We start from the raw sequence: 113,332 nt of genomic DNA, 5'->3' as shown, positions 1-113,332 counted from the left end.
TATCCAGCCTGCCCCCGATCACTCCGCCCGGCAATCGCGCTTTGCGACAGCACTTGGGTGCAATCGAACGCAGTGGGGTGAAAAAAGTCCGCCTCAGAATTAACCCCTCCGCTGGTTGCAGGAAAGGGCTGCAGATCAGCAACTGTCAGCGCGCTTTGATAGGCCGCAATCAGCTCCGCCTTTTCCTCCGCCCGGCCCAATTGCCAGACGCCCAGCCACACCATCACCCCCGCTGCGGCGATGACGACAATTGTCGGGATGAACGGCAATTGGCGGATCATTCGGGACGTTCCAGTTTGTCATACGCGGCATACAGCAGCGCTGTTTTATAGAGCCGCAATGCGTAGATCACCCCGCCGACGGTCACCGGCGCCCAGATCGCTGCCTGCAACCAGAGCGGCGGGCGGAGGGCGGTTTCGATCGCTACCGCGATCACCATCAGCACGACCGCGATGATAACCGTCAACAGGCCCGCAAACCGCCCACCGCGCTCCAGCGCGCCGAGATCAAGTTCGCAATTCGAACACTTCATGGCAATGCGCGCGGGTGCCTCAAACAAGGTTTTTTCCCCGCAACGGGGGCATAAACCCAAAAGGGCAGCCCGGAGGATTCCGGACTGCCCCTTGATCGATTCAGGGCTTTCGCCCGAACTCATCAGTGCACTTCGGCTCCCGCGCCGCCCCAGACATAGACCGCAATGAACAGGAACAGCCACACCACATCGACGAAATGCCAATACCACGCCGCCGCTTCAAAGCCGAAATGCTGGCGCGGAGTGAAGTGGCCGATATATGCGCGGTAAAGGCACACCGAAAGAAAGATGGTCCCAATCAACACGTGGAACCCGTGGAAACCCGTCGCCATGAAAAACGCCGAGCTGTAGGTGTTCTGTCCGAATACGAACGGCGCCACGCTGTATTCATACGCCTGGATCGCGCTGAACAGCACGCCCAGCCCAACCGTTGCCCAGAGCCCCTGCTTCAACCCTTCGCGGTCGCCGTGGATCAACGCGTGATGCGCCCAGGTCACCGTGGTGCCCGAACACAGCAGGATCAGCGTGTTGAGCAGCGGCAGGCTGAACGGGTCGAGCACTTCCATACCCTCCGGCACCAGCGTGCCGAGCTTCGTGATCCCTTCGGAAATGAACAGATTCGTGGTCGCCTGATCGGCCGTGCCCGCCGCCACCACTTCAAGTGGTGCGGGGAACAATGCGAAATCGAAGAAGCTCCAGAACCAGCCAACGAAAAACATCACTTCCGATGCAATGAACAGGATCATCCCGTAACGCAGGTGAAGCTGCACAACTGGGGTATGATCGCCGCGCTGCGCCTCAACCACAACATTCCGGAACCAAAAGAAAAAGGTCGCAAGAAGTCCGGCCAGACCAGCCCAGATCACCACCTTGCTGGCGACCCCGAACAGGTCGGGGTAAAAGCTCAGAACCATGCCAGAGGTAAATGTCAGCGCCGAAAAAGCACCGATCAGCGGCCAGATATCCGGTTCGAGAATGTGATAATCGTGGTTTACATTGCCAGCCATGTTGGTCGTTCCCGTCCCTGTGGAAGCGTCTTACTGCGAGCGGTCAAGAGCACTCGATACGGGCTCTTTTACGCGGTGAAAAGTGTAACTGAGGGTAATCTGTTCGATATCGCCGATAATCTCATCGTCAAGGATCGCCGGATCGACATAATAGAGCACCGGCATGTTGACTTCCTGCCCCGGCGCGAGCGTCTGCTCGGTGAAGCAGAAGCACTGGATCTTGTTGAAATAAATCCCCGCCTGCGCAGGCTCAACATTGAAGGTGGCTGTGCCGGTTATCGGCTGATCGGAATTGTTGCGCGCCACATAGGTGGCAATGTCGCGCTGTCCAATACGGATTGTGTCGGTCGATTGCGCTGGACGAAACGTCCACGGCATGTCCCGCGCGAGCGATGCGTCGAAGCGGATCGACATTTCACGCAACGTGCCCAGCGCCGCGGCGCGGCTGGCATCGGCTTCGCTGGCCACCTGCGTTGTGCCGCCAAACCCGGTGACGCGGCAGAACATTTCGTATAGCGGAACCGAAGCATAACCCAGCCCGAGCATCGCAAGCGCGCCCATGAAAGCCAAAACGCCGACCTTTGCGTTCTTCCGGTTCATTTCGGTTTCGATCGCGCGGCTTGCCATGTCAGTCGCTCATCCGGACGACGGTGATGGCATAAAACAACACTGCGAAGAACAATAGCGTCCCTCCCACAACGAGATTGCGGGCCTTCTGGCGACGTTTCAGTTCGGTCTGCTCTTCCGGGGTCATGCGCCGACTCCCGCGAGCATGCCGGGCCCAATCAGACCTTGCGCAGCCAGCACACGGTCGGCGACCAGCGCAGCGAACAACACAAACAGATAATAGATGCTGAAACGAAACAACGTCTTTTCAGGCGTCATGGTGTCGACGTCGCTGCGGGTGCGGATGCCAACCGGCACTGCAAGCGCTAGGAACAACAACGAGAGAACAGCAGCAACCGAGCCATAGACCCAGCTTGTCCCGCCTATCGCCCAAGGTGCAATCGCAACCGGGGCAAGCAAGACGGTGTAAGCGAGGATCTGACGCCGGGTCGAACGCTCGCCTGCAACCACCGGCATCATTGGAATGCCGACCTTGGCGTAATCCGATTTCATGAACAGCGCGAGCGCCCAGAAATGCGGCGGGGTCCACATGAAGATGATGGCGAACAGCAGAACCGGCATCGCGGTCACTTCGCCGGTCACAGCGATCCAGCCGATCAGTGGCGGAAACGCGCCCGAGCCACCGCCGATCACGATGTTCTGCGGCGTGCGGGGTTTCAGCCACATGGTGTAGACGACCGCATAATAGAAAATTGCTACCGCCAGCATGGCCGCCGCGAGCCAGCCAATGGCCACGCCCATCACCAACAATGATACGCCGGAGAGGAACAGGCCGAAATCGCGCGCGTCCTCACGCCGCATCCGGCCACCGGGAAGCGGTCGGTTGGCGGTGCGCTTCATCCCGGCGTCAAGATCCGCTTCCCACCAATGGTTGAGCGCTGCCGAACCGCCTGCACCCATGGCGATGGCGAGGATCGCGGTAAAACCCAATACGGGATGGATGCTGCCCGGAGCGGCCAGCAACCCGCAAATCGCAGTGAAGATCACCAGCGTCATGACGCGCGGCTTGGTCAGCGTAAAGAAATCGCGCCAATCCGCCGGTAGCGGCACGGTGTTTGCAACAATGGTCATATCAGCGCGTTGGCTCATCTCGTAAGTTGCAAGGAAGCGCACCATTGCGGCGCGCTCCCTCACTTTCCGTAATTCATGCGCCTGCTTTCATGCAGGGCTGCACTATCCCATCAGGCCGTAACCGGACGGTGATCGTGGTAATCGTGGTGGTCTTCGATCACCGGAAGCGTTTCGAACTGGTGGAACGGCGGCGGGCTGGTCAGCGTCCATTCAAGCGTCGTTGCGCCTTCGCCCCAAGGATTGTTCGCGGCTTTCTTGCCGGCAAGAAAGGCGTAGGCGATGTTGATGAAGAACAACACCATCGACCCGGCCATGATCAAATAGCCAAACGAACTGACCTGATTCCAGAACGCAAAAGCATCGGGAAAATCAGGATAGCGACGCGGCATACCATTCATCCCGAGGAAGTGCTGCGGGAAGAAAATCACGTTAACGCCGATGAAGAACGTCCAGAAATGGATGTGGCTGAGCAATTCGGAATGCATCCGTCCGCTCATCTTCGGGAACCAGTAATAGAAACCGGCGAACAGCGAGAACACCGCACCCATCGAAAGCACATAGTGGAAATGCGCCACGACATAATAAGTGTCGTGGAGATTGTCGTCGACGCCGCCATTGGCCAGAACCACGCCGGTCACGCCGCCTACGGTGAACAGGAAGATGAAACCGAGCGCCCAGACCATTGGCGATTTGAACTCCATGCTGCCGCCCCACATCGTGGCGATCCAGCTGAAAATCTTCACCCCGGTCGGGACCGCAATCACCATGGTCGCGGCGGTAAAATACATCTTGGTGTTCACATCGAGGCCGACCGTATACATGTGGTGCGCCCACACGATGAAGCCGACGACGCCAATGGCAACCATGGCGTAGGCCATGCCGAGATAGCCAAACACCGGCTTCTTCGAGAAGGTCGCAACGATTTGCGAAATCATCCCGAAACCCGGCAGGATCATGATGTAAACTTCCGGGTGCCCAAAAAACCAGAAAAGGTGCTGGTAAAGCACAGGGTCACCGCCGCCGGCCGGATCGAAGAAGGTCGTTCCGAAATTGCGGTCAGTCAGCAACATAGTGATCGCGGCAGCCAGCACCGGCAGCGCGAGCAGCAGCAGGAATGCCGTAACCAGCACCGACCACACGAACAGCGGCATCTTGTGCAGGGTCATCCCCGGCGCGCGCATATTGAAAATGGTGGTGATGAAATTGGTCGCACCCAGGATTGAACCCGCGCCCGCGAGGTGCAGCGAGAAAATCGCGAAATCGACCGCAGGTCCAGCCGAGCCGGTGGTGGAAAGCGGCGCATAGACCGTCCAGCCCACGCCCGCACCCAATCCGCCGCCGCCCGGCACGAACATCGAAAACAGCAGGCTGAAAAATCCGACCACGGTCAGCCAGAACGAAATGTTGTTCATCCGCGGGAACGCCATGTCCGGCGCGCCGATCATCAGCGGCACAAACCAATTGCCAAATCCGCCGATCATCGCGGGCATGACCATGAAGAACACCATGATCAGGCCGTGCGCGGTGATAAAGACGTTCCACATATGGCCCGCTGCCGCGATGTCGCCCTCGGCAGCACCTGCCCACCAGAAAAGATACTGGATACCCGGTTCGGCCAGCTCGAACCGCATGATGCCCGAGATTGCCCCGCCGATGATCCCCGCAATGATTGCAAAGATCAGGTACAGCGTCCCGATATCCTTATGGTTGGTCGACATGAACCAGCGGGCGAAAAAGCCCGGCTTGTGATCCGCATGATCATGCGAATGATCCCCGCCATGTCCTGTGACAGGAGCATCGAAACCTTCTGCGGTGGTGGCCATCTTTTGCGTCTCTTCAGTTCGGTTTGATTCAAGAATTCTTTGGTGCTTTGCCGCCTTTATGCAGCAGGCTCTTCGGCGGCGGCTTCGGTTGGTGCTGGTGCGGCGGCCGCCTCAGCAACATCCCCTGCCCCAGGCATAGTGCCGCCCTGCGAAGCGACCCACGCCTCAAACTGTTCCATCGGAACCGCTTCGACAGCGATTGGCATATAGCCATGCAGTGCACCGCACAGTTCCGAACACTGACCGTAATAGATGCCCGGCTCCTCAATCGTGAGCAGCCGTTCATTCAGTCGGCCCGGAACGGCATCTTGCTTGAACCACAGCGACGGAACCGCAAAGGCATGGATCACGTCCGCTGCCGTCGTCTGGATCCGCAGCGGAACGCCAACCGGCACAACCATACGGTTATCGACCGCAAGTTGATGCGGTTCGCCACTGGTCAGCGCTTCATTTTCATCAAGCATGTTGGAGATAATTTCAACGTCGTGGTCGGGATATTCATATCCCCAATACCACTGATAGCCGACGGCCTTGATCGTGATCGCTTCGGCAGGCGGCGTTTCATATTGCCGCGCCAGCAGCGTGATCGATGGCACGGCAATCACCACCAGGATGATGACTGGCACAATTGTCCAGACCACTTCGATCATGGTGTTGTGGGTCGTGCGCGAGGCGACCGGATTGGTCCGGCGGTTGAACCGCACGCAGACATACAGCAGCAGACCGAGCACAAACAGGCTGATCAGGGTGATGACTGGCATCAAAATCCAATTGTGCATCCACAACGCATAGGCACCGTCAGCGGTGTATTGATCCTGAAACGTCATACTTGCCAGCGCATCATCTTCATATGCGGTCGGCGCGCCTTTGACCTGATCCGCTGCCATCGGAACATACTGGCTTTCTGGCTGTGCAACCGCCGATTGCGCCGCATCCGCAGGCCCATCAACAACCTCCGCCGGAACTGTCACTGCAGGTTCGGCAGCGCCGTCCTGCGCGAGCGCCATCTGCGGGGAAGCAGCGACCAAGACCACCGCCATCAGCGCCAGAATTCCATATTTCATGCGGGCAAAAGCCTGACCCATAATCGTGCCTAATCGGTTTTCGAATTAATCCCATGCCGGTTTGCAGAAGGCATATCGAGAAAACACATTTCGATTTGCCCTATGCGCACGGCGCCCCCATGGCATTGACGCCACAGTTCATCGTCCCTTAGCCGCGCTTGCCCAGTGCCTCAAGCGCTTCTAGGGAGAATTTTATGCAAGCCTGCATGTTTGCCGCGCAATCGGCATTGCGAATCCAACAAACCATACTCTGAAAAGCTGGACGAATCGCCAATATGACCTCGCCTGAAACCATCCCCGAAACTGTTGACGACGTGCTCGCAGAATTTCGCGGCTGCGGCGCATTGCTCGAAGGCCACTTCAAACTCTCATCCGGGCGCCATAGCGGGCATTATCTGCAATGCGCGCGGGTGTTGATGAACCCGCAGCGCGCCGGACGGCTGGCGCAAGCGGTGGTAAATCGCATTCCCGATGAAGTGCTGAACCAGATCGACCTGGTGGTTTCCCCTGCGATGGGAGGTATCATTATCGGACATGAGGTCGCCCGCGTGCTTGGCAAGGATGCGCTGTTCCTTGAACGACCCGAGGGCGTGTTCCACCTTCGGCGTGGCTTTGCGATCGAACCGGGGGCAAAGGTCCTGATGGTCGAAGATGTGGTCACGACCGGGCTTTCCAGCCGCGAAGCCATCGCAGCCGTGGCGCGCGAAGGCGGTGAGGTGATCGCCGAATGCGCTTTGATTGATCGCTCCGTTGGATCGGTCGATCTGGGTGTACCATTCTTCCCGCTCGCAGCGTTCGATTTCCCCACATATGACGAATGTGACATCCCGGAAAGCCTGGCCCGCGTAGCTGTGACCAAACCAGGAAGCCGCAAGGAATAATTTCGCCAGATGTTGAGGATTGCCATCACTTTTTGCCTTGCCGCTCTTGCTGCTCCGGCAAGCGCGGACGATTTCGATTTCGATGGACTGAGCGCGGTGATCGCCGAGGCGGGTTTCGAAGGCGATTTGGCGATTTCAACCGGGCTTGGTGATCCGACGCAAACAGGGCCGCGCTATTCACATACGGATCTTCTGCCAGAGCCTTGGCGCGGCTGGCCCGACGGGCTGACCTGGCGCTGGGCCTCGGTGACGAAACAAATGGTTGCGGTGCTGGTGATGCAGCAGGTCGAGCGCGGGGTGATCGACCTCGATGAACCCGTGGCGAGCTATCTCCCCGATTTTGCGAGCGATAATGCGGAAACCGCGACGATCCGCAATTTGTTGCAGCATCGCGCTGGGCTGCCCAACCCTGATTCCAGTGAATCTGGCTTGGGCGACCCCTATGCCTATTACAGCGCGGATTTTCGCGGCAGCCGCGATCCTGTCAGCGGCTTTTGTGCAGGACCAGTGACCGGTAAACCGGGCGGCGAATGGTCCTACAACAATTGCGACTACATGGTGCTGGGCGCGGTGCTCGAAGCGGTGACGGGGCTGTCATGGGACGCCCTTTTCATGCGCGACATTGCCGCACCGCTGGGGCTTGAGTTTGTCGGCGCCTATCCCGGTGAAGACTTCACGCGCTGGGGCTGGATGGGAGAAGCCCGCGAACCGGAGCGCGATCTGTCTGTCTATGGGGCGTCGGCGGGACTCTATGGGTCGCTGGACGATCTTCTTGCCATCGATGTTGCTTTGATGCGCGGCGACTTGCTCGGCAAAGCGGCGCTGGCGCAGATGTGGGACGGAAACCCGGAGCTTGGCTTTATGGCCCTGGGACAATGGGTCTTCGAAGCCCCGCTAAACGGCTGCGAGGCTCCCGTGCGCATCGTGGAACGGCGCGGCGGTATCGGAGCCGTTCAGGTGCGCAATTTCATCATTCCCGAAAGGCAGATGGCCGTGGTCGCATTCTCACAAAGGGAACCGTTCGAATTCGGCGAAATCTGGATGGGCAGCGGCTTTTCTTACGAGCTTCTGTCAAAGGCGGTGTGCCAACCATGAGCGAATCTTTGCTGCGCCCACTCCGCCTCGGCGTCAACATCGATCACGTGGCCACCATCCGCAATGCGCGCGGCGGCGATCACCCCGATCCGGTGCGGGCGGCAGAAATCGTCGCGCGCGTGGGCGGTGACGGGATCACCGCGCATCTGCGCGAGGACCGCCGCCATATCCGTGATGAAGATCTCGCGCGGATACAGGCGGCGACCAATTTGCCGCTCAACCTTGAAATGGCAGCAACCCCCGAAATGCTCACCATTGCGCTGCGCCACAAACCCCACGCCGCCTGCATCGTCCCTGAAAAACGTGAAGAGCGCACCACCGAAGGCGGGCTCGATGCAGCAGGGTTGCACAACACGCTGACGCCGATTGTCGCCCGGCTGCGCGATGCGGACATCCGCGTTTCACTGTTTATTGAAGCCGATGAACGTCAACTTGAAGCTGCGTTGCGGCTGGGTGCTCCGGTGGTTGAGTTTCACACCGGCGAATACGCTCATGCTTTCCTAGACGGGGATAGCGCGCGCACGGCAAAGGAACTGCGCCGCCTGTCTGACATGGCCGCGCTTGCCGCGAAGAACGGAATCGAACCGCATGCGGGCCACGGTCTGACGTTCGAAAACGTTCAACCGGTCGCCGCGATTCCGCAGCTCGCAGAACTCAATATCGGGCATTATCTGATCGGCGAAGCGGTGTTCACTGGGCTGGAGCCTGCAATCCGGCGGATGCGCGAACTGATGGATGAGGCGCGCTGACATGGCTGGTGAAGAGCTTCCTCCGCTATCGCGTTCGCAGAAAATCTGGGCGCTCGGCGCGGCGATCCTGTTTCTGATCGGGATTGGCTTTCTTGGCTTTGCTCTCAACACGGGCATATTGCGCGTGTTTGCCATCGGATGGGTTGCCTTGCAGATTTTCGGATTCGTCGGCGCGCTCAAATTCGCCAACGGCGATTTTGCGCATCCATTGTTCAAAGGGCAGGTGCTGCTGCATTTCACCGGATTGATGTTGTTGGTGATTCTGGTGGTGCGCGCGGCATCATGATTATCGGGCTGGGATCGGACCTTTGCAATATTGACCGCATCGCCCATTCGCTTGAGCGCTATGGCGAACGCTTTGAAAACCGCGTCTTTACGGAAATCGAGCGAGCCAAGGCGCGGCGGCGTCCATTCACCATCGCGGGAACTTATGCTAAGAGATTCGCGGCCAAGGAAGCTTTCAGCAAGGCGGTCGGCACTGGCTTTCGGCGCGGCGTATTCATGAAAGACATCGGCGTAGTGAACGCCCCATCCGGTGCTCCAACACTGGCGTTAACCGGCGGGGCGGCAAAGCGGCTTGAAGAAATGATCCCGCCGGGCCATGAGGCGCATATTCATCTTACCCTCACCGACGATCATCCATGGGCGCAGGCCTTTGTTATTATCGAAGCCATCAGGACGCCGTGAACGCATCCACAGCCCCGCCTTTGGCTAACCCAAGAAATGACCGCTTTGACACAGACCGACACCTCCGCTTCCGAACCGGAAATTTCAACCAATCCCGCGACTGAAGCCGCTGTGGCCGGTGAAAGCATTGGCGCGGGCAATGGCGCGAAAAAATCGTCCGAAAAGGAGAAAGTGGATTGGTTCGCTGAGTTTCGCGGGCTGGCGCTGATGCTGCTTGCGGTTTTGGCGTTTCACAGTCTCGTGGCTAAGCCGTTCTATATCCCGTCAACTTCGATGATGCCCGCGCTGCACGTGGGAGATCGCCTGGTGGTCAGCAAATATCCCTATGGCTGGTCATGGGCGTCGGCGAGTTTCCACATTCTGCCGCGCGGCGATTGGCGCGTCCTTGGCGGACTGCCGGAATATGGCGACGTCGTGATCCCGGTGCATCCAGTTCGCAATGAGGATTACATCAAACGTGTGGTCGCACTGCCCGGCGACACGGTCGAAGTGCGCGAAGGGCGCATCATCCTCAATGGCGAATTGGTCAAACGCGAAGTGGTGCCGCCAGTCCGCATTCCGTATGAACCAGAATTGATGTGCGAAAACGGGCCCTGCCTGCAGAATTTCATGTCTTATCAGGTAACCGACGCCAATGGTGATGTGTTATTTGAACCGCCCACCTACCGCGAAACGCTGCCCAACGGGGCAACGTATCTGGTGATCGACCACAAACGCCAGTTTCTGGACAATTTCGGTCCTTACACCGTGCCCGACGGCAATGTGTTCGTGATGGGTGACAACCGCGACGAAAGCGCCGACAGCCGTGCCATGGCCGAAGAGCGCGGACTTGGCGGGGGCATCCCCCTTGAAAATATCGGTGGGCGCGCTGAGTTCATCACCTTCTCGCTCGATGGGTCGGCCAGCTGGAACCCGCTCACCTGGTATTCCGCGATGCGCGGCGAGCGCGCCTGGACCACCCTGCGCCCGGCGCTTGCCGAACAGAACGAAGCACAAGAATAGACGGGCGAACGCGAATACAATGGCCAAGAAATTCCTCTATTTCATCGCAATCTGCATCGTGATCTTCCTGATCGGACGGATAGGCTATGAAATGTTTCAGGAAGAGCTGGCCGAAATTGCGCTGGTTCCGACCAGCGAGTTTACCCCGACAGCGCCGATGGAAGCGAACGCTTATCAGGACCCGGCCCTGTGGTATTCTCGGCCCGGTATCGGGATCAATGATCCCGCCCGCTGGCAACCCGCATATTCGACAGATCGCGGCCTGCTGCCCAGCCCTGCGGAACCGCCGGTACCGAAACATGCGGTGTTTTTCATCCATCCCACCAGCTATCTCAGCCGCGACAATTGGAACGCGCCAATTGGCGATGAAGAGGCCGAGAGGATCGCCCGTATCTATGTGCGCGGAATGGCCAGCCCATTCAACGCCGCCAGCGAAATCTGGGCTCCGCGCTATCGTCAGGCGACGATGGGCGCGTTCCTGACCGACGCACCAGAGGCTGAACAGGCACTTGGAGCTGCCTATGACGACGTGCTCGAAGCGTGGCGTTATTTCCTCGATTCGGTCGATGCGGATACGCCCATCGTGCTGGCCGGTCACAGCCAAGGCTCGCTCCATCTGCTGCGCCTGCTGCGCGAAGAAGTCAAAAATTCGCCCGTCGCAGACCGGCTGGTCGCGGCCTACGTGATCGGCTGGCCCATATCGGTCGAACATGATGTTCCGGAACTGGGCATCGCAGCTTGCGCGACCCCGGCGCAGACGGGCTGCATCGTTTCCTGGTCAAGCTTTGCCGAACCCGCCGATCCATCGTCAGTGATCGAAACCTATGCAAATTCAGTGGGCTTTAACGGAAAGCCGCGCGGCGACAGTCGGATCCTTTGCACCAACCCGCTGACCGGAATATTCGGCGGTGACGCACCTGCATCCAGCAATCTCGGAACACTTGTGCCCGATGACAGCATGTCGAACGGCGAATTGGTCCCCGGTGCGGTCCCCGCGCGCTGCGATGAACGGGGGCTACTGCTAATTGGCGATCCTCCGGAAATGGGTTCCTATGTGCTGCCCGGCAACAATTACCATGTCTATGACATTCCGCTGTTCTGGGCGAACACCAAAGCAGATGTGGCGCGGCGCGTGGATGCGATGCAAAGCGCCGGGGAAACCGCGAACTGATTACCGAATTCGCCCCTGATTTCGCCGATGCGCTGCCCGATGGCGGGGTGTTGCTGGGGCTGGATCTCGGCACCAAGACCATCGGCACAGCAACTTGCGATGCGGGCTGGCGCTTTTCCACCAATGGCAAGACCATCGAACGCGGCAAATGGACAAAGGACCGCGCAGTCATCGCCGAACTGATAGCTGCCCGCAGCGTCAAGGGGATCGTGATCGGCCTGCCGCGCAATATGGATGGCAGCGAAGGTCCCCGCGCGCAGGCCAGCCGCGCCTTTGCCCGCAATGCCGAAGATGCTTTTGCTCTGCCCTTGCTGTTATGGGACGAGCGCTGGTCCACACAAAGCGCCGAGGCCGCCATGATCGGTCAGGACATGAGCCGCGCGAAGCGAGCCAAAGCCATCGATAGTCACGCCGCAGCTGTCATCCTTCAAGGCGCGATTGATCGGCTCGCAGGCGGGATAATTGCGCGTTAGTCTGCAATTGCCCGGCGACGCGATCTGGCCTCCGCCGCTACCATTCGGCTGCCGCAAAGCTCACCTTCGCGCCATATTGCATCACGCGCTTCGAGATCGGGTGATTGCCCCGCCCTCGCCTCAAAGCTGGCGAGCCGCAACCGCCCACTGGGATGGCTACGCCCTACCCAATCGGCAAAGTCCATTGCGTCGCCCGACCCGCTCGCCACCGCAGTTCTCAGGAACACTTCGGTGGCATTCGGGCTGAGCACACGGGTCACTTCACCGCTTTCCAAATCAAAGCCATATTGATCGAACCAGCATTGCGCCGGATCAACATGCATCACGTTGAGCGAGACTGAAAGGCTTTCAGGCGGCAGTTGCGAATGCACATCACGATGTGCGCGGTAGAGCATCACTTTGCCTTGATAGAGCGCGCTACGTTCAACGAACCGCAGTCCCGCTGCTTCGCCCGAATAGCCCATCACGGCGTTATAATCATACTCATAATAATCGCTGGAGTAGCCGGGACCCAGATAACCGCTCGTCAGGAACGAGAAATTGTGATCGTGCGGGACCCCGTAAACAAAGCTCTTCGCGCCGCTGTTGCGAAAGCACAAGTCATGCTCTGCGGGCCAGATGTTTGCTCGCAGAAACATCGAGCCGCGTAGCGGGCTGAGCAAGAGCGCCTGCGGACCATATCCGCTATCGATTTCATGGGTGGTTCGCCCGGCCAAACGTTCGAGCAGTAAATCCGCCAGAAAGGTCCGATTGTTGGTCAGCCGTCGCAGCCAATGCGCAGCGGCAAGGGTGCTTGCATCATTGCGCGGGTCTAAATCGAGCGCCGCCAGCGCTTCGATTGCTTCGGGAAGCGAGCAGCTTTCGTTAGATGCGATGTCGATAATCTTTGGCACTACGCTGCCTCCTGTGCGGAGCTACAGAGCGCAGGATGCATTTTCAGCAAATTATCGCGCAATTCGAATGCAGGTTTGGCCAGAGGGTCGTTGCCTGAAACCGACAGCGTGCTCAGCAATGCCAATCCGGACGCGGTATCCAGCGCCAGCACCTGCCGCATTGCTTCCCAGCGGGCGTCGGGATCTTTCTCAAGATCGGCGGCGTAGGCTCGCATCGGCCCGATTGCATCGCAATGGTCCAGCGCACCGAGTACCGCCATAGCCAGAACATGCTGGCTGGCGCGCTTGTCACCGCTGGTCTGGCGCAGCAGGGTGCCATCGGTAATCCTATACTCGCAAGAGGGCTGCGCGCGCGTTGGCGTGCAGCTTAACTGCAAGGCCAGAAACGACCGATCAACTGCGCAGATCTGGCGAGCTTCACGGCGCGCCTGCGGTGCAATCATATCGCCGCTGCGCCATTGACAGGTGTACGACGACAGCGCGTCGGCGCCTAGATCATCGCGCTCAAGCCTGTGAAAAAGGCCGCTCGCCGCGCCGGCAACAACTATTTCATAGGTCTGACAGTCAGAGAACTGCACAGCCAGCGGCGCGGGTGATGGCGAAAGCGGTTCATAAACGCAAAGGGATAGCGCTGCATTGCCCATTTTTTTGGTCAGGCCCTGCATGATCTGAAGCCGCGCGAAGCCCACACTCGAACCATGCCGCAACGGCACTTCTCCCAATGGTTCCTGGCGTAGTGCTTGAAAAAACTCACCGGAAAATTGCTCGACAAACGCCTGAGCTCGTGTGTGGTCGGACATGAGCGACGACAGCGCCGAAAGCTGGGCCAACTCTTGCCCGCCTGCAAACAGATCCAAATCTCGGCGGATTGAAGCCACGCTTTCCCGGCCGTTCCAATCGGTAAGCGCCGCCTCCATGGCGGATTTGGCACAGCGCTGCGAAGCCGGATCGCTTCGCAGCGCTGCAACGGCGGGATGCACATGCATATGCGCCCGTCCTCGCCTAGATAATGCCGGGAGGTGGCGGCGGAGCGGTATCGTAGAGATAGACCATGAGGTCGACGATGCGGTCGTCGTAGGTCACCGCCTTGGTTGTCATGGCTCCAAACAAGGCTTGGGCGGATTCAAGACCCGGGATACTGGTAAGGTCGATTTTCGGCATGATTGGGTTCCCTGTTGCAATTGCGCCGGGCAAAATGAACTCGACGCCGGAGTCAACTTGATCGAACCTGACGCAGGGTTGAAATTAAATGATTGTAACAAAATGCCTCGCACCCCATTGGTTTCGCATATGAGCACAAATCAGACACCAAGCCCGGCTGCATTTAGTGCAATGGAGGCCAGCAAGTTCTTCTTTCGCGCCGGGCATACAGGCTGGCTTGGCCTGAAGTTCACCGCTCAGGGTGAAAATTGGGTTGAGCTTGAACTGCCCTGGCGGGCTGACCTGTTGGGCGAAGCGGATCGCGAGGTGCTTGCTTCGGGGCCGATTATCAGTCTGATGGATATGGCCAGCGGCATGTCGATCTGGCAGACGACGGGCAGTTTCACACCAGTCGCGACGCTCGATCTAAGGGTCGATTATCAACGGCCCGCTCGTCAACGCAGCGCGGTGTGGGGCCGGGTCGAATGTTATCGCACCACCCGGTCTGCCGCTTTCGTTCGAGGAATCGCGCATGATGGCGACATCGATGACCCGGTCGCGCATGTGGCAGGGGTGTTCATGACCATCGCCGCCGATCCGCGTAAGGGAACGATACCGCTTTCGGACGCCGAAGCCAGCGCAGCGGGAACCGGTGATGCCTGAAGTCAGCTCCGGACTTCCGCTCACACCCTACGCCCGCGCTCTCGGGATTGAATTGTTCGAAGTGCAGGACGGTATCCCGGTGTTTACAGTACCATTCGGGGCGTCAGTCGAAGGGCGTCCGCAGCATTATCACGGCGGTGCGACCGCGGGCTTGCTTGAATACGCAGGCTATGCCGCGTTGCAGGCGCGGCTGTTGGACGAAGGCCGCGAGGCGCGGATGAAGCCCGTCAACATCACCGTGCAATATCTGTCCGCCGGCAAATCCCGGCCCAGCTTTGCCAAGGGCAGGATCACCAGGCTCGGGCGGCGCAATGCAAATATTGCGGTCGAGGCATGGCAAGACGATCCGGCCCGCCCGATAGCCACCGCGATCATGAACATATTGATGGTCTAGGCGTTCGGGTCGGACAGCGCTTCTGGTGGCTAATCTGGAGGTTCGGTGGGTTCAACTCTGATCCCGCTTTCATCCAGCCGGATTTCAATCGGCACGCCGTCCTGCGACAGGATCAACCCATCCTCTTCCACCCTCAAGCTTGTGCCGTCTTCGCCCAAAGGTATCTCCTCGCCTTCCTCGATGTCGATATCGAGCGGCTGAACCGGACCCTGCGGATCGGGCGCAGCGCTGGGTTTAGGCGCTGGCAAAGCCAAGGCGCTCCGCATGAAGTCTTTCCATATCCGCGCAGGCAATCCCCCGCCGGTCACGCGGTCGAGCGGTGAATTGTCATCATTGCCGACCCACACGCCCACCACCAAATCACCCGCATATCCGACGAACAGCGCGTCGCGGTAATTCTGGGTCGTCCCGGTCTTGCCGAAATTGGCGATCGGCAGTTCCGCCGCTTCGCCCGTGCCGCGATTAATCGCGGCGCGCAGCATCTGTTCGATAGCCTCATGGTTGCGCTGCGATGCGCTGTCCTCACGCGCGGTGAGCCATTCCCACCACCCTTGCTCCTCTTGCGCGAACGCTCGGGGTCGCACGGGAAACTGGTTTGCCGCGATCCCGGCATAGGCCGCTGTCAATTCAAGCAAGGTCATCGTCGATGTTCCCAGCGCAAGGCTGGGGTCGCCTTCTGCCAGGGGTGATGTCACCCCCAGCGATCGCGCAGTGCGGATCACCCTTTCGCTGCCGATCTCGTTGAACAACCGCACAGCGGCAACGTTGCTGGATGTGGCAAAGGCATCTTCGAGGGTGATGAGGTCGGAATAACGCTCGCGCGCATTTTTGGGGCGATAGGAACCCGCTTCGATCGCAGTGTTGTCAATCGTGTCAGCGGGGCTCCACCCGGCTTCAAGCGCGGCGAGATAGACGAACAGTTTGAAGGTCGAACCCGGCTGCCGCCGCGCCTGTGTTGCGCGATTAAAGGGCGATGCGGCGTAATCCTTGCCCCCCACCATCGCCACCACTTCGCCGGTTGGGCGCATTGCCACCAAAGCCACCTGCGCATTGCCCAGTGCCGCCCGCGATGTCACCCGGCTGGCGAGCGCCTGAAGCTGCGAATCGAGGGTCGTTGGCACAACCTGCCGGGCATAGCCTGTCTCCAGCCCGTCGCGCGCCATCGGCAGCGCCCAATCAGCGAAATATGTGCCCGTCGGTAAGTCGTTGCGCGCGCGCACATCCAGCCGCGGATCGGGCAGCGCGTCAGCCTCTGCCTGGCTCAAATACCCCACCTCCACCATCGCCGCGATCACCATATCCATCCTCGCCTTTGCCCGGTCGTAATGCTTGGTCGGCGCATAACGTGACGGGGCCTGCAACAATCCCGCGAGCATCGCGGCCTGATGCGGCAACAGATTTTCAGGCTGGCGATAGAAATAATGCAGGCTGGCGGCGCGCAATCCATATTGATTGTCGCCGAAATAGGCGTTTGAAAGATAGCGTTCTAGGATCTGGTCCTTGTTCAGCCATCCTTCGATCCAGAACGCGATCAAGGCTTCGCGGGCCTTGCGCGACAGGCTTTGTTCGGGGGTGAGGAATGTGAATTTGGCAAGCTGCTGCGTGATCGTGCTCCCCCCGCCGCGCCCGGTCCAAGCCGCGCGAGCGATCCCGCGCGGATCGACCCCCCAATGCGAATAGAACCGCCGGTCCTCAATCGCGAGAAACGCCTGCACGACATGCGGGGGCAATTTCGCCACTTCCACCGGCGCATCGACAATCGCACCGCTGCGCGCAATCGGCGTGCCATCGCTGGCGAGCAGGGTGACCTGCGGTGCGGCAATGGGTTCCAGGCTTTTGGAGAGCGGCGCGGTGATGGCCAGCCACGCGAACAGGACGAAAAACGCAGCCAGCATCGCCGCCACGATCCGCACTGCCCACCATCGCTTGCGACGTCCGCGCCAATATTCGCGCGTCCACCACGGCAGGCGCCGACGCTCCTCGCGCACTACCTGATCGTCAAGCTGCGAAAGCCGCGCATCCCAAGTGGCAAAATCGGGCGAACCGGCGGGGCGGAAACCGACGGCATCTTCGTCGGGATCTAGCGGGCGCTGACTTTCGTAAAGCGCGTAAAACCCGCTTTCCCCATCACCGGGGGCCGCAGGTGCGAAACGTCTCCAGAATCGTTCAAAAAGCGCCATGGAATACTGTGTTAGCAGCCTAGGACACTTCTAAGCAAGCGGGCTTTCAGCCTCCCTTTGCCGCGCCTTCGGGCAGGTCTTCGCCAAACACCCGTTGATAATATTCGCTGACCAATGTCCGCTCGGCCTCATCGCATTTGTTGAGGAACGAGAGGCGGAAGGCAAACCCGACCGAATTGAATATCTCGGCGTTCTGCGCCCAAGTGATCACTGTGCGCGGGCTCATCACTGTGGAGATGTCGCCATTCATGAAACCCTGACGAGTCAGCTCGGCAACCTTCACCATGTCCGCGATCAGCTTGTCGTCGGTATCGGGCGTTTTCGATTTGACTATGCGCTGTTCGGTTTCAGCTGGCAGGTAATTGAGCGCGACAACTATGTTCCAGCGGTCCATCTGCGCCTGATTGATCGCCTGCGTGCCGTGATAAAGCCCGCTGGTATCGCCCAGCCCAACGGTGTTGGTAGTCGCAAACAGGCGGAACCAAGGATTCGGCGTAATCACCCGGTTCTGATCTAGCAGGGTCAAGCGACCATCAAATTCCAGTATACGCTGGATCACAAACATCACGTCCGGGCGGCCTGCATCGTATTCGTCAAAGGTCAAGGCAACCGGGTGCTGGAGCGCCCACGGCAGAATGCCTTCCTTGAACTCGGTGACTTGCAAGCCGTCTTTCAGCACAATCGCATCACGCCCGACCAGATCAATGCGGCTGATATGCGCGTCCAGATTGACGCGGATGCTGGGCCAGCCCAGCCGCGCCGCGACCTGTTCAATATGAGTGGATTTGCCTGTGCCGTGATAGCCCTGCACCATGACCCGGCGATTGTGCGCAAAGCCAGCGAGGATCGCTAAGGTGGTGTCGGGATCAAAGACATAGCTGTCATCGCGTTCCGGCACGTGTTCGTCGTTCGATTGGAACGCGGGCACCTGCCAATCGACATCAATGCCGAATGTGTCACGCACATCGACCACTGTGTCGGGCTGCGAGGGAATGGCGCTGGCGCCGGCGAATTCTTTGGAGGCGTGTGAGTTCATTACGCGCCCCGGTTAGAACGGCTCGGCGGCGGCTGCAAGCGGCTCGCCCCTGCTATTTTTGCAAGTGCCCTGCAAACGCTCGTATTGCTGTGTCGGTGCGCTTACTTTGCTGGCAATGGCGGATCCAATCGAATCCTTGCGCTTGAAACTCGTCGATCAGGTGCGAGGAGTCTTCAACGACACAAAAAGTGGGCAGCAGCCGGTGCCGCCTTCCGACGATGCGCTGTTCGCCAAGGACACGCCGATCCGCAAGGTCCACGCCGATATTGTTGGGATGATGACCGGGGGAATTCGCGGGCTTCTGCTTCAAATGCTCCACCCCGAAGCGTTGCAAGGCGTGCTCGATCATTCCAACTTTCGTGAGGACATGCACGGGCGGCTACAACGCACCGCACGGTTTATTGCGGTCACCACCTTTGGCCAACGCGATGATGCAATGAAGGCCATCGACCGGGTTAATCGCATACACGCAAAGGTTGGCGGGCACCTTCCGGACGGTGCGCGCTACGACGCTTCCAATCCACGGACCCTGGCCTGGGTTCATGTGACCGAAGCGCAAAGCTTCCTTGCAGGGTACTTGCGCCATGTGCGACCCGACATGCCATTTGCCGAGCGCGACGAATATTACCGACAGTTTGCCGTCATCGCCCGCGCGCTGGGCGCAGACCCCGTTCCCGAAAGCTGCAACGAAGCCGATGTGATTTTCCGCGAATTGCGCAGCGATTTGCGAGCCTCGCCCGCCGCGCGCGAAGTGGCGCAACTGGTGCTAAGCCAGCGACCCAAGGGCACACCGCCCGCGCTGCAAAGCGTGATTGGCGCGGAAGCGGTCGCTATGCTGCCGCCCTTCGCACGCCAGATGCTGCGACTGCAACGTCCGTTGCTTACCGCGCTTCCGGCACGCGCCGCCACATGGGGAATGGGCCGGACATTGCGCTGGGCCTTTAGGCAATAATCAGGCGAGCTTTGGCGGCAGTTCGAACATCGCCGCAAACCGCTGCGCCAGACCGCGATCACCGCGAATCTCGAGACCAGCATCGAGCTCAAGCTCCTCGACCGAGACGTCGGCATAAAGCAAGGCAGCCAGCACTGGCGCAGCAGGCGCAATGAATACCGCCTCACCTAAATCGGACGATCCGCGCCGGACCGGCAACCTTCCCTCAGCCGTCTCAACGAGAAACTCCTCCCCGGCAACAATGAAGCCAATTCGCGCCTCCAGCCCAACCGCCTTTTCGGGATCGAACATCGTGCGTAGCGATAGCATCAGCGACACCGGCGAAAGCGGCAGCAACGGATCATGTCCGCTCGACATCGCCGCCCAGCGCCCGAGTTCCTGCAGCAACGGCTCGGCGGCATAGCCCCATTGTGTAAGCTCGTAGACCTGCACCGAGGCCAGCGCGGCAAGCGTCGTCCGGCGCAGCAGACCATTGGCCTCCAACCCGGCAAGTCGTTCGGTTAGCACTTTGGCGCTAATTGAAGGCAGACTGGCACGGAGGTCCGAAAACCGCCTTGGTCCAAGCATAAGTTCACGCACAACGAGCAAGCTCCAACGCTCGCCGATCAGTTCAAGACCAAAGGCCGTGCCACACGCGTCATCGTACCATCTGCCATGCAACGTGGTATCTTTTAGTAACTTCATGGTTGCTTTTGTAAACTTCACCATGCATCATCGTCAAGCCGAGTCGCTATGGGAGAGGATGCGATGAGCTACATTGACGGATTTGTGATCGCCGTGCCCAAGGCGAATAAGCAGGAATTCATCAACCATGCAGGGACAATCGACCCCATCTTTCTGGAGCTGGGTGCGTTGCGAGTGATAGAATGCTGGGGCGACGATGTGCCCGAGGGAAAGACCACCGATTTCCGCATGGCTGTGAAAGCGACCGCGGAAGAGGACGTCGCTTTCAGCTGGATCGAATGGCCCGACAAGGCCACGCGCGATGCGGCCTTTGCAAAGATGACCGAATGGATGGAACATCCCGAACAGGCAGACCCGCGCATGGACCCGGCAAAGAACCCCATGCCCTTTGATGGCAAACGCATGATCTTCGGCGGTTTTTCACCGGTGATGGACTTGAAAGGAGATTGACGATGGCGAACCGTCAGGGCGATTTCATCTGGTACGAATTGATGACCGACAATGCCGACGCAGCGCAGAAATTCTATGCGGGCCTGATCGGCTGGACTTTCAAGGACAGCGGCAATCCAGAGATGGATTACCGCCTGTTCTCTTCGGCCACCGCCGAAGTCGGCGGCGTCATGCCCCTGACCCCGGAGATGGTGAGCGGCGGTGCCCGCTCTGCCTGGCTGGGCTATATCGCGGTCGATGATGTCGATGCTAGCGTGGCCTCGATCAAAGCGGCTGGCGGTGCTATCCATATGCACCCGTGGGACGTTCCCGGCGTCGGTCGCCTCGCCTTCCTCGCCGATCCGCAGGGCGCGATGTTTTACGTCATGCTGCCAATCTCACCGGCGGAAATTTCCGATGCCGAGAGCCGGAGTTTCGCCGCTAACGAACCGATGGTGGGACACTGCGCATGGAATGAACTTGCTTCATCTGAGCCCGAGGCGGCCAAGGCATTTTACGGCGCGCAATTCGGCTGGGTGCCCGATGGAGCGATGGACATGGGCGAACTGGGTCAATACGAATTCTGGAATGTCGGCGATGATCGCGGCCACATGATCGGCGCTGTCATGCCGATGATGCCCGGTATGCCGATGAGCGCATGGACATTCTATTTCCGTGTGCCCGAGATTGACGCGGCGGTCGAATACACCAAGGCGCACGACGGCACCGCGCTGCAGGAGCCGACCGAAATTCCGGGCGGCGAATTCTCGTTCACCGGTCTTGATCCGCAGGGCGCAATTTTCGGGCTTGTCGGCCCCCGTAAAGGAAATTGAAGCGATGAGCGAATTCACGTTTTACACTGTCGCCATGAGCCGTGGTCAGATTTCACGCTGGTCCCTGCATGAGGCGAGCGCAGATTACGAACATGTGGTGTTCGATTGGGCGACCCGTCCCGAAAGTTTCAAATCTATCAACCCCATGAACAAGGTGCCTGCATTGGTGCATCATCATATGGGCGAAGACGGAACCACCCACGATCACGTCATCACCGAAGCAGCGGCGATCAACCATTATCTCGCAGAAACGCATCCGGCGGCGGGCCTGCTGCCCGATTCCCACGAACGCGCCGCCTATTTCCGCTGGTTGTTCTTTGCCGCAGGGCCGCTGGAACAGGCGGTGGTGGGTCAGGCAATGGGCTGGGAAGTCCCACCCGAACGCGCCGGGATGGCCGGTTTCGGTAGCCTCGAGCTGGCGCTTGGCGCGATGGAAGACTGGCTCAAGACCAACGATTTTGCGGCGGGCAATCGATTCACCATGGCAGACACCTATGTCGGCTGTCAGTTTATCTGGGGATTGCGATTTGGCTCCATCCCCGAAACACCCGCCTTCAAAGCTTATGTCGAACGCCTGATTCAACGTCATGCCTATGCCGAGGCAAATGCGATTGATGCGAAACTGATTGAAGAGGCAGCGGGCAATGGCTGACGCAAAAATGGCCACTTGCCTGTGGTTTGCAGGCGATGCTGAGGCGGCTGCCAAACTGTATTGCGGCTTGTTCCCAAACAGCACAATAAGCCGCATTGACCGGGCGCCTGCGGACTATCCTGGAGGCAAGGCAGGCGATGTACTGACCATCGGCTTCACCCTGCTGGGCCAACCCTTCATGGGCCTGAATGGCAAGACCGAGAATGATTTCACCGATGCGGTTTCATTCCAGGTGTTCACTGACGATCAGGATGAAACTGATCGCTATTGGAACGCCCTGACCGCCGATGGCGGCGCGGAAATGGCGTGCAGCTGGTGCCGCGACCGGTTTGGCGTGCGCTGGCAGATCGTGCCGCGAATATTGATGGATGGGCTTGGTCATTCCAATCCTGCAGTTTGCGGCCGGGTGTTTGCTGCAATGCAGGCGATGGTGAAGATCGACCATGCCGCAATAGCGGCGGCTGTTTCTGGGGAAGATTGATAGCATGGCTCGACACATCACAGCAGCAGCGTTCGTTTCGCTCGACGGTGTTATGCAGGCCCCCGGCGGGCCAACCGAGGATCCGACCGGTGGCTTTGATGAAGGAGGCTGGGTGTTCAAACTGTGGGACGAAGGGATCGATGACACCTTGGGCACCCTGTTTTCAGGCGAATATGACCTTCTGTTGGGACGTCGGACCTATGATATTTTTGCTGCCTATTGGCCGTATGCGGACGGCGAGAACGCGGCAATGGGCGAAGCCTTTGACCGAGCCAACAAGTATGTCCTGACCGCCGGCAACCAGCCACTCGAATGGCAAAACAGTCATCGTCTAGGCAGCATTGATGATATTGCCGCGCTCAAAGCAACGGACGGGCCAAAGTTGATTATTCAGGGATCGAGCACGCTGTATCCGTCGTTGCTGGCGGCCGGGTTGATCGACACGCTGATTACGATGACCTATCCGGTGATCCTTGGTGCTGGTAAGCGCCTGATGGGGAATGGCACTCCGGTTTCGACAATGACAATGACCGAACACAAGGTAACTGCCAAGGGCACCGTTATCGCAACCTATACGCCGGGCGGCGCGCTGCCACCTTATCCGTCGCAGGGGCCAATCCCGATCACTAGCGAACGCGAATTGGCGCGGCAGGCTCGGATCGCCAATGGCTTGTGGTAAGACCTAAACCAATGCTGCGCACTTCCTGAGCAATTGATACGCATCGACCACTGCTCCTAGCCGCGCCTCGTAGCGGCGATCGCCGCCGTTGCGGTCGGGGTGATAGCGGCGCACCAGTTCGGAATAGCGCCTCCGCAGCCGCCGGCGGTCGGTGTCGCTGCCTAGGCCCATTACCTCCAACGCCTCAGCCTCAGTCTTGGAAAAGCGACCATCACTGGCCATCCGCGATGCGCGTTCAGCTTGGCTGCGAATGCCTCCCGCGCGTGCAGAGATCGCTTCCAACGGGTCAACGAAATCGGCCCAGCGCGGCATTCCATCGACTTGTGCGCGGGCTGAAAAGCTGGGACTTTCGGTGCGCCAGCCGCTTGCTGGTGATTGCGCCATCAGGATTTCTTCCGCGCTCATCCCTTCGAACCAATCATAGCCCGCGTTGAATTCGCGCACATGCTGCAGGCAAAGCCAGCGCCATTCTCCTGGCCCGTCAAATCCGTTTGGCCGGTATCCCGGCGCACGAAATTCCCCGGCTTCGTTGCAAGCAGGATGCTCGCAAACCCTTTCGCCGGTTGCATACCGCCCATGGAATCGTGATTGAGACATAAGGGGGTTGAGAATGGCGAGTGAGACGCCAGATTCCAACCCGTCTCGTGGTGCAAAAAGGGAAATTCAGATCATGAATGGTTCAGTCGCAGAAGAAATGCGGGGCTTGCTGGTCGATGCCTTCGCCCCAACCCAGCTTGAGATCATCAACGATAGCGCATCGCATTCGGGCCATTCGGGCGATGATGGATCGGGCGAATCGCATTTCACGATTGTGATCGAAACGCCGACCTTTGCCGAGATGAGCCGCCTTGCCCGCCAGCGCGCGGTGATTGCTGCGCTTGGCGATATTGTCGGCCAGAGAGTGCATGCCGTGGCGATCAAGGCCGGCATCCCTGCTCAATGACGCTAAATCCCGCGCTTCGCCTGCGCCGCGCGGCTCGGCTGATCGTGCTCGATCCCAAATGCCGCGCGCTGATGTTTCGTTACGATGTACCCGGGCGGCCACCATTTTGGGTGACCGCAGGCGGCGAATGTGAGCCGGGCGAAAGCTTTGACGAAGCGGCGCGGCGTGAGTTGCTCGAAGAAACGGGGATAATCGCCGATCCGGGGCCGGAAATTGCCCAGATGACGCCCCAATTCATCACGGTTCAGGGCGAGCCAGTGCAGGCCGATGAACGCTTTTTCCTGATCCAGGTGGACGAAGCCCGGATCGATACCAGTCGCCACACCGTCACCGAACAGGCTTTGATGACGCAGCACCGTTGGTTCACGCTGGACGAGTTGGCCGACTGGCCCGAACCGGTATTTCCCGAAAACCTCGCCAAGATGATTGCGTTGCACACCGCAACCTGATTGCCGCAAGACCTCCCGCTCGCTATCCCCGAATGGAGGGAGAGAAACATGAACTACACCGGCAAGACCGTCTGGATCACTGGGGCATCATCGGGCATCGGAGCCGCGCTGGCCCGCGATGTGGCGGCGCGCGGAGCGCATGTGGTGCTGTCGGGCCGCGATAAGCCGCGGTTGGCCGAGGTCGCGGCGGATTGCGGTGAAAGCCTGATCCTGCCTTTTGATGTGCGCGACGAGGCTGCGCTAGCCGATGCGACAGCAAAGGCGATTGCATGGAAAGACGGCGTAGACATGGCCTTTGCCAATGCCGGAGTGTCTCAGCGTAGCCGCGCGCTTAAGACCGACATGCAGGTCTACCGCGACATCATCGCTATCGATTTGACCGCACAAATTGCTTTCTCTCAAGGTCTTATCGGCCATATGGTGGAACGAGGCTCAGGCGCACTCGCATTTGTTTCCTCGATCGCGGGCAAGGTTGGAGTGCCGATGCGCACCGCCTATTGTGCGGTTAAATTCGGGCTTGCCGGATATGCCGACGCACTGCGCGCCGAACTTTCGCAGAGCGGAGTCAGTGTCCATGTGATCTACCCCGGATCGGTCGCCACCGATGTCGCGCGCAACGCTCTGGTTGGTGACGGAACGCAGCGCGGACGCAGCGACAAGGTCATCGACGAAGGCATTCCAGCGCCCGACGCCGCCAAAGCGATGCTCGACGGCATGGCGGCAGATGAGCGTGAGATCATCATCGCGCAGGGCATGGAGGCGGGCATGGGCGAAATGCGGCGCACCCCCGAAGCGCTGATGGATCAGGTCGCTGCGATGGTAGCCAATGGCTACATGGAACGTATGGAAGAAGGCGCATAGACGGTATGCAACAAAAGCGCATAGAGCTTGCCAATGGCATCCATCTCGACGTGGTTGACGAAGGGCCGGTCGATGCGCCGGTGATGATCTTCCTTCACGGTTTCCCCGAAAATCACCGCACATGGCGGCATCAGATCGCGCGTTTCAAGGATCGCTACCGCTGCATCGCCCCCGATCAGCGCGGCTATCGCGGATCGTCGAAACCACAAGAGGTCGAGGCCTATACACCCGACAAGTTGATCGGCGATGTGTTCCTCCTAGCCGATGCGTTGGGGATCGCACAATTCACCATTGTCGGCCATGATTGGGGCGGCGCGATTGCCTGGGGCGTGGCGTTAGGCGGCCAGCATGCACGGGTTGAGCGCGCGATCATCGCCAATGCGCCGCATCCGGTGATTTTTCAGCAATTGCTCTACACTCACCCCGATCAACGCAGTGCGAGCCAGTACATCCGCGAATTTCGTGATCCCGCGAATGATCATCTCATCCGCGAACACGGCATCACCGGCATATTGATGAAAGCGGTCAAGTGGGATCGGCCCAGCACGATGCCAGCCGAGGAACGCGCGATGCTGCTAAAGGACTGGGAGGACCGCGACGCGTGTTTCGGGATGCTCAATTATTACCGAGCTAGCCAGCTGACCGTGCCCGCCATAGATGAACCGTTCGCTTTGCCCGATGGTTACACCGCACCGCCGCTTCCCAAACTGACAATTCCGACATTGGTGATCTGGGCGCTGGATGACCTCGCCCTGCCGCCCGAAAATCTCGAAGGGCTTGACGCTATCATCGATCCGTTGACCGTCGTCAAAGTGCCCGATTGCGGGCATTTCGTGCCATGGGAAGCGCCAGAAGCGGTAATCGCGGCGATGGAACAATTCCTGCAATCTTGACCCGCTATACTACGGGGGTTGAGCCAAAGGAGCGATTCCCTATGAACACCCAGCGCGGCCGCGACGTCACCAAATCATACAGCACCGATCAGAACATTCAGAAACTTGAACGTTTGGTTGAAGCGCTGCGCGAAGGCAAAGCCTACGAGATTCAGGTCGATAATCAGCGGCTTTACATTCCCGCAGGCACCGAATTTTCGATCGAGCATGAACAAGAAGGACCGATGCACGAGTTGGAATTTCAGTTCCGCTGGCGCACTGATGGCGAGTAATTTACGCGTCGCCGAACCATTCCACCCATGCGCCATGCGGATGCGCATGGGCGAGCAAGACGGGTTTTCCGTCATCGCTTGACCCAGTCCAACGACGCACATGCAATTCATGGCGAAAGGTCTGCGGATCGGTTTCGAGCGAAATCCACGCCAGCGCTCGGTCGGGCGTCGCCGCTGTCCCCGCCAATTCCATCGCCTGCGTGATTGCACCCTGTGTTTCGGCGGGTAGATATTGCCACATGATCGAATGGAAGAGTGTGCGCGTAGTGCCCTTGGCCTGCGGCCGCGCCAGTAGATCGGAAACAAATCCGTGCGCATCCTGCTTGATCAGATCGGGCGGATTGACGTTTGCCAGCGCAATGGCCGCGTCGATGCGCGCCATCCGGGCAGGTGCATCGGGCCAAACATAGCTTTTCAGGCGCAACGCGCTTTCGCTGTCGGACAAGTCGATGGGAGAGATGTCGCAGCCGCGAACCCCGGCAATCTCGAATCCAGCCGGCGCAGAGGGCGGTGAGCCCTTCCCGCGCCATTCCGGAATGATCCGCATTGGCGAAGTTTCAGGCCCGGTCTCGGTTTCTCCCAGCCGGAAAAAATATCTTTCCAGCATGGTGTTCACGCCCGCGCTCGCGCCCAGTTCGAACAGGTCAAACCTCGGCGTGCTGCGCTGCGCGAGCCATAGCAGGCCCGCCATGATGCTGGCCGAACGGCCCGCCTCGTTGGTTTGCGGCGGCCCGTCCAGCCACGGCAGCAGAACCGTGTCAAAGGTCTCGACCAGATCGCAGACAATCGCGTCGATCTGACCCTGATCGGTGATTTGCCCGCTATAAACCCGCGCCAGCCGGTCATCTCTGCCCGTCAACACCAGATAATGCAGCCCGCCAGCAATACGCAGCGGCATTGCATCTTTTAGCGTCAGCCCGCGCCAATTCGCAATCCGCCGTCCGGTCGCGGTCTGCCCCTCGCGCACTTTCGCAAGAGCGCGGATCACACGCGCGGTGCAGGGCGCACCGTTCTGCTCTGCGTGGCTCGCTTGCCAATCGAGCGCGGTCTGAAACTCCTCGATCGCCATGATCCCGCTTTCCGTCATCATCCCTCGGTCCGTTTGTGTTGCCCTTTGATCATGCAGTGCCTAAGTCCCGCCGCGCGATGACGACAGACCCGACCCCATCTTTCAGCGACCCCTTGACCTTTGCCGTCCCCAAAGGCCGCATCCTCGATGAAGCGCTCCCGGTTATGGCGCGCGCGGGCGTGGTGCCTGAGGATGGCTTTCACGACAAGGCCAACCGCTCTCTTTCTTTTGCCACCAGCCGCGATGATATGCGCCTCATTCGGGTGCGCGCCTTTGATGTGGCCACATTTGTGGCACATGGCGCGGCGCAAATGGGCATTGTTGGATCGGATGTGATCGAAGAATTCGACTATTCCGACCTTTATGCTCCAGTGGATCTCGATATCGGGCATTGCCGCCTTTCGGTTGCCCGGCTGGCCAGCGATCCTCATGCCACGGACAGCGTTAGCCACCTGCGGGTTGCGACCAAATACCCCAATCTGACCGCGCGCCATTTTGAACGGCAGGGGATTCAGTCCGAATGCGTGAAGCTAAATGGCGCCATGGAGCTTGCACCGTCGCTCGGCCTTGCGCGTCAGATTGTCGATCTTGTTTCGACCGGCGCGACGCTAAAACAGAACGGCTTGGTTGAGACGCAGCGGATCATCGACATCACTGCGCGGCTGATCGTCAACCGGGCGGCGCTCAAGACCGATCCCCGCGTGGCTGAACTGGTTGCAGCATTTCGCACAGACGCCGAGGCGCGACTTGCAGAAAAAGCAGAACAGGCCGCTTGATGCAGATGCTTTCAAGCCTTGACCCCGAATTTGAACGGCGGTTCAGCCGAGTCGTGGAAGCGCGCCGTGAAGCGGGCAGCGATGTCGCCGGGCAAGTCGCCGATATATTGCGCACCGTTCGCACTGGCGGAGACGAGGCGCTGGTGCAATATACTCAGCGCTATGACGGCTATACGCTTGCCGAAGAAGCCGACTGGAAGATAACCAGCGAACGGTGCGCAGAAGCTTACACGCAGATCGATCCGGACTTGCGCAGCGCGCTTGACCTCGCAGCGGAGCGCATTCGCGCCTATCATGAGGCGCAGCTCCCCGAAAACCGAGACTATATCGACGAGGCAGGAGTGCGGCTTGGCGCGGTCTGGCGGCCTGTGGATGCGGCGGGACTGTATGTACCCGGCGGACGCGCGGCTTACCCATCATCGCTGTTGATGAATGCAATTCCGGCGCGGGTAGCCGGGGTTGAACGGATTGTCGTGGTCACTCCGACACCCAAAGGCAATTCGAACCCGCTGGTGCTGGCCGCAGCGCATGTCGCGGGGATTGAGGAGATCTGGCGCGTGGGCGGAGCGCAGGCGGTCGGCGCGCTCGCCTATGGCACGGGCCGGATTGCGCCGGTCGACGTCATCACCGGCCCCGGCAATGCCTATGTCGCCGAGGCGAAGCGCCAACTGTTCGGCGTGGTCGGGATCGACATGGTCGCCGGGCCGAGCGAAATTCTGGTGGTCGCCGATGCAAACAACGATCCCGACTGGATCGCCGCAGACTTATTGAGTCAGGCCGAGCATGACCCAACTTCGCAATCGATTCTGATAACCGATGATGCTGGCTTTGCCGCCTTGGTCGAGGACTGCGTCGATGTTCAGATCAGCCAGCTTTCTACAGGCAAGACGGCGCGAGCAAGCTGGAACGATCACGGTGTCATTATTGTGGTCAACGACATTGCCGCCGAAGCCCCCGCTCTCATCAACCGATTGGCCGCCGAACATGTCGAGCTTGCCATTGACGATCCCGAAGCGATGCTCGCCAAGATCCGCCATGCTGGCAGTGTGTTCCTAGGCCGGATGACGCCCGAGGCTGTCGGCGATTACGTCGCTGGACCGAATCACGTCCTGCCGACCGGGAGGCGCGCGCGGTTTTCCAGCGGGCTTTCGGTGCTCGATTTCATGAAACGCACCAGTTTCATCTCGCTTGACGATGCCGCGTTTGCGGCAATCGGCCCGGCGGCGGCCACCTTGGCCCATGCCGAAGGGCTACCCGCACACGCCAAATCTGTGGAATTGCGCCTCAAATGAACACCCCCGCCCGCTCCGCCGCCCGCAGCGCCGCTCGGCTTGCCGCCGTTCAGGCGCTGTACCAGCATCACATGGAGGCGACCGCCTTACCGCGATTGCTTGATGAATTTCATCAGCACCGCCTTGGCCGTGAGGTCGATGACGATGACCACGAAGGCGAGATTTACGCAGAAGCCGAGGTTGAATTCTTCGACGATATCGTACGCGGCGTCACTGCCCGCCGCGAAGAGATTGATGCCTTGCTGACGGCCAAACTGGCACAGGGCTGGACTCTTCTGCGGCTTGACAAGACTATGCTGCAAATCTTGCGCGCAGGCACATATGAATTGCTGGCCCGCGCCGACGTGCCAACGGCAAGCGCGATCAGCGAATATGTCGATGTCGCAAAGGCGTTCTTCGACGACCGCGAAGCACGCTTTGTTAACGGCATATTGGACGCGGCGGCAAAGGATATCCGGGCCTGAAGCAGCAAAGCGCACCATGACCGAAGCCGAATTTCTTGCCGCACTCAGAACACTGCCGTTGCATCCCGGTGCGCGTGATTTGCGTGATGATTGCGCGGTTACCGAAATTGGCGGTGTATCTCTGATCCTGACGCACGACGTGATGAGCGAAGGTGTGCATTTTCGCAGCGATGCCGATCTCGCCGATGTGGCGTGGAAACTGGTCGCGGTGAACCTCTCCGATCTAGCAGCAAAAGGTGCAGAACCCATTGGATTGTTGCTGGGCCATGCGCTGAGTTCAGGCGATGCACGGTTTATCATCGGCCTGCGCGAAGCGCTGAGCGCTTTCGATGTTCCCTTGTTCGGGGGCGACACCGTGGCTGCTTCGCCGGGTGCGCGGACGTTTGGCATAACTGCAATCGGACGCGCGACCAGCCGCACAGTGCCCTGTCGCAGCGGCGCGCGTGCAGGAAATGCGGTCTATGTCACCGGCACTCTGGGCCGCGCGATGCTGGGGTTTGAAGGGCAGGCAGACCACGCTGAGGCCTTTAACCGCCCGCGCCCGCGGCTTGCCGAAGGCCGCGCTCTGGCTTCTCACGTCACTGCGATGATGGATGTGTCCGATGGCCTGCTGCTCGATGCCTATCGCATGGCCGAAGCGAGCGCAGTCACGCTGGCGATCCAATCCGCTTCAGTGCCGGTCTCCGACCCGCTGCGGTTACAGGAATGCCTGCGCTGGGGCGATGATTACGAGTTGCTTTTCACCTTGCCAAATGAAACGATAAGCCCGGTACCCGCGACCCGGATCGGATCGGTGGAACAGCGCGGCACAGCCCCGTTGACGCTTGACGGGCAGGCGATTGCAAGTACGAAGGGGCTTGGATTTCAACACGCCTGAACACGGCGGGGCCAATCCATCGCCAAAACTGGTGAAATGCGCCCCGATCTCCCGTTTTCCCGCTTGTCTCTTGCCCTCCAGCCAGTATGGGTAGCGGCCTTGCGCCCATGCACCTTCGCCGGTGCAAATCAACGAGAGGCGCATTTCCACGCACAAGAGGGGATTTTTCGTGGACCTAATACTCATATCAATCGGGTTGGGCTTGCTCGCCATTGTCTATGGCATTTTCACCAGCCGTCAGGTGCTCAGCGCGAGCCCGGGCAATGAAAAGATGCAGGAAATCGCAGGCGCAATTCAGGAAGGCGCAAACGCCTATCTGAATCGCCAATACACCACCATCGCCATTGTCGGCGTTGTCGTGGCGATCGTCGTATTCGCAGCGCTGGGCATGATCCCAGCAATCGGATTCCTGATCGGCGCTATCCTTTCGGGTGTCGCCGGCTATATCGGAATGAACATTTCGGTGCGTGCAAACGTCCGTACTGCTCAAGCAGCCAGCACGGGCCTTCAGGCCGGATTGACACTCGCGTTCCGTGCGGGCGCGATTACTGGCATGCTGGTGGCAGGGCTCGCGCTGCTCGCCATTGCCGTATTCTTTTACGTCCTCATCGGTCCGATGATGCTGGAGCCCAACAGCCGCGAAGTGATTGACGGGCTTATTGGCCTAGCATTCGGCGCATCGCTGATTTCGATCTTTGCGCGTCTGGGCGGCGGTATCTTTACCAAAGCCGCAGACGTTGGCGCTGACCTTGTCGGCAAAGTCGAGGCGGGCATCCCTGAGGATGACCCCCGCAACCCTGCCGTGATCGCGGACAACGTGGGCGACAACGTCGGCGATTGCGCGGGCATGGCGGCTGATTTGTTCGAAACCTATGTCGTCACTGTTGGCGCAACCATGGTGCTGACCGCGTTGTTGCTTACGCAGCTGGGCGAGTTGCTGTTGCCGCTGATGGCGCTACCGCTGCTGATTGGCGGGGCTTGCATCGTCACCTCGATCATCGGGACCTATTTTGTCCGTCTCGGCGGTGGCACCAATGTCATGGGCGCGATGTACAAGGGCTTTCTTGTCACCGCGATCCTGGCCATTCCGCTGATCTATCTGGTCACGCAATATGCGCTGGGCACGGTAGGCATGGACATGAACACAATTATCAATCCGGGAACCGGCATGGTCGAATTCCACGGACGTGATCTGTTCTATTGTTCACTGATTGGCCTTGCGCTGACCGGCGCGATCATCTGGATCACCGAGTATTACACCGGCACCAATTTCCGTCCGGTGCGCTCAATCGCGAAGGCTTCGGAAACCGGCCACGGCACCAATGTGATCCAGGGGCTGGCGATCAGTCTTGAATCGACTGCCCTCCCGACCATCGTCATAATCGCGGCAATCATCGGCGCGTATCAGCTTGCCGGCCTGCTGGGTCTGGCCTTTGGTGCAACCGCGATGCTGGCGCTTGCCGGTATGGTCGTTGCGCTCGATGCCTATGGCCCGGTCACCGATAACGCTGGTGGCATCGCCGAAATGGCAGGACTGGATGACAGCGTTCGTGAACGGACTGACCTGCTCGATGCAGTCGGTAACACCACGAAAGCAGTGACCAAGGGTTACGCCATCGGTTCGGCAGGTCTAGCAGCGCTGGTGCTTTTTGCTGCCTACACCGCTGACCTTCGGGAATATTTTCCGAATGCCAATGTCGATTTCAGTCTTGAGAATCCATATGTAATCGTCGGCTTGCTGCTCGGTGCGCTTTTGCCGTACCTTTTCGGAGCGATGGGTATGACCGCAGTGGGCCGCGCTGCGGGTGACGTGGTGAAGGACGTGCGCGAACAGTTCGCGGCCGATCCGGGCATCATGGCAGGCACCAGTCGGCCAAACTATGCGCGCACGGTTGACCTTGTGACCAAGGCTGCAATCAAAGAGATGATTGTGCCTTCGCTGCTGCCGGTGCTTGCGCCGATCGTGGTGTATTATGTCATAACCTTGCTGGCAGGCCAGGAAAACGGCTTTGCCGCGCTTGGGGCACTGCTGCTCGGCGTTATCGTCGGCGGTCTGTTCGTCGCGCTTTCAATGACCGCTGGCGGCGGCGCTTGGGACAATGCCAAGAAATACATCGAAGACGGCAATCACGGAGGCAAAGGCTCTGAGGCTCACAAGGCTGCAGTGACCGGCGACACCGTTGGCGATCCTTACAAGGACACCGCTGGCCCCGCTGTGAACCCGATGATCAAAATTACCAATATTGTTGCGCTGCTGCTGCTCGCGGCACTTGCCGTGCATTAATTTCACGACCAGTATTGGCGAATGCGAGACCCCGCCCGGCTTAGTCCGGGCGGGGTTTTTCTTGCTCGCAGGACCAAGAATCGGCGATCCCAAACCTTTGTTAACGCGGGCAAGCTATGCCCAATCACGGAGCGCAGCAGCGCGCGCCATGCAGAGGTTAACGCAATGGATCTGGCGAATTCGCCAACGATTAAGGGTCAAATGTCCACCGCCCGCATACGCAGCGGAGAAATTGCTGTGCGGGAATTGTCTCCTGCCGGCGCAAGCACACCCGCATTCCTAGCGGCGTGGGATGCGCTGGCCATCAATGCCAGCGAACCCAATCCGTTCTTTGAAGGTTGGTTTGCCCAGCCGTCGCTGATTCATCTGGAAACCGGCGCACCAACCGCGTTGATCGCGGTGTATGATGACGGGGCGCTGATTGGAATTGTCCCGGCGGCGCAGCGGCGTAGCTACTATGGTTACCTCGTCCCGCACGTTGCCGTGTGGCTGCATGACAACGCCTTTTGCAGTGTGCCGTTGGTGGCGCGCGGATTAGAGTGCCAGTTCTGGCGCGCCCTACTGCAGCATCTCGATCATTCTGCGGGGCGCGCGCTCTTTTTGCATTTGCCACAGCTTCCCGCTGATGGCTCGGTTTGCCGCGCGCTGGATAGCGTCCTTGCCGAAACTGGCCGTCCCGCTTTCACAGTCGGTGCGGAGGAGCGAGCCATGCTCGCCTCGAACGAGTGTCCAGAGACCTATCTCGCCCAATCGATGAGCGCCAAGAAGCGCAAGGAGCTGCGCCGCCAGCGCAATCGCCTTGGCGAGGAAGGCGCGCTAACCTTCGAACGCTGCTCCGATGCACAGGCTGTCGAGGCGTGGGTTGAAGAATTTCTCGCACTAGAATCCGCCGGTTGGAAGGGCGACGTCGGGTCTGCATTGGCCAGCGCTGCCGCCACCCGCAACTTCTTCGCCCAAGCGCTTACCGGCGCAGCGCATGCGGGGCGCCTTGAACGCTTGACCCTGAGGCTGGATGGTCAGGCGATTGCAATGCTGGTCAATTTTATCACACCGCCCGGAATGTTCAGTTTCAAGACCGCTTTTGACGAGCGCTTTGCCCGATACTCCCCCGGCCTGCTGCTACAGATCGAGAATCTGAACCTGCTTGCCCGCACGGACATTGCCTGGGCGGATAGCTGCGCTGCCGAAGGCCATTCGATGATCGAGCGTGTCTGGCGCGAAAAGCGCCGATTGATTACCCGCAACATCGCCATCGGCGGGTCTGCGCGCCGTCTGCTGTTCAAAGCTCTGATGGCCTATGAGACCCGCGACAGGAGCCCATCATGAACGCGCCTTCTCACCAATGGAGCCATTTCAGTGAGCCTGCCGGAGCGACCTTTGATATCGCTTCCCGGACCGATTTCGCGCAAGGCTATCCCGAAATCCCCCATCGATTGCGTCACGCACTGCATCGCCATCCGCTGCTCGAACTCGAAGCGCTGGCCGGTCTTGCTGAGCAATTGCCGCCTACTAGCGTCGAATACAATCGCGGCGATTTGCCCATCGGGGTCGAAGGCAAGCCGGCCGCGACTGGGCTTTCCATCGCCGAAACCATCCGCCAGGTGCATGGGGCGAACAGTTGGGCGGTGCTCAAGAACGTCGAACAGGCTGGCCCCTATCACACGCTACTCATGGGGCTGCTGGAAGAGCTCCGCGACGAGATTGAGGCCAAGACCGGCGCGCTGCTGACCCCGCAGGCTTTCATCTTCATCTCAAGCCCCAACGCGGTCACTCCCTATCATTTCGATCCTGAGCACAACATCCTGCTGCAGATCACCGGTTCCAAGGTGATGACCCAGTTTCCCGCTGGCGATCCGCGCTTTGCCCCAGACAGCGTCCACGAAAGCTACCATTCGGGCGGCCCGCGCGAACTCGGCTGGGACGATGCGTACATGGACGCCGCCCGCGCATTCCCGCTCGCGCCCGGCGAGGCGGTGTATGTGCCGGTCATGGCCCCGCATTTCGTCCGCAACGGACCGGACAGTTCAATCTCGCTCTCGATCACCTGGCGCAGTGAGTGGAGCTATGCCGAAAGCGACGCTCGCGGGCTCAATCACCTGCTCCGCCAGCGCGGCCTTTCCCCGCGCGCGCCGGGTCGCTGGCCGGATGGCAACAGAGCCAAGGCCTATACCTTTCGCGCGCTGCGCAAGCTCGGCCTGGCCTCTTAGCAAGCACACTTGACGCTGGCACCAGCGCTGCGCATGGCGCTTCGCATGGACGACACACACGATGATCGGCGGTTGGTTGATGGGCTGGTCAAGCTCCTCACAGTGGAGCCCGCCGCCTCCGACAGCTACACTGGCCGCGCGCAGCAGGGCGGCATTGGCAGGGTGTTCGGCGGGCAGGTGCTGGCGCAGGCTTTGCAAGCGGCGCAGGCCAGCGTCACTGATGGCAAAAGCGCCCATTCACTGCACGCCTATTTCCTGCGTGGCGGGCGAGAAGGGGGGCCGATCACCTACCGCATCGAACGCGATTTCGACGGACGCAGCTTTGCCAACCGCCGGGTCGTGGCCGCCCAAGCCAATGAGGACGGCTCCTCCAGCCCGATCCTCAACCTCACCGCCAGCTTTCAGGTGCCCGAAGAGGGCTTGGAGCATGACGATTCGCCAATGCCCGATGTGGCCGATCCCGACACGCTCAAATCTGACATGGAGATGCGCCGCGAGATGGCTGAACGCATCGGCAACAGGCTCTCCGATGCGCAGCGCGCGCTCATGCTCCGCCCGCGCCCGATCGAGATGCGCACGCAGGACAAGCTGCACTGGATGAACAGCGAGCCGCGCGAACCGCGTGCGCACAGCTGGTTTCGCACCACCGCGCCGCTGCCTGACGATCCGGCGCTGCACCGCGCGGTCATCACCTATGCCAGCGACTTCACACTGCTCGGCACCAGTGCGCTGCCGCATGGGCTGAGCTGGATGCGCGGCGAGCTGGTGGGGGCGAGCCTTGACCATGCGATCTGGTTTCACCGCCCTGCCCGCGCCGACGAATGGCTGCTCTATGCCACCGACGCACCATGGAGCGGCGGGGGGCGCGGCTTCAACCGGGGCCGCATCTTCAACCGCGATGGCCAGCTGGTCGCCAGCGTCGCGCAAGAGGGGATGATGCGCCGCCGCAAGGGGGGTTGAGCGCACCTCCCCCTGACACACCTGACACACCTGACACACTGTCCAGAGAGCGAATTCTCCTCGATCGAAAGACGTGCCTTTGATCGGAATAAACGATCAGGCAAACACCCGGGGCCGGACGATTTGAAAGAGCAATCTGCGCCATACGCGATTGCTGCGCTGTAGGAAAATTGGAACTGCCGGACTTCTGCCGAACGCCGTAAGCACACGCCCCCTAGGGGCAGCGATTGGGGCTTCACCTCATGCTTGGCATGAACATGTAAGGCGACCGGAGAATTCCATTGGGCAGCGCCGGATAGGCTGTTAAGGGCGCGCGCATGCTTACGATTGACGGTGTCACAGTGCGGCTTGGCGGCCGGACCATTCTTGAACGCGCCAGCGCGACCGTGCCGGTGGGCGCGCGGGTCGGGCTGATCGGCCGCAACGGCGCTGGCAAATCGACCCTGATGAAGGCGCTGATCGGAGAGATTGAACCCGATGACGGCGAAATCAGCAAGCCTTCGCGCGCGCAAATCGGTTATATCGCGCAGGAAGCGCCCAGCGGCGCGATGACACCCGAAGAGATCGTGCTCGCCTCCGCCACCGAACGCGCAAGCCTGCTGGCCGAACTGGAAACCTGCACCGACATGGACCGCATGGGCGACGTGCATGAACGCCTGTTGGCGATTGACGCCTACAGCGCCCCGGCGCGCGCAGCCAAGATCTTGAACGGACTGGGTTTTGACGAGGAAATGCAGCAGCGCCCCGTCGACAGTTTTTCAGGCGGGTGGAAAATGCGCATTGCCCTTGGCGCGTTGTTGTTTTCCGAACCCGACATCCTGCTGCTTGACGAGCCTTCCAACCACCTCGATTTGGAAGCGACATTGTGGCTGGAAAACTTCCTCAAATCCTATCCCGCCACGCTGGTGGTGATCAGCCACGAACGCGACCTGCTTAACAAGGTGGTCGATCACATTCTCCACCTGCAAGGCGGGAAACTGACGCTGTATCCGGGCGGTTATGATGCGTTTGAAAAACAGCGGGCCGAGCGCGCCGCGCAGCTCGCCTCGGCCAAGGCATCGCAGGATGCGCAGCGCGCGCGGCTGCAGGATTACGTCGCCCGCAACAGCGCGCGCGCCTCGACCGCCAAGCAGGCGCAATCGCGCGCCAAGATGCTCGCCAAGATGCAGCCCATCGCCGCGATGATGGAAGACCCGACGCTGAGCTTCGATTTCCCCGATCCCGCCGAATTGCGCTCCCCAATGATCACACTGGAAAATGCGGCGGTGGGATATGGCGAAGCGCCGCCGATCCTTAAGCGGTTGAATTTCCGGATTGAGGCCGATGACCGGATTGCGCTGCTCGGCCGCAATGGCAATGGCAAGACCACGCTGGCGCGGCTGCTCGCCTCGCAGCTTTCCCCGGCAGAAGGCGCGGTGAATGCACCGGGCAAGCTTAAGGTCGGATATTTCACGCAGTATCAGGTCGAAGAACTGGCGGGTGAGGACACCCCGCTCGATCTGATGAACCGCGCGATGGACGGGCAATCGCCGGGCGCGGTGCGCGCGCAGCTTGGCCGTTTCGGGTTCTCTGGGGCGCGGGCGCAGACACGGGTGGACAAACTGTCGGGCGGCGAACGCGCGCGGCTGGCGCTGGCGCTGATCACGCGCGATGCGCCGCATCTGCTGATTCTGGACGAACCGACCAATCACCTTGATGTCGACGCGCGCGAGGCTTTAATTCAGGCGCTCAACACTTACACCGGCGCGGTGATTCTGATCAGCCATGATCGGCACATGGTCGAATTGACCGCCGACCGGCTGGTGCTGGTCGATGGCGGCACTGCCCGCGAATATGCGGGCAGCATGGATGATTATATTGATTTCATCCTTGGGCGGAATCAGCCCAAGGATGCTCGCGGCGGGAAATCGCGCGGGGGCCGCGGGTCAAACGGAGCCAACCCTGCGCCAGACATTCACGCGGCCCAGTCGGAATTGAAAAAGGCGGAGAACACCATCGCCCATTTCACCGCCGAGGTGGAGCGGCTTGACCGGCGAATCCTTGCCCTGAGCAGCGAGGCAGGCGGCGATACGGGCAAGAAGATGCAAAGCCTCCTGACGAAACGCGCCGAAGCCGCCGACACCTTGGTCGTGGCCGAGGAAAGATGGCTGGCCGCCGGTGCCGCGCTGGAGGGAGCCGACGGGGGTTGATCCGCATTCAGATTGCGGAAAACCGTTCAATATCCTTGATCTGGCCCGAAACCACCAATTCGTCGTCAGGGAAGATGATCGTGTCGGGGACTGCATGGATGAATGCCTCACCGGCGCGCTTAACACCGACCACCGTGATCGCATATTTCTTGCGGCACGCGCTCGTGATCAGCGGGAGGCCCACAATCGGGGCCGGAGCGGCCAATCTCGCAATCGCGAACTCATCCCCGAATGCGATGAAATCGAGCAGCCTTTCATTGAGCAGATGCGCCACACGTTCGCCCATTCGCTGTTCGGGGAAGACCACATGGGTCGCGCCGATCCGTTCCAGAATGCGAGCATGCCGTTGATTGGTGGCCTTGGCCCAGATATTGGACAGTCCCAGATCAGCCAGCGCCAGCACCGTCAAAACGCTGGCTTCGATATCGCTGCCAATGGCGACGACCGCCGCTTCGAAATCGGCGGCGCCAAGTTGTTTCAGCACAGCGCCATCAGTGCAGTCGGCCTCCACCACCTTGGTCAGATCGCCGGAATATTCCTGCACCAGATGCGCATCGGTATCGATGCCCAGCACCTCGCTGCCCATATTGGTGAGCGTCCGGGCCACTGCGCCGCCAAAGCGGCCCAGCCCAACAACCAAAACGGGTTTGCGTTTGTCAGCCGACAATGAGGTTCTCCTTTGGGAAACGGTAGGATCGCGGTGTTCGTCCAACGGCAAGCGCAGTGGCGAAAGTGATTGTGCCCACCCGACCAATAAACATCAGCAGCACGATCACCAACTGCGCGCTCGGCGGCAGGTCAGCGGTTATGCCGGTAGAAAGGCCAACGGTCGAAAAGGCCGAAACGGTCTCGAACAGAATATCTGGCAATGGCAGGTCGGTAATCGAAGAGATATAGATTGTGGCACCGAACACCAGGCTCGCAGCTATGATCACCACTGTCAGCGCCTGTCTTTCAATCTCGCTGCCAAAGCGGCGGTCGAACAATCCGGCATCGCGGCGTCCCAGCACTTCGGACAGCACGATGGCGAACAACACGATGAAAGTCGTCACCTTGATTCCGCCCGCCGTGCCTGCACTGCCCCCGCCGATGAACATCAGCAGATAGTTCACCATCAAGGTCTGGTCGTGGAACGCGCCGACATCCAGACTGTTGAAACCGGCCGTACGCGGCATCACCGAATGAAACGCGGCGTTCAGCAGCTTGCCCCCGATACCCATCGGGCCAAGCGTCGCATCATTGGTCCACTCCATCGCAAGGATGGTGATAAACCCCAGCGCCAGCAGCGCGATTGTGCCCCAGACAGTCACCTTGGAATGCAGCGACCAGCGCCGCCAATTGAAGCGTTTGTCGCGCAAGTCCTGCATCACCGGAAAGCCGAGCGCGGTCAGGATCACCGCCAGCATGATCGGCACCAGGATCACCGGATCGGACTGATACCCCATCACGCTGTCCGAATGGGTCGAAAAACCTGCGTTGTTAAACGCGCTGACCGCATGGAACACACCGTGCCAGACAGCACAGCCTAGGCTCATGTCGTAAAAGGTCATCATCCGCAATGTAAGGATCAAGGCGACCAGCGTCTCAACCGTGATGGTGATGGCAAAAACCAGCTTGAGCACCGAGGCCGCGTCGCCGGTCTCCAGTCGTCCGCGCTCGACCTGCGTGGCCATCCGATCATGCAAGCCAAACCCGCGGCCCGCCATAAGGCCGAACAGCGTGGCGGCCGTCATGATGCCGAGGCCGCCAATCTGGAACATCAGCAGGATCGCCGCCTGCCCGAGCGGCGACCAGTAACTGCCGGTATCGACCACCACCAAACCCGTCACCGCGACGGCAGATGTGGCGGTAAACAGCGCCGTGAGAAAGGGAGCGGAGGTGCCGTCGGCAGTGGCGAAAGGAAGACTGAGCACCAGTGTTCCAACCGCAATGGCGAACAAGAACAGGCTTGGCACCAGCCTGATCGGGTTGCTCAGCGACTTCATCCCATCGCAATGGCCGAGCTTCTCGCGCAACGCAACATCTGTTGGAACGGCGATACAAGCGGCGAGATTCTCTTCGGACAGCGCCTGCCCGCCCGGTCCCTCAATGCGCCAGTAAGATTGGCATCTGCGGGTCGCTCAAAATCCGCCTGGTGACCCCGCCCAGCAGCATTTCCGCCAGACGTGAGTGGCCATAGGCACCCATCACCATCATCCCGCAATCGTGCAGTTGCGCGGCAGAAAACAGCGTGTCGGCAACCTTCGCCTCGCCGCGCGGGATTTCGGATATTTCAGCAGCAATGCCATGTCCGCTCAAATATCTCGCGCCTTCGCTGGCGGAGAAATCGAAGCGGGTCTTTTCCTCATTATCGGTGACGCAGGCCAAATACACCTGGCTAGACAGCGCCAGCAGCGGCACCGCCGCGCGCAGGGCGACGCAGACTTCGGATGACCCGTTCCATGCGATCAGCACCGGCGCACTGACATCCAGCCGTTTGGTATCGCCGGGCACCACCAGCACCGGCGTAGGAGCCTTTAGAGCTAGCTCGCCTGCCATGGCAGAGGGGCCAAGCGCGCCCTCCTCGCCGACGTCATGCGGGCCAACGATGATGATATCGTGCAGCGCCGATTGTTCGAGCAGGCGGTGTTCTGCGATGCCGTGGAAGAAACGCCATTCCCACGAGACATCTTCGTTGGCGAGGTCGGCTTCGATCTTTGCGCGCAATTTCTCAGCCGCCTCCCGGATATGCGGGATCGCCGCTGCCATTGCCGAACCGTAGAAATCGCCGGGGGCAAAGACATCATAACTGACCGCCTGCAAGCAGGTGATGTGGCCGCCGGTGGCGCGGGCAATATCCATGGCCACTTGCAGACGCGCTTCCATGCAATGGTCGCTGTCGATGTGAAGCAGGATCGTTTTCATCGGGGCTCTCCTTGGTTGCTCTTCACAATGGTCCGCCCGCCGGGATGAGTCTTTGATCGGGATCAATATTGCCCACGCTTTGCGCATTGCCGCGCATCGGCTATTCTGGCGATCAAGGGAGAGACACATGCCAATCACGCGCCATCCGCCGGTCAAGATCAGCCTACAGCCGTCGAACCACCCCTACCTTTCGGGCGCATGGACACCGTGCCACGAAGAAGTGGACGTTGACAAGCTGGAGGTAACTTACGGCGCGATCCCGGCAGATATTGACGGGGTCTATCTGCGCAACACCGAAAACCCGGTGCATCAGCCGCTGGGCCGCCATCACCCCTTTGATGGCGATGCGATGGTGCATCAGGTGAGCATTTCCGGAGGCAAAGCGAGCTATCGCAACCGCTTCATTCGCACGCATTGCTTTGAACAGGAGCAGATCGCCGGCAGTGCGCTGTGGGGCGGGTTGATGGACCCGCATGGCACGAGCCTACGCCCCGGCTTTGGCGCGCATGGCGGGCTAAAGGACACCGGCAGCACCGACATCATTGTTCATGCCGGGGTGGCCTATGCAACGCTGTATCAATGCGGAGAGGCATGGATGCTCGACCCGGTGACGCTCGACAATCTGGGCAAGGCGCCCTGGGGGCCGCTGGACGGGGTTTCTGCCCATCCCAAGGTCGATGAGGAGACGGGCGAACTGATGTTCTTCAATTACTCGAAACACGCGCCTTATATGCATTACGGCGTGGTCGACCGGGCGGGCAGGCTGGTGCATTATGTGCCGATCCCGCTGCCGGGACCGCGCCTGCCGCATGATATGGCGAACACGAAAAACTGGTCGATCCTGAATGACATGCCGCTGTACTGGGACGCTGTTCTGCTGGAGCGGAACATCCACGCGGCGCGCATACACGAAGGGGTGCCGACCCGCTTTGCGCTGATTCCGCGCCGGGGGCAGCCGGGGGATATTCGCTGGTTCGAAGCCTCGCCCACCTATGTGCTGCACTGGACCAACGCCTATGAAGTTTCGGGTCCAGACGGCGATGAAGTGGTGCTTGAGGGGTATTATCAGGACAAGCCGATGCCCGATCCAATCGCGGAGGCTGGCCAATACAGTCATATGATGGCCTATGTTGACGAACATTCTTTCCAGAGCCGGCTGCACCGCTGGCGGTTTAACCTGGCCACGGGGGAATGCCGCGAGGAACGGCTGTCGGACCGGATCGTCGAATTCGGGATGATCAACCCCGATTATCTGATGCAGCAGAACCGCTATATCTGGTCCACCACCACGCGGCCCGGCTGGTTTCTGTTCAACGGTTATGTCCGCCACGACACCGAAACCGGGGAGGAACAGGTCTTCACCCTGCCCGAAGGCGTCTATGCCAGCGAAAGCCCGATGGTGCCGCGCAAGCCCGCCTCAAGTAGCGAAGCGGTAGGCAGACAAGGTCTCGCGACCAAGGAGGATGAAGGCTACCTTGTCACTTTCCTGATCGACGAGAACACCGGCACATCCGAACTGGCCATCCTTGATGCAAGCGATGTGAGCAAGGGCCCGATCTGCCGCGCGCGTTTGCCGCACAAGATTTCAAGCGGCGTGCATTCGGTCTGGGTGGATCATGGGCAATTGCGCGCCGATGCCGAATTCAGGCGCGACCCCATCGCCGCCTAACTTTTTAGTGTCCAGCCCTTGAACAGCTTCGCCACCAACGTGCCCTTGATATAGCGCCCTTCAATCGCGCCGAGACGCAATTCGCTTTCCGCATCCGGGGTTGCGCCGCGCAGCGAATAGCGTCCGTTGATGGTGACGGCGGCACAGGTTTTTACCAGCGTCCCGAATTCCGGGTGTTTAACGAGGACAATATCGCCCTTGGACACTTTGCGCTTGCGCCGGAACAGCGCAATCGACCGATGCGGCAAGACGCGGCCCATGCGCTTGCCGTTCACCAGAACCAGGCTGAAGCCCAGCAAGTCCAAGACATCTACCCCTGCGACGGGCGCGTTCTGACGCTGCCCTATTATTTCGATCCCAGTCCATGGCACGAAGCGCGGTTAGCTGCAATTGCCTGAAAGCGGCTAACCACAAGCAAGCCAAGGCAATTCGAGGGTGTGCTTTCAATCCGGCGCTGCAACCATTATGTGGCCCTTGCGTTGAGTTTACATACCCCAACCCAAAGACGAGAGGGACATACAATGGCATTCAAACTTATCGACCTGCCCTATGCCGACACCGCGCTTGCTCCGGCGATTTCAGCCGAAACGCTGTCGTTCCACTATGGCAAGCATCACCAGACCTATATCGACAAGATGAACGCCGCGATCGAAGGTACAGATCATGCCAACGCGTCGATGGAAACAATCGTCGCCGCTGCTCGCGGCAGCAATCAGGGCCTGTTCAACAATGCCGCGCAAAGCTGGAACCATGCGTTCTACTGGCATTCGATGGCAGCCAGCGAAACCGCCCCTTCGGATGAATTGAAGGCCAAGATTGACGAGGCTTTTGGTTCGGTCGACGCGCTCAAAGAACAATTGAAGGCACGCGGCGTTGGCCATTTTGCCAGCGGCTGGGTGTGGCTCGCGGAAAAGGACGGCAAACTGTCGATCGAGGAAACCCACGATGGCGACACGCTGGCCGACAGCGATTTCAACCCGCTGCTGACCGTGGATGTGTGGGAACACGCTTATTACCTCGACCACCAGAACAAGCGCCCGGCCTATCTCGACGCGGTTGTCGATGGAAAGCTGAACTGGGCGTTTGCCAGCGAAAACCTCGCACGCGGCAGCGCCTGGACCTATCCGAACTGAACCAAGCGCAAAGAATGCAGCGTTTCAGCCAACCCCGCTTCGCACCATGCGAGGCGGGGTCTTTCGCTAGACCCGCCGCCACATGCTTGGTTTAGCGATCAGCGCGCCAGGATTCCTCGCGCCAGCATGGCGTTGACGGTCGCTGCGATCTGATCGAAGTCCTGCCCCGGTTCGCCGGACCCGGCCGCACCGGATTGGCCTTCCCATACCGAAAACCGCAGGCCGATAAAAACGTTCATACCCATCACTGCCCAGGCTTCGATCTCGCCCAGCCCAGCGCGCAATTCGCCCGCCGCCGATCCCGCCTCCAAACGCCCCCTTATACGCTCCGCAACGGTTTCATAATGCGCGCGGTAGCTGGCCGGATCGACAAATTCGGCCTCGTCGATGATGCGGTAAACCTCTTTATGTTCGTGGGCGAATTCGAGAAAGGCGGTCAAGGCGGCGCGCTCAATTTCCAAGGCGCCCATATCCTCACGCAGCGCCTGCCGCGCGCTGGTTTTGACCGCATCGCTCATATCCGCGACCAAGGCGCGAAACAGCGCGTCCTTGCTGTCGAAATAGGTATAGAACGTGCCCAGCGCCACGCCTGCACGGCGCGTGATTGAACTGACCGAGGCTTCGTGAAAGCCCCTCTCGCCAAACTCTATCGCCGATGCATCGAGCAGCTTGCGCAAGGTCCGGCGACCGCGATCGGTGCGCGGAACCTTGGCCTCGCTGGCCTGTGCATTGGCCTCAGCATTGGTCCCGGTTGGAACATCCATCCTTTATCCTTCCGCCAGCAGGATTAAGCGCTGAGAGCATCATGCACAAGACGGAACTTGAAAGTTGGTTCAACTTTCAATATTGGTCATCGTCAATAAGGTTTGGGAGAGAAGCCAATGACCAATTCAATGCATATGACCTCGATTCGCGCGCCCATTCCCGGTCGCGCGCTGCTGTTGTCCGGCTGCGCCGCGATTGCGACCTTCGCCGCCCCCGCCGCAGCGCAGGGACAAGCCACGAACGCCGCCGAGATTGCGGAAGAAACGCAAGGCAATGGCATCCTCGTCACCGCCCGGCGGCGTGCAGAACGCCTGCAGGATGTGCCGCTGTCGGTGACCGCGATCACCGGCGAAGCGCTGGAACAGCAAGGCGTGCAGGAAATCACCCAGATCGCCCAGCAAGTGCCCAACATCACGCTGGAAGTCAGCCGCGGCACCAACACCACGCTCACCGCCTTCATTCGCGGTGTCGGTCAACAGGACCCGGTTGCCGGGTTTGAAGCGGGCGTCGGCCTGTATGTCGATGACGTCTATCTCAACCGCCCGCAGGCCGCCGTGCTCGATGTCTATGATGTCGAACGGATCGAGGTGCTGCGCGGTCCGCAAGGGACTTTGTATGGCCGCAACACGATCGGCGGCGCGATCAAATATGTGACCGCTGAACTGCCCGACGAAACCAGTCTGTCGGTGCGCGGCACCTATGGCTCCTACGATCAGGCCGATCTGATCGTCACCGGCTCCACCCCGCTGACCGACACGCTGACCATCGGTGCCAGCGGGGCGCGGCTGTCCCGCGGCGGGTTTGGCGACAATCTCAACCTGGGCACAGAGAATTACAACAAGGACGTGTGGGCGGCGCGCGGCACGATTGAATTCGACAATGGCCCGGTTTTCGTCCGGCTGTCGGGCGATTATGTGAAGGACAACAGCGAAGCGCGGCAAGGCCACCGGCTGATCCCCGGCCTGCTGACCGGCGCGCCGGTGCTGGATGACGTGTTCGACACCCGCGCCGGGCTGAATGTCGTCGATCAGGAAGTCGAAGCCTATGGCGGCGCTCTGAACATCGCGGTCGAGCTGTCCGATACGATCACGCTGAAATCGATCACAGGCTACCGCGAAGACAGTTCCACCACGCCAATTGATTTCGACAGCCTGCCCGCCGGCGATCTGGACGTTCCCGCGATCTATGAAAACGATCAGTTCAGCCAGGAATTGCAGCTGGTTTACGAAGGCGAGCGACTGTCTGGCGTGCTGGGTGCCTATTACCTTGATGCCAGCGCCTTTACCGCCTTTGACGTTCTGCTCGCCAACACCGGGGCGTTGATCGGTCTGCCGGGGCTGAACGCGCAGACATTGGGCGATGTCGGGACCGAAACCTACAGCTTCTTCGGCGATTTCACCTATGAGCTGACCGACACGATCAGCGTCTCACTTGGCGGGCGTTACACCAATGACAAACGCACCAGCCGGGTGCTGCGCACGACCTTTATCGGCGGGTTCTCCGACCTGTTTATTCCCAATAGCCCTGCCGTGGCGATTGCCGTGACCAGCGATTTTCAAGGCAGCGCGACGTTCGAGGATTTCAACCCGCGCGCCTCGATCAGTTGGCAGCCCAACCGCGACCACACCGTCTATTTCACCTATTCGCAAGGGTTCAAGGGAGGCGGCTTTGACCCGCGCGGGCAGACCTCTGCGGCCCCTGATCTGGACGGTGACGGCGATATTGACGGCGCGGATCAGTTCGAATTCCTCAGCTTCGCCCCCGAAACGGTCGACAGCTATGAATTGGGGTGGAAAGCATCGCTGCTCGACAACCGTCTCAATATCTCGCTGGCCGGGTTCCTGGGCCAGTATGACGATGTCCAGATCCCCGGATCGGTGGGCGTCGACACCAATGGCGACGGGGTCAACGACAGCTTCATCGGGATCACCTCCAACGCCGCAAGCGCGGATGTGAACGGGTTTGAATTTGAAGGAAACGCATTGGTCGGTCGCGATTTTGCCGGGCCAGGCAGCCGTTTCAACGTCAATTGGTCGCTCGGCTATCTCGATGCCAAGTTCAACACCTTCATTGATGCTTTCGGGGTTGATGTGGCGGATCAACGGGTGTTCCAGAACACTCCTGACATCACCGCGCATATGGGCTTCAACCTTGGTATTCCAGCAGCGAACGGCATGCTTAACTTCCTCGGCAGCGCATCGCTGCGGTCGGATGCCAGCCAGTTTGAAACGCCTAATGCCTTCCTCGATCAGGATGGATTCGTGCTGGTGGATGCCGGGATTGTCTACAGCGATGACGAAGGGCGGTTCTCAATCGGCGCGCATGCCAAGAACCTGTTCGACAAGGAATATATCGTCGCAGGATACAATTTCGTGGCGGGCGGAACCGGCGGCGCGCCGTTTGTGCCGACATTGGGCCGCGAAGGGACGCTGACCGGCTTTTTTGGCGACCCGCGGCGGTTCTACGTCACTGCCGAAGTCAATTTCTAGCGCTCAGGCACCCAGCAGGAACATATTGACTGTCAGCCGGCCCTTGGCGGGGTCGGCTGATAGCGCGGCAGGGTCGGGAATGATCCCCGAATGCAATTGCCGCCCGCGATACAGCGCGAGCCGGTCCAACCGCGCCTCCACCGCACCGACCTGCTCGAACCGTTCGCTGTCACCTGCGGGATAGGCAGCGGGCGGTTCGCCATATTCATCGGCATCGGTTTGCAACGCTCCGAAATAGGCCGCCTCACGCGCCGGAGTGATCGCTTCAAAACCGGTGCGGCGATGGCGGTAAAACGCAGTGCCGCCGCTCTCCGGCCCATCGAGATAATGCATGATCGCAATCCGCCGCGCGTCGGAATGGTCGTGGTGCGGAATGCGTTGACTGGGTTTCAGCTCGGCTTCAGGCAGGGTGACTATCGAAAAGGCGCAAACTTCGCATTGTATGCCGCGCGTTATACCGAAGACCCGGCTGACGATCTGCATCATCAGATCGCGGCGCAGATCAAGATAGGACGGGTCCGCCAGCGCGCGCAGCCCCGGATAATCCGCGCCCGCCGATTGATAGTGCGCCGCCAGCCCCATTTGCCGCAACCGCTCAGGCTGCCCGGTGAAATTGTCGATAATCACCAGCGGTTCGCCCTCGCGGCCCACTTGCTGAACACTCACTTTGGCTTCGGGTAGTTGCATCGCCCCTCCCTACCCGCCTGCATGGTAAAAGTCATAGATTTGCCGCGCCACCGCCTCGCTAACGCCGGGCGCGCGTTTGAGGTCATCAAGCGCTGCGGCGCGGACCTTGCTCGCGGTGCCGAAATGCAGCAGCAGCGCGCGTTTGCGAGCCGGACCGATGCCGGGAATCTCGTCCAGGGGCGACGCAGTAATGCCCTTCGACCGCTTTGCCCGGTGCGCGCCGATGGCAAAACGGTGGACTTCATCGCGTAGCCGCTGGGCATAAAACAGCACCGGCGAATTGGTCGGCAATGTCTTTTCGCGCCCATCGGGAAAGTGGAAAACCTCGCGCCCCTCGCGCCCGTGATGCGGTCCCTTGGCGATGCCGACAACAGGAATCTCTTCCGCAAGGCCGTATTCACCAAGCACCTTCATCACGCTCGACAGCTGGCCCTTGCCGCCATCGATCAGGATGAGGTCGGGCAAGTCTCCCCCGGAATGGGGCGGGGGCTCCGCATAGGCCCGGAATCGCCGCTGCATCACTTCGCGCATCATCGCGAAATCATCGTTGGTCTGCGCGGTCTTGATGTTGAATTTGCGATATTGCGACTTTTCAAACCCTTCGGGGCTGGCGACCACCATCGCGCCGAGCGCTTGCGCGCCCTGAATATGGCTGTTGTCATAGATTTCGATGCGCTGCGGCAGCTCCTCCAATTCAAGGAATTCGGCCAGTTCACGATGGGTTTTCGCCTTGGTCCCGGTTTCCGCCAGTCGCCGTTCCAGCGCTTCCACCGCGTTGCGGCTCGCCTGCGCCAGCAATTTGCGCCGGTCGCCGCGCTGCGGGACGGACAGCGTGACCCGCCTTTCCGCAACTTTCGACAGCGCCGCCTCAATCAGCTCGCGCTCGGGCAATTCACGGTCGAGCAGCACGGTCGGCGGCGGCGGCACCTCTTCATAGAATTGCAGCATGACGCCCGAGAGCACCTGATCTTCCTCCACCTCCTTGGTATGGCTGGGGAAAAACGCGCGGTGACCCCAATTCTGCCCGCCGCGAATGAAGAACGCCTGCACTGCAATCTGACCGCCGCTGCTCGCCAAAGCGAATACATCGGCATCCCCAACCCCGCTGGCGTTGATCGCCTGCGAGCCCTGGATGAAAGTCGCCGCGCGCAGCCGGTCGCGCAGGATCGCGGCGGTTTCGAAATCGAGGTTTTCAGCCGCCGCCGCCATCTGCATTTCCAGATCGGCCTGCACCTTGCCCGAACGCCCTGCGAGAAATTCCTTCGCCTGCCGCACCAGCGCATCGTAATCCTGCACGCTCACGCGCCCCACACACGGGGCCGAACACCGCTTGATCTGGTACAGCAGGCAGGGCCGGTCGCGATTGTTGAAGAAACTGTCGGTGCAGGACCTCAGCAGGAACAGCTTTTGCAGCGCGTTAAGCGTGGTGTTGACGCTGCCTGCGCTGGCGAAGGGGCCATAGTAATTGCCCTTTGCGCGGCGCGCGCCGCGATGTTTCTGGATCCGGGGAAAATCATGATCGGCGCGCAGCAGGATAAAGGGAAAGCTTTTGTCATCGCGCAACAAGACATTGAAAGGCGGGCGGAAACGTTTGATGAGTTGCGCTTCCAAAAGCAACGCTTCGGCCTCCGAATTGGTGGTGATGATCTCCATGCTGCGGCACTGGCTGACCATCCGTTGTAGTCGCCCGGTCAGCCCGGCGATTTGCGTGTAATTGGCGACCCGCGCCTTCAGACTGCGGGCCTTGCCGACATACAGCACGTCGCCGCGCGCATCGACCATCCGGTAGACGCCCGGAACCGGCTTGAGCGTCTGTGCCACTTCGCGGATCGCGGCCACCCCCGCTTCCAGATTGGGCTGCGCGCTCGCCACGGTGTAGGCCGCGCGTTCTTCGTTAAAGCGCTCCGCTCCATGCGGGTTGTTCTGTGTGCCTGCCGGGGTTCTGGACATGGGGCACAGATAGGGACAGCAACGCGCAATTGGCAATCCGCCCTGCGCCGCCTATCGCCAGCACCATGAAAAATTATGATGTGATCGTGTTGGGCGCGGGCGCGGCTGGTTTGATGTGCGCCGCGCGCGCCGGACGGCGCGGTCTGCGGGTCGCGGTGCTTGAAAAGGCCGAAAAACCGGGCAAGAAGATCCTGATTTCAGGCGGCGGGCGCTGCAATTTCACCAATCTGGGAACCGGGCCGGGCAATTTCCTGTCCGCCAACCCGCATTTCGCCAAGTCAGCTCTGGCACGCTACACGCCGCGCGATTTTCTGACACTGGTCGAAAAGCACGGCATTGCCTGGCACGAAAAGACGCTGGGACAATTGTTCTGCGATGGGTCGGCAAAACAGATCGTGCAGATGTTGCTGGATGAGTGTCCCGACACTGTCGATGTGATCTGCAATGCAGATGTCAGCATGGTGGTGAAGGACGGCGATCTGTTCGGAGTCAGCGCGGGCGGCGAAAATTTCTCCGCCCCGGCCCTGGTCATTGCCACCGGCGGGCCGTCGATCCCCAAGATGGGCGCGACCGGCTTTGCCTATGATCTCGCCCGGCAATTCGGTCTGAAAATCGTCGAGCCGCGCCCCGCGCTCGTCCCGCTGACATTGGGCGAGGATGATCTGTTGTTCCGCGAATTGTCAGGCGTATCGGCCCCTGTTTTGGCACGAGCCGGAAAAACAAGGTTTGAAGAGGCAGCACTGTTCACGCATCGCGGCCTGTCCGGTCCGGCGATCCTGCAAATTTCTTCTTACTGGAGGCATGGAGAGGAGGTTGGAATAACCTTCCTGCCACAAGCCGACGCCGAGTGGCTGATCGAAATGAAGCGCGACAAACCGCGCGCCGGGCTGCGCGCTGCACTACGCGAGCATTTGCCCGACCGGCTCGCCGATGCACTGGCGATGAAATTGGGGATTGATGTCGAATTGGGAAATGTGCCCGACAAGGCGCTGCGAGCGGCGGGCGAAAGGCTGGCCGATTGGCGCTTTTCCCCGACCGGAACCGAGGGCTTTGCCAAGGCCGAAGTGACGATTGGCGGGATTTCCACTGCCGAACTTTCCAGCCGCACGATGGAAGCGCAGCGCGTCCCCGGCCTTTACGCAATTGGCGAAGCGGTGGACGTGACCGGGTGGCTGGGCGGCTACAACTTCCAATGGGCATGGGCCAGCGGCGTGGCGGCGGGTGAGGCGCTGGCTGACACAGGGTGCGCGTAATAATATTACACAAAATATGACATAAACGGCGCTTACGCGCGCGGAAACTTGTCACCGCTCTGAAACATCCTTACCTCTCTTTGTGAGAGCCCGAAAACGGGCCATACATCAAGAGCTGTCATATTGTTTTGACACTCGCCCGTACGCCGCCGCGTATGGGACCAGCGGGAGAGAACCTTGCGCCAATTGCAGGGCATGGATTCATCGTTCGTCGCGATGGAATCGCCAAATTCGCCGATGCACATCGGCAGTCTGCTGATCTATAATCCGGCAACGGCGCCGGGCGGGTTCGTCCGGTTCAAGGATATTCTGCAATTCTTTGAAAGCCGGATGCAATTGTCGAAAACCATGCGCCAGCGGCTGGTGCGGGTGCCGTTCGACCTCGATTATCCTTACTGGATCGAAGACCCCAATTTCGATCTCGAATATCACGTCCGCCACGTTGCGCTGCCAAAACCAGGCGACTGGCGGCAATTGTGCATTCAGACCGCGCGCATCCATTCGCGCCCGATGGACCTGACCCGCCCGCCATGGGAATTCACCGTGATCGAAGGGCTGGACAATGTCCGCGATTTTCCGGCGGGGTGCTGGGCATTCGTGACCAAGGTTCACCATTCGGCGATCGACGGGATGAGCGGGATTGACCTGATGGAGGCGCTCCACACGTTGTCGCCGCACACCGCTGCGCCCAATGCGCCCGATGAATGGAAGTCAGAGAAGATCCCCGGCCCGGTCGAATTGCTGGGCAAATCCTATATCAACGCGCTGCTCAATCCTTTGAAACAGGCGCAGGTCGCGGCGCAGGCCGTGCCGGGCGTGGCCGCCGCGATCAAGGGGCTGGTGGCGCGCGATTTCAAGCTCAGCACCGATCTGGTGCCGCCGCGCACCCGGTTTAACCGTTCGATTTCCCCGCACCGCGTGGTCGAAGGGCGCAGCTTTGATCTGAAAGAGTTCAAGTCGATCCGCGCACTGCTGCCGCAAGCAAAGGTCAACGACGTGGCAATTGCCGTGATTGGCGGCGCGCTTAACAAATATCTGACCGAGAAAGGCGACCTGCCCAAGGGCACCATGACCGCGATGGCGCCGATTTCGGTGCGTTCGGGCGATGAAAAGGGCGACATGGGCAATCAGGTGTCTGCCATGATCGCCCCGCTCGGTACGCATATTGCCGATCCGGCGGAACGGCTGGCCTATGTGTTTGCCCAGACCAGCAATTCCAAAGCGATGACAAACGCCATCGGCGCGCGCACCATGACCGAGGCCAGCAAGGTCAGCCCGGCGCTCTACATGGCACTGGGCGCGCAATTGTTTAACCGTGTGAGCCTTGCCCACCGTGTCATGCCGTTCAACACGGTGGTGACCAATGTGCCTGGCCCGCCGGTGCATATCTATTCGGCCGGGTCACGGCTTGAAAGCATGGCGCTGTCGCTTATCTGTCTAACCGACGGATTGGGGCTGGCGCATGTCGTGCAATCCTATGTCGACGAAGCCTATATAAGCTTCACCGCCTGCCGCGACATCATGCCCGATCCAGAGTATTACGCAGAGTGTCTGCAAGCCAGCTTTGACGAATTGCTGGCGGCGGCAAAAGCTGTGGACATGGCGCAACCCGCCTCGGTGACAGAGGCCAAGAAAGCTCCCGCGCCCGCACCGAAACCGGCGAGCAAACCGCGCGCGCCGGTCAAGGCCAAACCCCGCGTGGCGGCCAAAGCCGCGGCGAAGCCCAAACCCCCAGCGAAGCGCAAGCCGCGGCCGCAAACCAGAAAAACGATCAATCAGAAAACAGTGGGCAAGAGCCCCAAGGAGAGCAAATAATGGCGAGCATCGCCCCCAATTCAGGCGGCTTCAACGCTGCATTTTCCTCCGCGCAGAGCCCATCAGCAGCGGTGCCACCCAACCGGTTCTGGACGCTGACCGAAGGGCGCGCGATGTTTGAACTGGGCGCGTTCTTTGCGACCCGTCCGCTGCTCGGCACCTTGCCCAAAGGCGATGGCCATGCGGTGATGACCCTGCCGGGTTTTATGGCGTCAAACAGTTCGACTGTTCCGATGCGCGGGCTGCTGACGCGGCTGGGGTATGATGCACATGGATGGGATTCGGGCCGCAACGTGCGGGTCGACAATGCGCTGGTGCAGCGGCTCGAAAGCCAGCTAACCCGGCTGCATCACGCCAGTGGTCGGAAAGTCTCACTGATCGGCTGGAGCCTTGGCGGAGTGATTGCGCGCGAGTTGGCAAAGCTGCACCCGGACAAAGTGCGGCTGGTGATGAGCCTGGGCAGTCCGATCTCCAACGATCGCGGCCACACCAATGCGCGGCGCCTGTTCGAAATGCTCAACGGCGATCAGCCCGAACCGATGCAGAATGGCCGCTTCCTTGATCTGGATCAGGCGCCGCCAGTGCCGACCACTTCGGTGCTGACCAAGACCGACGGCATCGTCCATTGGCGCGGCAGCGTGCAGGCCGAAGGGACCGCCGGAAAGCACCCGAGCGAGAACATTCTGGTCCACGCCAGCCATTGCGGTCTGGGCGTCAACCCCAGCGTGATGGTGGCCATGGCCGACCGGCTGGCGCAGGAAGAAGGCGCGTGGAAGCCGTTCAAACCGAAACTGACCCACAGCTGGATGTTCCCTAAATTCAGCGCCAAGTGAGCCGGGATTCTTAGAAAAGCTTGCGAATATCGACCCCAACATACCGCCCGACCGGGTCGATCAGGAACGGCTGATAATTGATCGGCGTCTCTCCCGCCTCGTCGGTCACGCGGCGCTGAGCATCGAAAATATTGTCCGCACGCAGGCTGACCCGCAAGTTCTTGAGAATGCCATCGTTGCGTCCAACCAACTGGCCGATCTCGCTGAACACGCGCAGGTCGAATGTGGCAAGGTCAGCGAAGAAAATATCGCTCGACCCCGGCAGGCCCGATCCTTCGAGCCGGGTCTCACCCGTATAACGCGCCGAAACCCGCATCCCGACCCCGGCGCCAAAAATCCCCGCTTCCAGCCGCGATGTGTGGCGCGGCAGACCAAAGGCCGACGTCGCCTGCCCGCCAAGCTGATCGAGCGGCGCAAGCCCCGGCGCAATCAGAATCTGATTTTCCAGCTCGATCGCATGGTTGAGCGAGACGAAATAGCGAAAGCCCGAAAAATTCCGGCGTGCGAGCGGATTGAAGCCGGCTGGCGGCCCACCAGCACCACCCGGAGAGCCGCCCGCAGCAGCCTGCCCGCTGGCTTCGCCCGCGCAAAAGCGTTCGCGCAGGCCCGCAATGCGTTCTGCTGAAATGGCCCCATCATCGCCGCGCAGCCGGTCCAGCATTGGTCCGGCCATGGCGGGATCAAAGCCGGGCAGCTCGTCAGAAACATCTTCCCCTGCGTCAATCCGTGCCACGAGCGCGCGAATACGCGCCTCGCCATCATCGGCGCAGACGAGCGCTCGGAATGCGGCGAATTGCTCGCCGCGTGGGCCGCCAGGACGCGGTCCTCCTTCACGCGCTCCAGTTTGGCGAGGGCCTTCGGGACGCGCACCAGCGCCGCCCTGCCCGCCGCCCTGCCCGCCGCCCTGCCCGCCGCCTCGCCCGCGACCCATCCCGCCGCGTTCACCGTCTTCTTCGCTTGCTCCGAATGAGCCACGAAAATTGAGGTTAAAGTTGATCCTTTCGGCGCGCGTTTCGGCAAAGGTCACCGCGCGCCGGTCCACCGCGATTAGAGTGCCAGCGGCATTGCGCGTGATCCGGTCTGGAAAGGCCGCCTCGATCTCCTGTGTGATTTGCGGAAAGCCGCTGGTCACATCATCGGAACGGTTGCGGACATATTCGACCGTGAAGCGCGCGCCTTCCCAGAATGGAAGCTCCCAATTCGCGGCGAACTTCCAGTCGCGCTGCGTTTCAGCGAGGAGATCGGGGTTGCCGCCGGTGATGACGGTTGCGAGCACCGTCTCGCCGGTCGTGAAGTCAAACACCGATACGTTTTGCGTCACCACTTGCGGATCGCCCAGTGCGCTAAGCCCTGGCGCCACTTCGCGCTGGATATAGGTCGCGGAAAGATCAAGATTGTCGAACGGAGCCCAGTTCAGCCCTATCGTGTAATCGCCGAGCGTCCCAAAATCCGAAAGCCGGTTAAGCCCCAGTTGCGCGTTCAGGGTAAAACTTCCCAACGCATCGGCGAACCCGTTGCGGCGACTGGTTATCGGCACGACTATATTCACGCCCGTGGACAGGTCACCGCGCGTCAGATTGACAGGCAGGTTGGTGCGCGTGTCCGAACTTTCCAACCGGGTCCAGTCATAGCCGACATCGAACGTTGCAAGCACTTCACCACCGGGCAGCTGCGCCACCGGACCACGCAAGGTCGTGAGGTTCTGTGCGCTCAAAGTGCGGGTGAATGAGGTCTCGACCCCTGCCACGATCGAATCCGGCAGCGCTCCGTCGATCGCCAGCGTTCCGGCGAGCGCCTGCGCCTCAAGCTCGGCGGTATCGAAACGATTGTCGATGAAGCGGGTGGTTTCTGACAAGCCCGCATCAAAAGTGCTGGTGAGGCGGAAAGCGTTGACCGGCTTGGTCAGTGAACCGGACGCCTGAAAAACGTCCTGCGACGTGATTTGTTCAAGCGGCGTGTCCTCGCCAAAGGTTCTGAACGCGCTTTCCCCGGCGGCATTGGTCAGCAGCACAGTGTTCAAACCTTGCAGGCGGCGCGTGTCATTGCGTTCGTAATTGGCATTTGCGGACAGCGAAATGCCGGAATCGATGATCGCCTTGGCCCAGCTGATATTGCCTTCGAGGCTGCGGCTGTCCGCGATCAAACTGCGGAAACCTGCTTGTTCGGGATCGCCCGGCACGTCCGATATCGAACCCGGCGTCTGTATGATACCGCGTTCATCTTCGGTCAGCAGTGATGTATCATTCGCCTGAAAATTGACATTGATCCGCGCGCCGTCGGCGATTTGCAGAAAGCCCAATTCCTGCTCGCGCGTATAACTGTCCCCGCGTGAAGGGCCTTCAAACTCCAGCTCAACCTCGGCGTTGCGGTAATTGTCTTTCAAAATCAGGTTGATAACCCGGCGGTCTGGCGGAAAGCCAAAGCGCTGCGCGACCTCTTCGGGGAACACCTCGACTCGGTCCAGCGCCTCGGGCGGGTAATTGGAAAACTCGCGGAATGAACCGACGCGGATGCCGTTGATCAGGATCACCGGTTGCCCGCCGCCGCCGCGTCCGCGCGCAGAGCTGCTCTGGCTGCTGATCTGAGCGATCAGGTCGGCGATCGAGGTTACACCCTCGGCGGCAATATCTTCCTGTCCCAACTCCAGCAGCGGTGCCTGTTCCACATCGAGCGATCCGCGCGCCCGTGATGCTTGCACGATGATCTCGCCCGATCCGCTGGCAATGGCGTCTTGGTCCCGGTCTTCGCCGGAAATATCCTGATCGGAGGACCGCGCGGAATCGGTTCGCCGTTGTTCGTCCCCGGCAAAAGCGAGAAGTGGCTGCGCGGTCAATCCGGCAAGACAAACACCGGTCAGCAAACCGGCACGCGAAAGCAGTGAGAGGGTCATAGGGGCCATTTTGAGCAATCTGGGAGAGGGGGCAAGCGTCTGAATTGTATCGGCTTGCATCAAGCTGAACGGAAGGGCAGTTGGGTGTCCAATGCAAGGCGAATGCGGCGCGGCAAACAATGTTCCCTTACACGTGGACCATGCACCTAACGCACGAGGCTTCCCTTTTGTTCTCACCATCGCTAAACGGCGCGCCCAGACCGACGTAAGTTGTGCGCCGGCTCCCAAACTTAAAGGAATTACATGGCCAAGGAAGAACTTCTCGAAATGCGCGGGCGCGTCGTCGAGCTGCTGCCCAATGCGATGTTCCGGGTAGAGCTTGAAAACGGTCATGAAGTGCTCGGTCACACCGCAGGCAAGATGCGCAAGAACCGCATCCGCGTGCTGGTGGGTGACGAAGTGCTGTGCGAGCTGACGCCGTATGACCTGACCAAGGCGCGGATCACTTACCGGTTCATGCCGGGCCGCGGCGGTCCGGGCCAGAGCCCGGGTCCGCAATAATATCCGAAGGTTGAGCGCGCTCCGCCTTACACTGGCATCGGCATCGCCCCGGCGGCGCGACCTGCTTGCACGGCTGGGCGTGGAACCTGACGCCGTAGTCCCCGCCGACATTGACGAAACCCCGCTCAAGGATGAGCGTCCGCGCGACTATGCGTTGCGTATGGGGCGGGAGAAAGCGCTGACGGTCGACGCCACCGGTTTCGTGCTGGCGGGCGATACCGTGGTTGCCGCCGGTCGCCGCATCCTGCCCAAGACCGAGACGGAAAGCGACGCTCGCGATTGCCTCAAATTGCTTTCGGGCCGCCGCCACACTGTCTTTTCCAGCGTTGTCCTGCGCGCGCCCGACGGATCCTTGCGCGAACGGTTGAATGAGACCGCGGTGCGTTTCAAAGGCCTCTGTGACGAGGAAATCACCGCCTATCTTGCCAGCGGCGAATGGCGCGGCAAAGCGGGCGGATACGCTATCCAGGGCGCAGCAGAGGGCCTTGTCCAATGGATCAGAGGCAGCCATTCGGGTGTAATGGGCCTGCCGCTGTATGAAACACGCGCGCTGCTCAAATCGGCTGGGTTTGCGATTGGTTAAGAACCGCCCGGCCTGCGATTGGATGGTGGAGCGCGGAATCGGCGAAGACCGCGCCCTGTTGATGGAAGGCGACCGGGTTGTCGCCGCCCGTCTCCGGCAACACGGTGAACTGCAACCCGGTATAATCGTACCAGCCAAACTGATCTCAAAGCGAACGGGCGCGCGCAGGGGTGTGGCCTATTCGGCGGAGGCAGATGACCTGACAATTCTGGTCGACAAGCTGCCGCGAGAGGTCACCGAAGGGTCTGATCTGTTGATCGAAATAACCCGCGCACCTATTGCAGAGCGGGGTCGGATGAAACATGCGCAAGGGCGCGTGCATGATCCCGCGTTTACATATGCCAACATGGTCAATGACATTTTCACAACGGAAAATGAGGTTTTCCAATTCCCTTCAGGCGCCTGGGAAAAGGTCTGGCAGACAGCTTTCCAGGGCGAAGTCGCATTTCAGGCCGGAGCGATCCTGATCTGCGTCACACCCGCCATGACCCTTATCGACATAGACGGCGACCTGCCTCCGCGCGAGCTTGGCCTTGCTGCCATTCCTGCCATTGCTCAGGCGATCAACTGGTTTGAGCTCGGCGGGAATATCGGCATCGACTTCCCCACGCTGGACAGCAAGGCCGATCGCCGCGCCATCGATCAGAAGCTGGATGAATGGCTGGAAGATTGGCCGCATGAACGCACCGCGATGAACGGCTTTGGCTTCACCCAGATGGTCGCAAGGCTGGAGCGGCCCTCGCTGCTCCACCGCTTCGACACTTCGCGTGTCAGCATGTGTGCCAGATTTGCTTTGCGAATGGCCGAACGGGCTAAAGGAACGGGCTCTATCCTCCTTCTCACCCTGCACCCCGCTATCAAGGCGAAGCTTAAGGCCGAGTGGCTGGACGAACTCGCCCGTCGCACCGGCCGAAAGGTGCGGGTCGAAACCGAGCCCGGCCTTGCACTCGAAGCCCCGAATGCGCAGATTGTCACGACATGATGACAACAACCCGCCGCTGCCCGATCTGCAAGAAACCCCGCGCGCAGCAGCACTCGCCGTTCTGTTCACAGCGCTGCAAGGATCGCGATCTGGCGCAGTGGTTCGGCGATGGTTATGCCCTGCCCGGTGAGCGCGTGAACCCCGAAGATTTGGCGATCAACGACCGTGATCTTGATGAATAGTCCAAAAGGTTCGATTCCCCTCTTGCCAATCCCGACGCCCTTCGCCATAGCGCCGCTCTCATTTGCTCGCCGGGAAATGCGACACGCGCTCTTTCCGTCGCCGCAGCGAATGCCCGGGTAGCTCAGGGGTAGAGCAGCGGATTGAAAATCCGCGTGTCGGTGGTTCAAATCCGCCCCCGGGCACCATTCGCTGCATAAAGGGTTCTCTGCATGTCCCGTCGTCGCCAAATCTATGAAGGCAAGGCCAAGATCCTCTATGAGGGTCCTGAGCCGGGCACGCTGATCCAGTATTTCAAGGATGACGCCACCGCCTTCAATGCGGAGAAAAAGGGCACCATCAACGGCAAGGGCGTGATCAACAATCGCATCAGCGAACATGTGTTCACCCGCCTCGCCCATATCGGCATTCCAACCCATTTCATCCGCCGCCTGAACATGCGTGAACAGCTGATCCGGCAGGTCGAGATTATCCCGATCGAAGTGGTGCTGCGCAATGTTGCGGCGGGTTCGATCTGCAAACGACTGGGCCTAGAAGAAGGCGAACCCTTGCCGCACACGCTGATCGAATATTATTACAAGGACGATGCGCTGGGCGATCCGCTGATCGCGGAAGAGCACATTGCGTGCTTTAACTGGGCCAGCCACGAAGAGATGCACGACATTTCATCCATGGCGATCCGCATCAACGATTTCCTTTGCGGGATGTTTGCCGCGATTGACATTCGGCTTGTGGATTTCAAGCTGGAGTTTGGGCGGCTGTTCGATGGCGACTACAGCCGCGTCATTCTGGCCGACGAAATCAGCCCGGATGGCTGCCGCCTGTGGGATATGGTCTCGGGCGAAAAGCTTGATAAGGACCGGTTCCGCCGTGATCTGGGCGGCGAGGAGGAAGCCTACCGCGAAGTCGCACGCCGCCTCGGTCTGCTACAAGGCGAAGACAGCGGACCGGGCGAAGTGCTCGACCTGTCGAGCCATCGCACACGCCTGCGCGGAACCCCTCCAGTCAAGAAATAGCGCACCAACGGTCATCCCTTTGGGTGATGAACCGGCGTGGGATTTTGCGCTGGACGAATGAGTTGCGTTCCTTATCCTGACTTTCGAAATCAGGGGAGGTTGTCGTTTCGCGTTATCTTTCACGTATTCTTGCCGCACTTGTGGTAACATTTCTCGGCCAGCCGGGGCCAGCTGAGGCGCGGAATGTTGCGCTGGTGATCGCCAATTCTGAATATGAAAACACCTCGCAATTGGCAAACCCAGCGCGCGACGCTGGTCTGATAGCAGGAGCCCTGCGCGAAGCCGGCTTTGACACCGTCGAAGTTTCCGAAAATCTCGACCGCAGCCAATTTATCGAACGCCTTCGAGCTTTTCGCACAGCGGCTGATGGCGCGGAAGCCGCGCTCGTTTATTTCGCCGGGCACGGAATTGAAAGCGCTGGGCGCAACTGGCTGTTACCGGTCGATGCGACGCTTGATGCCGAACAGGACATGCGGTTCGAGGCGGTCGAATTGCAGCTTGTGCTCAGCACTCTGGAGGGGGCGCGATTGCGGGTCGCAGTGCTCGATGCATGTCGCAACAACCCCTTCGCCAATCGCTGGCAGAGCGACAATCGCAGCGTTTCAGGAGGGCTGGCTCCGCTCGAAGTCGATGACATGCTGGTCATCTACGCGGCTGCACCGGGCGCCTTTGCCTTTGACGGCGCAGACGGAAATTCGCCCTTTGCGCTCGCGCTCGCCCGGCGCATCGTTCAACCCGGGCTGCCGGTGCAAATGCTGGGCGGAATGGTGCGCGACGATGTGCTGGTTGCGACAGGCGGAGAACAGCGGCCGTTTATTTCGGCGTCGATGACGGGACAGCCGCTGTTCCTCGTCGAAGGTCCAGACACACAAATGGCTTGGCTAACGAACCTTTATGCTGACGGAAACGAAGCTGGAGATGCCTCCGCCATAGGCTCGGGCACCAGCGGTTCCGGGTCGCCGGATACAATCGATTTTGCGTTGGTGGTGGACGAGATTGAATCGACCCGCGATGCCGCCAGCCGCAACCCGGAATGGCTCGATGAACAGGTCTGGCTGGAGGCGCTAAAGACCGACAAGGTGCAAACCTACCGCGCCTATCTCGAACAATTCCCTAAAGGCATCTATGCCCGGTTTGCCGAAGCCAATATCGCCCAATTGCTCGACCCGACCGCAACCGGCGGGGAACTGGAGAGTGACAGGCCGTGGATTATCTCGCTCGGCGCTGCGCTGCCTGATCGTTACGCGGTTGACCTTGGTGCGCCTTTGCCGATTGACGGGATCTGGCGCATTTCAACCAATGACAAACGCCTGAGGATCGAACGTGGGCGCGCTTTTGCGGTTGATGGCTGGAACCATGCCCTGCTGTTCCGCGTGACACCGGAACAGGTGACGACGATCAATCTGCGGCAGAGCGAGCCGGGAGTGTATCTGGGCCGCGACATCCTGTTGAATGGCGATACCGAATTGCGATTGCGGGCCGACGGCAATCTCGACGTGACGGTTGCGACCATCCCATTTCCTGCGAAATTCGTGCTGATCCGCGAGGCGCTCGACGATCCCTCTGCGATTGCTGCCGAAATGCCTGAATAGCCTTGTGATTGCTTGCCCCTTCGGGCAGCAAGAACGGCGATGAGAAAAATTCGTCCGACCACTGCGCTCGCTGCTGGCCTGCTGCTAGCCCTGCCCAACATTGCCCTGATGCAGAGCCTCGCCGCGCAGGAAAGCGCACCTTTCGAAGTGGCGGAAACAGCACCGCTGTGGCCGTTCGAACAAAGCGATGTGCCGGTCGATCCGGGCTATACATTCGGGCGGCTGGACAACGGCATGCGCTATATCCTGCGCCAAAACGCCACGCCCGAAGGCACCGCAATGGTGCGGATGCGGATCGATTCCGGCTCGCTCGATGAAACCGAAGAGGAACGCGGGCTTTCGCATTTCCTTGAACATATGGCGTTCAACGGATCGGCCAATATTCCCGAAGGCGAAATGATTGCGCTGCTCGAACGCGAGGGCCTGGCGTTTGGCGCGGATACCAACGCTTCGACCGGGTATGATGCGATCACCTATATGCTCAACCTGCCGCGCAATGATGAAGCTTTGCTAGGCACGGCATTGATGCTGATGCGCGAAACGGCCAGCGCGCTGACCATTGCCGAGGATGCGGTCGAGCGCGAGCGCGGCGTGGTGCTGGCCGAACGCCGCGACCGTCGGGGATACCAGCAACGCGCGCAGGAAGATGGGATGGAGTTCATCGCCCCGCTCGCGCGCTTTACCCAGCGATTGCCGATCGGGACGCTCGAGGCGCTGGAGGCCGCAGATGCCGCAAAGCTGCGCGCGCTCTATGAACGGACCTACACGCCCGCCAACACGGTGCTCGTGATCGTCGGCGATTACCCGGTGGAGGCAATGGAAGCCGCGATCCGTGAGCGGTTCAACGACTGGAGCGCTGCCCCTGCTCCGGTTGAGCCCGAAACCGGACCTATTGATGTGACGCGGCAGGGGCTGACCGACATCTATCTTGACCCGGCGCTGTCAGAAAGCGTTTCGATTTCTGCCCTTGGGCCATGGCTCGATGAACCTGACACACTGGCAAACCGCCAGACCGCGCTGCTGCGTGCGATCGGCTATGGCGTCATCGCTCGCCGCTTTGCCCGGCTCACGCGCGCGGAAGGGGCACCGCTGCGCGGCGCGCAATTCGGCAGTTCGGATATTTTCGAGGATGCCCGCTCGACAACGCTCAGAATCTCCAGCGAGGACGGCAAATGGCGCGACGGAGTGCTGGCGGCGGGGCGTGAGGTCAATCAGGCGCTGACCTATGGCTTTACTCAGGCCGAAGTGGACGAACAACTCGCCAATATCCGCACCGCGCTGGAAAACCGGGTCGCGGGCGCGGAGACGCGCAGCAATGGCGGCTATGTGGGCGCTGCGCTTAGCCTGCTCGCCAATGAAATTGTCCTGACCACACCGGAATATCAGCTCGAATTGTTTGCAGCCTCAACCGGCGCGATCACGCCCGAAACGGTCCATGCTGCGCTGCTGGAGCATGCCCTGCCGTTTGAAAGCCCGCTGATCCGGTTTCAGGGTCGCACCGCGCCCGAAGGCGGCGAAGAGGCGCTGCGCGCTGCATTCGCCGACGCAATGGCGCTGCCTATCACCGCACCCGATGACACCGGGGCGGCAGAGTTTGCCTACAAGGATTTTGGCGAGCCGGGCGTGGTGGTTTCCGACACGCGCGAGGAACGGCTGGGGTTCCGCTACATCACCTTTGCCAATGGAGTGCGTCTGACGCTGAAACAGACCGATATCCGCGAAGACCAAGTAAGTTTTCGCATGTCGCTGGATGGTGGTTCATTGATGAACACGCGCGAGGAGCCATTGCGCACCTATCTGGTCGGCTCGCTCCCATCGGGTGGGCTGGGCCAGCACAGCGCCGATGAATTGCAAAGCGTGCTGGCTGGGCGCAGCGTTGGCTTGCGCGTATCGAACGCGGCGGACGCATTCAGCTTTGCCGGGGGAACGACCCCGCGCGATCTGGAATTGCAATTGCAGGTGCTGGCCGCCGGACTAACCGATCCGGGGTATCGCCCCGAAGCGATCGAGCAATTCCGCCGTGGGATCGATAATTTCTTTGAAACGCTGACCGCAACCCCGGACGCAGCCTATGGGACAGCGGCAGGCGGAATCCTGTCGGATGGCGATCCGCGCTTTACGCTGCAAGCGCGCGAGGATTACCACGCGCTCGATTTCGCGCAGCTTAAAGCGGCGGTGGCAGGCCGCTGGACTTTGGGGGCAATCGAACTGGCGCTGGTCGGAGATTTGGACGAGGACACGGCCATCGCTGCGGTCGCCAGCACATTGGGTGCGCTGCCTCCGCGAGAGGCCGACTTCCTCCCCCGCACCGAGGCACGCAGCCGCGCTTTCACCAATCAGCGCGGCCAGCATATCCTCAGACATCGGGGAGAACCGGATCAGGCGCAAGTTCGGATGGTCTGGCCTACCAGCGACGACAGCGATTTTGGCGAGGAAATGCGTGTATCCTTGCTGGCGCGGGCCATGCAGATCGAATTGACAGAACGATTGCGCGAGGAATTGGGGCAAGCCTATTCGCCTCGCGCGGCAAGTTCGATGAGCAGCATCTATCCGGGTTACGGGACCTTCACTTTGTCCGCATCGGTCGATGCCGGTGAAGTCGAGGCGACGCGCACTGCGATTGCCGCGCTGGTTGCGGACCTGCGCGCTGCGCCGCTGGACCTCGACGTTATCGAGCGGGCGCGGCAGCCATTGCTGGAGGCGTATGACAATGCTCTGAAATCGCTGGGCGGCTGGATGAACCTCGCCGACCGGGCGCAAAGCAAGGCCGACCGGCTTGAGCGCTGGTTTGACGGGCCTGATATGCTGCGCGCCATCACTCCAGAAGAATTGCAGGCCGAGGCGCTGCAATATCTCGCGCCTGAGGACGCCGTGGAGTTTCTGATCTTACCCGAAAGCGATGCCGAATAAAAAAGGGCTGACAGGTCGCCCCCTGCCAGCCCCTTAACGCCGTGTCCCGGTCATACTTTCGTATCGACCGAGCCCCGTCAATTCACCTAATAGTTGAAACCAAGCGCGACGCCAACCACCCGCGGTTCATTGACGAATGCGGTGTTGTTGTTGAAATCGACCACGCCCAGCACATTTTCTTCGGCGGTAATATTGCGCGCGAACAGCGAGATTTCATACTCGCCCTCATTACCGCGGTAACCCACGCGAAGCCCGCCTTCGACGCGGCTGTCGGCGTTGAATTCGAGGCTTTCATAGAGCAGGAAGTTGGTTTCACCCAGGAATGTCCAGTCGGTGAAGATGAAGAATTCATCGCGCGCGCCCACCGGGATGGTGTAACTGGCAGTGAAATCCCCGCTCCATTCCGGCGCATTCGGGAACGGGTTGCCGTCAACCAATGCGCGAGTCTGGCCTCCGATAACGGTCGTTGGATCGGTCACGGTGCACTGCGCGCATATGCCAACCGCCAACGTATCGTCATTGATCTGCGTGTCATTGTAGGCAACACCCAGCGTGACGACGAAATCGGGAGTGATCTGGAACGCAGTATCAAGCTCGAAACCATAGGCCTCGCCTTCATTGGCGTTGATCAACTGAACCAGATTGCCCCCGCCGCCTACAGCGGTGAACTGCGGATCGTTGACCGTGTAATAGAACAGTGCGCCGTTGATGCGGACCGTGCGGTCTGCAAGCTCGCTTTTGAAGCCCACTTCAAAGCTGGTGATGTCTTCGGACTGCGCCACGCTGGGCGGAGCGAAGAAAGCGACATCGCGGCCCTGAATGGTCGGCGCGCGAAAGGCATTGGCGACCCGGCCATAAATGCTGGTGTCGTTCGAAATGTCTGCGAACAGGCTGATGTCCCAGTCGATATTGTCATCCTGAACCGAAACCGGCTGCGGCGCAGCACCCGACCGAACGAAGAAATCTTTCTGATCGTCGGTGTAACGCAGTCCGCCGGTGACGCGCAGCATGTCGGTAAGCTGATAGGTCAACTGTCCGAACACTGCCCATGCCTCGTTTGTGTGATTGACTGTTACTGGCGGCGGGAAGGTAAAGCCCACCGTCGTGACGTCGAAATCGCTGTCAAAGAAGAACGCGCCAACCTGCCATTTCAGCGGGCCAGCACCGTCTGATGCCAGCCGCAATTCCTGAGTGAATTGCCGCAGGTCGAGCGAATCCTGCGTGTCCGAAGGAAACGGAATGAAACCCGGACCGGTGACAAGGTTACCGCCATCGACATCGCCGCGGCTCGACCCTTCGCTTTCATAATAACCGGTGATCGAGGTCAGCGTTGCCCCGTCAAATTCGTAATTCATGTTCAGCGACGCGCCGAATTGCTGATACTCTGCCCGATTGCCGCCGCCCGCATCATAGGAAACGGTGTCGCGGTCAAAATTAGCGGCGAGTTCGTTGTCGCCAGCGGTGATCGCATTGGCCCGGAAAAACGTGGAGCTACCATCAAGGTCACGGAATTGCACCGATGCCAGCGCATTAAACCGGTCACCCGGGGTCAACAGCAATTGCCCGCGCACAGCGAAATCGGTGTAGCCGCCCAGAACATCGTCCTGACCGGTGAAATCATTGCTGATCCAGTCGCTGCGGCGCTGCAATTGGGTCGAGACACGGAATGCAAGCACATCTTCGACGATGCCGCCGCCAACCGCGCCATTCAGGCTGATCGTGTCGAATGATCCGAACGACAAACCCGCTCGCACGTCAGGATCGAAGCTTGGTTTGACCGTGTCGATCTTGACAATGCCTGCGGGTGTATTGCGGCCAAACAGTGTGCCCTGCGGCCCGCGCAGCACCTCAATGCGCTCCACATCAAAGATCGGGAAGCTTTTGAGCGTGACGTTTTCAAGGACGATGTCATCCATGATAACCGAAACCGGCTGTGATGCAGCAAGATCGAAATCGGTGTTGCCAAGCCCGCGAATGTAAAAACGCGGCGCGACGCGGCCGTTTGAACTTTCGACGTTGAGGCCCGGAACCGATCCCGCCAGCGCGGTCGTATCGGCGGCGGAGGCAAAGATATTGTCGATGCGGCTCTGGTCCAGCACATCTGCTGAAACCGCGACGTCCTGCAAGTTTTCCTCGCGCCGGTTGGCGGTGACGATGATCGAGCCAAGTTGGCCTTCGCTGGCGGCTTCCTCACCATCCTGCGCGGCGGCTGGCGCTGCGACGGCGAAAGTGGCAGCAAAAGCGGCGGCGGTGAACATGGTCGTGCTTGACCAGAAACGGCGGGCATTAATGATGCGGTGTGACATGATGGCCTCTTGGGTTGGTCGTAATGGAGCGCAACGACGCCAATCCGCTGGCAGGTTTGGACGATTCGGGCGAGTTAGGGGGGCCCAATTCAGCAGCGCAAAATGCGAATATGTGTCATTCTGCTGACGATTGTTGCGAACGGGCGACACTTTATGACCAATTTTTGACAATCCTCGATGTTGAATAGGAATGCTCGGACAATTGCACAGGTGCTGCGAGACGCTATAGCAGCGCGCATTGTTTGACTTTGCAACCGCAGGACCCGTCCATGAAAGTTCGCATTCTTGTCCGTCTCAAGCCCGGTGTTCTCGATCCGCAGGGTCGCGCTGTGCATCATGCGCTGGACAGCCTCGGCTTTGACGGGGTCGAGGATGTCCGCATCGGCCGGTTGATCGAAATGGATGTGGCCGATGATACCAGCGATGCCGCTCTGACCCGGATGTGCGAACAATTGCTCGCCAATATGGTGATCGAAGACTTTGCCTTCGAAAAGCTCGAAAATTCGAAGGAAACCGCCTGATGAGCTTTCGCGCAGCGGTTATCACCTTTCCCGGTTCGAACTGCGACCGCGACATGGCGGTGGCGCTGGAGATGGTCACCGGCCACCCAGCGCTGAGGGTCTGGCATGGTGACGCGCAGCTGCCTGAAAACCTCGATTTCATCGCATTGCCGGGCGGGTTTTCCTATGGCGACTATCTGCGGTCGGGCGCGATGGCAGCGAAAAGCCCGATCCTGCGCGCTGTGATCGCTGCGGCGGAGCGCGGCGTACCGGTGCTGGGTGTGTGCAACGGGTTTCAGGTGCTGATCGAAAGCGGCCTTTTGCCCGGCGCGCTGATGCGCAATGCGGGTCAGACCTTTGTCTGCCGAACCGTCGCACTGGAAGTCGTCAGCACCGCCTCTCCCTTCACCACCGGCTTTGACGCGGGTGAGCGTATTCGCATTCCCGTGGCGCATCACGATGGTAATTATTTTGCCGATGCAAAGGTGCTGGACGAATTGGCAGGCGAAGGACGCGTCGCCTTTCGCTATCTCGACAATCCCAACGGATCGCAGCGCGATATCGCGGGGGTGCTGAGCGCCAATGGCCGCGTGCTGGGCATGATGCCGCATCCCGAACGCGCAATCGCGCCGGCCGCGCACCCATCCATGGGAGGCACCGACGGACGCAAGCTGTTCGAAAACCTCGTGGGGGCGCTGGTCGCCGCCTGATTAGTTGGTCCTGACCCTAGGCGCGGCGGCGCGGGTCCGGCGCGGTAAACAGCTTGAGCGCATCGTCGCTCGACATCGGGCGACCGAAATGGAAGCCCTGAATCTTGTCGCAGCCCAGATTGCGGATCAACTCGGCCTGATCTGCATCCTCGACGCCCTCTGCTGTGGTTGTCATGTCCAGGCTTTTCGCCATGGCCACCACCGCATTGATGATCGCAAGGCTTTCGTTGCTGCCTTGTGAGGCGCCCTGAACAAAGGTGCGATCAACCTTGATCGTCGAAAACCGCAACTTGCGCAAATAGCCAAGCGAGGAATAGCCGGTCCCGAAATCGTCGAGCGCAATCGAACAACCCAGCGCCATCGCCTGTTCTAGCGCGTTGCGAGCCACGCTGGCATCGCGCAGGAAAATACTCTCGGTCACTTCAATTTCCAGCCGTTCGGGCCGCAGCCCGCTGGCGGCCAGCGCGTCGATCACTTCCTGATGGAAACCGGGTTCGAGCAATTGTTCGGGCGACACGTTGACGTTGACCTTGATGTGTTCGGGCCAATTGCGCGCTTCGAAACAAGCCTGACGCAGCACCCATTTGCCGATTGGCACGATCAGGCGGGTGTCCTCTGCCAGCGGAATGAACTTGCCGGGGCTGACAAAGCCGTGGTCTGAACTGTGCCAGCGCACCAGGGCTTCGAAACTGACGATACTCTCGCTACGGGCATCGACAACGGGCTGATAATGCAGCACGAATTCATCAAGGCCGAGCGCCTTGCGCAGCGAAACTTCCAACTGGCGGCGTTCTTCTGCGGAGGCATGCAGCACGGGTTCAAACGGGCAATGTTCGCCCCCGCCCAGATCCTTTGCCCGGTAAAGCGCAAGGTCGGCGTTGCGCATCAATTCTTCGACGGTCTTGCCATCGCGCGGACCAATCGCTGAGCCGACACTCGCGCCGACATACAAAGTGTGCTGGTCCACCTGATACGGCTCTGACAGCGACTGTATAACCCGGCCAGCCAGTGTCCGCATCACATCGAGATCGCTGGCGTCGCGGATCACGATGGCAAATTCATCGCCCCCCAGACGCCCAACCATTGTGCCTTCGCTCATCAAGGCCTGAAGCCGCGCCGAAACCTGAGCCAGCAATTTGTCGCCGGTCATATGGCCAAGCGAATCGTTCACCGATTTGAAGCGGTCGAGATCCACCATCAACAAAGCACAGCGGGTGCGCCAATGCGTGGCATATTCCAGCGCATCACCCAATGCCTCGGTTAGCATCAGCCGGTTCGGAAGCGAGGTGAGCGTGTCGTACCGCGCAAGGTAGGCGATTTTCTCACTGGATGCGCGCTGTTCGGTCACATCGGAACCAACCCCGCGGAACCCGGTGAATTTACCACGTTCGTCGCGGATCGGAGTGCCAGAAAGCTCCCACCAACGCTCCAGCCCATTGATTGTGACCTGCACGAACAGGTTGGAAAAATGCTCACGGTTGCGCAGTCGTTCCGCCAGATCGTGAAGGCTGGCGGGGAAGTTGCCGCTATTCCAGTTTTCTCCAGCGATCAGTTCGAGCAGCGGTTGCCCCTCGACCTCGCGGTCGCTGGCCCCAAGCGCAAAGGCGAAACGCGGGCTGACCGAGCGTAGGCGGCGCTGCGGGTCGATTTCCCAGAGCCAGTCCGCCTCGTTCTCTTCAAATTCTCGCAGCAGCAGCGAAACGACGTCTTCCTTTTCCGAAACCAGATCTTCGGCAATGCGTGCGGCAAGATAGGTGCGCCCGACCTCTATCGTGCCCAAAACCGTAGCGATCACGAACAGGATAACCGCGCCAAGCACAAAGATTTGCCCGGACAAGAAAGCATAGACCATCGCTCCGGCACCGATGATACCGGTGAAGATAAGGATGCTGATCGGCGATGTGGTGTAGAAATAGACCGATCCGGCCATCAGGATCATGACAATGACAAGCAAGGCCGCCGCATCGCCCGGAGAACCCATCGGCGCAAAAAACACCAGCGGAACGGTCCAGAGCAGACCGGAGAATATCGAAGTGCCCGCATGCTTATAAAATTCTGAGCTTGTGACCTTGCGCCGGTCGGCATCTGCGAGCCGGCGATCAATCATCGCGCCGCGCACATGCACATAAGCGAGCGCCGCGATCCACAGCCCTACCCACACTGGCCAGACCGATGCGAGGTAAATCTGCGCCACAAACAGGCTCAACATGGCGTGTGCGAAAGCGCGATTGAAGGTCAGTTTTGCCAGCGCTGCATATTGCAGCCCGCGCAGGCGCGACCAGTCAAAATCGCCCTTGTCCGAAAGACCAAGCACAGCCGAGATGGGCAATTCCGAATTGATGGATTGCACAGAAAGGGAATGGGAGTTGCTCACAGCCAAGCCTGTTAACCTCGAAAGGTTAGTGCTCGGTAAAATTTGTCGCCCTTGACCTCGCAAATTTCGCGCGCGGCGCGGCGCTATTCCACAGTGACCGATTTGGCCAGATTGCGCGGTTGATCGACATCGGTGCCTTTGACCACAGCGACATGATAAGCGAGCAATTGCACGGGGATAGCGTAGACCAGCGGCGCAATCAGCGGGTGGACCACCGGCATTTCAATCGCGGCGAGACAGCCTTCGCCCGCTTCCTCGATACCCTTTGCATCCGAAATCAGAACCACTTTGCCGCCGCGCGCGCGCACTTCCTCCATATTCGACACGGTCTTTTCAAATAGCGGTCCTGATGGTGCGATGACCACTACTGGGACCTCGTCATCGATCAGTGCGATGGGGCCATGCTTCATTTCACCCGCAGCGTAACCTTCTGCGTGTATATAGCTGATTTCCTTAAGTTTCAGCGCCCCCTCAAGCGCCAGGGGATAATCCTGACCTCGACCCAGATACAGCACGTCACGCGCCGGAGCGATCAGATGAGCCATTGCAGCGATGTCATCGTCATGCGCAAGTGCTGCATTAAGCGCGGCAGGCGCTTCAAGAAGGTGGCCAACCACTTCCCTTTCCTCTTCGCGCGTCAAGCGGCCCTTCTTCACCGCCATATGCGCGGCCAACGCCGCCAGCACGGCAAGCTGGCATGTAAACGCCTTGGTTGAGGCAACCCCGATTTCAGGGCCCGCATGGGTGGGCAGCAGCAGATCGGCCTCGCGCGCCATCGAACTGGTGGGCACATTCACCACCACGGCGATGGTCTGCCCCTCCGCCTTGCAATGCCTGAGCGCTGCCAGCGTGTCCGCGGTCTCACCGCTTTGCGAGATGAACAGCGCAAGGCCGCCCTCCTCAAGCACCGGGTCGCGGTACCGGAATTCGGAGGCGACATCGATATCGACCGGCACGCGGGCGAATTGTTCGAACCAGTATTTGGCGACCAGACCGGCGTAATAGGACGTGCCGCAAGCGACGATGGTCAACCGTTTGACCCCCGAAATGTCGAAGTCGAACTGCGGTAGCGCAACCGAATTGTCTTCGCGCCGGAGATAGGATGCGAGCGTCTGCGCCACCACGGTGGGCTGCTCATAAATCTCTTTCTGCATGAAGTGGCGATAATTGCCTTTTTCCACCGCCGCCGCCGAAGCGCCGGAAGGTTGCACCGGGCGTTCGACAGGGTTGTTCCCGGAATCGAATATTTGCGCGTCGCCGCGCGTTATAATGACCCAGTCGCCTTCTTCGAGATAAGTCACTTGCTGCGTCAGCGGGGCCAAGGCCAGCGCATCAGAGCCAAGGAACATTTCCCCGTCGCCATAGCCGACCACCAGCGGCGAACCCAGCCGCGCTCCGATCAGCAGATCGGGATAGCTGCGAAAGGCCATCGCCAGCGCAAACGCCCCGCGCAGGCGCGGCAACACATCAGCGACCGCCTCTTGCGGAGCCATGCCTTTCTCGACCCGCGACGAAATCAGATGCGCAACGACTTCAGTGTCGGTTTCGCTGTTATAGACGCGGTTTTCACCTTTGAGTTCATCCCGCAGCGCCTTGTAGTTTTCGATGATGCCATTGTGCACAATGGCCAGCTCTTCGGTGGCATGCGGGTGCGCATTGGCGGCGGTCGGCGCGCCGTGGGTGGCCCAGCGCGTGTGGGCGATGCCGATCGTGCCCGCAGCGGGGTCACGCTCCAGCACTCCAACGAGGTTCATCAGCTTGCCTTCGGCCCGGCGACGCACCATTGCGCCCTCGTTGAGGGTGCAGATGCCCGCGCTGTCATAGCCGCGATATTCCATCCGCCTGAGCCCGTCGACCAACCGGCCTGCAACACTGTGTGAACTGACGATCCCGATAATACCGCACATATTCTGATCTATTCCCCTGATTACTGGCCAGCGCCGTTACGCGCGTAAGGTTGAACAAGGCTTGAAGAAAGCGCCATCAAATCCGCCCCATTCCCGGTGCACTGCCATGATCCGGCTTTAATCCATCGCGCCACAGATACAGCCCCGATCCGATGATCAGCGCTGCCCCTGCCAGCGTATAGAAATCGGGCACGTCATCAAACAACAGCCAGCCCAGCGTCACCGCCACAAGCATCTGCACGTAAATGGCAGGCGCGACCTGCGCTGCGCCCGCGCGGCTGGTGCCGATATAGGCGAGCCAATGCGCAGTGCTGGCGGTGAAGGCCACGAAAATGCAGCGCAGCACCACATCCCAACTGGGCCATCCGAAATCAAGCGCGGTCACACCCGACAGCTTCGCCCCGATCGACACCGCGATCAGGATCGGCACGCTGAATGCGGCGACGAACACCTGCATCGACAGCGCGCTGCCCTGCCCAGCGCTGGCGCGATTGGAAATCATCAACAGCGCAAAAAATGTCGCGGAGACCAGCGGCAGCACCGCGCCCCAGCCAAGCAGCGCCAGATTGGGGCGCAGGATGATCGCCACCCCCGCCAGCGCCACCAGTGACACCGCATAAACCCTTGGCCTCACCTGCTCCCCCAGCACCAATCCGGCAAGCACTTGGGTCAGGATCGGCGCGAGGAACGCAATCGCCATCGCTTCGGCCAGGGGCATGATATAGATCGCGGAAAAAAAGCACACCGACGCCAGCGCCAGGCACGCCCCGCGCGCCATTTGCAGCGGCAGATTGCGCGGCACAAATGCGCCCGGACCTTCGCTGCGCAGCAACAATGCGGAAAGCGCCAGCGCTCCGAGGGAAAACCGCAAAGCCGCCACCGCATAGGGCGGCCAGTCGCCCGCCATGCTCTTGACCACCGCATCGCCGACCGAAAGCACCGCGAAGCCGGCCGCCGCATAGACCAGTCCGCTGCGTGTTTCGTCACCCATGTTGATTTTTCCCGATACTTGCGCCCTGAGCCAAGGCCAGTCGCCGCCGTAAGCTTGCGCAGCTAGTCCAGCGGACCGGAAATTGAAAGAGATGAGCAATTCTCCCGGCAAAACTAAGCAAAACCTCCTGACCCAAGGTCTGCATTTGATGGTTTGTTAACCATTCTTGGCCATTCCCCAAGGTGTCAAAACGCCGGGGGCGACAATGGATCTGAAGCGCTTCAATTACACCGAAATACTGGAGCGCGATGCGCAGCGCGGTGCCAGCTCGCCCGATGTCACGATCGTGATGCCGTGTCTTAACGAAATCGAGAGTTTGCCGCATTGTATTGCCAATGCGCTGGATGCGCTGGCGCTGATCCGCACCGAATTAGGCATGTCGGGCGAGATTGTGATCGCCGACAATGGTTCGACCGATGGCAGTCAGGCGCTGGCCACCGATCTCGGCGCGCGGGTCGTGCCGGTATCGCGGCGCGGCTATGGCGCGGCGCTGATCGGCGGCTGCGAGGCCGCTGCGGGCCGATACATCATCATGGGCGACTGCGACGGCAGCTACAATTTCACTGAGGGCGTGGCCATGATCGCCAAGCTCGACGAAGGTTTTGAGCTGTGCATGGGTAACCGTTTCAAGGGCGGGATTGCGCCGGGCGCGATGCCGTGGAAAAACCGGCACATCGGCAATCCCGGCCTTACAGGGGTGCTCAACCTGTTCTTCCGTTCGGGCATTGGCGATGCCCATTGCGGGCTGCGCGGCATTCGCAAGGAAAGCTTTACGCGGCTGAACCTGAGCGGTTCGGGCATGGAATTTGCCAGCGAAATGGTGATCAAGGCGGCGCTGCTGAAACTGCGAATTGCCGAAGTTCCCGCCACGCTGTCGCCGGATCTGCGCGACCGCGCGCCGCATCTGCGGCCGTGGCGCGATGGCTGGCGGCATTTGCGCTACCTCTTCATGCTCAGCCCCACTTGGGTGTTCGGGGTGCCATCGCTGATGGCGTTGATGCTGTCGGCGGTGATCTTTGGGGTCGGCCTTGGATATTACACCAATGTGCTTTCGGGCGTTTCGTTTTTCGGAACCAGTTGGAGCTTGGTTGCAGGATTCCTCGCCACCACCGGCCATTTCGGCCTGATCATGGCGGTCGCGAGCCATTTTTACGGAGTCAATCGCGGCTATCGGCTGATGCGGCCCACCTTGCGCAAATATGCGGGCCTGTTCACGCTCGAAGCGATGCTGGTCAGCGGGATTGCCGCGATGATGATTGGCGCGGGCGGGCTTGGTGCAGTAACATTCGGCTGGAGCCAGGGCGGGTTCATCGCCCTCGACAATCCGCTGCCGTTGATCCTGTCCGCAGCGATTGGCGCGATTGGCCTGCAAAACATCTTCGGCGGTTTCATGCTGGCGATCATTGCTGGGCACGAAAGCCAGCTTGCCCCGCCCAGCGGCGCGGCGGGCGGGTAGAGCGCGGGCAGGCGCTCGGCGAATGTCACAGCCTCCGTGGCTCAGCGTGGTCATGCCCGTCCATCGCGGCGGCGTATGGCTGGACGAAGCGCTTGCCAGCATTCCCGCGCCCGATGCGCGCGGTTCCATCGCTGTCATCATCCGCGATTCCACGCCCGAAGAACCCTGCGAAGCGATCATTGCCCCGCACCGCGAGCGGCTGCCAATCGACTATGAATATCTCCCGGACATCGCCAGCTGGACGCGCAAGACCAATATGGGGGTCGCAGCGGCGCGCAGCGAGCACGTCTGCACCTTGCATCAAGACGATCTCTGGTTGCCCGCGCGAGCCAAAGTGATCGCGCGGCTGATCGCGGACCATTCCGATGCGGCGATGCTGGTGACCGGGGCCGTGATAATTGGCAGCAATTCCGAAGTTCTGGGCCGCTGGTCTCCGCCGCTGCAAGGCGCGGTGCAATGCCCGCGCCAATTCCGCGACCGTTTGCTGGTGCAGAACAGCATTGCCATGCCCGCGCCCGTGTGGCGGCGCGACGCCTATCTGGCGTGCGGCGGGCTGGACGAAGCATTATGGTATACGCCCGATTGGGACCTGTGGCTTAAACTGGCAGCGCAAGGCCCAGTGGTGTTCGACCCTGAGCCAACGGCCGCGTTTCGCATTCATGGATCGTCGCTGACCATGACCGGAAACCGCGGTGAAATGGCGCGCGAACTGGCCGAGGTGCTGGCCCGTTACAGCGCCAGCGACCGCCGCTTTGCCGCGCTCAGCAGGGCATCAGCAAAGGTCAACATGGCGCTTGCCGAAGCATCCACGGGCAAAGCCGCCGCCGCGTTCGGCGCGCTGGCCAGCATTGCCCGGCTGGGTCCGTTCGGGGCAGTGCGTTATCTGCATTATTCGCGCATAGCAGAGCGGGTTATCCCGCGCCTGCGCATGCGTTTGAAACGGGCGATCTAGCCGGTGCTCAAAGGATTGATCCCGGTTCTGTCCCGATATTCGATTATCGGCATCGCCAGCGTGTTGGCCAACAACGTCATCCTTATCGCGGGCCATATGTTGGGGGTGCATTACGCCATCTCGACGCTTGTCTGCTTTTTCCTGATCGGCGCGCTGGCCTATGTTGGCCATGCGAATATTACATTCGCGGCACGACACTCCATCGCCGGATATGCGCGGTATTGCGGGACGCAGGCGTTTGGACTTTGCCTGACGCTGGCCATTCTGTTCGTGATGATCGACCTGCTGGCGTGGCCAATCTGGATCTCTGCACCATTGGTCAGCGCTTTGATGTTCGTTTACACTTTCATCGCAACCCGCTGGGCGGTTACCTATGGCTATAACCGCTCCGCTTGATGGCTACGCTGGCACGCGGGCGACAATCCGCAGCGCCGATGGGCTGTTGAACAGTCTTTCAACCAGCACCTGAGCCGGCTGCCCCAACGCCGAGGCAATAACGAAGGGCAGCCCGTTTTCCTTACCCATGAGATTGGCAAGCGATCGCCCGATCGCGGGAGTATGAACCGAATATCGGCCGATGATCGATAGCCCAGCGGCTTCGATGGCAGAATCCAGCGAAGCCCGGCTGAAATGCGTGCGGTGGAACGGGAGATACCAATTGTCCCAATATTGGCGGAACACATGCCGCCAAACGCAATCGATATGCGGCACTTCGATCAACACCGTCGCCCCTGGCTTTGCCAGTGCAATCAATTGGCGAAGGACATTTTGCGGGTCCGCATCGTGTTCAAGAACGTGAAAACAAGTAACCAGGTCGGCGGTTTTCTCAAACTGCGACATCTGTGAGAATGGCCGGTACTGCGCCGCCCCGATATGCGCGGGCGGATCAGCAAAGAAGTCAAGCCCGGTGACGCTATCGCTCGCACCGCAAGATGCGGCGATGGCGTCGGTGTAAAGCCCGCTGCCGCAGCCAAAATCGACAATATTTCCGCCCTTGAAGCCGGTTTGCCGGAGCATCTTGCCAGCCTGCCGCCGGAAGGCCAAGCGTTTGATTGCGGTGGCCAATTTGTTGTCCCGACCCTGATAATCCTGCGTTTCGCGCCCTTCATAAAGGACCGAGACATCCGGAACATGCGGCATGGTGACACCGTGCCCGCAAGCCTCGCAGCGTAGCACGTGCATTGCACCAAATTCAGGATGCGAGACCTGAACCAGACTGTTGGTGCCAAATCGGCATGGCTCGCCATTGCCGCACGCGCATGGCGCGGATGGCGGCGGCAGATCAATGGCCGCTGCGCGCGTTTCTGATGGCGCGATCGCGGCAGTTGTGTTCATGACTTTTGCCAGCATGCAACAAAGGTCGAAAAAGGAAACTTACCCGGCAGACGGTGATACGCCCGCTCCAGCGTCATCAAGGCCGGGGCCATGAACTTCTTTGCCCCGTTGGGGACGCGCAGAACCCAATTCTGCAGCAACAGGAAATAGGCCGGGCCGCCAATATAGCGCACAGTGCCGGGGGTCATTCCCTGCGCATGATCGCGCACCAGTTTTGGATGCGATAGCGCATGTTCGTTTTCCGCATCAAAATTGCCGGTGTCGATCTTGTACCAAAGCTTGCGCACCGGCTCGAGAATGAAGTCAGCGTTGGGCTCTGCCATGATAAGCTTGCCGCCGGGATTCAGCATCTTTGCAATATTCTCAAACGCCATTGGCAGGTCGGCAACCAAATGATGAATGCCGCCCATGACCAGCACCGCATCATAGGTTTCCTTGGCTTCAACCGGCTTCGTCACGTCCCACAAATAGCAGGGGCGGTTATGGCGCTCGGTAAATTCATTGCAGGCGCTTTCGGAAATATCGCAGCCCGAAATTTCTAGACCGGGGTGATGGTCGCGCATCCAGCCGGAGGCAGACCCCACACCCGAGGCAAGTTCCATCAGCGTTGCCGCGTCTTGCAGTTCGGCCAGGATCGGACCGTAGAGAAATTCCTCCTTATACGCTTCTGCATAGCGGTCCGTAGTCGCTTCGGAATACTTCTCATGGATCGCCTCGAACAACTCTTTCTGGCGGGCGATCTCCGACTTGTCGAAATTTGTCGCGTTCATTGAGATTTTCCCTGTTGAACATGCCGCCGTCAGGCAAGCGCGGGTTTGGCGGCGCCGACCTGTTTGGGATGCTATGGCTAACAAAGGGTTAAGAATTGGCTGAAGGCGGCTCAAAATAGCCGGCAATGCGGCTTCAGAACGCCCGCCTATGGGTCACACGCACCCGTCCGGAAATCTCGGCTCGCGCCGCAGGTCTTCGGACAAAAGGGGGATGCCGACCTCGGCGGCATCTTTATCGGCAAAAATCCGCAGGTCATGCTGCTGGCAAAGCCGCGCAAATTGTTCCCGCGTCAGCGCTCGCGCATCCAGCCGTTTGGCCCCGGTTTCAAGCCACGGATCATTGCGAACCAAATCGCTGGCAAAGGCGTGTGCGGGCGCATCAACGATGATGACCGCCGCACCCTTACCGCCCGAATGCCACGCATCAAGCGTTTGATCGGCGGCGACATAGGGCGCGGCAAAACTGTGCGCCTGCCAAGCGCGCACCGGCAACAACACCGCCGCAAGCGCGGTCATCCCGATCAACAGCGCCCGGCCACCGCCTGAACCGCCCTTGCGGGTCATATGACCCCATGCAAACGCGGCAATTATGGCGGCGCTACCCAGAAATCCGTGCAGGTAACGATAGCCCCAGCCATGTCCCTGCAACGGGATCACCAATGTCATGAAAATAATGGTCCCGATCAGCCCCAGCAACATCGCGCGCAATTCGCGCGGCGCACCGTCTGCGAGCCGGGCAATCGGCCATGCGGCACACAGGATCAGCGGGATAACCACCGGGTTCTGCCACAGCGCAAACCGCAGCAGATTGGCCGCCATCAGCGCGAGAGAAAGCATCCCGCCATCGGTAAATCGTTCGATGAATATGCCGATTTGCCGCGCCAGACCCGCAGCTTCGCCCCCATCCGGCTGAACACCGAGCCACGCATAGGCGAAGAGATCGTAGCTTCCCCAAGCAAGGAACCCCGCGCCGATGGCGACCACATAGAGGCAAGCAAGAATCCGCTCGCCCGCCAGAAACCGTTCGAGCAGGAAAGGCAGCGCGAACAGCGGGAAAAATGCCGATTGATGAAGCCCCATCGCCAGCGCCGCCGGAATCAGGCTGAGCAGCGTCGTCCAAGACTTGCGCATAAGGAAAAGCCACAACCACGCGAGGTTGAAAAACAGGTGCCCGGCCATCGCATAGGGCGTCATCGCGGTGACCACGAGCTGCGCCGAGGTCGCCATCAAAACCGCGACTATAATCGGTGCAGAAGGCTGATCGGGCAACAGTTTGCGCGCGATCAGGGCGGCCAGCATCACCGATCCCGCTGACATAGCCGGGCTGGCAAACGGTCCCAGCAATTGCTGGATTGCTGCATTTACGGGCAGGTAACTTGACGCCCACAGACCTTCTTCGGGCAGCAACCGGGTGAAGACGGGTTGCATCGCAGGCGCAAATTCGCGCCATTCCGGCGGGATCTGGGCCAGCGGCACGCCGCGCGCCAGAATCTCCCCATCCGCCCGCGCCCAGAATTCGTCGAGCGACAAAGGAAAATTCCCGAATACGATATAGGTCCCAGCAGCCCCTGCAACAAACACTCCTGACGCCAGCAAAGCAGCCGTGCTGAACATGCCCCATTGGCTTTGCGGCCAGAATTTCTCCAACCAGCTTTGCCGCCAGCCGATCATCACCGCAGCGATGACGAACACCAGTGCCACCGCCAGATCTTGTTCGCGCATGAATTGCGCGGTGAGATGATGAATGCCGCCAAGGCTACCGGCGGCGATAGTCACCGCGATCAGGACGGCCAAGACCCACAATTGCACGCGGCCAAACTGCGCAGGCGACAGGGGACGATCGGGTTGAGCAAGCGGGCCGGGGGTCATATCCGCGGGTGTGACCAATCGCCCTTTCCAAGACAAGGGCGTAGCCCCTGCATCCTTGGGTATAAACCCCTGCAGCGTGGCGATAGTCATTCGCCTTGCTGCTATTGCAGTGCCCGATGACTGCCGCTGCGCCCTTGATCTCGCGATTCTTTGCCGCGACCGACCGGATATTGGGACAACCCGGCATCTGGGCCTTGGCCATTTGCGCGCTCGCAGCGGTGCAGACCGCGCTGATTGTCTCGCATCAGCCTTGGCCCGATGAATTGCAGGCGCTGCTGATCGCAACGCAAGCAGACGGCGCCTGGCAGTTGCTCGATTGGCTGCGTTACGAGGGGCATCCACCCGCCTGGTATGCGCTGCTAAGCGGCATAGGCGCTTTGGTGCCGCAGCCATATGTGCTTCCGGTCGCAGCATTGCTGTGCGCGGTGGTGGTGCAAGGGGTGATAGTGTTGGCCAGCCCCTTTGGCCGCAGCGAGCGGCTGCTGCTCGCCTCAAGCCAATATGTCCTGTTTGAATTCCTTACCATTTCGCGCGGCACCACACTGGGCGCAGCACTGCTGATGCTGGCTATGGTGTTCTGGCAAAGACGCTGGCTGTGGATTGCCATCGCGCTGCTGCCGACAGTCGATTTCCTGTTCGGGGTCATTTCCGGGGTCTTAGTCATTCTCAAATGGCGGGAGCGGGATCTCTGGTATCCGGGTGTCGCGCTGTGGCTTGCGCTATCGTGCTTTGCCGCCTGGAGCGTCTATCCTCCGTCCGATATGGTCAGCGCGAACGAAGCGCTCGGCATGCCCGGCGGCCCAGCCTTGTGGTGGTGGATGATGGGCAGCCTGCCGCTGCCCTTCCACGGCGGAATTGCGCCGCAATGGAACACGCCGGTTGCGCCGATTGCGCCTGTTGCAGGGGCCGTCATGCTCTGGCTCTGCTGGCGCTTTACTCGCGGTTTTGCATGGCATCGTTTGCTGATCTTCGGGTTTTTCGCCTTCACTCTGGTGTTCAGCCTTGCGGTGTATCCCATCGGGGTGCGGCATCTGCTGCTCGGCCCGTTTCTGCTGATCCTGCTGATCTGGCTGCAACGCGCAGCGGGCGCGGCGCGCGATCCGGTCTTTGGCGCGTGGCTGTTGGTGCTGGCGCTATCCGGTCTGGCGACCAGTGCAATTTCGGCCACCAAGGGGTTTGATAGCGGGCCTGCCGTGATAACTGAGATTGAGCGGCGCGGACTGGCGGACAAACACTGGATTGCACTGCCTGAATGGCGCGCGCCCGCCGTCTCAGGACGCAGTGACATCGTGTTTGGCAGACCAGAGCAATCCTGCGGGTTTACCTTTGTGCGCTGGGATCACAAATCCGCCGTTCTGCGTTCAAGCACCGCCTTGGAATCCCTTTTGCTGGATCACATCGCGCGCCATGGGCGATCTTATCTGTTTTCAGACCGCAAATTAGCCGGAATGGATCCGGCAATTCTTTCCCCGATTGCAACCATCCCCGCTGGTTACAGCGGAATTAGCTATACACTCTATGTAGTTGGGGCCCAACATTCGGAAAAGCCAGTGATTTTGCCAGCCTGTCATGACCTAGGGCCAGGCATGGCTATCGGCTCCCCCTTGGGGAAAAATTAAGGTTTCCCAATTATTCACCAACCTTCGAGAGGCGCTGTTCGCGATGATCCGCGAGACCGGCGCATGGATTTTTGGTAGGCCTTGGGGGCTTGGTAATGAGCGCATTCGGCAAAAAAGGTGGCGCGGGCGGCATGAGGCCGGGCGCAAAGCCTGCTTTTGGCGTCGCAAGACCGATGAAGGGCGCAAGCCCAAAATCTGACGAATCAAAAGGGGGCGAACAGTTTCCTCCGCTTCCCGGCGGCGCGCCAAAGGCCGAAACTCCCGCACCTCGCCCCTCCGGCAACGCCACCGCCAGCGCGATGGACCGCCTTGCTGAACGCATGAATTCGGTCAATGCAACGGAATCAGAAGCAGGCGGGTTCGAGGCCAGCGTCCACAAGATCAAGGAACAGGTGCTGCCGCGCCTGCTTGAACGCGTCGATCCCGAAGCCGCCGCGACGTTGTCCAAGGAAGAGCTTTCCGAAGAATTCCGCCCGATCATCATGGAAGTGCTGGCCGAGCTCAAGGTCACATTGAACCGGCGCGAGCAATTTGCGCTCGAAAAGGTGTTGATCGATGAATTGCTCGGGTTTGGCCCGCTCGAAGAATTGCTCAACGATCCCGACGTTTCGGACATCATGGTCAACGGTCCGGACCAGACCTATATCGAAAAAAAGGGCAAGCTGACGATTGCCCCGATCCGGTTCCGTGATGAAAGTCATCTATTTCAGATCGCTCAGCGCATCGTGAACCAGGTCGGCCGCCGCGTTGACCAGACCACCCCGCTCGCCGACGCCCGCCTCAAGGATGGCAGCCGCGTCAACGTAATCGTGCCGCCGCTCAGCTTGCGCGGCACAGCGATCTCAATTCGTAAGTTCTCCGAAAAGCCAATCACCATCGACATGCTCAAGGAATTCGGTTCCATGAGCGACAAGATGGCGACCGCGCTGAAAATCGCGGGCGCATGCCGGATGAATATCGTCATTTCGGGCGGTACGGGTTCGGGTAAGACGACCATGCTCAACGCGCTGTCGAAGATGATCGACCCGGGCGAGCGTGTGCTGACGATCGAAGACGCGGCCGAACTTCGCCTGCAACAGCCGCACTGGCTGCCATTGGAAACCCGTCCGCCCAACCTTGAAGGGCAAGGCGCGATCACCATCGGCGACCTTGTGAAGAACGCGCTGCGTATGCGTCCTGACCGCATCATCCTCGGCGAAATTCGCGGCGCGGAATGTTTCGATCTGCTCGCCGCGATGAACACCGGTCACGATGGGTCGATGTGTACGCTCCACGCCAACAGCCCGCGTGAATGTCTGGGCCGTATGGAAAACATGATCCTGATGGGCGACATCAAAATCCCCAAGGAAGCCATTTCGCGCCAGATTGCCGAATCGGTCGACCTGATCGTGCAGGTGAAACGTCTGCGCGATGGTTCGCGCCGCACCACCGACATCACCGAAGTGATCGGGATGGAGGGCGACGTGATCGTGACCCAGAACCTGTTCAAATTCGAATATCTGGACGAGAGCGAAGACGGCAAGATCATGGGCGAATTTCGCGCCTCGGGTCTGCGCCCCTACACGCTTGAAAAAGCGCGCCAATACGGGTTCGATCAGGCGTATCTGGAGGCCTGCCTGTAAGGCAGGCATTGCGGCCTAAACGGCCGGCGCGCAGCCGCAGCAAATCACAAATTGCCCAGCACCACTGGCAAACTCATGGCGAGGCATCCGCCGCCAATGATCGCGCTGGCAACGAACAGGTTAGTCCACGGCATCCAGCCGACCTTTTCCAGCCGCTCAACCGATCGCCGTGCGCTCCTGACGCGCTCCATCAGCAAGCAGAACCCCGCGAATATCCAGCATGCAAGCCCGGCCAGCGCCATCAGCACCGCGTCGCTGGCAAAGACAAGATCGTGCAGCATGTCCATATCGCCGATCATGTAAGCACCCGTGCTGCTTGCGCAATGCTGCGGGGTGCCTAAAGCGTGGCGAATGGATGGCTCCGTCGCTCGCCCCCGCCCGTTTCTCGCACTTGGCCTGCGTCTGGCGACGGCAGCAACGCTTGCGACGATGGCCATGCTGGTCAAACTCGCCAGCGAACGCGGCGCGCATTTGGCCGAACTGGTGTTCTGGCGGCAGGCGATCACACTGGTCTGCGTCACCGCTCTGCTGGCTGGCACCGGTCAGCTCCGCAGCATCAGAACGCAGCGTTTCGGCTCCCACGCCAGACGCGCGGCGTTTGGCATCACCGGCATGTTTTTCGTCTATGGCGCAGTCATCCTCCTGCCGCTCGCCGAAGCGACCGTCATCAGTTTTACCGCGCCGTTTTTTGCCGTGATGCTGTCGGTCATCCTGTTTCGGGAAAAGGTGGGGCTGTACCGCTGGTTTGCGGTTGCGCTCGGTTTTGCAGGTGTCGTGGTGTTGACCCAGCCCGCATTCGGGGTTGGCGCGGAAACTTCGATTGATCCGCTGGGCGCAGTGGTGGGTCTGGTTGCCGCGCTGCTGGTCGCGGCGATCAGTTTTCAAGTTCAGGATCTCAACAAAACCGAGGCGCCGTGGAGCATCGTGTTCTGGTTCACAGCTCTCACCGCTCCGGTTATGCTGATCGCGCTGCCGTTCATATTTCAGCCGCATGATCCGGCCACTTGGGGCATCATCGTTGCGATGGCGCTGTGCGGCGCGGTGGCGCAAATCTTGCTCACTGCCTCGCTGCGGTTCGGGTCGGCGGGCGTGATCCTGCTGATGGATTACACGTCATTGCTGTGGGCAACCCTGTATGGATATACGGTGTTTGATCGTGCACCGCCGCATAGCCTGTGGCTTGGTGCGCCGCTGATCATATTTGCAGGGCTGATTATCGCATGGCGCGAGCGTCAATTGGTCATTGCGCGTCAAAAGGCCGAGACAGCGCTGCTTTAGATGCGCTATTCATCGCAATTCGAAAGGAACACTGCATGATCCGCAAATGTGCAATTGCCGCCGCGCTTGCCGCGCTCACTCTGACCAGCACCGCTTGCAACACCGTGAAGGGGCTTGGCGAGGACATTCAATCGGTCGGGCGCACCGGCGAAGAAGTGATCGACTGACCGCGATCAGGCGCGCCGATAGACCAGCGTCAGATTGTTGGCAGGCATGCCGTGCCGCGCCGTTCGGGTAAAGCCGTTGGCCCGGGCAACCCGGTCCAGATCATTGACCTTGCGCAGGCCCCAGCGCCCATCGCGGGATTTCAGGCTTTGGTCAAAGGCGGTGTTCGACGGCGCAGTTTCGACGTCGGCTTCGAGATAAGGACCATACAGAACCAGCGGCGCATTGACCTTTCCCAACACCTGCGCAGCTCCTTTGAACAATCCCTCGGTTGCTTGCCACGGGCTGATATGGACCATGTTGATGCACAGGATCGCATCGGCTGAATTGACCTCCCAGCTTTCTGGCGCGCTGGCATCAATCACCAGTGGGAGACGCAAATTGTAGCGTTCGAATTCTTCGCGGTAGGCAAGGATCGACCCCAGCGCCTTTGGATCGGGATCGCTCGGCTGCCATTCGAGCGCGGCAAAGCGTTCCGCCAGAAACACCGCGTGTTCGCCGGTGCCGCTCGCCACTTCTAGCACCAGCCCGCTTTCGGGCAGTTCACGCTCCAGAACCTCGGCAATCGCCTCGCGGTTGCGCAGGGTTGCCGGAGCGTGTTGTTTGACTTGCGCCATGCCGCTCATGTGCCCGGCCCGATCACGAAACCTGCCGGTCGCGGCCCTCCCAATAGGGCGCACGCAATTGCCGGCGCAGGATCTTGCCAGAGGCGTTGCGCGGCATAACAGGGATGATGTCGACGCTTTTGGGAGCCTTGAACGCGGCGATGCGTTCGCGGGCATAGGCGATGATTTCGCCTTCATCGATGCTCGCCCCCGGCTTTGCAACGACGCAGGCCTTGACTTCTTCACCCCATTTGTCGCTCGGCACGCCGATCACCGCAACCTCGGCCACCGCCGGATGGCCGAAAATCGCGTTTTCGACCTCTGCCGGATAGACGTTCTCACCGCCGGAGATGATCATGTCCTTGATCCGGTCCTGAATATAGACATAGCCATCATCGTCCATCACCCCGGCATCGCCCGTGTGCAACCAACCATCGGGGTCGATGGTCTTGGCGGTCGCTTCGGGCAGTTGCCAATAGCCTGATGTGTTCGAAGGGGATCGGATGCAGACTTCGCCAATTTCGCCGCGAGCGACTTCCTTGTTATCCGGTCCGCGCACTTCGATTTCCGCCCCCGGCACCGCCTTGCCTGCCGAACGCATCCGTTCATTGCCGCCGAGCTCGTGGTCATCGGGGGGCAGGATCGAGATAGTTCCGCTGGTCTCTGTCATCCCGTAAGCTTGCAGGAAATTGGCGTTGGGCATGGTCCGCACCGCTTCCTTCAGCAGTTCCAGCGGCATCGGCGCAGCACCATACATCATGTATCGCAAGTGCGAGAAATCGGTGTCGGGCGCGCGTGGATGCTGCACCACCATTTGCAGCGCGGCGGGCACGATGAACATATGGGTTGCGCCATTCTCAATCGCTTCAAGCACACCAACCGGGGTAAATTCGGCCTGCAACAGCACCCTTATGCCATTGGCGAGGCCAATATTGACGAGCCCTGTGCCGCCAATATGCGCGCAGGGCATGGCGACAAGCATGCAATCGCCATCGTCAAAGAAATTCCACGGCAATTGCGCCGCATTGCCCGGATTGCGCAGGCCCAGCAGATTGCCATTGGACAGCACCGCGCCCTTGGGATTGCCGGTCGTGCCGCTGGTGTAAAGTTGAAGGATTGGTTCGTCTTTGCCCGGCGGGTCATAGCGCGCCGGATCCAGCTTTCGCGCTTCGCGGATCGCCGCCTCCGCCTCGATCACCGCCGGTTTGGCCGGGACATCTGCCGCAACCTGATTTGCGACCTCTGCAAATTCCGCGCCCGCAAACAGCAGCTTTGCGCCGGTATCGGTCAGGATATAGGCCACTTCAGGCGAGGCCAGCCGCCAGCCAATCGGCACCATCACCGCGCCCATTCGTGCCGCCGCCATATAAAGCAGACAGTAACGGTCAGAATTCTTACCGAGCCACGCAATCCGGTCACCCTTGGCGATTCCATGCGCTTGAAACAGCGCAACAAGCCGCCGCGTCAGATCATCCACCTCAGCATAGGATGTTACGCGGTCATCTTGTTCAAAAGCGGGCCCACCGGGACGCTTGTCCGCCCAGAAGTTCAGGATTTCGTCAAAGGTCTCAAAATCGTGGTAGGCTTCGCTCGCCATATGCCTGCATTCTCCCCAATGCGCTTTTCGGTCAGGTTAAGCATCTTGCGGCGTGCAGGTCTAGGGTCAGGACTTACTTAAAACGGCCTGCCCGGCGCGCCGCCGGTTCGCGGATCAGCAGCCACGCACCCAGCCCCAGCGGGCCTGCCATGAAAGTCGCCAACAGGACCGGTGCCTGAATGAACCGCGATATGGTTTTCGCATCGCCGTCACGCGCAATCCAAAGCCCGACGAACAGATCGAACGCGAGGTAATGCGTCCAGCCGACCACGACCCCGACATCGCTGGCGAAAATCGCGCGCACCCCGGCAATGGAATCGAAATTCGCCCCCCCTTCACCCGCTGGAATCAGGGCGCTCAGCACCCCGATAAGGCCTCCCGAATAGATCAGGCATAACAGCCCGACGCCAAGATAGGTCAGCGCCGAATGCAGCGCGGGCCAACGCGGCAACAGGATCAACGCCGCCCAAGCGACCAGCGCGAGGATATTGATCGCCTTGAACACAAATGCCGGTTCCATCGCCGCTTATTCCTCCAGTTCCACCAGCGGTGCGTGCGATTTTACCCGCCATTCGCGCGCCGCTCGCTTCATCGCTTCATTATCGTGGGTAAACCGCCCCGCCGCCTTGCGCATTGCCAACCCCAGCGCAGCTTCTGCGACCAGATCGGCATCGACCGAACGGTACACCTCCCATTTGGCGGGCAGCATCGGGTCGATCAGGGGACTGGCAAACCGCGCCAGTGCTTCGAGTGGGCGCAGCTCGCCTTGCCGGTCCCCGCGCAGCAGACCGGGCCGGATGATGTCGAGCCGTTTGAAACCGACCTTGGACACTTCGAGTTCCACCTCGCCCTTGGTGCGCAGATAGAGGTTTTTGGAATGTGCATCGGCGCCCGCCGAACTGACGAGCACCATGTTGGGAATCCCCGCCCGCTGGGCCGCTTTTGCGGTGGCGAGCACGAGATCGTGATCGACCGCGCGAAACGCCGCTTCGTCGCGGCCCGATTTTTTCCAGGTGGTTCCCAATGCGCAGATCAAGGCGCGCGGGCGCACCGCTTCCAGCACTTCGCCCCACTTGCCGGTTTCCGCGACAAACATTTCGATCCGCGCGCCCTTGGGCAATTCCACCTCGCGCCGGGCAATGCCGACAATTCTTGCCTCGTCCCCGGCGCTGGAAATCTCGATCAGGCGGCGCCCGATCATACCGGTCGCGCCCACCAATCCGATCCGCACCGGCGATTTTGCAGGCGGGTCAGTATCAGACATTCGACAGCCCCATTGGCCTCTCGCCATAGATCGCCTCACAGGCTTGAATGGCGAAGCGATCGCTCATCCCGGCGATGAAATCAGCAATAACGCGGCTGCGTCCGGGTTCGGTGGCAGGCAATCGGCCTTGCCATTCTTCCGGCATCAATCGGTGGTCCTGTGAATAGGCTGCGAACAACCTGGCAATGACATCGCGCGCGCGTTCAGCCGCGCTGACCTGTTCAGGGTGATAATAGAGTCGCTTGTACATAAATGCCTTTAGCGCGCGCTCGTGCTGCGCCACTGCCGGGGAGAAACCCGCGATCTGCCGTCCGGCATCGCGGATTTGCGCGACCGATCCGAAATCATTTGCGTTGGCGCGCGAATGATCGAGCACGTCGTTCACCATCAATCCAATCTGGTCGCGGATCAATTCGCGCAATTGCCGATCTCTGGGTGCATTGGGAAAGCGCTTTTCGACCGCTCGCCATTGCTGTGCGAGAAAATCCAGTTCCAGCAGATCGTCCAGGTCCAGAAAACCGGCGCGCAGCCCGTCGTCTATGTCGTGATTATCATAGGCGATATCGTCCGACACCGCCGCAATCTGCGCCTCAAGCGAGGGCCATGTGCCGAGGCTGAGCGGGTATGCCTCGTCCAGCTGCGCCAGCGCCCAATTGGGCGCTGCCACCGGACCGTTGTGCTTGGCCAGCCCTTCGAGCAGGTCCCATGTGAGGTTGAGCCCGTCGTGTTCGGGATAGGGGCTTTCCAGGCGCATCACCGTGCGCAAGGCCTGCGCATTGTGGCAAAATCCGCCATGGCGCGCCATGGCTTCGGACAGCGCCGCCTCCCCTGCGTGGCCGAACGGTGGATGGCCGAGATCATGCGCGAGGCACAGGGCTTCGGTGAGATCCTCGTCCAGTCCCAGCGCACGGGCGAGCACGCGGCCAACCTGCGCGACTTCGATGGAATGGGTCAGGCGGGTACGATAATGATCGCCCTCTGGCGCGATAAAGACCTGCGTTTTCGATTTCAGCCGCCGAAAACTCATCGAATGAATGATGCGGTCGCGGTCGCGCTGAAAATCGCTGCGGGGTCCGCGCGTTTCGCCGGGTCCGGCAGCGGTCGCAGCGCCAAATTCCCTGCCGCCATGGGCGTCAGCATCAGCAGCATAGGGTGCACGCATAGTCACGCGCACGGCTTATGACAGCGCAGCAGACGGCTCAACGGGAACAGACGGGCAACTTTGCCGGATATAGGTGGATAGCGGCAGGAGGACCAAAAAAAGGGACCGCTCACCGGGTGCAATGGGGGGGGTGGTGAGCGGTCCCAAGAGCTTTTGCAGCTCTTGGGTCATTCGGTGCGACCCGAAGACCCGGAACTTGTCTGTTACTTTTCGATGACAAATTCACGAGCGGCCCTTAGAGGCCGGGACTATGGAATACACCCTTACCAACAGGTCAATGCGGCAAGCCGTTCTCTGTGAGAGGCAGGTGGAGAATTAACCCACGACTTCCTGTTCCAATATCCAGTTGGCGGCCGCTTCGCAGTGAATCCGGGTCGAATCAAACACGGGCAGGACATTGGCATCCACGTCAACGACCAGATCCAGTTCGGTGCAGGCCAGCACGATCGAATCGGCCCCTTCCTGCGCCTTGTTGGTGATGATCGTCTTCATTGCGCGCTGCGCATCGCGGGTCACTTTGCCCACCATCAATTCGTCATAGATGATGCGGTCCAACGTTTCGACATTGGTCATGTTGGGCGGCAAAAGATCAATACCATGTGCGACCAGCCGTTTGCGATAGAAACTTTCGGTCATGACGTTGCGCGTCCCGATCAAGGCCGCACTCTTGTAACCCGCCGATTTAAGCGCCAGCCCGACATAATCAGCGATGTGCAGGATCGGAATGTTCACCGCACCCGCGACATCATCGTAGAGTTTGTGCATCGAATTCGCGCCGATAATGAGGGCCTCAGCCCCTGCCCCTTCGAGACGCTTGGCGCTTTCCATCAAGATACCGCTGGCGCGCTGCCAATCGCGATCTTCGCGCAGAGCATAGAGCTGGCAGAAATCGAGGCTTTCGATCAGCAAGGGCGCGCTGGCCATGGGCGCGGCCCGGCGTTGCACGATGCGATTGATCCGGTCGTAATACATACCGGTCGACACCCAGCTCATGCCGCCGATTAGTCCCAGTTTTCGCAAGGTCGTCCCCGATTCTGTGTGCACCGCACAAACGGTGTAGCGACGAACTGCGCCCCGCGTCCATAGGCCGCGAATTGTGTTGCAGAAATAACCGCTTGGATGGTTTATTTCAGCTTAATCGGCAGGTTCTTTCTGCTGCGATACCAGCCATTCGCGCACATCGGCAATCGTCGCCTCGGGCGCTTCCTCCTGTGGCAGATGACCAATACCGGGGTAGTTGATCATCGTTGAATTGGCGATGTGCCGGTCAAGCCATTCACCCGCCGACACCGGGATCAGCCGATCCTCTGCCCCCCACAGGATAAGCGTCGGAACGTCAATTGATGCGACCTCAGCCTCTGACAAGGGATCGTATTCGCTGCTGAAACGCGCCATGGTTGCAGCGCGGTTGCCGGGATAGCGCAGCAACTCCCAATAGCGGTCAATCGCCGCCTCGGTGACCACCGACTTGACCGAAACGCTCTGGTCAAGGCTTTGCGCAATGAGAGCGCGCGGAGTGATCTGTTCGGCGATCTGGTTGATCCCCGGCGTTCTGGCGATGGCAAATCCGATGTTGCCCCCACCATCATCTTTATCCTTGATCTGGCGCATGGGACTGCCCCCGGCATCTACAAGGATCAGCCCGGCGACGCGGTAGGGATGCGCAAGCGCATAGGCAAGCGCGTGCTTCCCGCCCATCGAATTGCCGCCAAGGAAGAAGTCCTCCAGTCCCAGCGCATCGGCCACTTCATTGATATCCGTAGTGAAATTCTCGGTCGAATAATCATGCGCGGGATCAGGACCGGTGAGGCCATGACCAACCTGATCGAAGCGGATGATGCGATAGCTGTCCGAAAGGCCTGTCACCCACGGCTCCCAAGTGTGGAGGTCGGCGTTTGAACCATGCAGCAGCAGGATCGCCGGCGCATCTTTCGGCCCCTCGTCGCGCAAGTGCACGGTCACGCCATCGCCAATCGCTATAAATTGCGATGGCGGCCCGCCGTATTTGGCGCGCATCTCTGCCGGGTCAGTGTCGGGCGTACGAAACACCAGAAAAGCGATCACGATCAGAGCGACAAGCACACCCAAAGCACGCAAAAACCATTTCATTCTGGCATCCCTGCTATCCATGCGCGCATCACCGCAACCGCATTGTGATCCACTGTGGAGCGGCCCAGTTCAGGCATCGCCACGCCTGGATCATTGGAATTCATGCGGTGCACCAAGATCGAGGCATCGGGATCGCCCGGCTTGATCGACACCAGCAGATCGCCCGCCCCGCGGCCTGCCGCGACCGGGGGCTTGTTGACACCAAAGGCATAGGGATCGTCCTGCTCCCAGCGCAAATCAAGCCCGCTGTTGGACGCTCCCCCGCCGGGCTGATGGCAATGCGCGCAATTCACATCGAGATAGGCGCGGGCAAGCGCGGCGGTATTGGCGGAAGCATCGCGCCACTGCGGCAGAGGCAGCGCAACCTGTGGATCTGTATCCAGCGCGCCTCTTGCCGCGAGTTGCTGTAACAATTCAGGCGCAAGATTGCGCGATTTTGGCCCAATCGGGATCACTTCACCATTCAGAGAATGACAGGCTTTGCACTGATTCTTGTTGGGTATCCGGTAGCTGAATTCTTCGCCATCGGGTCCGGTGATCGGCAACCGTCCGCCGGCCAGCGCCAGCCTCGCCTCGGTCTGCTCCGCGTTCCAGCGATAGGGCAGCGCGGTCCAACCATCCGCGCGGTGGAGCAGCACGCGGGTTTCGATGTAACGCTGATCCGCGCCCTGCCCGAATGCAAAAGTCTTGATGATCGCGGTGCCGACCGGGAATTGCAGCAGCCCGTCTTTATCTGCCGCTATCACGCCGCCTTCGGGCAGGTAGATATAACGCAGTTTGTCCGCCCCATCCGACCACAACGGAGTGTTGAGTTCGTATGGTATGAGATCGCTGCGGGGTGCCCGCGCGCCGTCATCGGTAAAAAACCCAAACTCAGCCAAACGGCCCGGCATTCCGGCCAGAATCGCACCGTTGTTCACCGAAAGCGGCATAGTCGCAGTAGCCCGGACGCCAATCGACCCGGCCAGCATAGAGATCGCCAGAACCAGAGCCGCCGCGCGCTTCATCCGATGCGTTCATCCAGTTCGGCAGGCGCGCCGATGCCGCTGCGGTCGAATTCTCCGGCAGGTTCGGGCACCGTCAGCGGCGATGGCTGCGCCCCGCCCAGCCCTTTGCCCGGTTCGGCTAAATTCAGCGACCAGCCGCTGGTACCCTCCACGGCAGAAAGGCTGCCCAGCCCATCCCACAGCACCGGCGGCAAGGCCCCGCCAAACGCTGCAAGAAGCATGTCAGCGCCTTCAAGCTGCGGTTCATTGCCGCCAACACCGTAAGTGTTCGCTCCGAGAGTCACTTCGCGCGGCAACGGGTTGTAGCGCTCGTCATCAAACGCCTGCGTATAGGCGATCACCATGATCGGAGCAGTCGGGTTTTGCTGAAGGATGTTGTTCTCGATCAGAACCTTGTCATTGGCCATCACCATGATCCCGGTGCCGCGCCGCACGCCTGCGACAATATTGCCGGGGGGTGCGAAATTGGGCGTGTCGTTGGCGACCACCAGATTGTTCGCCACGATCACATTGCCGCCGCCCATCACCGGCAGGCCGGGCAGATCAAAAATAAGGATCCCGCCGGTGTTGCGGGTGGCGATATTGTGTTCGACCAGCGCATTGCGGCTGTTCTCAATCTCGATCCCGGCGACATTGGCCTCAGCGATGGAATTGCGCACGGTGATGCGGTTCGACTGACCGACATAGATGCCCGCATCAGACGCGCCGGTTACCTTTGCTCCGTCGATCAGGACGCCGGTGCTTTCAACCGGGTAGATCCCATACGCGCCGTTGCCCGCGTCCGGACCATTGGTCCATGTCACGCGGATGCGGTAGTAAACAATGTTGTCCGCGCCCTTGGATTTGATCCCGTCGCCCTTTGGGTTCTCCAACGCGAAATCACGCAGGGTGACATCATCGCCGGTCACCAGCAGCCCCTCGCCCGAGCCTGCCTGCGCGGTGAAATCGAGCACGGTCCCGTCCATGCCCGAGCCGCGCACGGTCACCCCGTCAACATCCAGACTGAGCCCGTCGGTGAGCGCATAGCGCCCGGCCTCCAGCACGATCTCATCCCCCGGCTCAGCCAGAATCAACGCCTCTTGCAAGCGTTCCTGCGCGCCTTCGCCCGGCGTTATCGTGTGCACCTCAGCCCAGACGGGCGCGGCGGATGCCAGCAGGATCGCGGCTGCGGTCAGCTGCGAAATTGGCAGTCTGGTCATGATGTTCTCCCTCTTCAGCCCGACTTGTGCCGCATTGGGAGGGAGGATGGCAAGCGGTTCGCGCTCTATCCGATCCCGGCGGCGCATAATCCGGCGCTGGTGGTGACGACCGCGACGCTTTCACTGTCCCCCACCCGGCGCAGGCGTTTCACCAATTCGCCAAGGCCGTATCCGGCCTCAGGCTCGCCTTCTTGTGCTGCCATGCTCTGCTGCAATTGATAAAGCTGCCATGCCGAAAGCCGGTCCGCCATGCGCCCGGCCATGCATTCGGCGCGGTTTTCCGACATACCCGATTGCACGAGCGAGCGTTCAACCTGCCATTTGACCAGCGGCCGCGCCATGCCGGTCTGCACGGCAATGCCCGCCAAGAGCGCCAGCACCAGCGTGCCGAACACGAGCTTGCGCATCAATCGAGCGCTTTCACAATGCCTTCGACCATTTTCTTGGCATCGGCGAGCAGCATGACGGTTTGCGGCATGTAGAACACGTCATTGTCCACCCCGGCATAGCCGACGCCGCCCATCGACCGTTTGATGAAGAACACCTGTTTCGCCTTGTCTACATCGAACACCGGCATGCCGTAAATGGGCGAAGCCTTGTCGGTTTTGGCCGCAGGGTTCACCACGTCATTCGCGCCGATGATAAAGGCGACATCGCATTGCGAAAATTCGGAATTGATATCCTCAAGCTCGAACACCTCGTCATAGGGCACGCTGGCTTCGGCGAGCAGCACGTTCATGTGCCCCGGCATCCGGCCCGCAACCGGGTGGATGGCATATTTAACCTCAACGCCCTTCTCCTTGAGCTTGTCGCCCATTTCGCGCAGCACGTGCTGGGCCTGCGCCACGGCCATGCCGTAACCGGGAATGATGATGACCGATTCCGCCTGTTCGAGCATATAGGCCGCGTCTTCGGCGCTGCCCTGTTTGTAGGGGCGTTGTTCGCGCGCTTCACCGCCCGCGCCGCCGCCGCTGTCACCGCCAAACCCGCCCGCGATCACACTGATGAAGCTGCGGTTCATCGCACGGCACATGATATAGCTGAGGATCGCGCCGGAAGAACCGACCAGCGCCCCGGTGATGATCATCGCGCTGTTGCCCAGCGTGAAACCCATCGCCGCTGCCGCCCAGCCCGAATAGGAGTTGAGCATTGACACCACCACCGGCATGTCTGCCCCGCCGATGGGGATGATCAGCAGAAATCCGATCATAAAGGCCAGCACCGTAACGGCGATAATCAGATAACCCTCGCCCGCGCCGCCCTCAGGCGAAACGGTGTAAACTCCGATCAAGGCGATAATCGCGGCCAACGTGCCGAGGTTGATGACATGCCGCCCCGGCAACATGATTGGCGAACCGCTCATCCGGCCAGACAGTTTGAGGAAAGCGATCACCGAACCCGAGAATGTGATCGCTCCGATGGCAATGCCCAGACCCAGTTCCACCCGGCTGACCGCGAGGATTTGACCCTGCGCATCGACAATCCCGAACGCGCCGGGATTGAGCCATGCAGCCAGCCCCACCACCACGGCTGCAAGCCCAACTAGGCTGTGAAAACCTGCCACCAGTTCGGGCATGGCGGTCATCGCGATCTTGCGCGCGACCGTCACCCCAACGATCGCGCCAAGCAGGATGGCGATCCCGATCTCGACAATATTGGCGATGTCATGGGTTACCAGTGTGGTCACCAGCGCCAGCGCCATGCCGATCATACCGTTGCGGTTGCCAGCCCGGCTGGTCGCAGGGCTGGAAAGCCCGCGCAGCGCGAGGATGAAAAACACGCCCGCCGCCAGATAGGCGAGCATCGCCCAAGCAGGTGTGCTGCCTGCATTGCCCGCCGCGTGGGCCGGTGTGGCAAACAAGGCCGTCATTGCGAGCGCAGCGAAGCAATCCAGAGCGAATGGGCGCTTGCCTCTCTGGATTGCCACGGCGCCTGCGGCTCCTCGCAATGACGAAAGGGGAAGGGCGAAGCTCATCCTCACTTCTCCTTCTTCTTGTACATCGCGAGCATGCGCTCGGTCACGGCAAACCCGCCGAAGATGTTGATGCTTGCCATAACCACTCCGGCCAGCCCGAGATATTTGGCAATCGGGTTCTCCGCCTCCGCCGCCGCGATCAGCGCGCCAACGATAATCACCGAAGAAATCGCGTTGGTGACCGCCATCAGCGGCGTGTGCAACGCCGGGGTGACCGACCAGACCACGTAATAGCCGACGAAACACGCCAGCACGAAGATCGAGAGGATTGAAATGAAGTCCATTGTCTAGTTAGCCTCCCCGGCACGGGGAGGGGGACCAGCCGCAGGCTGGTGGAGGGGACTCGCCGCGCGCGCAACGATGGCTTGCGCCGCGTTGCTCGCATCGCGCAACACGCGCTGCGCCGGAACCCTCAAAACCCTGAACCCGTTTTCTTTCAGAAATGAAACGCGCCGATCATCAAACTTGGCACGGTCAATATTGTTGTGCGCACTGCCGTCGACCTCGACGACGAAACGCTCGGACAGACAGCAAAAGTCGACCACATAAGGGCCAATCGGGTGTTGCCTGCGGAATTTGTACCCGCCCGGACGCTGACGCAGCAATTGCCACAAGGTCCGCTCTGGCAGAGACATGTCCTTACGAAGTTTGCGTGCGCGGATCACCTCGGGCCTTGCGACGAACCGCGAGTCCCCACCACCACGCTGCGCGCGGTCCCCCTCCCCGTTCCGGGGAGGCTCGTGGCAGCCAGTAATCACCCCAACACCCTCTCGTTCACCACCGCACCGCCTTGCGTCAGGCGGATCGCAGCGCCGATTTCCTCGTCGAGCACGGGACGCCCCGCCTCCTTGTCCCAGAAGGCGCTGAGGAAGTTGAAATGGTTGCGCGCGAACAGCGCCGATGCGTCGGCGGCGAGATGCGCCGGGGTGTTGGAAAAGCCGATGATCTTCACGCCGTGCTTGACCACGGTTTGATCCGCCACCGATCCTTCGACATTGCCGCCCTGCGCCACGGCGAGATCGAAGATCACGCTGCCGGGCTTCATCGAAGCAATCTGCGCGTCGGTGATCAGCCGCGGGGCCGCGCGTCCGGGGATCAGCGCGGTGGTGATGACAATGTCCTGCTTGGCGATATGCGAGGACACCAGTTCGGCCTGCGCGGTCTTGTATTCATCACTCATTTCGGTGGCATAGCCGCCCGAGCCTTCGCCTTCGATCCCGGCGACATTCTCGACAAAGATCGCCTTTGCCCCAAGGCTCTGGATCTGTTCCTTCGTGGCGGAGCGCACGTCGGTGGCCGAAACCTGCGCGCCGAGCCGCCGGGCGGTGGCAATTGCCTGAAGCCCCGCAACCCCCACGCCCATGATAAAGGCACGCGCGGCCTGCACCGTGCCTGCGGCGGTCATCATCATCGGAAAGGCGCGGCCATAGGCATCGGCGGCGGCCAGCACCGCCTTATATCCGGCGAGGTTCGACTGGCTGGACAACACGTCCATCGATTGCGCGCGGGTGATGCGCGGCATAAACTCCATCGACAGCGCCTCTAACCCGGCCTTGGCATAGGCTTCGATCAGCGCGCCGTTCTGAAACGGATCGTAAAGCGCCGCGACCCACGCACCGGGCTTCGCACCTTTCAGCAGCCCGACTTCGGGTGCCTGAATACCCAGCACAATGTCCGCATCCTTGACCGTGGCGGCCAGATCGCCGACGCCCGCACCCACCTCGGCAAAGGCGGCATCGGGAATAGAGGCATGGTCACCCGCCCCGTTTTCGACCGCCACCTCATTGCCCAGACCTATGAATTTCTTCACCGTTTCCGGCGTTGCGGCAACACGGGTTTCGCCCGCGCCGCGTTCTTTAAGGACAGCGATCTTCACGAAGGTTCCTTATGGTGCGATCATGGAAACGACGATGAAAGCGATCACTGCGATCACCGGCACCGCCCATTTGAGCGTGCCCATGAATGCGGAATAGGTTGACCGTGCATCGTCAATGTCATGCGTTGTCATGATGTGTCCCCCTGGGAATGGTTTAGCGACATGTTCGGCAATTGATGCCTGAAGAAATGAATAGGACGCTCGTATCCGAGCCGCCGCACTAGCTCAAGCCACCATTGCCGAGGCGCGCAGAAATACCCACTCTGACCGTGACCATATAGCCATGCCGGGACAGCGGACCGTCCGCGTCAACAGCCTTAATCCCGTCTTTACCCGCCTGCTTTATCAGAATCGCTTGGTTGCCCCCGGATTGATGGCAGGGGCGTTGGAGGGATCAAGGCAGAATCTATGGCACAGTTGGATGCTCGCCCTGATTCAGCGCTCGAGCCGCAATTCGATGCGCAGGACGAAGTCCGCGCCGAAACGCGGATCGTTATGCTGATCGATGATGAGCCTGCGCAAAGCCGCCTTATCGCCGCGATCGCCGCACGCGAAGGCTGGCGCACGGTTGTCGCGGGCGATGCCGAAACCGCGATTGCCATGCTCGGCACGCGTGAAGGCATGCAATTGTCGGCAATCCTGCTCGACCAATGGGTGCCGGGCGATGATGCCTGTTCGCTGATCGCGGAATTAAAGGAACGCCGACCCGCGCTGCCGATCCTGATGCTCACCACCAGCGCATCGCCGCTGCTCGCGGTTGAAGCGATGCGCGCAGGCGCGAGCGATTATCTGGTCAAACCTGTTTCCCCCGACCGGCTGATGGAGGCGCTGCGCAGCGTCACCACCCGAGAGGCACCGCGCAATGAACTTGCGCCGCTGACCGAGAAAATGTCCGCGGCGCTCGATTTTGACGCGATGATCGGTGCCGCGCCCCCATTCCGCACCGCGCTGGCACAGGCGGCCAAGGCCGCGCGCGCGCATGGACATGTCTTGATCGAAGGCGAAAGCGGCACTGGCAAGGAAATGCTAATGCGCGCGATGCACGCCGCCAGCCCGCGCGCGAAAGACCCGCTGCGCATCATCAATATCGCCAGCGTTCCGCCCAACTCGATTGAATCGGTGCTGTTTGGGCATGAACCCAACGCTTTCCCCGGCGCCTTTGACCGGCAGATCGGTGCGCTGCAGCATTGCGACGGCGGCACGCTGGTGCTTGATGAAATCGACCGGCTGAATGTCGGAGTGCAGCAACGCCTGCGCGAGGCGCTTGACAGCGGCATCATCCGACCGGTTGGCGCGGCGCATGGATTTCGTGTCGATGTCCGGCTGCTTTCGGCGAGCAATATCAGCCTGTCGCAATTGGCAGAGGGCGGCCTGTTCGACCCGGTTTTGGCTCAGCGGTTGGGGGGAACGCGTATCAGCCTGCCGCCTCTGCGTGAACGGCCCGGCGACATTCCGGCGCTGACCCGCCATTTCCTCGCCCGGATTGGCGAGCAACCGGGGCTGACCCATCTGACCGCGTCGGACAGTGCGTTGGCGCTGCTGTGCGCCTATGACTGGCCCGGCAACGTGCGCCAATTGCAATCGGTGCTGTTTCGTTCAGCCGTCTATTGCGAAGGCGACACGTTGACCGCTGACAGTTTCCCGCAGCTTTCCGAAATGCTGGGCGAGATGCAGGCGGGCGGCGGGACAAGCCTGCACGACGGGGTGGGCATCATGCTCTACACCGATGACGGCAACCTGCGCCCGCTGGAAGAGATCGAGGCCGACGTGATCCGCCTTGCCATCGGCCATTATCGCGGTCGCATGACCGAAGTGGCGCGGCGGCTGGGAATCGGGCGCTCCACGCTCTACCGCAAACTCAGCGACCTCGGCATCGACAACGCGGCTTGATCCAGACGGCGCGTGGCGCTCGGAACAACACCAATCCTTACCAGTCGAAGCTTTGCCGCGCGTAGGTCTGGCTCTCGGCACCGAGCAAAGTGATCGTGAGCTCGCGCGCCTCCCAGTCAATGTCCACCAGCCCGTAATTCTCGACCCCGAAGAACGGCGAGACCCGCTTGGGATCGGGTTCGCGGGCGGTGTTGCCTTCGATATCGCCAAACGCCAGATTGAGCGAAGAGCTGGTCAGTTCCCACATGGTCTCGCCGCCGTGGTCCAGCTTGTAGATCCCGCCCGAATGGCGGTCACCCGACAGCATCACCATCCCGCTGTCTTCGCGCGCCGCGAGCATATTCAGCAGGCGGGTGCGTTCGCGCGGGAAGTTCTCCCAGCTTTCGTAATCATGCGCCTCGGTGATGATCTGGATCGAAGACACCACGATCCGCAGGTCGGCGGGTTTTGCCAGCTCTGCCTCCAGCCAGGCCCATTGCGCTGCGCCCAGCACCGTCGCGCCCATGCTGTCATCGGGCAGATAGATGCCCAGCGGCGGGCGTTCGGCCGACCATGGCATGCGTTTCAGATCAGAGCGGAAAAACCGCGTGTCGAGCATGATGATCTGCAGCCGCTGACCCTCTGGACCGACGATCACACTGTCATGGGTGCCGGGGCGCGATCGTACTTCGTCGGAGGAATTCCAGAAGGTTTCGAACAATTCCTCGGCCCAGCCGCGGAACGGGAAGCTTGCGCCCTTGTCATTGAGTCCGAAATCGTGATCGTCCCAGCTTGCCAGCATCGGAAACCGCGCGCGAAAGCTGGCGAATTCGGGATGCGCCGCTTGTTCGGCATAGGCGGCGCGCAGGCTTTCCAGCCCCGCATCACCGTCCCAAGCATTGTCGCCGTAGACATTGTCGCCGATCATCAGAAACGCCTGCGGGTTCTGCCGCGCAATCTGTTCCCACATGTGCTGGCTCGCCGATTGATGGTTGCAGCTGCCAAAGGCGATGCGGGTCAGCCTGGTGTCCGCCGCCAGCGCGGGATTTGGCCCAGCCTCGGGCATCTCCACCGTTTCGCGCAGCCGGGCGTAGTAGGGCGCGAGCAGTTCCTCCGCCGTCAGCGGCACCGCCACCGGAGTGGCCGCGCGCTCCCCATGTCCGTCCGCCATCACGGGCGCGGCAAGGCCAAGCGATACCAGCGCAGTGCCAAGGGTGAGGATCAAGGGAAGGCGCATGTCTGATCTCCTGTTAAGTGCTGCGCGGCTGTCTGGCGCGCCCAAGTGACTCTATTGCGACGGCGCGGCGCTACCCTTCTGCAAGCTGGCTGAAATCGGTGAGCGCCGCGTCGCGCAGCCCGCGCCACACGTTGCGCGCCTGCACCGTCTCGGGCACGTCATGCACCCGCAGCAGGTGGACGCCCGCGTCCATCCCGCGCATCGCCAAAGCAATCGAACCGCCGAGCCGCAGGTGCGCGGGCTCTTCGCGGCTCAATGCACCGATCATCCGCTTGCGGCTGACCCCCAGCAGCAGCGGGCTTCCCAAAGCATGGAACAGCGGCAGCGCACCGATCAGCGCGAGGTTGTGCGCCAGTGTCTTGCCGAACCCGATGCCGGGATCGAGCATGATCCGCGCCTCTGCCACGCCGCCTGCAATCGCGCGGGCACGCTGGCCTTTGAGGAAGTCGAACACTTCGCTTACCACATCAACATAGCTTGCGCCTTCGTGCAGGTCCTCGCCCGCCCCAGGCGCGTGCATCAGCACCACCGGGCAAGCAGCCTTGGCGACCAGTTCGACCATGCGCGGATCGTACCGCAGGGCAGACACGTCATTGGCCATCTGCGCGCCGCTCGCCAGCGCCGCCTCCAGCACCCCGGCGCGGCGTGTATCAACGCTGATCGCCGCGCCCATGCTGGCGCAATACTCGACCGCGGGGATCACCCGCGCGATCTCATCCCCTTCCCATGTCGCCGCGCCGCCGGGCCTTGTGCTTTCCCCGCCAATGTCGATCACCGCCGCACCCGCTTCCAGCATGGCGGCGGCATGCGCGCGGCCCGCTTCGGGACGTTCGAGGAACTCACCCCCGTCGCTGAAGCTGTCGGGCGTGACGTTGAGCACACCCATGATCTGCGGCTGATCGAGGCGGATGGTGCGCTCCCCCAATTGCAGCGGGGCATGCACCTTTTGCAGGTTGGCCCATTGCCGCTGCGCCTCTTCCGCCAAAGCACCGTCGAGACTGGTCAGCGCCGCATCGAACCCGCGCGCCCCGAACAGCAGGCGCTGCGTGGCTTTGCCCCCTTCGCGCACCACCAGCGCAAAGCGGCTGGCATAGGCCATGCTGCCCGCCAGCCGTATCGCGTCGCCATCGACCGCCTGAAGGCTCGCGGCGAGGGCAATGGGATGGAGATAGACGTTAGCAGTCATCGGCTGATCTCCCATCGGCAAACCCTACAGGATGGAACACATGGAACACGGTCCTGGGTATGGAATCGCGGGAGGTTGAAAGGGCTGTTTTCATCCCACCCGCATAGCGCGCACAAAGCGTGTAGGACAATCCGAACCGCGCGCTCCGTTCACTGTCCTGCGCCAGCTAAAGCAATCAGCGCGGGAGGCAGCTTTCGATCCACGCAGAAGTTGGATGAACGTCGGTTTCTGGGGGTGGGAGCGGACGGTTAGTCTAGGTCTGAATCACTCGGTGATTTGGAGGGGGTCGCGGACGCACACGGTCTTGCTCGCTAGACTGCTCGACGTACCGGCCTCGACGACAGTCACCGTTTGCGGACCAGGGATACCTGCGGACTGCTGACAAGCAGCAGAAAGCATAACTTTCGCCTTTTCGAATTCAGTCAGACCATTCCATACGCCCGCGTCGACGCCGGGTCGAACGCCGCCATGAACGATGAACTGAGAGTCTCGCAGACTTTGATGGAGGGAACTGCAAAGATTTACCATCGGCTGCTGTTCCTCCATGGTCACGTCTTCCATGGAGGAAGCTGGACAATCATCGGAGTCGAGCACTGCGGCAGTTTTAGCTTTTTTTAGGGTCTACCTCGACGTTCGCGTCAGAGCATGAAGCAAGCAGCATAGCCGAGAGAAGCAGGGAGAGGTATTTCATTGCGAACCATATACCTCTTAGAGTGGCCAGTCTAAGTCCGACCCAACGCTACTGTCCGCTTCTTTGGGTCGCTAGCAGAGCGTCTGCTATTCGTCCCTCGCTCAGGCTACGGACTGGTGCGCAAGATCAATCCTCGTTCGCCAGACGGTACAATTCCCTTGCTGCATCCACCGGCTTTACTTCTCCGCCGACCTCGTAATGCCAGAAGGTCCAGCCGTTGCAGCTGGGCGCGCCTTGCAGGTCTTTGCCGAGGCCGTGGATTGAACCCGACATTTTACCGTTTGGGCCATCGCATTCCAGCGACCCATCGGCGCGCACGGTGGCGATCCAGCGGCGTTTCTTGTCGAACACCTGTGTGCCTGGCGGGATCAGGCCGGTTTCCACCACGGCGCCAAACGCGACCTTGGGCGCGGTGCGGGCGCTTTGCAAGGTGGTGAGCGCGCTTTCGTCGAGCGGCAGTTCCTTTTCGATCCGTTTCATCGCCACGCCGCGATAAAATTCCTCGCGCTCGCAGCCGATCCAGTCGCGGCCCAGCCGTTTCGCCACCGCGCCGGTGGTTCCGGTGCCAAAGAACGGATCGAGCACCACGTCGCCTTTTTCCGTCGTCGCCAGCAGCACGCGATACAGCAGCGCCTCGGGCTTTTGCGTGGGGTGCGCCTTCTTGCCGTCTTCCTTCAGCCGCTCGCCGCCCGAACAGATCGGCAGCACCCAGTCAGAGCGCATCTGAAGTTCATCATTCAGCGTCTTCATCGCGCGATAGTTGAAGTGATAGCGCGCCTTTTCCCCCTGCGATGCCCAGATCAGCGTTTCATGCGCATTGGTGAACCGCGTGCCCTTGAAATTGGGCATCGGATTGGTCTTGCGCCAGACGATGTCGTTGAGGATCCAGAACCCCAGATCCTGCAATATCGCGCCGCAGCGGAAGATATTGTGATAGCTGCCGATCACCCATAGCGACCCGTCGGGCTTAAGAACACGTCTCGCTTCTGTCAGCCATGCTTTTGTAAAATCGTCATAAACACGGAAGCTGTCGAATTGGTCCCAGTGATCGTTGACCGCATCGACCTGGCTCCCGTCGGGCCGGTTCAGATCGCCGCCGAGTTGCAGATTGTAGGGCGGATCGGCGAACACGCAGTCGATGGAATTGTCGGGCAGCGAACGCATCGCCTCGACACAGTCGCCCGGCAGGATCTGTCCCAGCGGAAGCAGCGCGCGGATGTCCTGCGGTGCTTTCACGGGTGCCTTTGCCCGCAGTTTCTGTGTTTCCATCACGCCCATTGAAATGCCCCGAAGTGATTGCTTGCGCCGAACTTATCCACAGGCATGAGTCCTTGCAGCACCCGCGTCAAGCGCATTTATTCTCGGGACTTATGGTTAACACTTGGTAAAGGGGACTAAGGGCTGCGGGGAACGAAAGGTGACCCCACAAGATGTTGAGTCCTCTCGCCGCCAGCGGACTCCAGATGGGGTGGTGTTGCGCGAAGGACTCGCCTGAGCGCCTTATGCAAGGGGCGCGCGATTTTCTTTCGCGGCGGTATCCAGTCAGCGTCCCGGAGGAGATTGATGAGTTGATCGAGGTATTGCCAAAGCACGGACAAAACTTGCAACGCTGACTGGAGAGCCTGTGCCTTCGCGTGAACAATCTCCCCTGCGACCCTTCGGGTGATCACGCTCTGCGGCGCAACAACATCGTTGCCAATCTGTAGAATTCTGCACTACAGTCTGCAGAAATACTTAAGACTATGATTTCAATATGAAATTTTTTGGACGCTTCGACCGGTGCAGCTTACCCAGCGACAATGTGAGGTTGCCGATCGTCTCCTTGCGGGGATGACGATTGCTGCGATTGCCGACGACCTCGACTTGACGGAAAGCCGGGTCAACCAGATCATCCGCGCACTGAAGAATCGCTTTGAAGTCGGCACGCAGGCAGGAATCGTCGCGGCCTATCAAAGGGCGCTGGAAACAGGCCTGACCCAGTCGGAGACGGCGGAGGATCTGAGCGACGCAGCCGGCGCGGGCGATGAAAGCCTTGTGCCGCAGGTCCTCAACACACCTCACCCCTTGCTCTACAGGCTGGTCGCGATCTGCCTCGCGGCGTTAACGCTCGCGATCACCTTTCTGGCGCTGACGCAGTTTGCCGTCACGTTGAACGATGCAATGAGCGCAAATGGCTGAGCTTTTCGGCGAGATTTTCAACATCCTGCGCTCGACAGGCGAATGGCGGATAGGCCTGCAGGGCAGCTGGACGATTGTCCTGCTTATCGCTGCGCTGCTGTGGGGCGGTGGCCCCGAAAAAGCCGCAATCAGCGTGTGGCTGGTCCTCACTGAACTCAGCCGATACTTGTCGATCAACACAGAGAACACGCCCGAAGCCACGCTGGCTGACTGGTCGGGTCTGAACTGGAACTCGTTTCTGGTCGATGGGTTGCTGCTGATCGGTTTCGTCGGCCTCGCCCTGATTGCAAACCGTCGATACGTATTCTGGATTGCCGCGCTTCAGGTGGTCGCCGTCATGGGCCATGTCATCCGCGCAACCACGGATGATCTGATGATCTTTGTCTACGCCCTGATGGTAATCGGCCCAGGTTGGTTGCAGATATTCCTGTTGACGGCCGGGCAAATTGCCCATGTTCGGCGCAAGCGCGGCGTTTATGCCGACTGGATCTGGCAGGTCAGGCGGCCCGTGTCCCTGCCAGTCAGCTAAAAATAAGAACCACATTCGCAGCAAATGCCGCGATCAGAACCGCACCCAGCACCCGGCCAATGCGGTCTGCGAACCACAGCAGCGCCAGCAGCCCCGCCGCGCTGGCGGTGAGCAGCGCCATTTGCAGTCCCGCAAGCTCCATTGGCAGCGCAATTGGCGCAAGGGTCATGGTCGCCCCGCCGATCAGCAGAATGTTGTAGATGTTCGATCCCACCACATTGCCCAGCGCCAATCCCGATTTGCCGCGCAGCGCCGCCGCGATGGAGGCGGCGAGTTCGGGCAGCGATGTGCCGACCGCTACAATCGTCAGGCCGATGACCGTGTCGGGCACCTCGAACAGCGTCGCCAGCGCGATGGCTCCCGTCACCAGCGCATCGCCGCCGAGCACCAGAATACCAAGGCCCACCACGAAAAGCCCGAAAGCGATCACACCGCCGGGCGGTGGGCCGTGATCCTCTTCCTCGTCCAAAGGCACAGCGCCGGGGTGGCGATAGCGCCACACGACATAGGCGACGATCAACACCAGCAAGCCTATCCCGATCCAGACCGCACCGATCTGCGCCAGCGCCAGCGCCCACAACAGCAGCGTCACGATCAAGGCGACGACCGCATCGCGCCGCCCGATCCCGATCAGCACAATCGGCGCGACCATCGCGGATGCGCCGAGGATCAGCAGCGTGTTGGCGATATTCGACCCGACGATATTGCCCCAGGCAATCCCCGGCGACCCGGCCAGCGCGGCCTGCACGCTTGCCACCATTTCGGGCATGGAGGTCGCCGCGCCAACGATCACCAGGCCCGTGAACAGCGTGGAAACGCCCAGTTTCTGCGCAATGCCCACTGCACCGCGCACCAGCAATTCGCCGCCCAGCGCAAGTCCGACAAGGCCGCCCAGAATTAGCAGAATCGATTGAAGCATAGAAGGCGCGTTTACCCGAGTGCGCTTCTATCGCAAGGCGGCACGTGCCACCGGAGCAAAGGAATAGCGGTGCAGCGGGGTCGGGCCATATTCGCGCAGCGCCGCCATATGTTCAGCCGTGCCATATCCCATGTTGCGTTCCCACCCGTAATGCGGATGCGCGGCGGCGGCTTCGATCATCAGGCGGTCACGCCATTGCTTGGCGATGATCGAGGCCGCGCTGATCGCAGGCTCGATCCGGTCGCCGCCGACAATCGCGCGCGCGGGCCAGCGCCACTGCGCGCAGCGCCGCTCGGGCGTCTGGTTGCCGTCGATCAAGACCATATCAGGCGCGCGCGGCAGTTTCGCCGCCAGGTCAAGGACGCAGGAAGTCATCGCCTCCATCGTCGCCTGAAAGATGTTGAGCCGGTCGATCTCACCGGCATCGATCACCGCCACCGCCCAGTTGCAATCTGCGCGGATACCTTCGTCGAGCACCGCGCGGCGCTTTGCCGAAAGCTTCTTGGAATCGTCCAGTCCAGCGGGTAACCGGGTGGACATCACCACGGCAGCGGCCACCACCGGCCCCGCCAATGGCCCGCGCCCCGCTTCGTCAACCCCGATCACCAGCGGGCTGGCACCGAAATCCAATTCAGGAGTTACCTGAGACATGAACCATCCTTCACCAATATCCATCGCCTTGTCCCTATGTGCGCTCTCGCTCGCAAGCTGCGCCAGCGCGGAAAATGGGGAAAGCGCCGCCAGCGACCCCGCCGCGGCCGAACTGTCTGTGACCGAAATGGGCAGCTTTGACCGGCCCTGGGCGATCGAATTCATCCCCGGCACAAACATGCTCGCGGTGACCGAGAAGGAAGGCACGCTCAAGCTGATGGACACCGGGACCAAGGCGGTCTGGAGTGTCGCGGGTGTGCCTGAGGTCGCATACGGCGGTCAGGGCGGGTTTGGCGAAGTCGCGTTCCTCGAAAGCGAGGCGGGCAGCGATCTGAACGGGCGCACGGTCTATTTGAGCTGGGCCGAAATGGGCGATTCTGGCACCCGCGGCGCGGCTGTTGGAAAGGCGACCCTTGAATGCCCACAAATGGACGCCTGCGCGCTCGCAGGTCTCGAAGTGATCTGGCGGCAATCGCCCAAGGTTGACGGGCGCGGGCATTATTCGCACCGCATCACCTTCTCTCCCGATGAACAATATATGTTCATCGCCAGCGGCGACCGGCAAAAACAGACACCCGCGCAGGACTTGAGCAACACGTTGGGCACCATCGTGCGGCTCAAACTTGATGGGACGCCCGCATCCGGCAATCCCTTCGCCGATCAGGGCGGAGTGACGCCGCAAATCTGGTCCTACGGCCACCGCAACATTCTGGGCATGGATTGGGACGCGCAAGGGCGGCTTTGGGATGTCGAGCACGGTCCGGCAGGCGGCGATGAATTGAATCTGGTTGAACGCGGCGCGAATTACGGCTGGCCCACGCGGTCTTACGGCGACAATTACAACGGCGATCCGATCCCCGATCACAGCGCGGATGATGGCTTTGCCAAGCCCGCAATCCATTGGACCCCGGTGATCGCGCCGGGTGACATGATTTTCTACACCGGCGACATGTTCGCCGATTGGCAGGGTGATGCGTTGATAGCCGGGCTTTCCAGTCAGGCGCTGGTCCACGTCGCCATCGACGGGACAAACGCGCGCGAAGTCGCCCGTTACGAAATCGGCGGCCGCCTGCGTTCGGTGGCGCAAGCTCCCGATGGCAGCATCTACGTGGCCGAGGACGGCGAAGACGGGCGGATCTTGCGCATCAGCATGTGAGCTTGGCAGGGCGCAGAATCTCGCCTATCCGCGCGCTCCCATGAACGACACCGCCACACTCATCCCGCTTTCGGCGGTTCAGCCCGACATGATCGAGGCGGTGCTTGACCGCGCGTTTGGCACAGATCGGCACGCGCGCACCGCGTATCGTATCCGCACCGGGATGGACTGGCTCGATGCGTTCAGTTTTGCCGCGCTGGACGAGGACGACATGCTGGTCGGCACGATCCAATGCTATCCCATCGCGCTGACAGGCAAGGATGGCCGCCCGGTGCCGCTGGTCATGGTCGGCCCGGTCGCGGTGCTGCCCGAACGGCAGGGCGAAGGGTTCGGGATCGGATTGATGGCGGCAATGCTGGATGCTGAGGCACGGATGGTGCGCGAAGGCTCTGCGGCGCTGGCGCAGGTGTTGATCGGTGACACTGAATATTACGGGCGCTGGGGCTTTTCGGCGGCGGCAACCGGCGGCTGGCGCTGCCCCGGCCCTTATGACCAACACCGCCTGCTGGCGCGCGGCGCAGCGCTGTCGGCAATGCCAGCCGAGGGGATGCTGGGGCCGTGGGAGAGCGCATAAACCGCCTTCCCCGGAACCTCGGGTTCTGCCATCGCGTTTTCCAGTCATGCCTTATGAACCGCCCCCCTACCTCGCCGAACTAACGCTGGCCGAAATCGCCGATCAGGTGGCGCAGCGCAAATTGCCGCCGGTTGAGGGGTGGGCGCCGCAGAAAACCGGCGATAGCGAGATGCGCATCGCTGCTGATGGCACTTGGTTTCATCAGGGCGGCCCGATCCGCCGCCCGGCGATGGTGCGCGCCTTTTCGGGATTGCTCACCCGCGATGAAAGCGGGCAGCACTGGCTCGTCACTCCGTTTGAAAAGCTCAGCATCGAAGTCGATGACGCCGCGTTCATCGCGGTCGATTGCGTGCAAAAGGGCGGCGATCTTGCCTTTCGCCTGGGCAGCGATGAACTGGTGATCGCCGGGCCGGACAATGCCCTGCGCGCGGCCGGCGACCCCGACACTCCGGCGATTTATCTGCATGTAAGGCGCGGCTGCGAGGCACGGTTGAACCGATCAACCTACGCCCAATTGGCCGAGATCGCGCTGGAGACGGGCGGCGCCGATGAAAGCGGGGACTGGATCGTGTCCAGCCAGGGCGCGCTGTTCTCGCTCAAGGCATGATGCGCGCATGAACGATCTGTTTGACCGGCTAAGCGCGCTGTTTGAAGAAGGGCACGCGCGCGATATCCCCGATTTACTCAGCGATGCGAAATTTGCTCCCGATGATCGCCAGACCCCGGCGGCGGTGCTGATCGCGGTCACGGACCAGCCCGAACCCACGGTGATCCTGACCCAGCGCCCGCGCGGGATGCGCGATCATCCGGGTCAGGTCGCCTTTCCCGGCGGCAAAATTGATCCCGGCGAGGATGCGGTAACCGCCGCGCTGCGCGAAGCGGAAGAGGAGCTGGCGCTGCCGCGCGCCGCGGTGCGCGTCATCGGCACCAGCGACCTTTATCGCACCGGAACGGGTTTTGACGTGACCCCGGTGCTGGCCGTGATCCCGCCCGGCCTGACGCTGAACCCCAACCCGGCCGAGGTCGAGGCGTGGTTCGAAGCGCCGCTGACGCTGCTGCTTGATCCCGGCAGCTGGTCCAGCAACGAAGTGTTCTGGCGCGGGGCGATGCGGCGCTATCTGGAAATGGATTATCACGGCTATCGCATCTGGGGCGTAACCGCTGCGATCATCGCCAATCTGTCGCGGCGGATTGCGTGGCAGGGCTAAAACATCCGACCCCGCTCACCCCGAGCTTGTCGAAGGGCTGCACTTTCCTGTAGCGCTTGGATCAATCAGAAAGACAGCCCTTCGACAGGCTCAGGGCAAACGGTTTACGATGTTGCAAAATCTTGAAATTGCTGACTGGCCCCGCCGCGACGGGCTGCGCGCGCTTACCGCGGCGCTGGGGGCGGAGCATATCCGCTGGGTCGGCGGCGCGGTGCGCGACACGCTGATCGGGATGGCGGTGCACGATGTCGATTGCGCCACCATCCACCCGCCTGCACGGGTCATGGACCTGTGCGCAGAGGCCGGAATCCGCACTGTCCCGACCGGGATCGATCATGGCACGGTCACCGCGATCCTTGCCGATGGCCCGGTCGAAGTCACCACCTTGCGCCGCGATGTGACGACCGACGGGCGGCGCGCCACGGTCGCCTTTGCAAGCGATTGGCGCGAGGATGCGGCGCGGCGCGATTTCACCATCAATGCGCTTTACGCCCATCCCGAAACGCTGGAAATATCGGATTATTTCGGCGGGCTTGATGATCTTGCGGCGCGGCGGGTGCGGTTTATCGGGAACCCGCGCGACCGGATTGCCGAGGATCACTTAAGGATCCTGCGCTATTACCGGTTTCAGGCGCGCTTTGGGGCAGAACTTGATGCCGGGGCAGAGGAAGCCTGCGCGTCGCTGGCGAGCACGCTGAAGGGGCTGAGCCGCGAGAGGATTGCCAGCGAATTGCTCGGACTGCTGGCGTTGCCGGGTCCGCAACCGACAGTCGCCCGGATGCACAAGGCGGGGGTGCTGGGGGTGATCCTGCCAGAGGCCTGCGCACCGCAGATCGCGGCGCTGGCGCGGTTGATCGCGGCAGAGACGGAGCAAGGCTTTCCCCCCGTTGCACTGCGCCGTCTGGCCGCGCTGCTGCCCCCGTCAGCCGATGTGGCAGAGGGCGTCGCGGCGCGGCTGCGGCTGTCAAAGGTGCAGCGCGCGCGGCTGATTTCGGCAGCGGAACGGATTGGTTCGGATGCCGAGGCTGCGCAGGCGTTGGCCTATCATCTGGGGCGCGATTGGGCTGCCGACCGGCTGTTGTTGCTGGGTGCAGATGCGCGCGCGATCAAGGATTGGGAGCCGCCCACATTCCCGCTTAAAGGCGGCGCCATTGTTGCGCGCGGGGTCGCCGCCGGACCGGCGGTGGCGCGGCTGCTGCAAACCATCGAGCGCCGCTGGGTGGCGGAAGGTTTTCCCGATGACGCCCGGATTGAGGCCATGCTGACCGACGAACTCGCACGCCATTAGCTTTCCGTGCACGTTAAGCTCAGCTTCACGCTGGCACCGTCATAAAGGCTTCAAGGGTCATCGACTTGTCATATGGCCCCGCCCTGATTAGGGAACCAATCGCGCGGTTTGGTCATTTCTATGCCAGCGTGCATTCATCGCAGCCAACCGAAACCATTCGGTCTTGCGTCAACCCTTTTGCGTGCCGCCCTTTCGCTTGCAGCGGTCGCTTGATGATAACAATACCGGAGAATTTCGAACAATGAAGTTTGCAAAACTGGCTATCCTGGCCGCCGCCATCACCGCCCTGCCCACTGTCCTGCCCACTGCCGTTTACGCGCAGGACGTTGGTGTGACCGTGCTCGGCAATGACGACGCGCCGATTGGCACCGTGAGCGCCAATGAAGGCGGCATCGTGACAGTCGACACGGGCAAGCACAAGGCCCCGCTGCCCGCCGAATTGCTCGCCGAACGCGAAGGCAATTGGACGGTCAATGCAACCAAGGCACAGATCGACGGCATGATGGACGCACAGGTCGCCGCCGCTAATGAAGCGCGCGACGCCGCTCTGGTTGAGGGCGCTGCGGTTGTCAGCGCCGACGGTCTGCCCGCAGGTATGGTCTATACGATCGACAGCGAAGACACAGTGATCGTGAAGAACGGCATGGGGATTGTCACCCTGACCCGCGAAGCCTTTGCCGCCACCCCCGAAGGCGCTCTGATGGCGCTTTATTCGGGCGAGCAATTGACCGCTAACACCGTCGCCGTGCCCGAGGGTGCGGAAATCCTCACCCCGGCTCAGGCCCGCGCCAAGGAAGCCGAAATGGCCGGCGCATCCACCGGCGATGACGGCGCAGATTCAAGCGAATAAGCGGCACCGCCCACAGGCAACACAAACCGCGGTCACCTGATAGGGTGGCCGCGGTTTCTCGTTTGGGTCAGCCAAACCGGTTGTTCTTCGGAAAGCCCTGCGGCGGCAGGCGTCCGGCGGCACCGCGTGCGACTTTCCATTGCCAGATGTCGGTTTCGGTGCGGGTTCGCTCGCCCGATCCGCCCATCTGCCAGCTTAGCCCTTCGGCCAGCACAAACGTGGTTGCATCAGACAACCCGCCGTCGCGGTAGCGTTGCAGCGTCACCCCCTGCCCGCGCGTCATCATCGGCATTTCATCAAGGTTGAACACAATCAGCTTGCGGTTGTCGCCCACCGCCGCAACGTGATCGTGGGCCGCTGGCACTTCGCGGATGACCTGCAACCGCGCCCCGGCTTTCAAATTGACCACCTGCCGCCCTTTGCGCGTTTCAGCGAGCAGGTCTTTTGTTTCAGCGATAAAGCCCTTGCCGATGCTGGAGGCAAGCAGCAGCCGCCCGCCGTCCTTGTGCACCAGCATCCCGGCAATCGCGGCATCGCTTTCAAGGTCGATCATCGTTCGCAAAGGCTCGCCAAACCCGCGCGCGCCCGGCAGTTTGTCGCAGCCCAGCGTAAAGAACCGCCCATCGGACGCCGCGATCAGCAATTTGTCAGTGGTCTGCGCGTGGAGAATCGCGGCGAGCTTGTCGCCTTCCTTATATTTGAACTCCTGATCCAGCGGCACATGCCCCCGGCCCGCTCTGATCCAGCCCTTCTGGCTCAGGATCACGGTGACGGGCTCTTTCTCGATCATCGCGTCCATCGAGAATTCGACCATCGGAGCCGCCTCGCGGATCAACGTGCGGCGCGCGCCCAGCGCGGTGGTTTCGGCATATTCGGCCCGCAGCGCGCGCAGGTCTTTTTTCAGCCTTGTGCGCTGCCGCGCCGGGCTTTCGAGCAATTTGGTGAGATCATCCTGTTCGGCCAGCAAAGTGTCCTTTTCGCTGCGCAGCTCCATCTCTTCCAGCTTGCGCAATGACCGCAGCCGCATGTTGAGGATCGCTTCGGCCTGCCGGTCGGTGAGGCTGAATTCGGCCATCATCACCGCCTTGGGATCATCCTCGTAACGGATGATTTCGATCACCCGATCCAGATTGAGGAAGGCGATGATATAGCCTTCGACCAGTTCCAGCCGCCGCGCGATCTGATCGAGCCGGTATTGCGTGCGACGTTGCAGGATGTCGATTTGCGCCGCGGTCCAATGGCCGAGCAGTTCTTTGATCCCCATCACCATCGGGGTCCGTTTGGCATCCAGCACGTTCATGTTTAGCCCGAACCGGGTCTCCACGTCGGTCAGCTTGAAAATGCTTTCCTTGAGCAATTCTGGATCGACATTGCGGCTGCGCGGGATCAGCACGATACGGATCGCCTCATCGCTTTCGTCGCGCACATCTTCGAGGATCGGCAATTTGCGGTCGGCAATCGC

General features: G+C 60.6%; 114 protein-coding genes and 1 tRNA gene (2 of these 115 cut by a window edge). 62 read left to right on the top strand and 53 right to left on the bottom strand.

The window, feature by feature from the left end:
- From ACM64M_RS05300 to coxB, 8 genes are all read right to left on the bottom strand, one after another.
- Nucleotides 1-281, bottom strand: the 5' end (the start) of a protein-coding gene (locus ACM64M_RS05300) for an SURF1 family protein (protein ID WP_416227620.1). The gene continues 307 nt to the left of window position 1, outside the view; the window shows 281 of its 588 coding nt (coding positions 1-281); its start codon is at nt 279-281; its stop codon lies off the left edge, out of view.
- Nucleotides 278-655 (bottom strand): DUF983 domain-containing protein, encoded by a 378-nt coding sequence (locus tag ACM64M_RS05295; protein ID WP_416227619.1) that lies wholly within the window; start codon nt 653-655, stop codon nt 278-280. Before ACM64M_RS05295 ends, ACM64M_RS05300 begins: the two co-directional genes overlap by 4 nt.
- Nucleotides 655-1,539, bottom strand: coding sequence for a cytochrome c oxidase subunit 3 (locus ACM64M_RS05290; RefSeq protein WP_416227618.1), 885 nt, complete (start codon nt 1,537-1,539; stop codon nt 655-657). Before ACM64M_RS05290 ends, ACM64M_RS05295 begins: the two co-directional genes overlap by 1 nt.
- A 30-nt stretch (nt 1,540-1,569) precedes the next feature.
- Nucleotides 1,570-2,166, bottom strand: a complete 597-nt coding sequence (locus ACM64M_RS05285) for a cytochrome c oxidase assembly protein (protein WP_416227617.1) — start codon at nt 2,164-2,166, stop codon at nt 1,570-1,572.
- Nucleotide 2,167: 1 nt separating this feature from the next.
- A complete protein-coding gene (locus ACM64M_RS05280; RefSeq protein ID WP_416227616.1) occupies nt 2,168-2,293 on the bottom strand; it encodes a hypothetical protein in 126 nt (41 codons plus the stop codon).
- Nucleotides 2,290-3,237, bottom strand: coding sequence for a heme o synthase (locus ACM64M_RS05275; protein ID WP_416227615.1), 948 nt, complete (start codon nt 3,235-3,237; stop codon nt 2,290-2,292). The genes ACM64M_RS05280 and ACM64M_RS05275 overlap by 4 nt, the downstream gene beginning before the upstream one ends.
- Before the next feature lie 110 nt (nt 3,238-3,347).
- Entirely contained in the window at nt 3,348-5,060 is a 1,713-nt protein-coding gene (gene ctaD / locus ACM64M_RS05270; RefSeq protein WP_416227614.1) for a cytochrome c oxidase subunit I, read from the bottom strand.
- 56 nt (nt 5,061-5,116) lie between these two features.
- Nucleotides 5,117-6,145 carry a cytochrome c oxidase subunit II gene (gene coxB, locus ACM64M_RS05265; protein WP_416227613.1) on the bottom strand — a complete coding sequence of 343 codons (1,029 nt, stop codon included), beginning with the start codon at nt 6,143-6,145 and terminating at the stop codon, nt 5,117-5,119.
- 254 nt (nt 6,146-6,399) lie between these two features.
- Between coxB and pyrE the strand changes: the two genes are divergently transcribed.
- The 8 genes from pyrE to ruvX are packed head-to-tail and all read left to right on the top strand — an operon-like array spanning nt 6,400 to nt 12,182.
- Complete coding sequence (gene pyrE / locus ACM64M_RS05260) at nt 6,400-7,005, top strand: orotate phosphoribosyltransferase (protein WP_416227612.1); 606 nt, start codon at nt 6,400-6,402, stop codon at nt 7,003-7,005.
- Nucleotides 7,006-7,014: 9 nt separating this feature from the next.
- Entirely contained in the window at nt 7,015-8,100 is a 1,086-nt protein-coding gene (locus tag ACM64M_RS05255; RefSeq protein ID WP_416227611.1) for a serine hydrolase domain-containing protein, read from the top strand.
- A complete protein-coding gene (locus ACM64M_RS05250; protein ID WP_416227610.1) occupies nt 8,097-8,849 on the top strand; it encodes a pyridoxine 5'-phosphate synthase in 753 nt (250 codons plus the stop codon). The genes ACM64M_RS05255 and ACM64M_RS05250 overlap by 4 nt, the downstream gene beginning before the upstream one ends.
- 1 nt (nt 8,850) lies before the next feature.
- The gene (locus ACM64M_RS05245; RefSeq protein WP_416227609.1) at nt 8,851-9,135 is read left to right on the top strand and encodes a pyridoxal phosphate biosynthetic protein; all 285 of its coding nucleotides are present in this window, start codon (nt 8,851-8,853) and stop codon (nt 9,133-9,135) included.
- The gene (gene acpS / locus ACM64M_RS05240) at nt 9,132-9,536 is read left to right on the top strand and encodes a holo-ACP synthase (RefSeq protein ID WP_416227608.1); all 405 of its coding nucleotides are present in this window, start codon (nt 9,132-9,134) and stop codon (nt 9,534-9,536) included. The genes ACM64M_RS05245 and acpS overlap by 4 nt, the downstream gene beginning before the upstream one ends.
- Before the next feature lie 36 nt (nt 9,537-9,572).
- Nucleotides 9,573-10,538: a signal peptidase I gene (lepB, locus tag ACM64M_RS05235; protein ID WP_416227607.1), complete on the top strand. Its 966-nt coding sequence runs from the start codon at nt 9,573-9,575 to the stop codon at nt 10,536-10,538.
- A gap of 19 nt (nt 10,539-10,557) precedes the next feature.
- Nucleotides 10,558-11,709, top strand: a complete 1,152-nt coding sequence (locus ACM64M_RS05230) for a DUF3089 domain-containing protein (protein WP_416227606.1) — start codon at nt 10,558-10,560, stop codon at nt 11,707-11,709.
- Complete coding sequence (ruvX, locus tag ACM64M_RS05225) at nt 11,706-12,182, top strand: Holliday junction resolvase RuvX (RefSeq protein ID WP_416227648.1); 477 nt, start codon at nt 11,706-11,708, stop codon at nt 12,180-12,182. The genes ACM64M_RS05230 and ruvX overlap by 4 nt, the downstream gene beginning before the upstream one ends.
- On the opposite strand, the gene ACM64M_RS05220 is transcribed toward ruvX, so the two are convergent.
- The 3 genes from ACM64M_RS05220 to ACM64M_RS05210 form a co-directional block, all read right to left on the bottom strand.
- Nucleotides 12,179-13,075: a transposase gene (locus ACM64M_RS05220; protein ID WP_416227605.1), complete on the bottom strand. Its 897-nt coding sequence runs from the start codon at nt 13,073-13,075 to the stop codon at nt 12,179-12,181. The genes ruvX and ACM64M_RS05220 overlap by 4 nt on opposite strands.
- Nucleotides 13,075-13,932: a hypothetical protein gene (locus tag ACM64M_RS05215; RefSeq protein WP_416227604.1), complete on the bottom strand. Its 858-nt coding sequence runs from the start codon at nt 13,930-13,932 to the stop codon at nt 13,075-13,077. Before ACM64M_RS05215 ends, ACM64M_RS05220 begins: the two co-directional genes overlap by 1 nt.
- 145 nt (nt 13,933-14,077) lie before the next feature.
- On the bottom strand, nt 14,078-14,236 hold the full coding sequence (locus tag ACM64M_RS05210; RefSeq protein ID WP_416227603.1) for a hypothetical protein: 159 nt from the start codon (nt 14,234-14,236) through the stop codon (nt 14,078-14,080).
- A 129-nt stretch (nt 14,237-14,365) separates the two neighbouring features.
- Here ACM64M_RS05210 and ACM64M_RS05205 point away from each other — a divergent pair, with 129 nt between their 5' ends.
- Complete coding sequence (locus ACM64M_RS05205; RefSeq protein WP_416227602.1) at nt 14,366-14,878, top strand: PaaI family thioesterase; 513 nt, start codon at nt 14,366-14,368, stop codon at nt 14,876-14,878.
- Complete coding sequence (locus tag ACM64M_RS05200; protein ID WP_416227601.1) at nt 14,871-15,272, top strand: PaaI family thioesterase; 402 nt, start codon at nt 14,871-14,873, stop codon at nt 15,270-15,272. The genes ACM64M_RS05205 and ACM64M_RS05200 overlap by 8 nt, the downstream gene beginning before the upstream one ends.
- Nucleotides 15,273-15,301: 29 nt before the next feature.
- Here the strand turns inward: ACM64M_RS05200 and ACM64M_RS05195 are convergent, their stop codons facing one another.
- Together ACM64M_RS05195 and cobS are read right to left on the bottom strand one after the other, a co-directional pair.
- The gene (locus ACM64M_RS05195) at nt 15,302-17,452 is read right to left on the bottom strand and encodes a transglycosylase domain-containing protein (RefSeq protein WP_416227600.1); all 2,151 of its coding nucleotides are present in this window, start codon (nt 17,450-17,452) and stop codon (nt 15,302-15,304) included.
- A gap of 46 nt (nt 17,453-17,498) precedes the next feature.
- Nucleotides 17,499-18,488, bottom strand: a complete 990-nt coding sequence (gene cobS / locus ACM64M_RS05190) for a cobaltochelatase subunit CobS (protein ID WP_416227599.1) — start codon at nt 18,486-18,488, stop codon at nt 17,499-17,501.
- Nucleotides 18,489-18,603: 115 nt separating this feature from the next.
- On the opposite strand from cobS, the gene ACM64M_RS05185 reads away from it, so the two are divergent.
- Nucleotides 18,604-19,440: an oxygenase MpaB family protein gene (locus tag ACM64M_RS05185; protein ID WP_416227598.1), complete on the top strand. Its 837-nt coding sequence runs from the start codon at nt 18,604-18,606 to the stop codon at nt 19,438-19,440.
- Here the strand turns inward: ACM64M_RS05185 and ACM64M_RS05180 are convergent, their stop codons facing one another.
- A complete protein-coding gene (locus tag ACM64M_RS05180; RefSeq protein ID WP_416227597.1) occupies nt 19,441-20,124 on the bottom strand; it encodes a winged helix-turn-helix transcriptional regulator in 684 nt (227 codons plus the stop codon).
- 63 nt (nt 20,125-20,187) lie between these two features.
- On the opposite strand from ACM64M_RS05180, the gene ACM64M_RS05175 reads away from it, so the two are divergent.
- From ACM64M_RS05175 to ACM64M_RS05155, 5 genes are read left to right on the top strand one after another with little or no spacing between them, the layout of a single operon-like run.
- Nucleotides 20,188-20,574, top strand: coding sequence for a DUF1428 domain-containing protein (locus ACM64M_RS05175; RefSeq protein WP_416227596.1), 387 nt, complete (start codon nt 20,188-20,190; stop codon nt 20,572-20,574).
- Between the two features lie 2 nt (nt 20,575-20,576).
- Nucleotides 20,577-21,386 (top strand): VOC family protein, encoded by an 810-nt coding sequence (locus ACM64M_RS05170; protein ID WP_416227595.1) that lies wholly within the window; start codon nt 20,577-20,579, stop codon nt 21,384-21,386.
- Between the two features lie 4 nt (nt 21,387-21,390).
- On the top strand, nt 21,391-22,038 hold the full coding sequence (locus ACM64M_RS05165; RefSeq protein WP_416227594.1) for a glutathione S-transferase family protein: 648 nt from the start codon (nt 21,391-21,393) through the stop codon (nt 22,036-22,038).
- Nucleotides 22,031-22,519, top strand: a complete 489-nt coding sequence (locus ACM64M_RS05160; RefSeq protein WP_416227593.1) for a VOC family protein — start codon at nt 22,031-22,033, stop codon at nt 22,517-22,519. The genes ACM64M_RS05165 and ACM64M_RS05160 overlap by 8 nt, the downstream gene beginning before the upstream one ends.
- Before the next feature lie 4 nt (nt 22,520-22,523).
- The gene (locus ACM64M_RS05155) at nt 22,524-23,198 is read left to right on the top strand and encodes a dihydrofolate reductase family protein (RefSeq protein ID WP_416227592.1); all 675 of its coding nucleotides are present in this window, start codon (nt 22,524-22,526) and stop codon (nt 23,196-23,198) included.
- A 3-nt stretch (nt 23,199-23,201) separates the two neighbouring features.
- On the opposite strand, the gene ACM64M_RS05150 is transcribed toward ACM64M_RS05155, so the two are convergent.
- Nucleotides 23,202-23,795 carry a DnaJ domain-containing protein gene (locus ACM64M_RS05150; protein WP_416227591.1) on the bottom strand — a complete coding sequence of 198 codons (594 nt, stop codon included), beginning with the start codon at nt 23,793-23,795 and terminating at the stop codon, nt 23,202-23,204.
- Nucleotides 23,796-23,868: 73 nt separating this feature from the next.
- Here ACM64M_RS05150 and ACM64M_RS05145 point away from each other — a divergent pair, with 73 nt between their 5' ends.
- The 5 genes from ACM64M_RS05145 to ACM64M_RS05125 are packed head-to-tail and all read left to right on the top strand — an operon-like array spanning nt 23,869 to nt 26,616.
- Nucleotides 23,869-24,141, top strand: coding sequence for a BolA family protein (locus ACM64M_RS05145; protein WP_416227590.1), 273 nt, complete (start codon nt 23,869-23,871; stop codon nt 24,139-24,141).
- The gene (locus tag ACM64M_RS05140) at nt 24,138-24,590 is read left to right on the top strand and encodes an NUDIX hydrolase (protein ID WP_416227589.1); all 453 of its coding nucleotides are present in this window, start codon (nt 24,138-24,140) and stop codon (nt 24,588-24,590) included. Before ACM64M_RS05145 ends, ACM64M_RS05140 begins: the two co-directional genes overlap by 4 nt.
- A gap of 48 nt (nt 24,591-24,638) precedes the next feature.
- On the top strand, nt 24,639-25,451 hold the full coding sequence (locus ACM64M_RS05135) for an SDR family NAD(P)-dependent oxidoreductase (protein WP_416227588.1): 813 nt from the start codon (nt 24,639-24,641) through the stop codon (nt 25,449-25,451).
- Nucleotides 25,452-25,456: 5 nt separating this feature from the next.
- The gene (locus tag ACM64M_RS05130; protein WP_416227587.1) at nt 25,457-26,344 is read left to right on the top strand and encodes an alpha/beta fold hydrolase; all 888 of its coding nucleotides are present in this window, start codon (nt 25,457-25,459) and stop codon (nt 26,342-26,344) included.
- Between the two features lie 41 nt (nt 26,345-26,385).
- Nucleotides 26,386-26,616: an amphi-Trp domain-containing protein gene (locus ACM64M_RS05125; RefSeq protein WP_416227586.1), complete on the top strand. Its 231-nt coding sequence runs from the start codon at nt 26,386-26,388 to the stop codon at nt 26,614-26,616.
- A 1-nt stretch (nt 26,617) separates the two neighbouring features.
- Here the strand turns inward: ACM64M_RS05125 and ACM64M_RS05120 are convergent, their stop codons facing one another.
- The gene (locus ACM64M_RS05120) at nt 26,618-27,706 is read right to left on the bottom strand and encodes a DUF2332 domain-containing protein (RefSeq protein WP_416227585.1); all 1,089 of its coding nucleotides are present in this window, start codon (nt 27,704-27,706) and stop codon (nt 26,618-26,620) included.
- Nucleotides 27,707-27,762: 56 nt separating this feature from the next.
- Here ACM64M_RS05120 and hisG point away from each other — a divergent pair, with 56 nt between their 5' ends.
- The 9 genes from hisG (at nt 27,763) to ACM64M_RS05075 (ending at nt 38,734) form a co-directional block, all read left to right on the top strand.
- Nucleotides 27,763-28,461 (top strand): ATP phosphoribosyltransferase, encoded by a 699-nt coding sequence (hisG, locus tag ACM64M_RS05115; RefSeq protein WP_416227584.1) that lies wholly within the window; start codon nt 27,763-27,765, stop codon nt 28,459-28,461.
- Entirely contained in the window at nt 28,461-29,753 is a 1,293-nt protein-coding gene (gene hisD / locus ACM64M_RS05110; RefSeq protein WP_416227583.1) for a histidinol dehydrogenase, read from the top strand. The genes hisG and hisD overlap by 1 nt, the downstream gene beginning before the upstream one ends.
- Nucleotides 29,750-30,217, top strand: a complete 468-nt coding sequence (gene nusB, locus ACM64M_RS05105) for a transcription antitermination factor NusB (RefSeq protein ID WP_416227582.1) — start codon at nt 29,750-29,752, stop codon at nt 30,215-30,217. Before hisD ends, nusB begins: the two co-directional genes overlap by 4 nt.
- Before the next feature lie 16 nt (nt 30,218-30,233).
- Nucleotides 30,234-31,094, top strand: a complete 861-nt coding sequence (thiL, locus tag ACM64M_RS05100; RefSeq protein ID WP_416227581.1) for a thiamine-phosphate kinase — start codon at nt 30,234-30,236, stop codon at nt 31,092-31,094.
- A 169-nt stretch (nt 31,095-31,263) separates the two neighbouring features.
- A complete protein-coding gene (locus tag ACM64M_RS05095) occupies nt 31,264-33,378 on the top strand; it encodes a sodium-translocating pyrophosphatase (protein ID WP_416227580.1) in 2,115 nt (704 codons plus the stop codon).
- 201 nt (nt 33,379-33,579) lie between these two features.
- Nucleotides 33,580-34,704 carry a GNAT family N-acetyltransferase gene (locus ACM64M_RS05090; protein WP_416227579.1) on the top strand — a complete coding sequence of 375 codons (1,125 nt, stop codon included), beginning with the start codon at nt 33,580-33,582 and terminating at the stop codon, nt 34,702-34,704.
- Complete coding sequence (locus ACM64M_RS05085) at nt 34,701-35,585, top strand: transcriptional regulator (RefSeq protein WP_416227578.1); 885 nt, start codon at nt 34,701-34,703, stop codon at nt 35,583-35,585. Before ACM64M_RS05090 ends, ACM64M_RS05085 begins: the two co-directional genes overlap by 4 nt.
- 45 nt (nt 35,586-35,630) lie before the next feature.
- The gene (locus ACM64M_RS05080; protein ID WP_416227577.1) at nt 35,631-36,545 is read left to right on the top strand and encodes an acyl-CoA thioesterase; all 915 of its coding nucleotides are present in this window, start codon (nt 35,631-35,633) and stop codon (nt 36,543-36,545) included.
- A gap of 317 nt (nt 36,546-36,862) precedes the next feature.
- Nucleotides 36,863-38,734 carry an ABC-F family ATP-binding cassette domain-containing protein gene (locus tag ACM64M_RS05075; RefSeq protein WP_416227576.1) on the top strand — a complete coding sequence of 624 codons (1,872 nt, stop codon included), beginning with the start codon at nt 36,863-36,865 and terminating at the stop codon, nt 38,732-38,734.
- A gap of 7 nt (nt 38,735-38,741) precedes the next feature.
- Here ACM64M_RS05075 and ACM64M_RS05070 read toward each other — a convergent pair whose 3' ends face one another.
- From ACM64M_RS05070 to ACM64M_RS05060, 3 genes are all read right to left on the bottom strand, one after another.
- Complete coding sequence (locus ACM64M_RS05070) at nt 38,742-39,401, bottom strand: potassium channel family protein (RefSeq protein ID WP_416227575.1); 660 nt, start codon at nt 39,399-39,401, stop codon at nt 38,742-38,744.
- Nucleotides 39,391-40,719: a TrkH family potassium uptake protein gene (locus ACM64M_RS05065; protein WP_416227574.1), complete on the bottom strand. Its 1,329-nt coding sequence runs from the start codon at nt 40,717-40,719 to the stop codon at nt 39,391-39,393. Before ACM64M_RS05065 ends, ACM64M_RS05070 begins: the two co-directional genes overlap by 11 nt.
- Nucleotides 40,720-40,819: 100 nt before the next feature.
- On the bottom strand, nt 40,820-41,638 hold the full coding sequence (locus tag ACM64M_RS05060; RefSeq protein ID WP_416227573.1) for a universal stress protein: 819 nt from the start codon (nt 41,636-41,638) through the stop codon (nt 40,820-40,822).
- Nucleotides 41,639-41,765: 127 nt separating this feature from the next.
- On the opposite strand from ACM64M_RS05060, the gene ACM64M_RS05055 reads away from it, so the two are divergent.
- Entirely contained in the window at nt 41,766-43,307 is a 1,542-nt protein-coding gene (locus ACM64M_RS05055) for a carotenoid oxygenase family protein (protein WP_416227572.1), read from the top strand.
- On the opposite strand, the gene ACM64M_RS05050 is transcribed toward ACM64M_RS05055, so the two are convergent.
- Complete coding sequence (locus ACM64M_RS05050) at nt 43,304-43,612, bottom strand: S24/S26 family peptidase (protein WP_416227571.1); 309 nt, start codon at nt 43,610-43,612, stop codon at nt 43,304-43,306. The genes ACM64M_RS05055 and ACM64M_RS05050 overlap by 4 nt on opposite strands.
- Nucleotides 43,613-43,828: 216 nt before the next feature.
- Here ACM64M_RS05050 and ACM64M_RS05045 point away from each other — a divergent pair, with 216 nt between their 5' ends.
- Entirely contained in the window at nt 43,829-44,440 is a 612-nt protein-coding gene (locus ACM64M_RS05045; RefSeq protein ID WP_416227570.1) for a superoxide dismutase, read from the top strand.
- A 98-nt stretch (nt 44,441-44,538) separates the two neighbouring features.
- On the opposite strand, the gene ACM64M_RS05040 is transcribed toward ACM64M_RS05045, so the two are convergent.
- A complete protein-coding gene (locus tag ACM64M_RS05040; RefSeq protein ID WP_416227569.1) occupies nt 44,539-45,204 on the bottom strand; it encodes a TetR/AcrR family transcriptional regulator in 666 nt (221 codons plus the stop codon).
- Between the two features lie 117 nt (nt 45,205-45,321).
- Here ACM64M_RS05040 and ACM64M_RS05035 point away from each other — a divergent pair, with 117 nt between their 5' ends.
- Nucleotides 45,322-47,694, top strand: coding sequence for a TonB-dependent receptor (locus ACM64M_RS05035; RefSeq protein ID WP_416227568.1), 2,373 nt, complete (start codon nt 45,322-45,324; stop codon nt 47,692-47,694).
- Between the two features lie 3 nt (nt 47,695-47,697).
- On the opposite strand, the gene ACM64M_RS05030 is transcribed toward ACM64M_RS05035, so the two are convergent.
- Nucleotides 47,698-48,381 carry a DUF6445 family protein gene (locus tag ACM64M_RS05030; RefSeq protein ID WP_416227567.1) on the bottom strand — a complete coding sequence of 228 codons (684 nt, stop codon included), beginning with the start codon at nt 48,379-48,381 and terminating at the stop codon, nt 47,698-47,700.
- A gap of 9 nt (nt 48,382-48,390) precedes the next feature.
- The gene (uvrC, locus tag ACM64M_RS05025; protein ID WP_416227566.1) at nt 48,391-50,331 is read right to left on the bottom strand and encodes an excinuclease ABC subunit UvrC; all 1,941 of its coding nucleotides are present in this window, start codon (nt 50,329-50,331) and stop codon (nt 48,391-48,393) included.
- A gap of 65 nt (nt 50,332-50,396) precedes the next feature.
- Between uvrC and ACM64M_RS05020 the strand changes: the two genes are divergently transcribed.
- The 3 genes from ACM64M_RS05020 (at nt 50,397) to ACM64M_RS05010 (ending at nt 54,232) form a co-directional block, all read left to right on the top strand.
- A complete protein-coding gene (locus tag ACM64M_RS05020) occupies nt 50,397-51,584 on the top strand; it encodes an NAD(P)/FAD-dependent oxidoreductase (RefSeq protein WP_416227565.1) in 1,188 nt (395 codons plus the stop codon).
- 195 nt (nt 51,585-51,779) lie between these two features.
- Nucleotides 51,780-53,399, top strand: coding sequence for a WS/DGAT/MGAT family O-acyltransferase (locus tag ACM64M_RS05015; RefSeq protein WP_416227564.1), 1,620 nt, complete (start codon nt 51,780-51,782; stop codon nt 53,397-53,399).
- Nucleotides 53,399-54,232, top strand: coding sequence for an esterase/lipase family protein (locus ACM64M_RS05010; protein WP_416227563.1), 834 nt, complete (start codon nt 53,399-53,401; stop codon nt 54,230-54,232). The genes ACM64M_RS05015 and ACM64M_RS05010 overlap by 1 nt, the downstream gene beginning before the upstream one ends.
- A 10-nt stretch (nt 54,233-54,242) precedes the next feature.
- Here ACM64M_RS05010 and ACM64M_RS05005 read toward each other — a convergent pair whose 3' ends face one another.
- The gene (locus ACM64M_RS05005; protein ID WP_416227562.1) at nt 54,243-57,122 is read right to left on the bottom strand and encodes a hypothetical protein; all 2,880 of its coding nucleotides are present in this window, start codon (nt 57,120-57,122) and stop codon (nt 54,243-54,245) included.
- Nucleotides 57,123-57,365: 243 nt separating this feature from the next.
- Between ACM64M_RS05005 and infA the strand changes: the two genes are divergently transcribed.
- From infA to ACM64M_RS04965, 8 genes are all read left to right on the top strand, one after another.
- Nucleotides 57,366-57,623 (top strand): translation initiation factor IF-1, encoded by a 258-nt coding sequence (infA, locus tag ACM64M_RS05000; protein ID WP_416227561.1) that lies wholly within the window; start codon nt 57,366-57,368, stop codon nt 57,621-57,623.
- Nucleotides 57,624-57,633: 10 nt separating this feature from the next.
- The gene (locus ACM64M_RS04995) at nt 57,634-58,206 is read left to right on the top strand and encodes a Maf family protein (protein WP_416227560.1); all 573 of its coding nucleotides are present in this window, start codon (nt 57,634-57,636) and stop codon (nt 58,204-58,206) included.
- Nucleotides 58,207-58,228: 22 nt separating this feature from the next.
- Nucleotides 58,229-59,188 (top strand): ribonuclease, encoded by a 960-nt coding sequence (locus ACM64M_RS04990; RefSeq protein WP_416227559.1) that lies wholly within the window; start codon nt 58,229-58,231, stop codon nt 59,186-59,188.
- Entirely contained in the window at nt 59,185-59,370 is a 186-nt protein-coding gene (locus ACM64M_RS04985) for a DNA gyrase inhibitor YacG (protein ID WP_416227558.1), read from the top strand. The genes ACM64M_RS04990 and ACM64M_RS04985 overlap by 4 nt, the downstream gene beginning before the upstream one ends.
- A gap of 111 nt (nt 59,371-59,481) precedes the next feature.
- A tRNA-Phe gene (locus ACM64M_RS04980) sits at nt 59,482-59,556 on the top strand.
- A gap of 24 nt (nt 59,557-59,580) precedes the next feature.
- The gene (purC, locus tag ACM64M_RS04975) at nt 59,581-60,384 is read left to right on the top strand and encodes a phosphoribosylaminoimidazolesuccinocarboxamide synthase (protein WP_416227557.1); all 804 of its coding nucleotides are present in this window, start codon (nt 59,581-59,583) and stop codon (nt 60,382-60,384) included.
- Between the two features lie 140 nt (nt 60,385-60,524).
- A complete protein-coding gene (locus ACM64M_RS04970) occupies nt 60,525-61,976 on the top strand; it encodes a caspase family protein (RefSeq protein ID WP_416227556.1) in 1,452 nt (483 codons plus the stop codon).
- Between the two features lie 39 nt (nt 61,977-62,015).
- Nucleotides 62,016-64,886, top strand: a complete 2,871-nt coding sequence (locus ACM64M_RS04965; protein WP_416227555.1) for a M16 family metallopeptidase — start codon at nt 62,016-62,018, stop codon at nt 64,884-64,886.
- A gap of 86 nt (nt 64,887-64,972) precedes the next feature.
- Here the strand turns inward: ACM64M_RS04965 and ACM64M_RS04960 are convergent, their stop codons facing one another.
- The gene (locus ACM64M_RS04960; protein ID WP_416227554.1) at nt 64,973-67,192 is read right to left on the bottom strand and encodes a TonB-dependent receptor; all 2,220 of its coding nucleotides are present in this window, start codon (nt 67,190-67,192) and stop codon (nt 64,973-64,975) included.
- Nucleotides 67,193-67,461: 269 nt separating this feature from the next.
- Here ACM64M_RS04960 and purS point away from each other — a divergent pair, with 269 nt between their 5' ends.
- Nucleotides 67,462-67,713, top strand: coding sequence for a phosphoribosylformylglycinamidine synthase subunit PurS (purS, locus tag ACM64M_RS04955; RefSeq protein ID WP_416227553.1), 252 nt, complete (start codon nt 67,462-67,464; stop codon nt 67,711-67,713).
- Nucleotides 67,713-68,402: a phosphoribosylformylglycinamidine synthase subunit PurQ gene (purQ, locus tag ACM64M_RS04950; RefSeq protein ID WP_416227552.1), complete on the top strand. Its 690-nt coding sequence runs from the start codon at nt 67,713-67,715 to the stop codon at nt 68,400-68,402. The genes purS and purQ overlap by 1 nt, the downstream gene beginning before the upstream one ends.
- A gap of 16 nt (nt 68,403-68,418) precedes the next feature.
- On the opposite strand, the gene ACM64M_RS04945 is transcribed toward purQ, so the two are convergent.
- The 3 genes from ACM64M_RS04945 to ACM64M_RS04935 form a co-directional block, all read right to left on the bottom strand.
- Entirely contained in the window at nt 68,419-70,752 is a 2,334-nt protein-coding gene (locus ACM64M_RS04945) for a putative bifunctional diguanylate cyclase/phosphodiesterase (RefSeq protein ID WP_416227551.1), read from the bottom strand.
- 107 nt (nt 70,753-70,859) lie between these two features.
- Entirely contained in the window at nt 70,860-72,683 is a 1,824-nt protein-coding gene (gene glmS / locus ACM64M_RS04940; protein ID WP_416227550.1) for a glutamine--fructose-6-phosphate transaminase (isomerizing), read from the bottom strand.
- A gap of 76 nt (nt 72,684-72,759) precedes the next feature.
- Entirely contained in the window at nt 72,760-73,674 is a 915-nt protein-coding gene (locus tag ACM64M_RS04935) for a DMT family transporter (RefSeq protein ID WP_416227549.1), read from the bottom strand.
- A 205-nt stretch (nt 73,675-73,879) separates the two neighbouring features.
- Between ACM64M_RS04935 and ACM64M_RS04930 the strand changes: the two genes are divergently transcribed.
- Genes ACM64M_RS04930 through ACM64M_RS04920 form a run of 3 tightly spaced genes read left to right on the top strand, consistent with a single transcriptional unit; the run spans nt 73,880 to nt 76,478 of the window.
- Complete coding sequence (locus ACM64M_RS04930) at nt 73,880-75,130, top strand: glycosyltransferase (RefSeq protein ID WP_416227548.1); 1,251 nt, start codon at nt 73,880-73,882, stop codon at nt 75,128-75,130.
- Between the two features lie 22 nt (nt 75,131-75,152).
- On the top strand, nt 75,153-76,082 hold the full coding sequence (locus tag ACM64M_RS04925; RefSeq protein ID WP_416227547.1) for a glycosyltransferase family 2 protein: 930 nt from the start codon (nt 75,153-75,155) through the stop codon (nt 76,080-76,082).
- A 3-nt stretch (nt 76,083-76,085) separates the two neighbouring features.
- Entirely contained in the window at nt 76,086-76,478 is a 393-nt protein-coding gene (locus ACM64M_RS04920; RefSeq protein ID WP_416227546.1) for a GtrA family protein, read from the top strand.
- 3 nt (nt 76,479-76,481) lie between these two features.
- On the opposite strand, the gene ACM64M_RS04915 is transcribed toward ACM64M_RS04920, so the two are convergent.
- From ACM64M_RS04915 to ACM64M_RS04905, 3 genes are all read right to left on the bottom strand, one after another.
- Nucleotides 76,482-77,417 (bottom strand): class I SAM-dependent methyltransferase, encoded by a 936-nt coding sequence (locus tag ACM64M_RS04915; protein WP_416227545.1) that lies wholly within the window; start codon nt 77,415-77,417, stop codon nt 76,482-76,484.
- Nucleotides 77,414-78,187 (bottom strand): class I SAM-dependent methyltransferase, encoded by a 774-nt coding sequence (locus ACM64M_RS04910; protein ID WP_416227544.1) that lies wholly within the window; start codon nt 78,185-78,187, stop codon nt 77,414-77,416. The genes ACM64M_RS04915 and ACM64M_RS04910 overlap by 4 nt, the downstream gene beginning before the upstream one ends.
- Before the next feature lie 153 nt (nt 78,188-78,340).
- Nucleotides 78,341-80,056 carry a hypothetical protein gene (locus tag ACM64M_RS04905; RefSeq protein WP_416227543.1) on the bottom strand — a complete coding sequence of 572 codons (1,716 nt, stop codon included), beginning with the start codon at nt 80,054-80,056 and terminating at the stop codon, nt 78,341-78,343.
- Between the two features lie 116 nt (nt 80,057-80,172).
- On the opposite strand from ACM64M_RS04905, the gene ACM64M_RS04900 reads away from it, so the two are divergent.
- Together ACM64M_RS04900 and ACM64M_RS04895 are read left to right on the top strand one after the other, a co-directional pair.
- Nucleotides 80,173-81,675, top strand: a complete 1,503-nt coding sequence (locus tag ACM64M_RS04900) for a hypothetical protein (RefSeq protein WP_416227542.1) — start codon at nt 80,173-80,175, stop codon at nt 81,673-81,675.
- A 95-nt stretch (nt 81,676-81,770) separates the two neighbouring features.
- Nucleotides 81,771-83,297: a CpaF family protein gene (locus tag ACM64M_RS04895; protein ID WP_416227541.1), complete on the top strand. Its 1,527-nt coding sequence runs from the start codon at nt 81,771-81,773 to the stop codon at nt 83,295-83,297.
- 44 nt (nt 83,298-83,341) lie between these two features.
- On the opposite strand, the gene ACM64M_RS04890 is transcribed toward ACM64M_RS04895, so the two are convergent.
- The gene (locus ACM64M_RS04890; RefSeq protein ID WP_416227540.1) at nt 83,342-83,596 is read right to left on the bottom strand and encodes a hypothetical protein; all 255 of its coding nucleotides are present in this window, start codon (nt 83,594-83,596) and stop codon (nt 83,342-83,344) included.
- Nucleotides 83,597-83,648: 52 nt separating this feature from the next.
- Between ACM64M_RS04890 and ACM64M_RS04885 the strand changes: the two genes are divergently transcribed.
- On the top strand, nt 83,649-84,575 hold the full coding sequence (locus tag ACM64M_RS04885; protein ID WP_416227539.1) for a DMT family transporter: 927 nt from the start codon (nt 83,649-83,651) through the stop codon (nt 84,573-84,575).
- 35 nt (nt 84,576-84,610) lie between these two features.
- Complete coding sequence (locus ACM64M_RS04880; RefSeq protein WP_416227538.1) at nt 84,611-84,742, top strand: Entericidin EcnA/B family protein; 132 nt, start codon at nt 84,611-84,613, stop codon at nt 84,740-84,742.
- 6 nt (nt 84,743-84,748) lie between these two features.
- Here the strand turns inward: ACM64M_RS04880 and ACM64M_RS04875 are convergent, their stop codons facing one another.
- From ACM64M_RS04875 to ACM64M_RS04805, 15 genes are all read right to left on the bottom strand, one after another.
- The gene (locus ACM64M_RS04875; RefSeq protein WP_416227537.1) at nt 84,749-85,366 is read right to left on the bottom strand and encodes a DUF938 domain-containing protein; all 618 of its coding nucleotides are present in this window, start codon (nt 85,364-85,366) and stop codon (nt 84,749-84,751) included.
- A 13-nt stretch (nt 85,367-85,379) separates the two neighbouring features.
- Nucleotides 85,380-86,942, bottom strand: a complete 1,563-nt coding sequence (locus ACM64M_RS04870; protein WP_416227536.1) for a long-chain-fatty-acid--CoA ligase — start codon at nt 86,940-86,942, stop codon at nt 85,380-85,382.
- 73 nt (nt 86,943-87,015) lie between these two features.
- Nucleotides 87,016-87,462, bottom strand: coding sequence for an ABA4-like family protein (locus ACM64M_RS04865; protein ID WP_416227535.1), 447 nt, complete (start codon nt 87,460-87,462; stop codon nt 87,016-87,018).
- Nucleotides 87,463-87,468: 6 nt separating this feature from the next.
- Nucleotides 87,469-88,206 (bottom strand): NAD(P)H-binding protein, encoded by a 738-nt coding sequence (locus tag ACM64M_RS04860; RefSeq protein ID WP_416227534.1) that lies wholly within the window; start codon nt 88,204-88,206, stop codon nt 87,469-87,471.
- Entirely contained in the window at nt 88,199-89,368 is a 1,170-nt protein-coding gene (locus tag ACM64M_RS04855; protein WP_416227647.1) for a deoxyguanosinetriphosphate triphosphohydrolase, read from the bottom strand. The genes ACM64M_RS04860 and ACM64M_RS04855 overlap by 8 nt, the downstream gene beginning before the upstream one ends.
- A 315-nt stretch (nt 89,369-89,683) precedes the next feature.
- A complete protein-coding gene (locus ACM64M_RS04850) occupies nt 89,684-90,388 on the bottom strand; it encodes an aspartate/glutamate racemase family protein (RefSeq protein ID WP_416227646.1) in 705 nt (234 codons plus the stop codon).
- A 114-nt stretch (nt 90,389-90,502) separates the two neighbouring features.
- Nucleotides 90,503-91,477, bottom strand: a complete 975-nt coding sequence (locus ACM64M_RS04845; protein ID WP_416227533.1) for an alpha/beta fold hydrolase — start codon at nt 91,475-91,477, stop codon at nt 90,503-90,505.
- Nucleotides 91,474-92,484 carry an SO2930 family diheme c-type cytochrome gene (locus ACM64M_RS04840; RefSeq protein WP_416227532.1) on the bottom strand — a complete coding sequence of 337 codons (1,011 nt, stop codon included), beginning with the start codon at nt 92,482-92,484 and terminating at the stop codon, nt 91,474-91,476. The genes ACM64M_RS04845 and ACM64M_RS04840 overlap by 4 nt, the downstream gene beginning before the upstream one ends.
- On the bottom strand, nt 92,481-93,683 hold the full coding sequence (locus ACM64M_RS04835; RefSeq protein ID WP_416227531.1) for a parallel beta-helix domain-containing protein: 1,203 nt from the start codon (nt 93,681-93,683) through the stop codon (nt 92,481-92,483). The genes ACM64M_RS04840 and ACM64M_RS04835 overlap by 4 nt, the downstream gene beginning before the upstream one ends.
- Nucleotides 93,684-93,748: 65 nt before the next feature.
- The gene (locus tag ACM64M_RS04830; protein ID WP_416227530.1) at nt 93,749-94,090 is read right to left on the bottom strand and encodes a hypothetical protein; all 342 of its coding nucleotides are present in this window, start codon (nt 94,088-94,090) and stop codon (nt 93,749-93,751) included.
- The gene (locus ACM64M_RS04825) at nt 94,090-95,553 is read right to left on the bottom strand and encodes an NAD(P)(+) transhydrogenase (Re/Si-specific) subunit beta (protein ID WP_416227529.1); all 1,464 of its coding nucleotides are present in this window, start codon (nt 95,551-95,553) and stop codon (nt 94,090-94,092) included. Before ACM64M_RS04825 ends, ACM64M_RS04830 begins: the two co-directional genes overlap by 1 nt.
- A 107-nt stretch (nt 95,554-95,660) precedes the next feature.
- Entirely contained in the window at nt 95,661-95,942 is a 282-nt protein-coding gene (locus ACM64M_RS04820) for an NAD(P) transhydrogenase subunit alpha (RefSeq protein ID WP_416227528.1), read from the bottom strand.
- Between the two features lie 3 nt (nt 95,943-95,945).
- Nucleotides 95,946-96,323, bottom strand: coding sequence for an endonuclease domain-containing protein (locus ACM64M_RS04815; protein WP_416227527.1), 378 nt, complete (start codon nt 96,321-96,323; stop codon nt 95,946-95,948).
- 89 nt (nt 96,324-96,412) lie between these two features.
- Nucleotides 96,413-97,534: an NAD(P) transhydrogenase subunit alpha gene (locus tag ACM64M_RS04810; RefSeq protein ID WP_416227526.1), complete on the bottom strand. Its 1,122-nt coding sequence runs from the start codon at nt 97,532-97,534 to the stop codon at nt 96,413-96,415.
- A gap of 9 nt (nt 97,535-97,543) precedes the next feature.
- Nucleotides 97,544-97,666, bottom strand: coding sequence for a hypothetical protein (locus ACM64M_RS04805; protein ID WP_416227525.1), 123 nt, complete (start codon nt 97,664-97,666; stop codon nt 97,544-97,546).
- A gap of 363 nt (nt 97,667-98,029) precedes the next feature.
- Between ACM64M_RS04805 and ACM64M_RS04800 the strand changes: the two genes are divergently transcribed.
- Nucleotides 98,030-99,424 (top strand): sigma-54-dependent transcriptional regulator, encoded by a 1,395-nt coding sequence (locus tag ACM64M_RS04800; RefSeq protein ID WP_416227645.1) that lies wholly within the window; start codon nt 98,030-98,032, stop codon nt 99,422-99,424.
- A gap of 37 nt (nt 99,425-99,461) precedes the next feature.
- Here ACM64M_RS04800 and ACM64M_RS04795 read toward each other — a convergent pair whose 3' ends face one another.
- From ACM64M_RS04795 to ACM64M_RS04785, 3 genes are all read right to left on the bottom strand, one after another.
- Nucleotides 99,462-100,640: an alkaline phosphatase D family protein gene (locus ACM64M_RS04795; protein ID WP_416227524.1), complete on the bottom strand. Its 1,179-nt coding sequence runs from the start codon at nt 100,638-100,640 to the stop codon at nt 99,462-99,464.
- 70 nt (nt 100,641-100,710) lie between these two features.
- Nucleotides 100,711-101,826 (bottom strand): dihydropteroate synthase, encoded by a 1,116-nt coding sequence (gene folP / locus ACM64M_RS04790; protein ID WP_416227523.1) that lies wholly within the window; start codon nt 101,824-101,826, stop codon nt 100,711-100,713.
- An 817-nt stretch (nt 101,827-102,643) separates the two neighbouring features.
- Nucleotides 102,644-103,795, bottom strand: a complete 1,152-nt coding sequence (locus ACM64M_RS04785) for a site-specific DNA-methyltransferase (protein ID WP_416227522.1) — start codon at nt 103,793-103,795, stop codon at nt 102,644-102,646.
- Nucleotides 103,796-104,296: 501 nt separating this feature from the next.
- On the opposite strand from ACM64M_RS04785, the gene ACM64M_RS04780 reads away from it, so the two are divergent.
- Both ACM64M_RS04780 and ACM64M_RS04775 read left to right on the top strand, forming a co-directional pair.
- Nucleotides 104,297-104,695 (top strand): LuxR C-terminal-related transcriptional regulator, encoded by a 399-nt coding sequence (locus ACM64M_RS04780; protein ID WP_416227521.1) that lies wholly within the window; start codon nt 104,297-104,299, stop codon nt 104,693-104,695.
- Entirely contained in the window at nt 104,688-105,224 is a 537-nt protein-coding gene (locus tag ACM64M_RS04775) for a hypothetical protein (protein ID WP_416227520.1), read from the top strand. The genes ACM64M_RS04780 and ACM64M_RS04775 overlap by 8 nt, the downstream gene beginning before the upstream one ends.
- On the opposite strand, the gene ACM64M_RS04770 is transcribed toward ACM64M_RS04775, so the two are convergent.
- Together ACM64M_RS04770 and ACM64M_RS04765 are read right to left on the bottom strand one after the other, a co-directional pair.
- Entirely contained in the window at nt 105,217-106,143 is a 927-nt protein-coding gene (locus ACM64M_RS04770; RefSeq protein ID WP_416227519.1) for a sodium:calcium antiporter, read from the bottom strand. The two genes, ACM64M_RS04775 and ACM64M_RS04770, sit on opposite strands and share 8 nt — an antisense overlap.
- A gap of 27 nt (nt 106,144-106,170) precedes the next feature.
- Nucleotides 106,171-106,794, bottom strand: a complete 624-nt coding sequence (locus ACM64M_RS04765; protein WP_416227518.1) for a ribonuclease HII — start codon at nt 106,792-106,794, stop codon at nt 106,171-106,173.
- On the opposite strand from ACM64M_RS04765, the gene ACM64M_RS04760 reads away from it, so the two are divergent.
- The 6 genes from ACM64M_RS04760 to ACM64M_RS04735 all read left to right on the top strand — a co-directional run bounded on the left by ACM64M_RS04760 (nt 106,793) and on the right by ACM64M_RS04735 (nt 111,870).
- Nucleotides 106,793-107,950: a PQQ-dependent sugar dehydrogenase gene (locus tag ACM64M_RS04760; RefSeq protein WP_416227517.1), complete on the top strand. Its 1,158-nt coding sequence runs from the start codon at nt 106,793-106,795 to the stop codon at nt 107,948-107,950. The genes ACM64M_RS04765 and ACM64M_RS04760 overlap by 2 nt on opposite strands.
- A 40-nt stretch (nt 107,951-107,990) precedes the next feature.
- Nucleotides 107,991-108,524 (top strand): GNAT family N-acetyltransferase, encoded by a 534-nt coding sequence (locus ACM64M_RS04755; protein ID WP_416227516.1) that lies wholly within the window; start codon nt 107,991-107,993, stop codon nt 108,522-108,524.
- Between the two features lie 46 nt (nt 108,525-108,570).
- Nucleotides 108,571-109,131, top strand: a complete 561-nt coding sequence (locus ACM64M_RS04750) for a DUF1285 domain-containing protein (RefSeq protein WP_416227515.1) — start codon at nt 108,571-108,573, stop codon at nt 109,129-109,131.
- A 7-nt stretch (nt 109,132-109,138) separates the two neighbouring features.
- The gene (locus tag ACM64M_RS04745) at nt 109,139-109,732 is read left to right on the top strand and encodes a CoA pyrophosphatase (protein WP_416227514.1); all 594 of its coding nucleotides are present in this window, start codon (nt 109,139-109,141) and stop codon (nt 109,730-109,732) included.
- Nucleotides 109,733-109,841: 109 nt separating this feature from the next.
- Nucleotides 109,842-111,020 carry a CCA tRNA nucleotidyltransferase gene (locus ACM64M_RS04740; RefSeq protein ID WP_416227513.1) on the top strand — a complete coding sequence of 393 codons (1,179 nt, stop codon included), beginning with the start codon at nt 109,842-109,844 and terminating at the stop codon, nt 111,018-111,020.
- 241 nt (nt 111,021-111,261) lie between these two features.
- The gene (locus ACM64M_RS04735; RefSeq protein ID WP_416227512.1) at nt 111,262-111,870 is read left to right on the top strand and encodes a hypothetical protein; all 609 of its coding nucleotides are present in this window, start codon (nt 111,262-111,264) and stop codon (nt 111,868-111,870) included.
- A 67-nt stretch (nt 111,871-111,937) separates the two neighbouring features.
- Here the strand turns inward: ACM64M_RS04735 and parC are convergent, their stop codons facing one another.
- Nucleotides 111,938-113,332 carry the 3' portion of a DNA topoisomerase IV subunit A gene (gene parC / locus ACM64M_RS04730; protein ID WP_416227511.1) on the bottom strand. The gene runs 900 nt beyond the window's last position, so 1,395 of the gene's 2,295 nt are visible here — the last part of the coding sequence; its start codon lies beyond the right edge, outside the window; it ends in the stop codon at nt 111,938-111,940.

This window comes from Qipengyuania sp. ASV99 (assembly GCF_047872805.1).
In the GTDB taxonomy this organism is placed as follows: Bacteria; Pseudomonadota; Alphaproteobacteria; order Sphingomonadales; family Sphingomonadaceae; genus Erythrobacter.
The sequence above is the reverse complement of the archived record's forward strand: the minus strand, read 5'-3'. Positions and strand labels throughout refer to the sequence as shown.

Coding starts and splice junctions, on each gene's coding strand:
- ACM64M_RS05295 (WP_416227619.1), bottom strand. CDS start 655: ATGAGTTCGGGCGAAAGCCCTGAATCGATCAAGGGGCAGTCCGGAATC.
- ACM64M_RS05290 (WP_416227618.1), bottom strand. CDS start 1,539: ATGGCTGGCAATGTAAACCACGATTATCACATTCTCGAACCGGATATC.
- ACM64M_RS05285 (WP_416227617.1), bottom strand. CDS start 2,166: ATGGCAAGCCGCGCGATCGAAACCGAAATGAACCGGAAGAACGCAAAG.
- ACM64M_RS05280 (WP_416227616.1), bottom strand. CDS start 2,293: ATGACCCCGGAAGAGCAGACCGAACTGAAACGTCGCCAGAAGGCCCGC.
- ACM64M_RS05275 (WP_416227615.1), bottom strand. CDS start 3,237: ATGACCATTGTTGCAAACACCGTGCCGCTACCGGCGGATTGGCGCGAT.
- ctaD (WP_416227614.1), bottom strand. CDS start 5,060: ATGGCCACCACCGCAGAAGGTTTCGATGCTCCTGTCACAGGACATGGC.
- coxB (WP_416227613.1), bottom strand. CDS start 6,145: ATGGGTCAGGCTTTTGCCCGCATGAAATATGGAATTCTGGCGCTGATG.
- pyrE (WP_416227612.1), top strand. CDS start 6,400: ATGACCTCGCCTGAAACCATCCCCGAAACTGTTGACGACGTGCTCGCA.
- ACM64M_RS05255 (WP_416227611.1), top strand. CDS start 7,015: ATGTTGAGGATTGCCATCACTTTTTGCCTTGCCGCTCTTGCTGCTCCG.
- ACM64M_RS05250 (WP_416227610.1), top strand. CDS start 8,097: ATGAGCGAATCTTTGCTGCGCCCACTCCGCCTCGGCGTCAACATCGAT.
- ACM64M_RS05245 (WP_416227609.1), top strand. CDS start 8,851: ATGGCTGGTGAAGAGCTTCCTCCGCTATCGCGTTCGCAGAAAATCTGG.
- acpS (WP_416227608.1), top strand. CDS start 9,132: ATGATTATCGGGCTGGGATCGGACCTTTGCAATATTGACCGCATCGCC.
- lepB (WP_416227607.1), top strand. CDS start 9,573: ATGACCGCTTTGACACAGACCGACACCTCCGCTTCCGAACCGGAAATT.
- ACM64M_RS05230 (WP_416227606.1), top strand. CDS start 10,558: ATGGCCAAGAAATTCCTCTATTTCATCGCAATCTGCATCGTGATCTTC.
- ACM64M_RS05210 (WP_416227603.1), bottom strand. CDS start 14,236: ATGCCGAAAATCGACCTTACCAGTATCCCGGGTCTTGAATCCGCCCAA.
- ACM64M_RS05205 (WP_416227602.1), top strand. CDS start 14,366: ATGAGCACAAATCAGACACCAAGCCCGGCTGCATTTAGTGCAATGGAG.
- ACM64M_RS05200 (WP_416227601.1), top strand. CDS start 14,871: ATGCCTGAAGTCAGCTCCGGACTTCCGCTCACACCCTACGCCCGCGCT.
- ACM64M_RS05195 (WP_416227600.1), bottom strand. CDS start 17,452: ATGGCGCTTTTTGAACGATTCTGGAGACGTTTCGCACCTGCGGCCCCC.
- cobS (WP_416227599.1), bottom strand. CDS start 18,488: ATGAACTCACACGCCTCCAAAGAATTCGCCGGCGCCAGCGCCATTCCC.
- ACM64M_RS05185 (WP_416227598.1), top strand. CDS start 18,604: ATGGCGGATCCAATCGAATCCTTGCGCTTGAAACTCGTCGATCAGGTG.
- ACM64M_RS05180 (WP_416227597.1), bottom strand. CDS start 20,124: ATGAAGTTACTAAAAGATACCACGTTGCATGGCAGATGGTACGATGAC.
- ACM64M_RS05175 (WP_416227596.1), top strand. CDS start 20,188: ATGAGCTACATTGACGGATTTGTGATCGCCGTGCCCAAGGCGAATAAG.
- ACM64M_RS05170 (WP_416227595.1), top strand. CDS start 20,577: ATGGCGAACCGTCAGGGCGATTTCATCTGGTACGAATTGATGACCGAC.
- ACM64M_RS05165 (WP_416227594.1), top strand. CDS start 21,391: ATGAGCGAATTCACGTTTTACACTGTCGCCATGAGCCGTGGTCAGATT.
- ACM64M_RS05160 (WP_416227593.1), top strand. CDS start 22,031: ATGGCTGACGCAAAAATGGCCACTTGCCTGTGGTTTGCAGGCGATGCT.
- ACM64M_RS05155 (WP_416227592.1), top strand. CDS start 22,524: ATGGCTCGACACATCACAGCAGCAGCGTTCGTTTCGCTCGACGGTGTT.
- ACM64M_RS05150 (WP_416227591.1), bottom strand. CDS start 23,795: ATGTCTCAATCACGATTCCATGGGCGGTATGCAACCGGCGAAAGGGTT.
- ACM64M_RS05145 (WP_416227590.1), top strand. CDS start 23,869: ATGAATGGTTCAGTCGCAGAAGAAATGCGGGGCTTGCTGGTCGATGCC.
- ACM64M_RS05140 (WP_416227589.1), top strand. CDS start 24,138: ATGACGCTAAATCCCGCGCTTCGCCTGCGCCGCGCGGCTCGGCTGATC.
- ACM64M_RS05135 (WP_416227588.1), top strand. CDS start 24,639: ATGAACTACACCGGCAAGACCGTCTGGATCACTGGGGCATCATCGGGC.
- ACM64M_RS05130 (WP_416227587.1), top strand. CDS start 25,457: ATGCAACAAAAGCGCATAGAGCTTGCCAATGGCATCCATCTCGACGTG.
- ACM64M_RS05125 (WP_416227586.1), top strand. CDS start 26,386: ATGAACACCCAGCGCGGCCGCGACGTCACCAAATCATACAGCACCGAT.
- ACM64M_RS05120 (WP_416227585.1), bottom strand. CDS start 27,706: ATGATGACGGAAAGCGGGATCATGGCGATCGAGGAGTTTCAGACCGCG.
- hisG (WP_416227584.1), top strand. CDS start 27,763: ATGACGACAGACCCGACCCCATCTTTCAGCGACCCCTTGACCTTTGCC.
- hisD (WP_416227583.1), top strand. CDS start 28,461: ATGCAGATGCTTTCAAGCCTTGACCCCGAATTTGAACGGCGGTTCAGC.
- nusB (WP_416227582.1), top strand. CDS start 29,750: ATGAACACCCCCGCCCGCTCCGCCGCCCGCAGCGCCGCTCGGCTTGCC.
- thiL (WP_416227581.1), top strand. CDS start 30,234: ATGACCGAAGCCGAATTTCTTGCCGCACTCAGAACACTGCCGTTGCAT.
- ACM64M_RS05090 (WP_416227579.1), top strand. CDS start 33,580: ATGTCCACCGCCCGCATACGCAGCGGAGAAATTGCTGTGCGGGAATTG.
- ACM64M_RS05085 (WP_416227578.1), top strand. CDS start 34,701: ATGAACGCGCCTTCTCACCAATGGAGCCATTTCAGTGAGCCTGCCGGA.
- ACM64M_RS05080 (WP_416227577.1), top strand. CDS start 35,631: ATGGACGACACACACGATGATCGGCGGTTGGTTGATGGGCTGGTCAAG.
- ACM64M_RS05075 (WP_416227576.1), top strand. CDS start 36,863: ATGCTTACGATTGACGGTGTCACAGTGCGGCTTGGCGGCCGGACCATT.
- ACM64M_RS05065 (WP_416227574.1), bottom strand. CDS start 40,719: ATGAAGTCGCTGAGCAACCCGATCAGGCTGGTGCCAAGCCTGTTCTTG.
- ACM64M_RS05060 (WP_416227573.1), bottom strand. CDS start 41,638: ATGAAAACGATCCTGCTTCACATCGACAGCGACCATTGCATGGAAGCG.
- ACM64M_RS05055 (WP_416227572.1), top strand. CDS start 41,766: ATGCCAATCACGCGCCATCCGCCGGTCAAGATCAGCCTACAGCCGTCG.
- ACM64M_RS05045 (WP_416227570.1), top strand. CDS start 43,829: ATGGCATTCAAACTTATCGACCTGCCCTATGCCGACACCGCGCTTGCT.
- ACM64M_RS05040 (WP_416227569.1), bottom strand. CDS start 45,204: ATGGATGTTCCAACCGGGACCAATGCTGAGGCCAATGCACAGGCCAGC.
- ACM64M_RS05035 (WP_416227568.1), top strand. CDS start 45,322: ATGACCAATTCAATGCATATGACCTCGATTCGCGCGCCCATTCCCGGT.
- ACM64M_RS05030 (WP_416227567.1), bottom strand. CDS start 48,381: ATGCAACTACCCGAAGCCAAAGTGAGTGTTCAGCAAGTGGGCCGCGAG.
- uvrC (WP_416227566.1), bottom strand. CDS start 50,331: ATGTCCAGAACCCCGGCAGGCACACAGAACAACCCGCATGGAGCGGAG.
- ACM64M_RS05020 (WP_416227565.1), top strand. CDS start 50,397: ATGAAAAATTATGATGTGATCGTGTTGGGCGCGGGCGCGGCTGGTTTG.
- ACM64M_RS05015 (WP_416227564.1), top strand. CDS start 51,780: ATGGATTCATCGTTCGTCGCGATGGAATCGCCAAATTCGCCGATGCAC.
- ACM64M_RS05010 (WP_416227563.1), top strand. CDS start 53,399: ATGGCGAGCATCGCCCCCAATTCAGGCGGCTTCAACGCTGCATTTTCC.
- ACM64M_RS05005 (WP_416227562.1), bottom strand. CDS start 57,122: ATGACCCTCTCACTGCTTTCGCGTGCCGGTTTGCTGACCGGTGTTTGT.
- infA (WP_416227561.1), top strand. CDS start 57,366: ATGGCCAAGGAAGAACTTCTCGAAATGCGCGGGCGCGTCGTCGAGCTG.
- ACM64M_RS04990 (WP_416227559.1), top strand. CDS start 58,229: ATGGTGGAGCGCGGAATCGGCGAAGACCGCGCCCTGTTGATGGAAGGC.
- ACM64M_RS04985 (WP_416227558.1), top strand. CDS start 59,185: ATGATGACAACAACCCGCCGCTGCCCGATCTGCAAGAAACCCCGCGCG.
- purC (WP_416227557.1), top strand. CDS start 59,581: ATGTCCCGTCGTCGCCAAATCTATGAAGGCAAGGCCAAGATCCTCTAT.
- ACM64M_RS04965 (WP_416227555.1), top strand. CDS start 62,016: ATGAGAAAAATTCGTCCGACCACTGCGCTCGCTGCTGGCCTGCTGCTA.
- ACM64M_RS04960 (WP_416227554.1), bottom strand. CDS start 67,192: ATGTCACACCGCATCATTAATGCCCGCCGTTTCTGGTCAAGCACGACC.
- purS (WP_416227553.1), top strand. CDS start 67,462: ATGAAAGTTCGCATTCTTGTCCGTCTCAAGCCCGGTGTTCTCGATCCG.
- purQ (WP_416227552.1), top strand. CDS start 67,713: ATGAGCTTTCGCGCAGCGGTTATCACCTTTCCCGGTTCGAACTGCGAC.
- glmS (WP_416227550.1), bottom strand. CDS start 72,683: ATGTGCGGTATTATCGGGATCGTCAGTTCACACAGTGTTGCAGGCCGG.
- ACM64M_RS04935 (WP_416227549.1), bottom strand. CDS start 73,674: ATGGGTGACGAAACACGCAGCGGACTGGTCTATGCGGCGGCCGGCTTC.
- ACM64M_RS04930 (WP_416227548.1), top strand. CDS start 73,880: ATGGATCTGAAGCGCTTCAATTACACCGAAATACTGGAGCGCGATGCG.
- ACM64M_RS04925 (WP_416227547.1), top strand. CDS start 75,153: ATGTCACAGCCTCCGTGGCTCAGCGTGGTCATGCCCGTCCATCGCGGC.
- ACM64M_RS04915 (WP_416227545.1), bottom strand. CDS start 77,417: ATGAACACAACTGCCGCGATCGCGCCATCAGAAACGCGCGCAGCGGCC.
- ACM64M_RS04910 (WP_416227544.1), bottom strand. CDS start 78,187: ATGAACGCGACAAATTTCGACAAGTCGGAGATCGCCCGCCAGAAAGAG.
- ACM64M_RS04905 (WP_416227543.1), bottom strand. CDS start 80,056: ATGACCCCCGGCCCGCTTGCTCAACCCGATCGTCCCCTGTCGCCTGCG.
- ACM64M_RS04900 (WP_416227542.1), top strand. CDS start 80,173: ATGACTGCCGCTGCGCCCTTGATCTCGCGATTCTTTGCCGCGACCGAC.
- ACM64M_RS04895 (WP_416227541.1), top strand. CDS start 81,771: ATGAGCGCATTCGGCAAAAAAGGTGGCGCGGGCGGCATGAGGCCGGGC.
- ACM64M_RS04890 (WP_416227540.1), bottom strand. CDS start 83,596: ATGATCGGCGATATGGACATGCTGCACGATCTTGTCTTTGCCAGCGAC.
- ACM64M_RS04885 (WP_416227539.1), top strand. CDS start 83,649: ATGGATGGCTCCGTCGCTCGCCCCCGCCCGTTTCTCGCACTTGGCCTG.
- ACM64M_RS04880 (WP_416227538.1), top strand. CDS start 84,611: ATGATCCGCAAATGTGCAATTGCCGCCGCGCTTGCCGCGCTCACTCTG.
- ACM64M_RS04875 (WP_416227537.1), bottom strand. CDS start 85,366: ATGAGCGGCATGGCGCAAGTCAAACAACACGCTCCGGCAACCCTGCGC.
- ACM64M_RS04870 (WP_416227536.1), bottom strand. CDS start 86,942: ATGGCGAGCGAAGCCTACCACGATTTTGAGACCTTTGACGAAATCCTG.
- ACM64M_RS04865 (WP_416227535.1), bottom strand. CDS start 87,462: ATGGAACCGGCATTTGTGTTCAAGGCGATCAATATCCTCGCGCTGGTC.
- ACM64M_RS04860 (WP_416227534.1), bottom strand. CDS start 88,206: ATGTCTGATACTGACCCGCCTGCAAAATCGCCGGTGCGGATCGGATTG.
- ACM64M_RS04855 (WP_416227647.1), bottom strand. CDS start 89,368: ATGCGTGCACCCTATGCTGCTGATGCTGACGCCCATGGCGGCAGGGAA.
- ACM64M_RS04845 (WP_416227533.1), bottom strand. CDS start 91,477: ATGAAATGGTTTTTGCGTGCTTTGGGTGTGCTTGTCGCTCTGATCGTG.
- ACM64M_RS04840 (WP_416227532.1), bottom strand. CDS start 92,484: ATGAAGCGCGCGGCGGCTCTGGTTCTGGCGATCTCTATGCTGGCCGGG.
- ACM64M_RS04835 (WP_416227531.1), bottom strand. CDS start 93,683: ATGACCAGACTGCCAATTTCGCAGCTGACCGCAGCCGCGATCCTGCTG.
- ACM64M_RS04830 (WP_416227530.1), bottom strand. CDS start 94,090: ATGCGCAAGCTCGTGTTCGGCACGCTGGTGCTGGCGCTCTTGGCGGGC.
- ACM64M_RS04825 (WP_416227529.1), bottom strand. CDS start 95,553: ATGACGGCCTTGTTTGCCACACCGGCCCACGCGGCGGGCAATGCAGGC.
- ACM64M_RS04820 (WP_416227528.1), bottom strand. CDS start 95,942: ATGGACTTCATTTCAATCCTCTCGATCTTCGTGCTGGCGTGTTTCGTC.
- ACM64M_RS04805 (WP_416227525.1), bottom strand. CDS start 97,666: ATGACAACGCATGACATTGACGATGCACGGTCAACCTATTCCGCATTC.
- ACM64M_RS04800 (WP_416227645.1), top strand. CDS start 98,030: ATGCTGATCGATGATGAGCCTGCGCAAAGCCGCCTTATCGCCGCGATC.
- ACM64M_RS04795 (WP_416227524.1), bottom strand. CDS start 100,640: ATGCGCCTTCCCTTGATCCTCACCCTTGGCACTGCGCTGGTATCGCTT.
- folP (WP_416227523.1), bottom strand. CDS start 101,826: ATGACTGCTAACGTCTATCTCCATCCCATTGCCCTCGCCGCGAGCCTT.
- ACM64M_RS04785 (WP_416227522.1), bottom strand. CDS start 103,795: ATGGGCGTGATGGAAACACAGAAACTGCGGGCAAAGGCACCCGTGAAA.
- ACM64M_RS04775 (WP_416227520.1), top strand. CDS start 104,688: ATGGCTGAGCTTTTCGGCGAGATTTTCAACATCCTGCGCTCGACAGGC.
- ACM64M_RS04770 (WP_416227519.1), bottom strand. CDS start 106,143: ATGCTTCAATCGATTCTGCTAATTCTGGGCGGCCTTGTCGGACTTGCG.
- ACM64M_RS04760 (WP_416227517.1), top strand. CDS start 106,793: ATGAACCATCCTTCACCAATATCCATCGCCTTGTCCCTATGTGCGCTC.
- ACM64M_RS04765 (WP_416227518.1), bottom strand. CDS start 106,794: ATGTCTCAGGTAACTCCTGAATTGGATTTCGGTGCCAGCCCGCTGGTG.
- ACM64M_RS04755 (WP_416227516.1), top strand. CDS start 107,991: ATGAACGACACCGCCACACTCATCCCGCTTTCGGCGGTTCAGCCCGAC.
- ACM64M_RS04750 (WP_416227515.1), top strand. CDS start 108,571: ATGCCTTATGAACCGCCCCCCTACCTCGCCGAACTAACGCTGGCCGAA.
- ACM64M_RS04745 (WP_416227514.1), top strand. CDS start 109,139: ATGAACGATCTGTTTGACCGGCTAAGCGCGCTGTTTGAAGAAGGGCAC.
- ACM64M_RS04740 (WP_416227513.1), top strand. CDS start 109,842: ATGTTGCAAAATCTTGAAATTGCTGACTGGCCCCGCCGCGACGGGCTG.
- ACM64M_RS04735 (WP_416227512.1), top strand. CDS start 111,262: ATGAAGTTTGCAAAACTGGCTATCCTGGCCGCCGCCATCACCGCCCTG.